This is a genomic window from Flavobacterium sp. N502536 (genome assembly GCF_025947345.1).
Taxonomy (GTDB): domain Bacteria; phylum Bacteroidota; class Bacteroidia; order Flavobacteriales; family Flavobacteriaceae; genus Flavobacterium.
The window spans coordinates 346029-461371 of the sequence record NZ_CP110011.1; the positions used below are offsets into that span (position 1 = coordinate 346029).

Consider the following 115343-nt stretch of genomic DNA (forward strand, 5'->3'; position numbering starts at 1 on the left):
GCCGATCGCGTTTTAATTGATGCACCTTGTAGCGGTTTAGGAGTTTTAAAAAGAAACCCTGATGCAAAATGGAAATTACAACCGGAGTTTATCGATAACATTCGTAAAGTTCAGTCTGAAGTTTTAGAAAGCTATTCGAAAATTGTAAAACCAGGTGGAAAATTAGTTTATGCTACTTGCTCTGTTTTACCATCGGAAAATCAGGAACAGGTAGAGAAATTCTTAAAGACCGAAATCGGAAAGCAATTTACATTCATTAAAGATCGTAAAATACTAGCCTCAGAATCTGGATTTGACGGATTCTATATGGCGCTTTTGGAGAGAAAGGTTTAATTACTATAAAAAATTCCAAATTAAAAATTCCAAATTCCAATCGATACAATTGGAATTTGGAATTTCTTTTTTCTATTGTTTACCAAGGATCAATTTGGACACATATCTGGTGAAATCAAACAATATGGTGGGATGTTGCCACAGGTTGGCGGTTGTGTTAACTGCTTGGAACATCGCAATTGGTAGCCATTTAAATAATAAATAAAATCACCGCCTTTAATTTGCTTTAATTCGCTCTTACTCAATTGCTCAACATTTGTTAGATTTAAGATAAATTTCATAATTATTAGGTTTTAAAGTTAATACCTTATAAATATAGCCAATTTTTCTTACTTTCAACAAAGTATTTTTTCTACACCAAACTAGGCTTACGCAACAGTTTTCCATTCTCATTTTCTTTGAACTTCGGGACAAAAACAATCTCCTTTGGTTTTTCATATTTTCCTAATACATCAAAAAAATCGGGAGCAAACTCTTGCTTCTCTCCTTCTATCACCAAAATTAACTTCTCTCCCAAAACGGTATCGGGAACTCCGGTTACAAAAAACCGACTGTTTATTTTTCCTATCAGCTTACTTTCTATTTGCTCCGGAATCAACTTCACCCCTCCACTATTCACAACATTATCTATTCGTCCCAAAAACACAAACTGGTTTTCATTCACCAATTCCACCAAATCATTGGTCACGATAGGCTCGTTAGAAACCGAAGGCAGGTGAATAACCAGACAATCGCGATCGTCTTTACTTATTTTCACATTCGGAAGAATCGAGAACGCCTTTTCTCCCACTCTTTTAGCAGCGATATGCGTGATCGTTTCCGTCATGCCGTAAGTTTCGTAGATCTCCGTTTTCAAGGGCAGTAATTGCGCTTCCAGGGCACTGTCGATTTTAGCACCACCAATGATTAGCTTCTTAACATTCTTTAATCCAGCTATCGAATTCTGAACCTGCAAAGGTACCATGGCAACAAAATCGTATTGTGTTTTATTTAAAGCCAAAGGCGCAGTACTTGGTGATACCACATCAATATCCAAACCTAAAATTAAACTTCGAACCAGCATCATTTTACCGGCTATAAACTGTGTAGGCAAACAAAGCAATGCCTTGTCACCTGGCTTCAGACCGAAAAAATCACCCGTTGCCAAAGCCGACTGAATCATAGCCTGTTTTTCTAAACGTACTAATTTCGGAAGCCCGGTTGTACCCGAAGTTGTCATTTCAATAAAGTCTTTCTTATCGAACCAGTCCAATAAAAACTCACCAATGGCTCTCTCGTACACATCCCCTTCTTTGATGTAACTATACCCTATGCGGCATAAATCCTTTCCATTTAAATGATAACCATTCAACTTAAAATAATTATGGACATTTTTGTGTGTTAGTTTTGACATGACTGTATGTTTTAATTTGAAGATTCTACAACAACTATTTTACCCGTTAATTTTTCTTTCCAATTGTTCCATTTGTATTTTTTGCTAAAAATAAAAAGCAAAATAGGATAAACCACCACTACCGGCAGTATTACATCCCAGCCCGCTGAAGGTTCTGAGATATCTCTAAAAAGCGAATGCGTTTGAAAGACAGACCAATCCGAAGTCACTAACAAAGCTCCCACTAAATTATTTGCCGCATGAAAACCTAACGCCAATTCCATCCCCTCATCCATCAAGGTAATTACACCCAGAAACAAACCGGTTCCGATATAATACACCATCACTATATAGCCCATCTTTTCGACTTCGGGATTAAGAATGTGCATCGAACCAAATATCAGCGAAGTCATCAGGAGCGGAAACCACTTGTTTTGAGCCAGATTAGCAAAGCCCTGCATGAGATATCCTCTAAAAACATATTCCTCGGTAGAGGTTTGTATGGGTATTAACAGCGTAGCTAAAACCACTAAAATTAAAAAAGGAACGAGTTTAAAATTCCAGACAAACTTCTCGGGAGCATTCAGATAAAGTGCCAGAAAACTCAAAACAGAGAACAAAGCCCATAGTGAAAAAGAAAAGCTTATCCGTTTCCAATCTACCTTTGCTCTCGAGGTCGTAACAGACAAAAACGTCTGGCGGTGCAAATACTTTACTACGTAGTACACTCCGGCAAACGCAAAAACAAAAGAAATCATCACCAAAAATAAAGTCAGATTAAGTTCAAACATACGCATTACTGCACCATTATCAACAGGAAAAGGCTCCCCGGACATATAACTTTTACAAAACACGGCAACAGAAAAAGGAATTTGACCAATAAATGACGCTATAATGATAAAAAACGATCCTAAAAGATACAACCAGAACTTATTATGGGGTTTAATTCCTTGTTCTAAAAACATATTTACAAAAATTTAAAAAATGAGAATTCGATTCAGTAACTAAATCTTATTTTTGGAACTGCTAAAATACCTATTTTTAGTTTAATTATCTTACAGCAATTTAAATATATCAAAATGATACAAATTTATCATAACCCACGTTGTGGAAAATCAAGAACCTGTCTGGCTTTTATTGAAGGAACAAAGCAGGAATATCAGATCATTCCTTATCTGACCGAAACTCCGGACTTTAATGAATTAAAAAAACTACTCGAAAAACTAAATCTTCAGCCCCTGCAATTGGTCAGAACTAAAGAAAAAGTATGGATTGAAAATTACAAAGGAAAGACGCTGACCGACGACCAAATTATAGCCGCTATGGTGGAGCATCCTATTTTAATCGAGCGCCCGATTGTTGTAAAAGACGGCAAAGCAATCATTGGAAGAGATCCGGATTTGGTAGCTTCTTTTTTAGATCAATTATAAAGAACCATATTAACATATTTTTGTGATTTTTCTCTTTAAACCAAAAGCTACATTTGCCGTCTAAAGAGTAATTGAAACCAAAAATCACAATGAAGAAAATCAAATTTGCTGTATTACTTGTATCCTTTCTTACAAGTTTCTACAACTATGCACAACAGGCGCCACCTGCTAAAAACAAGGTAAAAGTTACCGGAAAGTTTTCGAAAAAATAAGTAAACAGCCTCTTGAGTATGCTACCATTTCGTTCACTGCACCAAATGACACCAAAGTTATAGCTGGTGGAATCACCAATCCAAAAGGGGAATTTGACGTGGCTGTAGCATCGGGGACTTACGATATAAAAGTTGAATTTATTTCGTTCAAATCCTCTTTAATCAAAGGAAAAACGATTTCCGAAGACACTTCTTTAGGTATTGTTAATCTATCGGAAGATGCTGCACAATTAAGTGAAGTTGTCGTTCGTGCCGAAAAATCAAGCGTTGAAATAAAACTGGACAAAAAGGTTTACAACGTTGGACAGGACATGATGGTAAAAGGCGGAACTGTAAGTGACGTTTTAGACAATGTACCTTCAGTTTCTGTAGACACCGAAGGAAATGTAAGCTTACGAGGCAGTGACAATATCCGAATTTTAATTGACGGAAGACCTTCAAATGCTATCAATGTAGCCGAAGCTTTGCGTCAGCTTCCAGCCGATGCTATTGACAAAGTAGAAGTAATCACCAACCCATCGGCACGTTATGATGCAGAGGGAGGATCGGGAATCATCAATATTATACTAAAAAAAGGAAAAAACCAGGGCTTTAACGGAACTTTTATCGCCTCAACCGGACTTCCTGAAACTTACGGTTTAAGTGCCAACTTAAATTATAAAACTGAAAAATTCAATTATTTTACGACAGCGGGTTACAACTACAGAACCAATGAAGGTCGAGGATTAACCAATACTTCCTATTATAATGCTGATGGATCTCCAAAAGGTTATTTAGACGAAGACCGCGACACTAAAAGAATTAGAAACGGCTTTAACGCAAGAGCTGGAATGGAATGGACAGTAGCGCCAAACACCTTCTGGACCAATGCCATTAATTATCAAAAAAACTCAGGCGAGGACAAAGATTATATCAACTACAATAACTTTGATGCCGCTCGTGCTTTTACAGGAACAACTTCTCGTTTAAACAATGCCGATACCGGAAGCGAAAACGTAGAATTTACTTCGAACTTAATCAAAAATTTCAACGATAAAGGACACAAACTTACCGCCGATTTATCGATTTCAAGAAATACAGATGACAGCGACGGTATGATTACAGCATTACCGACCTCTAATACTACGCTAAACGATCAGGTACAAAAACAAGTACAACTTCAGGCAGATTACGTTCTTCCATTAGGAAAAGGAAGTCAGTTTGAGGCAGGATACAAAGGAAACTTTGGAGACTTAAATAACGAATACAACGTTACCAACCTCATCAATGGAAACTATGTTATAGATCCAAAAAAATCAAACACTTTAGAATACAAAGAAAACATCAATGCCGTTTACGCGCAATATGGTCTGAAAGTTAATAAATTCTCTTATTTGTTTGGTTTGCGTTGGGAAGACACTAATATTCAGGTAAACCTATTAGACAACAGTATTTTTAACACAAAAAAATACAACAACTTGTTTCCAAGTGCTTTTGTTAGCTATGAAATTTCAGATCAGAGTAATTTTACCGCCAGCTACAGCAAACGTGTATCAAGACCTAGAGGACGTTTCATGAATCCGGCTCTTAATTACGCCAGTAACATTAATATTTTCCAGGGAAATCCGGATCTGGATCCATCCTTAACGGATAAATTTGATGTAGGTTATATCAAAAGATGGGAAAAAGTAACCTTTAGCACTTCTGCCTATTTCGAAAACACAAAAGATGTTTTCAGCTTTGTCAGAACTCCAAATGGAGACAATGTAGACGGAATTCCTGTTATTCTAAGCCGTCCTATTAACTTAGGAAAAGAGCAAAAATATGGTTTCGAATTCACCTTCAACTACAGTCCGTATAAATGGTGGAGACTAAACAGTAACTTCAACCTTTACAATGTAAAAACAACCGGAGAAAACACTTATGTAGATACGGAAGGCAAAACCATTGTGCAAAACCTTAACAATCAAGCCAACACCTGGTTTGCGAGAATCAGCTCAAAAGTTACGTTACCCTACAAAATTGACTGGCAGTTAAGCGGTACCTTCAATGGTGAGCAAAAAACAGCACAAGGTAAAATCTTAGACCAATTTGGTATGAACACCGCTTTCAGTAAAGATGTATTAAAAGACAAAGCGACAATTGCCTTTAATATCAGTGATATTTTTAACTCCAGAGTCATGAGATCGTACACCTACCTTCAAAATGATACCACTCTTGAAAGTCAAAAATCTTACAGCGAAATGCAGTTCCGTAGACGTCAATTCAATCTGTCGTTTACCTACCGTTTCAACAAACCGAAAAGCGACAGAGAAAAACCGGGAGCACCTAAAAATGATGGTGACGGCGGTGGAGAATTCCCTGGATAACACTATAGGTTAAAATCCAAACTAAAAAATCCAAATTCCAATTTTGTAAAACTTAATTGGAATTTGGATTTTTTTTTGGAATTTGGAATTTGGGTTTTGAAATTTGAAACTTCACTTTATCGCATAAAAAAAAGGACTCGTAAAAACGGGTCCTTTTTTATGAAATCAACTTAAAATTAAATTGATTGTTCTTGTTTCTTCTTTGCTCTTTTCTCTTTGAACATTTCCCAGCTAGCACCCGTAACCCAATAAGATACGAAACCTACTAAGAAAAACATCAACCAAAACCCTATAGTTAGTATGGTCAAGAAAAGTAAAAAACCTAAGTACTGTGAAAATTCAAACATGTTTTCCGGAATTTTTGAATGTAATGACAAATGTAAGCCTTATATTTTTCCTTAGCAATAAAATCCAAATCAATTTTCGGGAAATAACATTTATGCTTATATTTATACTCATTTTAAATAAGCTTTTTTTCTTATGGATAACCGCCATTTTACTGAACAATCTCAAGCACAAGAACATGGGAGTTTTCAGGAGCTAATTCCTGCTGTCCGCTATATCTTTTGTACCGAACCCCGGCACAAAAGGATGCCGCTACCATCAGGGCTAGTTCATTCATTTTCATAAGAAATTTCAGTTTTCAACAAACATTTCACATTTCACAAGCAACATTTCACATTTTACAAATAACTTTTTACATACCACATAATGAAATACAGAATAGAAAAAGACACGATGGGCGAAGTGCAGGTCCCAGCCGACAAATATTGGGGAGCACAAACAGAACGTTCAAGAAACAACTTTAAAATTGGAGCAGCTGGGTCTATGCCGCAGGAAATTATTGAAGGTTTTGCTTATCTAAAAAAAGCAGCCGCTTACGCCAATGCCGACTTAGGCGTTTTACCTTTCGAAAAAAGAGATGCCATAGCAGCCGTTTGCGACGAGATTTTAGCAGGACAATTAAAGGACGAATTCCCTCTTGTCATCTGGCAAACCGGTTCAGGAACACAAAGCAACATGAATGTCAACGAAGTAATAGCCAATCGCGCACAAGTTTTAAAAGGATTCAATATTGGAGAAGGCGAACCGTTTATTAAAGCCAATGACGACGTAAACAAATCACAATCTTCCAACGACACCTTCCCTACAGCCATGCACATTGCAGCTTACAAAATGGTGATTGAAACCACCATTCCGGGAGTCGAAAAACTTCATGCTACATTAACGGCAAAAGCAACCGAATTTAAGGATGTGGTAAAAATTGGCCGTACCCACCTTATGGATGCCACCCCATTAACACTTGGACAGGAAATTTCAGGATATGCCGCTCAATTGTCTTTCGGATTAAAAGCCCTTAAAAACACGCTCGCCCATTTATCCGAAATTGCTTTGGGAGGAACCGCGGTAGGTACCGGATTAAACACTCCAAAAGGATACGATGTAAAAGTAGCCGAGTATATTGCAAAATTTACCAATCATCCTTTTGTTACGGCCGAAAACAAATTCGAAGCCCTGGCAGCACACGATGCTATTGTAGAAACTCACGGTGCCTTAAAACAACTGGCCGTTTCCCTAAACAAAATCGCAAACGATGTGAGAATGTTAGCCTCAGGACCTCGTTCGGGAATTGGTGAAATTCATATTCCGGAAAATGAACCCGGGTCATCTATCATGCCTGGAAAAGTAAACCCAACCCAGTGTGAGGCGTTGACAATGGTTTGTGCACAAGTAATTGGAAACGACATGGCAATTGCAGTTGGCGGAATGCAGGGGCATTATGAACTGAATGTCTTCAAACCGGTTATGGCCGCAAACTTCCTGCAATCCGCACGATTATTAGGAGACGCCTGCATCTCGTTTGACGAACATTGCGCACAAGGCATCGAACCAAACTACAAACGCATTAAAGAATTGGTCAACAACTCATTGATGCTGGTTACCGCCTTAAACACAAAAATTGGCTACTATAAAGCTGCCGAAATTGCACAAACAGCCCACAAAAACGGAACTACTCTTAAAGACGAAGCAGTTCGTTTAGGCTACGTAAGCCCGGAAGACTTTGACGCCTGGGTGAAGCCGGAGGAGATGGTTTAATTTTTTTGTTTCAAGTTTCAGGTTTCAGGTTAAAACTTGAAACAAATAAAAAGGAGAAAATTTAAAATTTTCTCCTTTTTATATAACATCAAACTTGAAACCTGAAACAAAGTTTCTATTTTCCGTCTACATAATCCTGCAGGTAACTAAACCTTTCTGTTAGTTTCCCTTTCTCCGTTATTTTAGCGCGTTTTAAAATTCCATCTTTGTCTCCGTTGAAGAAAGCCGGAATAACATGCTCCATAAATTGCTCTCCAAAACCTTCACTGGCGTCTTTTGGAATTTCGCATGGCAAATTATCAACAGCCATCACAACGACAGCTGCCGGATGAAATACATCTACTTCTTTATCTTCCAAAGGAAAATAACCGTACAAAGGCTCTGCAATAGTCGAAGATCGCACCGTACACGCAATTGGACCATTAACATCGCAGGAAATATCGGCAACTACTTTTAGCTTACAATCGCTTGCATTCAACATTTCACGCGTCAGAATCATTGGAGCTCCTGTTGCATAAAAATGACCTGCGAAATAAATATCCGTCACCTTAGTAAACTTTTCAAAATCAGAAACATAAGCTTCCGGATGCGCTACGAAATCTTTAAAATCAACTACCTCACCGTCAATACGTTTGTTATATTCCAAAACATCCAACTGCACGTAAACGGCCTGCGCATACTTCTTCGTCAGATAATTATCAACTGTAATTTCTTTTATTTTTATAGCATCTAAAATTTCTTTGGCACCGCTTCCCACTTTTCCTGTTCCGGTAATAACAAATTTTAAAGACGGCATCGTAATACGCTTCAACTGTTTAATCAAAGCCTCTTTTCCGTCAAGTGTCTCTGCTTTTGGCAATTTAAACAACTCGAACTTTATTCCAAAAGCGCGAATTCCGTTGTAAACTCCCACCATTCCAGCGTACCTGCCAAAACCTATTAAACGACGGTTATGAGCATCTACAATAGTTTCATGGTCATATAAATCAATATTTTTCTCTAAAATAGCCTGCAACAATTTTCTATTATAAGGCTGTTTTTTAATCGTATGCGAAAAAAAGAAATAGGCTTTATTAGGAATCAAATTCTCAACCGGAACCTCTTTTACACCAAATAACACATCACAATTTGAAACATCTTCGGTAACTGTGATTCCCATACTCTTGTACTGTACGTCCGAAAAAATCCTGATATCAGAACTCTCTACCTCCACTACAGCTTCATGATAAAGCTGTTTAAGTCTTGTAAGTTCATTAGGAGCAAAAACAACTCTGCGGTCCGGCGGGTTTTTTCTTTCTTTTATGATTCCAAATTTCATTTAAACGGGTTTAAAATAATTATTAATATAACTTTTTACATCTTATTTGTTTCAAATATAACAAATTTAGTTAAAGTTTTCATGAAGAATTACAATTTAGAATATTTAAAAACCGTTAAAAGCTGACAAACAATCAATTAATTAAACAAAACCTTAATTTTTTGTTAAATAACAGTTTTGGAGTATCTCAAAACGGCAAAACATAACTATTGAATTCTATATATTTGTTTTTAAAGAATGATGAAAATGAGCTTCCTTAAAAAAACAAAGATACCACAAATACTTCTTCTAGTATTAGTTTTAAGTTCTTGTGGAAAAGATAAAAAAACAACCGCAGATACTGCTTCAACGATAGAAGATACTTTACCCAAAATGAAACCGTTAGGCCCGGAAAAAAGAATTTCACAAGCCTATATAAATTCAGTAACCGGAAGAATAAATCACTTTTACAACAAAAACTGGCCCAACAATAGTATGAACGGGAGTTTTTTGGTGGCCAGAAACGGTCAGATTATTTTTGAACGTTACAATGGTTTTGCGAATAAAAACGAAGGCACTAAAATAACTGCAGAAACTCCTGTTCAAATTGCTTCTGTGAGTAAAGTTTTAACTGCTACTGCTGTTTTAAAACTTGTAAATGCAGGTAAAATCGATTTAGATCAAAAAGTAAATACGATTCTAAAAACCTTTCCGTACGAAGAATGCACCATAAGAATGTTGCTTGACCATCGTACCGGAATGCGCAATTATGCTTATTTCACAGACCGGGACAAATCAGTATGGGACAGGCACAATCAGCTTACCAATAAAGATATCCTGGATATTCTGGCTACCAAAAATATTGGTTTAGAATCTCGAACCGGAACACGTTTTAGCTATTGTAATACCAACTATGCGATGCTCGCTTTAATTATTGAAAAAATTACGGGCTTAACGTATAAAGAAGCCATGTCTCAAATGATTTTCAAACCTCTGGGAATGAAACACACTTATGTTTTTGACGATGACAAGGACAGAAAAAAAATTGTTCCTTCTTATAAAGGTAATGGTGTAGAAATTGGTTTTGATTATCTGGATAATGTTTATGGGGATAAAAATATATTTTCAACCGTGCGAGATCTTTTAAAGTTTGACCGCGCCAGAAATTCACCTGACTTTTTAAAACCGGCATTACTTAAACAAGTTTATACCGGCTACAGTAATGAGCGTAAGGGAACCAAAAATTATGGTTTAGGCATCCGAATGATCAATTGGGAAACCGGGCAAAATTTTTATTTTCACAACGGTTGGTGGCACGGCAATACCTCATCGTACATTACTTTGATGAAAGAGCATGTTACGATTATCGCGTTGTCGAACAAAATGACTCGAAATACCTATGCCGTTCGTAAACTGGCGCCAATTTTTGGTGATTATCCGTTTAATTTCAAGGATGAAGAATAATGTTATTTTTCTGAAAGATTTATTACAAAACTAACTTCAAATAGTATAAATTTGCAAACTCATTTTTGGGGTCGACTGGTTTTGACAGCAAGTCGAATTGAAAAGTAAGCACGTCGAGCATTGAGACCTTGCTCGTAAATATAAGATCTTACAATTTTACACGGCGAAAATAACTACGCTTTAGCTGCATAATCCGAATTATAGTACGATTGCGCCACGTTCCTACCAGGTAGGAAAGCTGGATTCTCCTTGAAAGCCTTGGTTTGTGGCGGTCAGTACAGGGGAACCGTAAAAATAAACCTAGATTTCCATGAGCTTCGGGTGGAGATTGAAATTAAGAAGATAAGTGTTGAGTGGTTGTTCCTGACCTGGCTTAACATCGAAAATCCAATCAGGGAATAAACGTGTAGAAAGCTCTTTAGTTGCTTGTTTGGACCCGGGTTCGATTCCCGGCGACTCCACAAAAAAGGGAAGATATTTAAACATATCTTCCCTTTTTTATGCTGGTTTGTTTATAGTGAATAAGATCCAAACAAACTGTAACGACTTAAAGATGTTTTATAACATAGTCGATAATATCTTTAATTATTTCGTCTACTGCATTTTCTTCAGGGTTAAATGTAGTTCCGTCAAAATATCGGGCATCAGTACCATTTCCGGTAGGAGAACGATGATGTACATCAATAGAATCTCTCCAAAAATTAGCATGATTTTTCCATTCCTCCTTATTTACCAAGGCTGGTTCTGTGAACCAAAGATTCCACGACAAAGTATTTCCCGCCTGGAGCATATTCCCTGAACCAAGGTTAAAAGCTTTCATTATTAATTCATTAAAACCATCAACTACTTTATCTTTGGTTAACTTAATATCCCCAATCTCAACGGCAAGATAGGCCGTAGCAAAAGCCTGATCAGCATGTAATGCAAACGAAGGATTATCAAATTGAGGGTTTAATCCGTGTATCACTTTAAAAATCGGCTGATCGGGATTATTCTGTTCATGCGTAGTAACTCTTATCGCGTTCTCTTTATTCAATGGGAATTTTGGAAAACTATATTCCAATAGAGGCCAAATTTCTTTTATCTTATCCCCTTGCTGCTCGTTTGGTGTCAACCAAATTTTACCCTCAACTGTCATGTCTATCGCGACTTCTTTTGTCACTTCATTAACCCAGCCTCTTTGACCGGTTACAGTAACCTCCACATTAATACAAATTTCATCTTTAAGCCAGACCCCTTGTTGTGGACAGATAACAGAATATACTCTTCCTTCATCCGTATAACCAGCTCTCGAAATATAAGGTGCAAATTGCTGATAACATCTCTTCGGGTCAAAACTTCCTTTTTGTGTTTCCCAACTAAACTCAGGCCACCTTACACCAAGCTGGCGTTGTAAAAAACTAATATTATCCATATTACTCAACATCGGTAAAGAGGAAAGATCTCTGGTTGGGTATAACATAGGTGAACCCGCTGGTGGAAATCCACCAACCCATCCGATTGGAATGGGTGTATTTTCATTGTTTTGCATGATTTTTCTACTGTTTTGGTTTGAGTAATAAATCTAAACCAAAATAAAATCTTACATCCACGTAGAATTACCTGTTTTTTTAATGCTCTATTTTAAGATTGTAAAAGATGATAAGATTGAGATAAACTATTTAATTGTAGCCTCAGCGGATCCACAAAAAAAGTTGGTAAATTCAATGTTTATAGGCTTTTCGTGGGTAACATCTTAAAGTTAACGTAAATCAAAGACTTTAAACATCTTTTGGTATTTCGAGTTGTTTAATAAAATAAACAGGTTTAATACCAGTCTTTTTATAAAAAGCGGTTGAAAACGATTCCGCATTATTAAAACCAAACTCGACAGCCAGCGCCTGAATGGTGTACTTCTGTAATTTTGAATCTTCTTTTAATGACTGTAAAGCATACTCAATTCTTAAATCATTAATATACTGTACAAATGTTTTTTCTTTATAAGTATTGACCACCTTAGAAACATATTTACTATTGGTTTCAAAAGTACTTGACAGTGACTGAACCGTAACGCCTGAGAATAAGTACCCTTTCGTTTTTTCAAAGTGAGTTAACTTCTCTAATATCTGTACAACTAACTCTTCGTTAATACCAATATTTTCGATCCCGGATTTAACACTTCTGACTTGTATTTCATTATTTATTGATTTGTGTATTCCTTTTTCAAACTGAGATGGCTGTCTCTTTTTGATTCGATACTGATAAAACCCAAAAAATACGGCAATAATTACGACTAAAAGCAATACCCCAATACTCCAATGCAATTCGGTTTTATCATTTATAGTTGATTCTGTCAAGTTTTCTTTTTCTAAAATCAAATAGAGAGTATTGTATTCTTTTTGAAATTTTTTATTTCCCTCATTATTCCAAAAAGACACCTTAAATTCTTTGTAAGACAGCTTTACCGGGCCTCTCCCTGAATTTTGTGCATATAAAAGGACAGTAGAGAGTAATAAAAATTTGAGAATATAGTGCTTACAACGAATCATACATGTTTAATTTCCTACAAAAATAAAGCAACTTTGTAGAATTTGAAGTATAAATCCTTAAAAAACACAGAGCTTTAAAAAGAATTCAATTAATTGATAATCAATAAATTGCATATGTATTTATTTCAAATTCAGGAATTAGGTGTCGATATTCCTGAATTTCGATATCCAACATTTGCGAGTAATATGTTCTTTGCTTAGCTTTGAAATAATTAAAGTAAGATAATTTTTACATATTTATATTCATAGAAAAATTAACTAACTTTTTAAATGTAATTGGCCATTACAATACACTGATTCAAAATTTGAGGAATCAAAAAAACTGAGGATTGCGGAAAAAAATAAACCGCATAAATATTAATCAATTTAAAACATAAAATTATGGATTTAGAAAATTTAAACTTGGTAGAGCTTAATGCTCAGGAAGTACAAGAAACAGAAGGTGGATTTTTCTTATTGCTTCAAAATCCCATTGTGATTGCATTCGCTATAGGAATGTATAACCAATATCAAAGTCATAACCACTAATTTAAAAAGCTATGTTAATAGAAATTAAAGAAGTACAAGAATTAACTTTTGAAGAGAAAGAAAATATCGAAGGTGGTATCTTCGGAACTGTTTTGGCTTGTTGTGCTCTAGTTGGAGCGGCTTATAAGGCAGGCCAAGCCGCTGGTGATCTACTATGGTATGCCACACATTAAAAGTTAACACTCGTTTGTTATTTCAACTTAAACGAAACGAAATGATATAAACAATGATATTATATCAAAACAGAACTAATCTATAATAAATCAACCAAGCACACGGGATTTCCCGTGTGTTTAAAATAATCAAAATGAAAAAGAAAACATCCATTATTGAAGCTGTTTTTTTAGGCTCAAAATATAAAAAAATTTTGACCATTGTCTATGCGAGTATAATACTTATTGCAATGTCATATTTTATAGGAGAAGCTATTGGTGACACTTTATACTATGCTACACATTAAATTGACAAAGGCTAAAAAGTAAAATGTGATATGATATCGATTTTAAAAATTGATTCGTATATTTTGTATCTGTATAATTTTTTTTAAAGAATTATTGAAGACTGCTGTTCAAAATTGTCTCTTTATTGAACTCAATAACATATGATCACAAAACTAAAAAAAATCATTCAACATCTTCAACAATGGCAACTTGTATTAGTTGTAATTCTTTTAAACCTTTTAAATAGTTATACTTTTAATGTTCTTGCAGAGTTCTTTGGTAGTAATTTAAACAAAGGGTTTAATGAAAATTACACGATTAATGAGAAAATAGTTTTATTTATTATTGTAGCCCCGCTTATTGAGACTTGTTTATTCCAATATAAGGTTATTGAAATTTGCAAAAGCCAAAAAATGGCACTCAAGTATTGTTGTTTAGTATCAGCTTTGATTTTTGCTTCGATGCATCTTTATAATGTTTTTTATTTTTTATTTGCTTTTGTTGCTGGTATGTTGTTAGCTTGTTTGTATGTAACAGGCAGAAGCGTGAAAAATTCAGTCTTAATCACATTAATTGCACACACGATTTATAACAGTATTGTCTTTATCATGAAAATTTACTTCCCTTAAATTTGTTAGTGTAAAAATTGTAACTGTAACTATAGGACACCCAATAAAACAGATTTTTACAGTAAAATAAAAACGTCATGGAAAATAAATTTAAAAACATTGACAGAAAACAACTTAAAAATAATATTAAGAACATTTTACTTTTCATTTTTCTCTTATTTGTTTTCTCAAACTGGAATAGCATTGAAGAATTTTTTAAACATTTTTTTAAATAGAAAGAAAAATGAACTTCAGTTCGGACCCAATAAACACTCTTGAAAATCTTATCTCCAAAAACAAAACAAAGAGTTTTTCGATTTATTTTATTATCCTCTTATTTATTATCGCTTTTGTAGTGCTCTTGCCCATTATTAAAGTGGATATCAGCAGTCAGAGTCGTGGCATTATTCGCAGTAAAACGGATAATGTTCCGATTTCAACTATTGTAAGTGGAAAAGTGAACTGGATTGGCTTGAAAAATAATGCGTTTGTTAAAAAAGGAGATACACTTATCAAAATTTCTAAGGAAAATCTGGAGAGTGATCGAAAAACTCAGAATACCTTATCAGAATCGGTTTCAGCATTGCTAAAAGATGTTTCCAATCTGTTACAAAATAAAACCAGTCATTTATCGACAACTGCAGCTCGAGAAGACGTCTTGAAGTTTCAGTTTGGAAAAAGTGAACTACAAAGCAAAATTTCACAGGCACAAATAAATCATGATCGCAATAAAATTCTGTATGACAAAGAGATTATTGCTAAGGCCGATTTTGAAAAACTCGAATACGAATTACGTTTATCCAAACAAGCCTTACAGAGTTTTATAAGTCAGCAAAAATTGGTTTGGGAAAATCAAAAGAGAGATCTCGAAGATCGTTTAAAAAACCTTAACGGAACGGTTGCCAAAATAAAGGCAGAGTCTAATAATTATGTTGTTTTAGCCCCTGTTTCCGGTACAATAGAAAGTTATTCCGGTATTCAGAGAGGTTCTTTTTTAAATGCTTCACAAGCTATTGCTACAATTTCACCGACAGATCATCTTATCGTTGAATCTAATGTTTCTCCAAATGACATTGGCCTAATTAAGAAAAATCAAGTTGTAAAATTTCAGTTAGATGCCTTCAACTATAACCAATGGGGTATACTGGAAGGAAAGGTAATCGATATTGACCGCAATATAACCCTACAGGGCGAACAGGCTTTTTTTAAAGTACGCTGTGCTTTAGATTCCCGAACGCTACGTTTACAATCAGGTTATACAACCACTGTTTCAAAAGGAATGACCTTAACTACAAGATACTTAATAACCCGCAGAAGCTTATTCGATTTGTTATTTGACAAAATAGACGATTGGTTAAACCCGAAACAAATATCAGATCCTAAATAAAAATGGCTTCAATAAAAATAAAACAACATGATGTTAAAGATTGTGGTGCTGCTTGTCTGGCTTCTATCGGAAATCATTTTAAAGTTAATCTGCCTACAGCCAGAATACGCCAGTTTGCCAATACCGATAAACGTGGTACAAATGTTCTGGGTATTATTGAAGGTGCAGAAAAAATGGGCTTTACCGCCAAAGGAGTAAAAGGAGGTTTAGATGCATTAGATAAAATTCCGCTTCCGGCAATTGCCCATATTGTTATCAAAGAACAGTTGCAACACTATGTGGTAATTTACAAAGTAGAAAAATCTAAAATTACGGTCATGGATCCGGGTCTTGGAAAAATGGTAATCTATAGCCCTGAAGAGTTTCAGAAAACATGGACCGGAGTATTGATTCTCTTTGCACCAAATGATGATTTTAAAACACGAAATGAAAAAACTGCCCCTCTAAAGCGATTTTGGAATTTAATTCAGCCACACAAAACCATTTTAATTCAGGCTTTGGTTGGTGCCCTATTGTTTACTGTTTTAGGATTGGCAATGTCTGTTTACATACAAAAGATCACCGACTATGTTTTGGTAGATGGCAATCGAAGACTTCTTAATTTACTAAGCTTTTCTATGATCGCTATTATTTTGCTTCAGGCTTATATAAGTTCCCAGAAAAGCATTTTTGTGATGAAAACCGGGCAATTAATCGATGCAAAATTAATTCTGGGGTATTACAAACATTTATTGCATTTGCCGCAGCGCTTTTTTGACACTATGCAGATAGGCGAAATTATTTCACGAATCAATGATGCTGTAAAAATACGTTCGTTTATAAATGAAGTTGCGATCGAAATGATTTTGAATATTTTTATTGTTATTTTCTCGTTTGCATTAATGTTTACCTATTATTGGAAACTTGCTTTGGTTATTCTTCTTGTAATTCCATTTTATGTCATAATATATTTTGTCTTAAATAAATTTAATAAAAAAGTAGAGCGAAATATCATGGAAAATGCGGCCGAACTGCAAACTCAATTGGTCGAAAGTATTACACATATCAGAACGGTAAAAGAATTTGGAATAGAAGAATTTTCAAATTTAAAAACAGAAAATAAATTTGTAAAACTATTGTTTAGCACTTATAAATCAGGTTTAAATGGGGTATTTGCAGGTACTTCTACACAGTTTTTAGCTTCTGGATTTACAATAATTTTAATGTGGTTTGGATCCGGGTATGTAATCGACAGAGCCATTACTCCGGGAGAACTGTTTTCCTTTTATGCTTTGATTGGTTACTTTACTTCACCGGTTGCTTCTTTAATAAGTATGAATAAAACGGCTCAAAATGCCTTAATTGCTGCAGACAGGCTTTTTGAAATTATGGATTTGGAGAGAGAACAAACAGAAAATAAAATTGAATTAAAGAAAGAAAATTTAGGCGATATAAAGTTCGAAAATGTCTCTTTTAGATATGGATCACGTCTCGAAGTTTTTAAGAACTTCAATGCCATATTCAAAAAGAACGAAACAACAGCGATCGTAGGAGAAAGTGGCAGCGGAAAAACAACTTTAATTTCATTGCTGCAAAATTTATATCCAATTAAAGAAGGTAAAATCTACATTGGAGAATATGATACGAACTTCCTTCACTACCAAAGTTTAAGAAATATAGTAGGAGTAATTCCCCAACAACTCAATTTGTTTTCGGGTACTATTATTGAAAATATTGCTTTGGGTGATCCGTTTCCCAATATTCAAAAAATTTTAGACTTATCCAAACAATTAGGAATTATTGAATTTGCAGAGAAACTACCTAATGGTTTTGATACCCAAATAGGTGAAAATGGGGCCCTGTTATCAGGAGGTCAGAAACAACGAATTGCAATTGCAAGAGCACTATATAAAAACCCTGAAATCTTATTAATGGATGAAGCGACATCTTCATTGGATACAAGCTCTGAAATGATTGTTAAACAAACCATAGACAACTTCAAAAAACAAGGCAAAACCATTATTATCATAGCCCATAGACTAAGTACCATTGCCAATGCTGACAAGATTATGGTTATGCAAAACGGAGAAATTGTAGAATCGGGCAATCATCATTTTTTACTGGAAAAAAAAGACAAATACTTTGACTTATGGAAAAAGCAGAGTTTAGTTTGAATCACCGTTTTTTGTAGTAGTCCTAAGTATGAGATGTAACTATTTAACTCATTCAAAATTTAATACAATTCTAAAATAAAAGCTAACCACAGCTGCCACAGAAATTAAAAAAGCCCTTCAAAGTGGAATACACTCCATAGAAAGGCTTTTTGTTTATAGAAACTAATTCAACTATAATTCGGTAATTTCAAGGACAACGCTTGTTTCAACTTTAGAAGAGGAAACTCGTAATCCAACATTCATTAAATAATCTCCTGTAAAAGATTCTCCGGATTCCTCGAGAGATTTCTTCGCTTCGGGCATTAGATTGATTTCTTCTACTTTGTAGGTTTTATTTGGATCTAAGCCCTGAAGGCGAACGGCATTGTACTGCGGATCGTAAAGCGGATGAAGGGTATACGAAAACAATACAGCCTTGCTTTTTGACTCGTTCACATACATTAATACAGCGCGGCTTTCCTCATAAGGAGAAATGATGCGGTACAGGTCACCATGCCAAATTACCGGGCTCAGTCGTTTGTAGTTAGCCACTGCATCCTGACAGTATTTCAATTCTTTTTCTTTAAGTTCTTTCACATTAATATCAAAGCCCAGCTTGCCCATCATCGCCACATCGGTTTTGAATTTAATCGATTGATTTCCCCATGATGTTACGTGATTACAAATCGAGAAGGCCGGAAAAAACTGTGAATAACCCCATTGTATAAATACTCTATTGAAAGGATCGGTATTGTCACTTGCCCAAAACTCTGTAAAATACTTCAGCAATCCATAATCCGTTCTTCCACCACCCCCGGCGCAAAGCATCATTGGTAAATTGGGGTATTTCGTTTTAATTCGGTCCAAAACTTTATACAAGCCCTGAGTGTATTCAATAAACAAATGCGACTGCTGGTTTTTTAAGTAAGTGGAATAGGCATTGGTCATCATTCGATTGCAATCCCATTTAAAAAAAGCTACTCCTGAATTGGTCTGCATAATATCGTCTACCGTCTTGAACACGAAGTCCTGTACTTGCGGATTGCATAAATCTAAAACCAACTGAGTACGGTAATAACTTTCAGCTCTGTTAGGCAATTTCAGTACCCAATCCGGATGTTTTTCATACAATTCACTCTTTGGATTAACCATTTCGGGCTCTATCCAGATTCCGAATTTAACTCCTGTTTTTTCTGCTTCCTGCATTAGGAAACCTATACCATTTGGCAATTTTGTTTTGGTAGCCTGCCAGTCTCCAAGACCAGATTTGTCACCACTTCTCGGATATTTATTTCCAAACCAGCCATCATCCAGCAGGAACATGTCAACCCCTAACGTTTTAGAATCGGCAAACATGTCTGTCAATTTCTTTTCATCAAAGTTGAAAAAAGTCGTTTCCCAGTTGTTCAATAAGGTCAAACGAGATTTTTCACCATCTTTAACTCCGTATTTTTTGGCCCATGAATGCAGGTTTCTACTGGCCTGTCCTTTTCCTTTATTTGAAAAAGTATATATAAAAGAAGGTGTTGTAAATACTTTTCCAGGCTGAAGATTGTATTCGGAAGCAAATGGATTAATTCCTGAACTGATTCGCAGTGAATTTTTATTGTCCAACTCAAAAGCAAACTTAAAATTCCCGGACCAGGCAATCGTCCCCGCTACAAGCTCTCCTGAATTTTCATTGGCTTTAGCATTAAGTGATAAGAAAAAAACCGGTGTCTGGTACATATTCGTGCGAACTCCTAATTTCGAATCAATCACTTTCGTACCACTCGTTAATTCACTTTCCTGCATGCGAACTTCTTTGGCCCAGTCTCCGTGAAATTGAGTTAACCAGTACTTATCGGCGTCAAAATGCAGCATTGATGATGCATAATTGTATAACATAACCGGCTTCTTTTCGTGGTGCACAATTTCCGTCCACTGCTCAATTGTATTTTCATTGTAAAATGCTTTATAATGCAGCGCAACTTCTACCGGATATGCAGGATCCTTAAGTTTTATGATTGTTTCGGCAGTATTGGCATCTATTTTTTGTGTACTGTGGCTTACATAATTTAATTCCAAAGAGGGGTTTCCGTCATTATGCGTCATTCTAATAGCCGGTTCAAACAAATTTTCTGTTCCGTAGGTTGGATAGGCCTGGTGTCTCAAATTAACCAGGGGATTTCCGTCGTTTATAACAAATGTCTTGGTACTCTCTTTCGAAACTGCCGTATATCCTGAATTATCTTTGAGTTTCGTTCCTAAATAGGACTGATAAAGCAAGCCATTTTTTCCCACTTTTAAGATCAAAGCAGTGTTTTGAGTTTCGATCTGGATTTGTCCATCCTGCGCATTAGCTTTACAAAACAGGAATGTAAAAGCGAATAGAAATAGTATTTTTTTCATAAAATTGGTTTGGTAATAATAAGTGGTTCTTTCTTATTTATGGTTTGCAAAATTCTTTAGTAGTAACACCCTTTCGCTCCTTTGCATACTGAGATCCCAATTGCGTCATAGTGTTCTTCTCATTACGCTAATCATTTATGTAAAAACGAGTTCCAAAAGTATAATAATCACAGGTTGCTCCATACCAGTACCCACCAGTTTATTTTGGCTCATTGCAAAAAGTAATTTGTTCAAATAGTATCAAATTTTTAATTCTGATACTATATTATCCACTTTTAACCTCGTCAAAGGTCATTTTTATCATTAAAACAAAAATTCTGATGCAATCTCATTTTGTCCGTTTTGGAGTGAAAAAAATCTTTTTCAGTACTAAAAATCTCCATTTCAGAAATCAGGAAAAGAGCTTTAGAACAAGACTATTTTACTATTTGGCCCCAACTATTTCCCACTTTTAAATTTGCCAAAAAATCCTCCCTTCTTCCTCTTGTTCTCAGATCATTCATTCGTTGCACAAGCTATAAAAACAAGAAAATTCCTTAATTCTAAGTCATCCTTAAATTTATGCTTTATATTCATATATTATCCACTTTACTTTTCATATTAATTTATTTTAAAACATTTTTTTAAACATATCGTAAAAAAACTGGTAGGTACTGGTATGTAAAAGTGTCGAACGTTTATACTTTTGATTTTCACATTGATCTCTTTTTCACAAACAAACAGCAAGTACTCCACGCATCTTGTTTGTTTATAAGAAGAAAAGAAAGTGATCAGTTAGTGTCAAATTAGAGAACACATTACTAACCAAAAAACCACCAAGAAAACCATGAAATTATTAACCAAAGACAAGCCAAAATACGATTGGCTTACTACTGAAATCTGGAAGGTTACCAAGCTAACATCGGGATTTCTATTTGCTATGAGCTTACAGGTTTCGACCGCAGCGGAATCTAAAGACATCAAATTTTCGTCGAAGTTGAATTCCACTCCACTTATAGAGTGCAATGCAGCCAACAGAAAATTAACTATTGCCGGACTGGATGCTACAAACAGTTCTGCTCTTTTATTCACAGAACAAAAAACAATTAAAGGAAAAGTAACCGGTACAAAAGGGGAGCCTTTACCAGGAGTTAACATTACCATAAAAGGAACCAAAACCGGCGTGACTACTGATTTCGACGGTAATTTTTCAATAGACGTTCCGGATTCTAACAGCATATTGGTTATTTCATTTACCGGTTTTGTAACGAAAGAAGTTACCGCTGCGAATGCTTCAATTATTCAACTTGAAGAGCAAAATCAAACCTTAAATGAAGTAGTTGTCGTGGGGTACGGAACTCAGAAAAAAGGTACTACAACCGGTGCAATTGCCTCTATTAAAGGATCGGCTCTGACCCAAAATGCTTCCGCAAACGTTTCAAACGGTCTTGCCGGACGTGTGTCGGGAGTAATTGCTAATAATCGTTCGGGAAGACCGGGAGATGACAGTTCCAGCCTTTTAATTCGAGGATTTAATTCCTTTGGAGGAGGTACCAGCCCACTGGTAGTCGTAGATGGTATTCCGGATCGTGATTTGAATAGAATTAATCCCGATGATATTGAGTCGGTTACTATTTTAAAAGACGCATCAGCTGCCATCTATGGGGTTCGTTCCGCCAATGGAGTAATCCTTGTGACCACTAAAAGAGGTAAAGTTGGAAAACCAACGATTAAAATTGACGGTTCTTATGGAATTCAGCAATTAACCAGAATGGACCAAAGGGTTAATTCCTGGGAATACATGACGTACTACAACGAACTGAATGCCAACAAAGGAACAACGCTTCCTTATACACAATCTGACATCGACAAATACAAAGCAGGCAACGATCCAAATTACACGAGTACAAACTGGCTAAAAGAGGTGTACCGAAAAGATGCTCCGCAGGCTAACGTTTCTCTTTCTGTAAATGGTGGTAATGACCAGGTAAAATATTTCTTTTCCGGCCAGTACTTAAATCAGGAAAGTAATCTTAGAAACAGTGACGAAAGATACAGACAGTTTAACTTGAGATCGAATATTGATGTGAATATCTCTTCAAACTTAAAAGTTAATCTGGATATCGCAACCCGTAAAGAGGACCGAAATTACCCCGCTGTTAGTATTGGAAGCATTATGCACGAAACAGTAAGTATGTATCCTTTTATTCCGGCTTACTGGAAAAATGGTTTACCATCTTCAGGAATTGCAAACGGAAGAAATCCAATCTTAATGTCCTCTTCGGCGGCAGGTTATGACAAAGTAGTAAACTTAATCGTAAATCCAAAAATAGGGTTCGACCTAAAATTGCCAAAAATTACAGAAGGACTTTCTTTGAACGGTTATGCTGCTTTTGACTACAATGTGCGCAGTCAGAAAAAGTTCACCAAACCATGGGATGCTTATTCTTATGATAAGACAAATGACAGTTACAACAATGTAAAAAACAGTACGAGTATAACGAGTGTGTTGCAAAACGAGCAAATTACGAATCAAAATACGTACTTCTTAAAGTTAGCTTACGATCGTAAATTCAACAAACATGCTTTTAATGCCTTTGTGGGATACGAGCAAACGACTACTGACAAAACCGAAACAGTCGCTTATAGAAGAGATTTGTTAAGTGACCAATTAGATCAAATTTTTACCGGAGGTACCAAAGGACAAAATGCAACCGGAAGTGCTTATCAGGATGGAAGAGCGAGTTACTTAGGCCGTATTGGTTATAATTATGACAATAAATATTTTGCTGAAATTTCTTCCCGTTACAACGGATCTTTCAACTTCCCGTCTGCAACCCGCTGGGGATTATTCCCTGCAATTTCAGCAGGCTGGAAAATATCTGAAGAACCTTTTTTCAAAAACAATATCAAAGCTATCGATCAGCTTAAGTTAAGAGCTTCCTGGGGGAAAATGGGTAATGATGATTTGGGCGAATGGATTAACGGTGTGTTTTATCCGAACCAGTATCTTTTCTTAACGAGATATCAGTTAACAACAAACCAACAGAATTACAGTTATTTTGGTTCAGATTATACCTTAAACAACAGCATCTATCTTTCGGCTACACCTAACCCTAATATTACGTGGGAAGTACAGCACTCTACAAACGTTGGTCTTGACTTTGGATTTTTAAACAACAAGTTGACAGCCACATTTGACTATTTCAGTAACAAAAGATCTGATATTTTAACGGCTAGAAATGCGTCTGTGCCTTTATACACCGGATTGGCACTTCCTAAAGAAAATATCGGAGAAACGGTTAACAGAGGAGTTGACTGGTCTATAAATTATGCCGATACCAGTAACCCATTCAAATACAGTGTTGGTTTTAATCTTACTTATGCACAAAGTGAAGTACTGTTTCGTGACGAGGCTGCGAACATTCCAGAATGGCAAAAATCAACCGGAAAAGCAATCGATTCGTGGTTAGTTTATCAAACAAACGGTATTTACCGCACTCAGGCAGATGTGGACAATTCTGCTCATTTTGAAGGGGCAAAACCGGGAGATATTTGGGTAAAAGATACAGATGGTGATGGTAATATCACTTCAAATGATAAAGTGAGAATTCCGCAATCGGCTACGCCAAAAATTGCTTATGGTATTCCAATGAGAGCAGAGTACAAAGGTTTTTCTATTGATTTACTGTGGACAGGGCAATCAAAAGCCAAACAAATGATTCTTCCACAAGGACAAGGAGCAATTGTAGCGCCACCAACCTGGTTGTACAATGACAGATACACGGCAGACAATCCGAATTCTAAATATCCTATAGCCTTTAATGACTCTGATAATAAAAATAATATTCCGGCCGATTTTTGGTTGAGAGATGCCTCTTTCTTTAGATTAAAATCATTGGAAGTATCCTATGTGTTACCACAAAATGCACTTTCGAGATTTGGCGTATTGAATATGAGAATTTATGCGGGAGGAACTAATTTGTTTTCTATCGATCACATGAAAAAGTACAATCTTGATCCTGAGACAAACAATACAACAGGAATCAATTATCCGCAAACCCGTATCTACAGAGTCGGTGTAACTATTGAATTATAATGGTGCAACAAAAAAAATATCTAGACATGAAAAATTATAAAACCCATACACTAATCACTATAAAAAAGAAGGCGCTTATCCTTGCCTCTTTTTGTATCACAATTGCCTCTTTTACTTCCTGTAGCGAAGATCCGCTGGACAAAGTTCCTTTGGATTCGTATACCGATGCCACAGTTTGGAATGATCTGAAACTTGCTGAAGCTTTTGCAAACAATCTGTACAATGTTTTACCGAGCACGCAACACAACTGGAACGACAAAACAAACCGCAGCTGGATTTTGTCGACTGCCTGTGACGAAGCTTTTAATAATTTTAACGATTATGACATCTGGACTCTAAATTCAGGAGCACTGACACCCGATAATGCAAGTGATTTTGATATCTGGAAACCGACCTATGCCATCATTCAAAACTGTAATATCTTTTTGTCCCGAATTGATAACGTTCCGGGTGACGAAGCTACTCGCAACAGATTAAAAGGGGAAGTGACTTTTTTAAGAGCTTACGCTTATTTTAAACTAACAAGCGATTATGGCGGAGTTCCGTTAATCACAGCTCCTTTTGATTTAAACAGTAATTTTAAAGTGGATCGCAGTACCTATGAGCAATGTGTTGATTTTATCGTTACCGAACTAGACAAATCTGCGGAGTCATTGCCATTAGCAACTTCAAGTCTTGGAAGAATTACTAAAGGTGCTGCACTTGCTATTAAATCAAGAGTATTGCTTTATGCTGCAAGTCCGCAATGGAATACTACCAATGATCTTGCTAAATGGAAAAAAGCATCAGACGCGGCAAAAGCGGTTATTGATTTAAACATTTATCAGCTTTATGACAAAAAGTATGAAGATCTTTTTACTACTAATAATTCAGAGATTATCTGCTCTCGTTTGTCCAGTAAAGATCCGCAATGGAGTGCTTTTAATGGTGTAGAAATGTTTAATTCGCCGAGTGGTTTTCACGGTTGGGCCAATTTTGCACCAAGCCAGAGCCATATTGACGCGTACGGAACTGCCGACGGAAAAGACATTACCGATCCATCATCCGGTTATAATCCACAAAAACCTTATGTAAACAGAGATCCTCGTTTTTACAAAAACATAGTGTACGATGGACGTGCTTATGGAAAACCGGAATTTTTCAAAGATCGTTACGATGCCGGAAGCTCCAATAAGGCGGAGTTTTATGAAGGCGGATTAGATTCTCCTCAAGGCTGGGATACCTGGAATGCCAGTAAAACGCGTTACACGTTCCGTAAATATTGTGATACAACATACAATTACAACAATGAAACACAAACAAACAAAGCCTGGATTATTTCCCGCTTAGGCGAAATTTATCTGAATTATGCTGAAGCGCAATTCAAACTGGGTAACGAAGGAACAGCCATACAATATTTAAATGCGATCAGACAACGTGCAGGAATAACAAATCCGTTGACAGGTTTGACCGGTATAACTTTAGAAAACAAAATTCGCAATGAAAGACAGGTTGAATTATGTCTGGAAGGATTTCGTTACTATGATGTTCGTCGTTGGAAAATTGCCGAGCAGACAGAAAATAAGCCTTTGATGGGAGTTGTAATTACTAAAAATGGCGACGGGTCAAAAACCTATACTTATACGAAAGTACAGGATCGTTTTTTCAAACCTCAGCATTACTTATTGCCAATTCCAAGGAATGAAACAAACCGAACAAATCTGGCTCAAAACCCGGGTTATAATTAGAATTTGTGATTACAGCATCTCTCTAAATAGAATTTATAAAAGTTTAATTAAACACCTGAAAACGTAGGTTTCACTCTTCGCAAAAAAGAATACAAAATCTATGTTTCCAGGTGTAAAAGGAATTAATGCATTTTAATAAATTATCAGTGTCATGGTTATAGTCGATCGAAAAAACTGGTAATTCTGCAAACCCACTCTGTAAATTGTGTGGGTTTGCTTTTAAAATTGTACCCCTAATGGTAAAATCAATCCAATTAGAAAATAGTGTTATGAAGAATCGATTTATAATTATAGTTGCAAATTGCTGCATGTTTTTTACGGCAATTGGTCAAAACACTACAACTTTCAAATCATCAGATCCTGCCATAGAGCTGGCTTTTAACCGTGCAAAAACGATGGCCCTGAGCTACAAGGGGATCTCAAATGATCCGGTTGGTCCCTGGTATGAAGCGGCACTTCCGTCCCGATCTGCTTTTTGTATGCGGGATGTAGCACACCAAAGTATTGGCGCCGAGATACTCGGATTACATGAGGAGAATAAAAACATGCTTTCGCTTTTTGCCAAAAATATTTCAGAGAGTAAAGACTGGTGTTCATATTGGGAAATCAATAAATACGGAAAACCGGCACCGGAGGATTACCGAAATGACAAAGAATTCTGGTACAACCTCAACAGTAATTTTGATATAATGTTTGCCTGCTGGAGATTGTATTTATGGACAGGAGACGAAAGCTATATCAAAAATCCTGAATTTGAAAACTTCTTCGAAAAATCGGTAACTCAATATATTGAACGCTGGGTACTCGATGCCGACTCTTTGTTAACAAGACCAGAATTTCCAAACGCTACGGTACCCTTTAATATAAAAGATGATTTTCATAAATGCCACGGACTTGCCTCCTACTCCGAAGGAATTTCGGGTTTAAAAATGGGCGTAGATTTAGTTGCCGCCATTTACCGTGGCCTGCTCACCTACTCTGCTGTTTTAAGACAAAAAGGAGAGAATCAGAAAGCGGAATTCTTCGAAAAAAAAGCCGCAAAATACAAACAGCAAATTGAACAAAACTGGTGGGACAACGCCACCTCAACCTATAATGTTATTTATACCAGTAACGGAAATTTCAGCAAAGACGGCGGAGAGCTTTTTCTCTTATGGTTTGATGCTTTAACTGACGCTACCCGCACTAAAAAAACAATTGAACACATTATTTCACAAAAAACCAATGTCGAAAATTTATCTTATCTCCCTTTTTTACTTTACAAATACGGTTTTGGAGATAAGGCTTACGAAACTATTTTACATTTAACAGATCCTGCTACAAAAAGAAGAGAATATCCCGAAGTTTCGTTTGGGGTAATCGAAGGCATTGTACATGGTTATATGGGTATAGAACCTGATGCAACGACAAAAACAATCACGACTTTATACCGTGGAAAAAACAACACCACCTCTGAATTAGACAATTTACCCATTTTAAGTACACTACTATCTGTACAACAGGAAACCAAAAAAACAACGATTCATAACAAAGGAAAACTCTCGATTCAATCCAGAATTATGTTCTCCGGAAATTATGAAACGATACTTCTGAACAATAAAAAAATTACCGCCAGCCATAAAAAAGATGATAACGGAAATTCCTATACATTTGTTGATGTCCCGCTAGATTCAGGACAAAAAGCAACTGCATCTTTAAAATAATAATAAAACAACTAAAAAATTTATCTAACAACAACACAAACAAATACTACTAATACGATAAATAATAAGCTGCTGGCGGTAGTTATTTTTTAAAATACCTTACCAAAATACCCCACGAACAAACCTTAATTTCAAAATAAACTTAATGATGAGATCCTTTCAAAAAAGACGAAAACACCTTTTATTTGCCATTGTAGCTTTTTGCTTCATGACAAGCAGAGCATTTTCGCAAGAAGACCGTCGCTGGCTAATCGATCAGGATGGCTCTATTTCCTGGCAAATAAACAACAACATTCCGCACGAAGATCATATTGAAATGAGCGGTAAAAAAGTTTCCTGCGTTCTAAGATACGGTGTTGCTGCTGACGGTTCTTTTCACGCTACCCGTAGTTTGGTCTGGCCAATGCTCAGAACAATTCCGAATAACACCCATGCCAGTTTAACACGCAGGTTTGCACAGGATGGCTTTAATCAGGTAACCGTGAATTATAAACCTATTGTGGCAGAAAAAGTAGTTTCGTTAACCCTTAACGGAACATTGCTTGTTAAAAGTAAAGCCGGTAATACACTTGAATTAACCAGACAATTTTTCCCTTCAACCACTTTGGCAGGTTATTGCGAAATTTACACCCTAAAAAACATCTCTGATAAAAACTGTGTAGTTGAAATTCCAAAATCGAATGCAGTTTATACTACAGATCCGGCAAAGGGAACAGGAGGCAGTTATACGCTACATGTAGATCTTTTTAATTCAGGAAACTATAACCTCAAAACCAATGAGACGGTTAGTTTTTCTGTTTTCTACTCTGGTGTCAAAGCAGGCGAACAAGCTCCTGTTGTTAATACAGCCGAAGAAAAAGACAAACGCATCCAATTTATCAATGAAATATGGAACAAACTGATCTTAGAAACACCCGATCAGGTTTTGAATACCGAATTTGCTTTTGCCAAAATCAGAGCATCCGAAAGTATTTTTGAGACCAAAGGCGGTCCTATGCACGGACCAGGAGGAGAATCTTACTATGCCGCCATTTGGGCAAATGATCAGGCAGAATATATAGGCCCGTTCTTTCCTTTTTTAGGATATGAATATGGCAATCAGGCATCATTAAATGCTTATCTGCAATTTGCAAAATTCATGAACAAAGAGTACAAACCCATTCCGAGTTCGATTGTGGCCGAAGGTACTGATATTTGGGCCGGAGCTGGCGATCGTGGCGACGGAGCAATGATTGCTTACGGAGCCTCACGCTATGCACTTTCGAGAGGTAATACCGATGAAGCCAGACAATTATGGCCCTTAATTGAGTGGTGTTTGGAATATTGTCATAGAAAATTAAATTCTGATGGCGTAGTAACTTCAGATTCTGATGAGCTCGAAGGCCGTCTTCCTGCCGGAAAAGCCAATCTGAACACCTCATCTTTGTACTATGATGCTTTGAATTCTGCCGTTTATCTAGGCAAAGCTCTCGGAAAAAACGAAGCACAACTTAAAACCTACAAGGCGGAGGCCGAAAAATTAAAAGCAGCGATTGAGAGGTATTTCGGAGCTAAAGTTGAAGGTTTTGAAACTTACAAATACTACAAAGAAAATGACGTTTTAAGAGCCTGGATCTGTACACCGCTCACAATGGGTATGTACGATAGAAAGGACGGAACTATAAACGCCATATTCTCTCCTCGATTATGGACCAAAGACGGACTTGCCAGCGTAGCCGGTGATAAAATTTTCTGGGATCGTTCGACTTTGTATGCTTTACGAGGTGTGCTGGCAGCGGGAGAAACAGATAAGGCGCTTGATTTTTTACATTATTATTCCAATCGCCGTTTGTTGGGAGACCATGTTCCGTATCCTGTAGAGGCCTATCCGGAAGGCGATCAGCGTCATCTTTCGGCAGAAAGCGGTTTGTATTGCAGAATTTTCACCGAAGGATTATTTGGTATCCGACCTACAGATCTGCATGGTTTTGACTTTACGCCACGTCTTCCAAAATCATGGTCGATCATGAAAATGCGCCATATCAACGCATTCGAAAAAGATTTTGACATCACTGTCGAGAGAGTCGATAAAAAACTAAAAATAACGGTCTCTGAAGGCAAAAAAATTATAACCAAAAAAGTTATCGAAGACGGAAGTACAGTAAACATCAGCCTTCAATAAAATAAGCCTCAAATTAAAAACCCATCCTTTTTAGCAGAACTTTCCTCTGTACAAAGCTTCTAAAATCAAAACCTCGCCATCCAGCGAGGTTTTGATTTTTTATACTTTATTGAAACTTGCGGTGCGAAGTTGGAGAGTTTGTATGGAGTTTCAGAAGAACACTTCGCGGAGCAGAATTTAACTTTATAAAATAAAAATATTAGATTGATAAATTATCCTTTATTTTGATTTTGTGCACGAACAAGATGCTATCCCCAGCTCGAAACACCATCATAAATACCTGATTATCTGCAAATAAAAATAAAATTATTCCCCCAACACAGATAAATCATACATCTTTATTATCTAGTTGAAGTTCGATCGAATCGTTCAGATACAAACTGATAAAATCTGAAAAAGAATCTGCAATTTTTTTATACTCTCCTCCACAGATGACAAAAACTTCATTATTTAAAGTGTGTTCAGGATATAGTTTGATTACATAGACAAAAAGATTAAAACTAAAATTCGCAAAAGCATAAATCTTGTCTGTATTTTCTAATTTATTTAATATGATTGTATAATCTGGAATTCCTTTCCAATCTTTGAATTCATTAATTAAATTTTGCATTTTACTTAATCCATAGAATTCAAACAAATCATTTGTACAATCTCCTCCTGTTCCATTAAGGAGTTTTAAATATAAAATAAAATCATTTGGCAGAACTATGCCATTATTATTTTGAAAAGCTAAAATATCCTCATCATTGACCAATATGGATTTACTAACATTTTCTTTCAACCATTTAGTTTTTAATTCTTCTAATTGTAACATATTACTTTAATGTTTTTAGTGCATCATTAATCATTTGTAACCTTTGAGATTCAGCCCCACGCTGCAAAGTGTCTCCAACTTTGCGCCAATTTAAAAATATGCAATTTAAAACGAATCAGTCATAAAGTATCTAACTTTAGAACTAAAATTCTCCAACCTTCCATTTTTTCTAAATTATTTACAAAAAAATTAACAAGCGAACCCGGCAAATAAAAATATCTTTGTCCTCAACTATGACAAAAAAATTCTACATACTGCTATTCGTTACGTTTGGTTTCCTAATGGGACCAACGTTTACTTATGCACATGGGACAAAAAAAGAAATGTCATGTTGTAAAAAAGAATCTACGGCAAAAGATTGCTGTAACAAAAAAGATTCGAAAGAGAAAGAGCATAACTGCAATAAAGGTTGTTTGGGCAATTCATGTACTCCAACCAGTAGCTGTGGTTTCTCGCCAATGGCAATCTTTCAAACAGAAAACCACTCCATTTTTGGTTTTTCTGAAAAAAGACAAGTTTACTATTACTCAGAAATCTTTATTTCTTCAGATTTCCGTTCTATCTGGCTTCCACCTAAGATAAGCTAGATTTCTTTTCCTGACAGCCCTAGGTCTGTCTTATCCAAAGGACTTTTTAAAGTCCAAATTCAAAACTATTTTTTAATCTCAAACTGTATCAGAAATAGCTGTATTTGCTATCGTTTCTGCTATGCTTTAGGATTAATTCATCCAAAAAAATTACATACAATGAACTCAATAACAAAATTATTGATGGTAATGTCGCTATTACTATCAGTTACTTTCGCCAGCGCTCAAATCAAAAATAAAACAACCGAAAAGGTAAAAATAAGCGGTAACTGCAGCATGTGCAAAAAAGTTATCGAAACTGCAGCAAACGTTAATAAAGAAGCAAAAGTAACCTGGAATGAAACCACTAAGATGGCTACTATTACTTATGATGCTCAGAAAACGAATCTTGATACCATTTTAAAACGTATCGCAGATGCCGGATATGATAATGAAAAATTTACGGCTCCAAATACGGTTTATGATGAACTACACGGGTGCTGTCAATACGATAGAGAACCAAGTGATAAAAAACAAAACAATTCATCATCACATCATTAAAAACCAGTTTGTTCGTAATGCAGGCTTTCGCGCCTCATTACGGACAAATATTTAAAAAAAATATCATGTTGAAAATAAAAAATATAATCACCTTATTCACGCTTATTGCAACTGTTTCTATAACAAATGCACAAATAAAAGTGGGAGATCATTTTCCGGATGTTCAGCTTCAAAACAATAAGAATGCTGTAGTTAAACTAAACTCTTTTAAAGACAAAACAGTTTTAGTAGATTTCTGGGCTTCGTGGTGTGCTCCTTGTCGATTGGCCAATAAAAACTTGGTTAAAATGTACAATCAATACAAAGGTCAAAATTTTGAAATCGTAGGAATATCAATAGACAACGACAAAACAAAATGGTTAAAAGCCATTGAAAAAGATAAAATGAAGCACCAGCAATTAATTGACCCAAAAGGTTTTGATGCCAAAACAGCTGTTACTTTTGGAGTTGATGCCCTGCCTTCGACTTTTCTTTTTGATGCATCAGGAAAACTGATTGCCATAAATCCAACAGAAGCTCAAATAATTGCTCAAATTAAAAAAAACAACAAATAAAATGAAAACCTTACATATAAAATTCATAGCCCTTACCCTAACCTTCTTATTAGCAGGTGTAAAATCATATTCTCAAATTACTAAAGCCGAAATAATGGCAACAGGATTAACCTGTTCTATGTGTTCAAACGCTATAAATAAACAATTAAAATCATTTACAGAAGTAGATAGTATCGGCACTGATTTAAACACCAATACGTTTACTGTTTATTTCAAAAAAGACAATTCATTAGAGCCAAAAGTTTTGAAAAAAGCAGTTGAAAAAGCTGGGTTCTTTGTAGGTTCTATGGTTTTAACGGCAAAGTTTCATGTAGATAAAATTGAAGATAATACAACCCTCAAAGTCGATGACGCTACTTATACTTTTATCGATATTAAAAAACCTGTAGCACATGCAGAAGCCAAATACAGAGTTTTAGACAAAGGTTTTGTGACTCAAAAAGAGTATAAAAAACTCCTAAAATCGTACTCAAAATATCCTGATTACGCCACAGAAAATGAGAATGATTATTATTTAAAAGCACTTTAAAAATGAAATATCTATCAATAATCTTCTTATTCCTTGTTTCTTACCAAATAGATGCACAAGAATTATTTGTAGTAACCGAACCTGCTAGTAATGCTCCGGCAGGTTCTATTGGAGTTCGTGTTGGACAATCCTTAATGGAAAAAAAACTTGAAAGCGGTTCCATGTACAATCTGACACCCGAAGTTACCTGGGGAGTAAATAAAAACTTAATGGTGCGTACCTCAGCTTTTTTAAGCAATCAGGATAATGGACTGGGACTAAAAGGTGGTGGTTTTTATGCCAAATACAGATTCTTTTCTGTAGACGATTTACAAAGTCATTTCAGGATGGCTGCCTTTGGGCGATACAGTTACAATAACTCCTATTTTAATCAGGAAGCTATAGACTTAGCCAACGGAAATTCGGGTTACGAAGCCGGTTTGGTAGCCACGCAGTTAATTCATAAAGTAGCCCTAAGTTCTTCCGTAAGCTATGTGCGCGCCCTTAACAATGCTGATTACAGTTTTCCGGATGCATTGGGTAAAAATGCGATCAACTACACCTTCTCTGTAGGTAAATTGATGCATCCTAAAAAATACACCAGCTACAAACAAACGAACATTAATGCCATGTTGGAATTTACCGGACAAACCATAACCGAAAATGGCAGATCGTACCTTGACGTAGTGCCTTCAATTCAGTTTATCATTAACAGTCAGGCCAGAATTGACCTTGCTTACAAAAAAGAATTGTACAGCTCTATGCAGCGTATGGCAACTGATGGCGTTTTCCTGAAACTGGAATATACTTTTTTCAATGTAACGAAGTAAATAAATCCTATCATCACCGGAACAAATCGTTCTGATTAAACCTATAAAATGAAGAAAATACTTTATCTATTATTCCTGTTTCTGGCTTTTGCTAAAGTACAGGCACAGATTATAAATCCTGTGAAATGGGAGGCTTCGATCGAGAAAAAATCCGATTCAGACTATCAGCTTTCTTTTAAAGGAGCTATTGAAAAAGACTGGCATGTGTATTCACAATTCACTCCTGAAGATGGCCCCCTTCCGGCCGAATTCCTATTTCATGATAGTAAAAACAATTATAAACTTGTTGGAAAAGCAACTGAGAGCGAAACCAAGCGAGAGTTCAACGAAATCTTTGGCGTCGATGAAATCTTCTTTTCCGACAAAGCTGTTTTTACACAAGTAATCAAACAAACCAATCCTGAAAAAGAAGTGATACAAGTGGAACTTTCTTATCAGGTTTGCAAAGAAAATTGTATCAGTGAAACGAAATACTTTGAGTTTAATCTCAAGACACTTGAAGCAAAAGAAATACAGGCCGCGGATATTACAAACGAAAAAACGGTTAAAACAGCTGCAAATACTGTCATAGAAAAGCAACCGGAATCTGAAAAATCGGATTCCAGTTTGTATATGATATTCTTTATTGCGTTCTTATCCGGTTTTGCCGCCTTGCTTACACCTTGCGTATTTCCAATGATACCAATGACAGTAAGTTTCTTTACCAAACAAAGTAAAACCAAAGCCAAAGGAATTAAAAATGCCATTATTTACGGCATTTCGATTATCCTGATTTATGTGTTTCTAGGGACAGTAATCACGCTAATTTTTGGTGCCGATGCTCTAAATGCATTATCAACCAATGTATGGTTTAATGTTATCTTTTTTGTGTTATTGGTCGTGTTTGCTTCGTCATTTTTAGGCGCTTTCGAAATCATGTTACCCAATTCATGGGCAAATAAAGTCGATCGTCAGGCAGATAAAGGAGGAATCATAGGCATCGTGTTTATGGCACTGGCTTTGGCAATCGTTTCCTTTTCCTGCACAGGACCAATCATTGGAACCTTATTGGTTGAAGCAGCTTCTAAAGGCGGAATCGCACCCATAGTGGGAATGTTAGGTTTTTCATCTGCTTTAGCGTTACCATTTATGCTGTTTGCCATGTTCCCGGGCTGGTTAAATACATTGCCAAAATCGGGTGGGTGGCTTAATACTGTAAAAGTGTTTCTGGGTTTTATCGAATTGGCTTTGGCGTTTAAATTCTTATCCAATGCCGATTTAGTATTACAGCTACATTGGTTTGAAAGAGAAATTTTCTTAGCCATTTGGATCGCAATATTTGGTACTTTGGCGTTTTACTTGTTTGGAAAAATAACCTTGCCACATGATTCTCCAACATCATCGATTTCGGTAGGCCGTTTAGGAATTGGATTAATCGTATTGACATTTACAATTTATCTGATTCCGGGGTTGTGGGGTGCTCCTTTAAAATTAATTAGCGGATTCCCTCCTCCAATGACCTACAGCGAATCTCCATATGGTGTAGGCGGCTCTAACAAAAATACTGCTTCCTCAGCGAAAGCTTTACCAGACGGAGCGCATAAAGGTCCGCATGACATCATGGCTTTTACAGATTACGAAAAAGGACTGGCTTACGCCAAAAGTGTAAACAAACCTATTCTTTTAGATTTTACAGGATTTGCCTGTGTAAATTGCCGAAAAATGGAAGATTATGTCTGGTCGGATCCTCGTATTTTGTCCATTTTAAACAATGAAGTGGTCTTAATTTCTTTATATGTTGATGACAAAAGAGAATTGCCATTGGAAGAACAATATGTATCTAAAGAAACAGGCAAAAAAATAAAATCCATTGGAAATAAATGGAGTGATTTTCAAATTACCCGTTACAAAGCAAATGCGCAGCCTTATTATATTTTATTAGACACTAATGAGCAAAGCCTGAGCAAACCTACAGGATATACCCCTGAAATCACCGAATATGAGCAATGGCTGAAATCTGGTATTGCACAGTTTCAAAAATAAGAGTACCATTTTTTTTCATTTGTGCATTTTTAAACGTTGTGCACAATCGTGGTTTGGTTAAAGCCACAAAAAGGGAGATATTTAGGTATCTCCTTTTTTTATTATACCTCATCAAACTCCGAAACCAAAATTTCATTGCAATTTCCCTTATGGAGTTGTAGTGCACGAACACATTTTAAAACGATGGCTTTTAATTATTTGTATTTCGATATTAATATTATTTTCGATAATTTAGTCGCTGATAGAGATTGAAAAACTAACAGTTCTGATAAATTTTGGGGATTCCTGTTTCCCCTTTTTATCTCTATCAAAAAGACAAATTTTTAACACCTCTAAAAAATAAATATGGAACAAAGGCATATCAGAAATAGACTTTATATTAGCCCGGAAGAACAAGAATTAATAAAAAATACTCCGATATTATTAGGCGGAGCAGGAATCGGAAGTGCTATAGCCGAATGTCTATTGCGATTAGGTTTTGAAACCATGACGATAATCGATGGTGATGTTGTCGAATTATCCAATTTAAACCGACAAAATTATACCGAAAATAATATTTCACAACCAAAAGTAGAGGCACTTAAAGAAAGATTATTAGCTATCAATAGCCAGGCAAAAATCACGATACACAATTGCTTTTTAACTCCCGAGAATGTTGAAAATTACATAACCGATCATAAAATTGCGATCAACGCCCTGGATTTTACTTCGGATGTTCCGCTTTTATTCGACTCGATTTGTCAGCAGAAAAACATTCCGATTTTGCATCCCTACAACCTCGGATGGGGTGCATTGGTATTAGTCATTTCAGAGGATGAAGGCCTTGAAGTTTTAAAAAAGCCAAATGAAAAATTTAGCGAAGTCAATGTAGTTGACTATGTTTTAGAATACATGAGATACTGGGAAAACCCACAAAAGTGGCTCGAAGAAATTCTGGATAAATACAAAAAGGAAAACAAAAATCTGTCTCCTCCCCAACTCCCTATTGCATCGTGGCTCGTAGCAGGAATGTGCACCCAAATTGCATTTGACATTGCCACCAACACCCCCGTAAAAACATTTCCGGAGTTTTATTTGACAAGTCTCAAGTAGATTTTTTTAGGAATTATTCTTGTTAGGATTTTCTCTGTTTATAAGTAAAACTAGTTTTCAATTTATATAAAAAAACAAAAGCTACTGATTAGAGTAGCTTTTGTTTTTGATAGTTATTTGTCTTTCTCACAACCTACACATTTTATTAGCAAGTTTTTATAAGTTGGTTTCTCAGCTAAATCCTTATTCAGAATATAACCTTTTCTAAAATTTACCCTGTCGTAAACATCAAGCCACGAATTATTATCAGTTGCTTCATTTTTTACTGTATCGTTAACAATAATCCAATCATTGTATTTTAAATTTGTAACGACTTCAGATGATACATCTGGTAATGCATACATTCTAACCTTACTTTGTGAAGAAACAAAACGAATTGGATTGTAATTTTTCCAGTGTTTATATTTTTCTTTTAATTTAAAATAATAGGGCATTTTATAACAAACAGTATCTAAATTCTCGTCATTACCATCTTCACTCCATACCCCTTTTGTCAATACTGTAATTGAATCTATATTCTTTTTATTTACAAATAAATATTTCTGGCGCAAATCTAGATTTTCAAGATAATCTCTCTTAGATTCTTCCTCATTCCATGAAGGTAGAAATTCGAATTTCCAGAGATCATCTTTTTTATTGATAAGCCAAAAATTAACTCTCGCATCTTTACCTTCAAATTCATCAAAAACAGCTATCTCATAATTGGAACTACTCTTGGTTTTATAATTTTTAATCCTATACAATTGATTCCTAAAAGGATTAAACTCATTGTCATAAAAAATATTATCAATGGTCGCATCACTAATAAGAGATTTAACATTAAAATTAAGTGTTATATTCTGGTAATCTCCTTTTTTGCCCAAGAAGTAACAATACTTATTTTCATGAAGCATAAGATGGAAAACCTGACTTTCAAGTTCTTTTATCCTTTTATTACCTAAAACCTGACCCTTAGTATTTTCTCCTTTTTTAACACCTACAGTATCAACATCTTTTTGTTTCTTAACACAAGAAACCGCAACTAAAGAAAATAAAACAATAAGCAAATAACGCATACACAATATAATTAAATTTGAAGTAAATATAGTACATTTTTAAAATATAGCACATTAATCTAATTGAATATGAAAGTGATCCGGATTATCTGGAAAAACAGTAATTTTATCTTTGTCATCCATTCTCCTTTGCAATTCTCTTTTTAGTGCTTCACTTTTTAAATGATGGTACGCCTGGTGGCGAACTCCATTATATTTCGAACTACCATGTTCTAATTTTCCATCGTTTGGAAAAAAATTTCCTTGTTTAGGAAAACCAAAACCATAATTACCTTTCGGTAAACGCTTTATTATTTCTAAAACCATTATTTCAGCATTTGGTTTACTGAAATCAATTTTCTCATTAGAATATGTACTAAGATTAATATCTATTGCACTGGCCTTATTTCCATGTTGCGACCCTCTCAAAGCTCCTGCTATCCGGCCTTTGGCATTATCATTATTATTCCAAACCATAAAACTTCCCAGTTTTAACTTATTCGGTTCTTTTGGGGTGTAATGGTTATCAACCCAGTTTTTAACATTTGACTGAATTATTTTTAAGGCTGTTTCAATTATTGGTATATCTTTCAGGGTAGGATCCAATTTATTTGGGTCAGCATTTCCTTTACCATTTCCTATTATGATCCCATCTCTAATCTTGATAAAGGTATCCTGGCTACCCCCTAGACCTGATTTAAAAGCCCCTGGTTTTCCTTCAGAATTAAATTCAACCAAATTTAAGGAATGCGCTTCCAAAATTAGACCAGCTATAGATGAATTTTTATCTTTAATTGGACTCTTTTTATATTCTTTCTTCAACCAGCTTTCTATTTTCTGAGTAATATTGAATTCCTCTCTTTTATATTTTAGTTCGTTTAATCTATTTTCCCATCCTTTTTCGTACTCCTTTTGTTTAGGATCCCTTTTAATAATGTCTTCAACAAATTTCCTTCTATTTTTATCTAATTTTTCATAAAATATTTTAGGATCAACCCGATTAATGCTATTCACTGTACTTGTTCCAAAAACACCATCTGCTGAAACATTCAATTTAAAATAACTGTCCTTTAATGTTTGTTGAACTACTTTCGTGGCATTTGGAACTCCAGAATGTACTGCAAAATCAAAGATATAAGTCGCAATACTAGCATTATAAATTTCATCTCCATGTATTTTATTCCAAAACTCAATCTTATATATTCTCTTAGCTTCAGTATCAGAAAGATTTTTATGCATTTCTACTGTTCCAGCTTCACCATTACCATATAGTTTATAAAAACTTTCATATGTCTTATAAGTAATTCCTTTATTAGTCTTACCACCTCTGTCATTCTGTTTATCAACATAGCCTCCTTCAACTTCAAAAATATGTATCATATCATCGTCAAAATGGCTTTTGTAAGTCCCTGTATTGGCTGTACATCTTACATTACTCACAACCATATTCAATCCTTTATAAGCTACATGTTTTGTAGAGTATCCTTCAATACCTACGTAGTAACTCATTTTTTCTCCAATCTTTGTTCCTTTACGACGTGTTATTTTAAAAGTTCCTGATGCATTGCCTTCTAAATCTATTTTTACTTTGCTTCTAAAAATTGGTTCTTCACCCACTCTATGAGCGGTTAGTACAATATCTTTTCCGATCATGTTTTGCGTTTTAGCAACAATGGTCACATATTCGCCATCATAACTAAGAGGAATCTCATCCTGTGCTGTCACCCTTTTACCATCGTACTGAAAATAGACATCTGTTATTTTTTCACCTGTTAGAACATTTAAAACTGCAGCCGAATTTGCACTGGCATTTTTCTTAAATGGATATAATCTGTCATTTTGTATCCCCATTATTTTAAAGCTAATTTTGGCTGTTTTACCTTCCTGGATTCTAAAACGTCTCTGGAAAGTATCATCAAAAGTTATAATCTTATTTACTTCACCACTTTCATTTGTTGTCGTATCGCTGTAATAATAAAGATCTTTACTGCCGTTTAAGTAAAAATTAATTCTTGCTTTTTGATTGTCATAGCCCGGAATGCTTGCTTTTACATGATTTATCTCTCCCGAAAAACCGGAAATTTTCTTTTTGTCACCATTGCTATAGGCCCAATACGCCTCGGTTACCTGCGGACGTTGCACTTCCATTTTGTAGACAGCTTTCGCATCAACGCCTTTTGCTATGTCACTAAAGGCTTCTATTGTGTAGTGCCCTTCTTTATCGGGCACAGATATCCCAAAAGATTCCCATTTATGAAGATGCTTTCTTTTTGGAGTGTCTTTTTCAGTATGCCATGTATCTCCTGACGTTAAATATGGATTATTATTAGAATCATAAACGATCCATTTTACATCTCCCTTTTCTTCAGCTGTAGGAGGTATTTTAAAAGTTTTTGCTTCTAAAGTAAAAGTCTTGTTTGAACCGCCCAATAAAAAGACATTTTTGTTTGATTCTCCTTTGATAGGACCAATACTAGTCACTTCATTTTTAATTGCTGAAACTTCAAACTCCTGCGTCAATGCATATTGATCCTTACTGATTATTTTAATCTTATAAGTTCCCAAATCAGGCATCAATAATCTAATGTTTCCTGTTGAATCCAGTTCTTTTTCGTCTGAAATGGTGGTTCCTTTATTATTAATTTTAGCCTCTATTTGATAGTAGAACTTTAATAGATTTAGTGATTTAACTTTAGGGTATTTTAAAGCTGTTTTAAATATAAACTCTTTCGATGAAGGTCTTACCAATCTTCCTTTAACTATAGAAGGAGGTAAAATTACAAGCTCCTGAGCCACTATTTTTACTTCTACAAAAGCGAATGACTTCTTACTTTTCTTATTGTTGGCTCCATACTCACCCCCATAGGCTTCAATTTTGTAAGTTCCTTCCGTCTCAAAATTATAACTAAAGGATGTTCCTTCATCTTCAAAAATAGTTTCTTCGTCTTTTTTGCCTTTTCTCGCCTTGTAAACAATCCAGTTAATACCTTCGTTTTTATTTCCATTTTGAACGATCAGGGTTTCGTCAAGGAAAAACTCCAAACTTTCTCCTACGATAAATGAAGAAGCCGCTGTATTTTTTATTTTGACCGCTCCCCTTTTTACCGCATTTCCACCCGCATCTATACTACTTATTTCTTTTAAAAATACATAGACAGCTTCTCTTCCAATGTCGGCATAAAGTCGATCTGCTCTTAAATTAGGATAAATTTTGGTTTTGGTTGTTATGGTAATTGTACCAGGTAAATCGTCCAATCCCTCTACTTCTCTTAACAATAAAAACAGCTCATTGTATTGCTCGAAAAGATTTGCGATATTGGTTGTGTCCTTTTTTAATTGGTCTCTGATCGTTTCCCAGCGTTCCTTCTTTGCTTCAGAAATCTGCCCTTGCAGTATATTGGTATTGATGGCTTTAATCATTTTTTCGCGAACGATTTCCCAATTAAAATTTTGGATTGCTGTTACTGAATTTGATTGTTTTAGAGCTGCATACATTTCTGTAAATAAGGCATCATTTGGTTTACCGTCAAAATCTTTAGCGGTATATCCTTCAGTAAAAGCTTTAGTAATTTTGGTCCAATAGTCTATTGCTGCCCTGTCATTTGCATCAGTAGCCAGATCTAATTTCTTTTTAATTGCTGCTTTAACAACCTCTGTAGAAGGCTCATTGCTATTCGTTTGAGGCACTTTCAGGGTTTCTTGGCTCTCTAGTCCTGTATAAGTCTGAGTTGTTATACTGCTACTCCAATTTAGGACACCGTTTTCTGTTTCCGAAACCGGAGAAGTAGTGTTGGTTGATGAGACAGAATTCATTTTCGTTCTGTCAAAAGTATCAGCAACGCCTTCTCCGATTGGAACGCTGGAAGATAATCCCGATTTCTCCTGAAACGAAGAAGTAGTGCCATCCAATACCTTTTGTTTTCTGCTTTGCTTCGCATTGGTATTGGCAGCGCCTTCTTCGATCGGGGTAACAGAATTGTTTATGACAGTATTAAGGTCTTTTTGCTCCTGCCATAATTGTTCTATATCCTTTTGCTGACTCATTTCTTTTGAAATTTGTGCCAGCGCTTTTATCATAACGTTAGTTAAATGTTCAGCGCTTTTTATATCAGCACTGTCTTGTATTAAAATATCGAAATTGTGAATTACATTTTTACTCATCGGTAGCTATTTTTCTAAGTGTAAAAGTAGTGTCATAGTTTGTCATTTTAAAACTTCAAGACGTTTGTATTCAGTAGTTTCAGTAAGTTTCCATTCTACTGAAACTACTGAATAGAGAAGGTTATTTTTTCTTTTTTTAGCATTGTTCTGCTCTACTTTTACACCCTCAAAAAATTAAATAGTACTATTTTTTTGTAGACATTCTCAACTTTAAAATTTACTTAAAATCTTATTAAACATTATCTAAAAGTATGGCAAAAAAACCCAAAATACCTGACAAGAATAATTCAAAAAAATTCTTCAATAAATCTTACTTACATCATTAAAAAGGAAAAAATATGGCTCTACAAACATTAAACATTATTAAAAGCTGGTTCAAAACTGGCTTGAAACCAACGCAAACACAATTCTGGGACACTTGGGATTCATTCCGTCACAAATACGAAAAAGTTCCCGTAAAGGAGATTGAAGGAATTGACGAATTGCTTTCTTCTAAGGCAGATAAAACAGTTTTAAATGATCATTTAGCGGATAAAAATGCACATGCTCCACAGGTAAATACCGATTGGAACAGTGAATCTGGCTTTAGTAAATTATTGAACAAGCCTGAATTTAAAACAATCAATGGAGAAATTATAGTAGGTACAGGGGATATCGTTTTCGAAAAATGTGGCTTACAAAATTTACATACTACTTTGAATAACGGGAATGAAGCAACTGATAAATCTATAAAACTAATTTCTGCATTCGATGGATCTTATGTAGAACATAGTGGTTTTCAGTCTAAATATGAAGTTACCGGGGGCCTATACAGCAGATTAGGTAAAGACGGTTTAGTAGTAAGACCAACAGAAGTAGATCCTAAAGGAATAGAAGTTACAGCTACAGGAGTAAATTTTACTGTTGATGATGCGGGTTGGAGAAGTAATTTATCAACAGAACCCTTGACAGCTAGTAGAAATTTATTGCTACCTGATAAAACAGGAAAAATCGCACTAATTAGTGATATAATAACACCTACTCTACAAGAAGTATTAACTGCTGGAAATGAGGCTATAGCCCCTGATTTGTATATCGTACTAGATAATGATTACGGATACACAAGGATTGATGGAGGTGGTATGGAATGGGGCAATACACAATTAGGAACAAATAGAGCTATTTCAAGCCTATATTTTGGCTCAGGAGGATCGGCGGATGCTCTGTATTCAGAAGGTTTAGTATCATTAGCGTATACAGAAGAAGGTGTTAATGGAGCTTCAAAAATAAAACCTGCTGGCCAAAAAGGATTTGATACATACTACTCATTACCAAAAGTACCTTCAAGTGGAAGGACAGTTGAATTGCTGTACGATGGGAGTCTTAAAACAATTAATGGAGAATCTATCGTTGGAGAAGGAGATATTGTTATAAATGGCGAAATCCAAGAAGCTCCTATTAACGGAAATCAATATGGCAGGCAAAATGGGGAATGGACTGAAATAACAAGTAGGAATGAACCTTATAATTTACAACAAATATTAGATACTGGAAATACTGCTACTATCGGAAGTTCAAAAACTAATTTAATGCAGTCTATTAAAGGAGATCTTGAGACTACTTTTCAAAATATAAATGGCAATAATTCTGCTGATCTGGTCATTAACTCCTTTGGATTAGCTTCAATGCATGCTGTATCATCCAAAACAACTACAGGTTTAGAGCTTAATGCAAACGACGCTTCCACAAACAAGATCCAATTATATCTAAGAGATTCTGAATTAGCAGGAAGTACCACTGTTATAATGGATAGTATCACTAATGAAGGTCATTCTGTTATTAAAATTCCACAGAAAGTGGGTGAGCACACAATCGCTACGCTGGCTGATATACCACAAACATTGCAGCAAACTCTAAATAACGGGAATATTTTAAATTCTTCTTCATGGATAGCATTTCCTCGGTTATCGATATTCAACGGAAACATTACTCTAAATTCAGCCCCTTACACTAATCAAATGGATCTTACGGGTAACATTACTGAAAATACTGAAGATGGATCAAAATTTGAAACGAATAGTGATAGAATAAAGCTGGTGAATTCCATAGAACCCGGAGGGTTAATATTTTCACCAACCTATGGCGGGGCAGGTACCACTTACACAAACGCAACAAATCCTGTAAGTGGTGATGGTGTTAAGCAAGTAATACCAGTATCTGTTAATTCGGTGTTTCCTGATAACATCACTGGTAATATCAATTTACCTATTACTTTACAAAACATAGTTGACAATAATGCGACTGCGTCCTCGAGTTATGGTAGCTATGCTGCAATATTAAACGTCGATAAAGGAGGAAATAGGCATGTCAGTTTTAATGTATCTAATGATTCCTCAAAAAGCTCTTTATTTGAATTACGAGGTGATGGGTCATTCCAGACATTTGGTAGTACAGCAAATGGCTTTGGAGAATTGGTAATTAATCCCGACAATACTGGTGAGGGAGAATCTCACAAAATGGCTTTGAGATTTATACAATACTTATCAGGAGGATCCGGTGAAAATGTATTAGCTTTTGAACCAATCACTTCCTCAGGTAAGTCGTTGATTAAAATTCCATATAAATCAGGAAATCATGTGTTAGCAACAACAAGTGATTTAGCGATCGATAATTTGACAGTCTCAAGTTTGTCACGTACAGAATTAAACTCCACATATCCAAATGCAGTAAATGGCTTTAGGGTACATTGTCCATTTGTTACAACCGGAGGGCTTATTTATGAGAAAACTACTAGTGGCTGGTTGCAAATTTCCGCTTCAATGGTTTGAGATTTTTAATAAACAACTTTAAATTTTAATATATGAATAAATCAAAATCACAGTAATTGCAAGCCTCTTAATCGTTTTAAAGGTTTCATCGACACGAAATTCGATCTGTTACAAAATGCTGGCTTAACATTCATAACAATAAATAGAATCAAACTGATTGGTTAATTTATCAGCTTCATTGCCTAGCATTTCAAACTTGTTTTCAAATAAAAAAGCATAAAAATTCCGTTGTCCTAAAAAAAAAACTAGAGCATTTATTTTTAAAATGAGACAGTCAAGATTATTTTTTTAATAATACTGGAGTGCTTTTGGGTAATGAATACTAAAAGAAACTTGCTGTCTTATTATAATTACAAGGTCACATCTTTCTCTATGCACAACATTTTCTGTTGAAACTATCCAAAAGCATCTTTCTTTTTTTCATTGCTAAATAACCTTAACACTCTCTTGACCTCTCATATTCAAGACAATGTGAGATTATTATTTTAAACATCTACAAATTATAATTGCATAACTAATTCCAATATTATGGCAACAAATATCAATACCATTCTAAGCTGGTTCAAAACCGGTCAAAAACCAACCCAAAAACAATTTTGGGATTCCTGGCAAAGCTTTTGGCATAAGGAAGAACAGATTCCGCAAGGCAGTGTAGTCAATCTGAAAAATACACTGGACAGCAAAGCAGATCAATTAGAGTTTGAAGCTCATGAAATTGACAAAAAAGCTCACAATGTGTTGTTTTCAACTAAAGAAGACAAAAATCAAAAGGCGCAATAAATGGCTATGCACCATTGAACGAGCACACTAAAATTGCATCAGAATATCTTAATATTGTTAATGATGTCGTTACAGGCGGAGCAGACAAAATGCTATCTGCTGAACAGGGTAGAACTTTGAAAACGCTAATAGATTCTCTAACCAATTCGAAGCAGGATGATTTGAGCGATGCAAATGTTGGAGCATTTGAAAGCACCGTACCTACAGTAGCCAATATAGCTGATACTGACAAAGTGCCACTGCTCGCTGGTTCATTTCGCCGAATGATTAGCTGGTCTAGTTTTAAGTCGTTATTTAAAACAGTCAACGGAAATTCATTATTTGGAAGCGGTAACTTATCTACACCGGATATGGATACAACTTCCCCTCAAAATGTTTCTGGAATTAAAACATTTTTAAATGGAATGTTAGGACTACGAAATGGAGCTAATACATTTACTTCATTTTTCACAAACACTAACACAGCATCAAGAACTTATACTCTTCAAAACGGTAACGGAACACTAATGTTTTGTGATGCGCCAAATTTAAATTTATCGGGTTCCGGAGATGCTGTACAACTTCTATCTTCATTAGGTACTCCAAGCAGAGGAGGCAGTATTGTTGCTTTGTTTGCCTTCGTACAATCTACCTGGATAACTGTTTTTAATACATCTTTGACAAGTATTTTAAGTGGAACAATCTTTGGTAATTTAACATTACTTTCAAGTTCTGACTTATTAAATCCGATGTTGGTTGTGGGTAAATCGTTTACTGGAAAAGCAGTTGGTACATTTAGTTCTATCGAGTCTGAAACATTTAAGTTAATTCTAAAACTAGGATCTACAACAATATTAGACACCGGTTTTTAACATTTTCAGGAGCTATAAATTCACAAAATATTGAAGTTACTTATGATTTTACAGTTTTTAACACAAGGTTCCTCAGGAACCATTGCAGCTAATTTAAAAATATTTTTAGATGGTGAACCCTTAAAAGTTGTTGTTGGAGCACCTGTGATTATAGACACCACGTCTAATCAAAATTTTGATATTCAATGTGCTTACGGATCCACTCATAATGGCAATACGGTTACATTTAAAACAATAAAAGGATTTAACGATGCCAATTAAAGACAGTAATTCTAACATAGCATCCATTAACGGAAAGCTTTTAGATAAAAACAAAGTTCATGGATTGGGAATGGGATATTATTTACTGGTGCAGAAGTATAAAAACACCTCTAACGAGGGTCTTAAATTGGAATACTGCAACCCCATTTTCAGTGAATGTAATATTTGTTCAGAAGAATAATTCAGGCTATCAAGAAATAATTTCAAATAGGGTTACCGGGATTATGGTGATTTTTTTCTCAATATCCTGTAGGCTCGACGGCACAATTTGGGTAAATCTTCAAGAAGCCGGAATCATTGGAGATAATTTAATTGTGCCTTACAATTTAAATGAAGTAACTAGCATCACACTAACTTACAGTGGCGCTTTAATTAAAGCTTATAAAAATGGTGTTCTTTTCGGTCAGGTAGCATCAACTAGAATTATAGGTTCTAATAATTGTTTTTTAGGAAGAATTGGCAATGTTTCAGGTCAAGGATTTAAAGGAATTATCTATGATGCTAAGATATTTTCAAAAGAATTGACTAAGCAAGAAGTGTCACATTTATTTGTCACAAAAGGTGCAGATGTATCTGCAACTGCACTCAGTGATTTATACTAAATTTAAAGTTACAGGAGAAGTCAGGAACAACAGCCACCGATACAAGTTCAAATTCATACAATGGAACGCTTACAAACTTCACAAATACAGCTTTAGGAACGAGTAACGCCCATGTCGATTATAGAGGCATTCCGATAAAAAGTTAAAACATTATTAGGATTATAATACAATGAGAGATTAACTTTCTAAACAAAACAAAAAACAATTCCCAAACCGCCGTAAACTTTAAGTTTATGGCGGTTTACTTTTGAATAAATACACAGCCAGTTTAAAGGTAAATAACGATTAAAAAAAAAGCAATATAATCAACTAAAAGCAAACACCTTAACCACAAATCCTTTCTACTGAAACTACTGAAAACAGCGCTCGTATTTTTCTTTTTTCAGTTCCTTATGCCTTACTTTTACAGCTGCTAATAAACCCTATTGGCATTCTCAAACCGCCATAATAGTACAGCTTACTTTTAGGAATCTCCTAAAGGAAACTACCTCATCTATAGCGATCATCATTAACAACAATACCAACAATTAAAAATCAAACCAATCATGGATTTTACACCCAAAGATTTAGGAGAAACACCTTCGGCACCAGACATGAGCAATTTTAAAAACCCTTTGGGGCAGCAACCCGAGGGCAACATTATTATTGGAAATTTTACAATTAGCCCCTAATGCAGTCACAAAAAAGTGAAAGCCTGGCCGAAGTCCTAAAAAAAGAAAGTACGGACAGCTCGATCTAAGAAAAAAAACTGCCCTTTTTTCTGCATTACCTCAAACAACAAATTCCTTAAAACAAAAAAAATGTTAGACGAAAAAGCAATAGAAAAACTAAAAGAAAAATACGGTAACGTATTAAAACTTACTTCCGATGATCAATCAACAACCGCTTACTGTAAAAAACCATCTTTTACCACATTTCTGAATTATCAAAAACGCTACAAGGACAATCCGCATGAAGCGATTTTGTTTCTGTTTCAGGAATGCGTGCTTGAAAAAGAAAATTATGAGGATGAATTTATGCTTTCAGCAGGAAATTCTATGATTCAAATGATCCAAAAAGACAGCGAATTTACCATAAATGCAACACCTCAACAAGATGAATTCAAGAAGTCGGCAGCCCTGATTCGTCAGGCTTTTCAGGTAGATCCTTATCAATTACCAATGGATGAGTTTTACAAATTAATCGAAGAAGCACTTTGGCTGCAAAAGCACAACGAAACCAGACTGGAAAACACCTTCATCACCGCCTTTGCTAAAACATTTTCAAACTAAAAACTAAAAACAATCATGAAATTCAATTTTAATGTAAACGAAATTTTAGATACCAACGACATTGAATATACTGGTATTAACTATAACGAATCGGAATCAAAAGATTTTATTATCGATAAAACGGGAGGTGAATTTAACCTGAGAATTTTTGCTCCATTAATTTTTGAACCTCTGGTAAAAAACGATCTTAATCTGCCGAGTCTCCGCATAGACGCTGTTACCGTCAATTTAAATCGTTCAAAAGTCATCAAAAAAGAAGGAATAGAAGGCAGAGATTCCACCATTAAAGAACACATTACCAATGGAGATTTTAGCATTTCGATTGAAGGATTAATTGCCAATGAAAGTGGTGATGAATATCCGAAAGAGAAACTTTTCTTGTTGAAACAATTTCTGAATGCTCCTTATGCTTTAAGAGTAACCCACGCGATCTTAAACCGATTTGGTATTTACGAACTTGTAATCGACTCCTACTCTATTCCCTCTATTTCCGGAACAAAAAACATTCAAAAATTTACCGCCAGCGCCACATCAGACGAAACTGTAGAACTAATAATCAGAGACAATGCTTAAACTAAACGCCAGAATCAAAGTTTATGAAACGGTTAGGCTCATCCCTACTCCAAAGTTTTATGAATTTACGTATGTGAAAAACGTAGAAATCAACAGTTCGTATAAATCTCTTACGGATACTGCCACGATTGTTATGCCTCAAAAAGTCTATACCGATACGAAAGGATTTGACCAGAACTTATTTGCAAATGCCAGCGGCGAGCAAAAAACAATTCATGATTTTTTTAAGCTTGAGAACTTTATCGAAATATTTTTAGGCTATGACGGAGATTACAAACCGGCTTTCAGAGGTTACATTACGGGAGTACAATCAGATACCAATGCTACGATAACCTGTGAGGATTTAATGTACGCCTTTAAAAAAATAAAAGCGGTAAAAGATGATACGGTTCAGGATAAGAAGGATACTCTGAATGTGATGGCTACAAATCCGACAACTAACGTCGAAAAATTTAATCCGAAAACTTTCTTTGAAAAAAGAATCAGAGAACTAAATCTTCCTTTAATGATCAATGCTCTTGACGAAGATTTAGGAAACCTGATGATTAACAGAGGTCAGACTCTGGCTCAGGTTTTTGAAATGCTCAAAGACAAAGGAATTTATACCTATTTTAAAACCGAAAACCTGGTTCCTGTACTTACTATTACCAATAATCCGCAACAACATACTGCTGCAGAATTAGCCGGTTTTATTGATCGAAATTTCATTAAAAGCCCATTGGCCGGAGCACTTGCAAAAAAATTAATCAATCAGGGACTTAGTCTTTTAAGTTCGAAGTTAAATAAAATTGCTCAGTCAGTTTCAGGCGGTTTTTTAGGAAAAGCAAGTTTTAGATTTCGCTACAATATCATCGAAGATAAACTGGTCGTTGTAAAAGAATCGACAAAAAATACCCGCACACGAGTAGAAAAATACTTCAAAAATTCGAACACTCCAATTTACATCGAATTAGGTGATCCGAATGGGCAACTAGTAAAAACTCACGTATTGCATAGCGACAATGAGAATCTTCCTAATGATGCTGCCAGTTTCAAACAAACAGCGACAAAAGTTGCTTCAGAGTTGTATCAATATGCTGCTTTAAGAGCAATGGAATCAAAACCTAGTGGATTTGAAGGTTCCTTCCTCACATTTGGAGAACCTTTTGTGCGGCCAACGGACAAAGTAATTCTTGAAAATGCCAAGGATAAAGAAAAAAACGGAACCTTTCAGGTCGAAAAAGTTGAACGCACTTATGGCGAAAACGGCTACAGACAAAGGATTTACATTGGAAGAAGAGTAGAAGCAATTTAAAAACACAAAAATGGGAAACATAACCGATCTAATAAAAGCTGTCGCCAGTAAAAATCAAATTATTGAAACCTTTGCTGCAAAAGTCATCGAAATAAATAATGAGACAGAATCGCCTCATAATACAAAAGATGCTTATACCGTAAATATAATGCGCGCTGATGGTGCCATACTTAAAAACGTACGATTGAAAGCTTCAATCCTCGATGTAGAACAAGGGATTATTACCATTCCCAAAAAAGACAGCTGGGTTTTGGCTACCATTATTGACGGTGTAGAAACGAGGGCTTTTATTTCACAATTTTCTGAAGTCGATAGACTAATGGGGAGAATACAAGCTACAAATGATCCAAAATTATTTTTAGATTATAGTGCTGATGGCAATAAACTACACATCCGATATATAAAAACTGACGTCAAAACGGAAAGCGATGAAAATAAGATTGTAAATATTGCGCAAATAGAATTCAATAAAAATCAAAATTTTAAAATTAGTTATTTTGATAACGATGAAAAACCATTGGCTACAACAAATTTCACAACTGACAACCTAACAACGACTTTTAACTCAATCGAAAACAAGGAAGTAAAGGAGCGCTTAGTCTTGACTGCTTCTAAAGATAATGTTTCTTTCAAATTTAAGAACAACACAGGCAAAGAATTAAATTCTATGCTAGCAACTCCTGAAAAATATTCTATACTATTAAAAAATGCTGATGATAAAAAACAAGCTTCTTTAGCAATTGAAAGAAGTAAAATAGCAGCATACTTATTCGAAGAAGAGGAACTTAAAAAACTAGCATTTGAATTAAATGGTGAGAGCGATAGTATCCGATTAAAAAAAGACGATCAAAATTTAATTGAACTGAAAGGAAAAACAGCTATTACTTTAAAAAGTGAAGGCGATATTAACATCGAAGCAAAAAACATTAATCTGAAATCTACCAAAAAAATTAATATTAATGCGACAGGAGATACTATTATAAGTGGAGAAAAAGTAAAAATCAATTAAATTATGACTACCAAATATGTATGTAACGGTGCATTATGTGCCTGCGATCAAGGTTCTACAGGGGGGGTTTTAGATGTGAAATCTCAAAACAACATTTTTATTCAGGAAAAATTGATGGCTACCGATAGTGATATAACTTTTGAAATTCCTCTTACTGGAATCTGTGCAGTGAATCAAAAACCTTGCAATCCTGCGATAGTAACGAAGTGGGAGAAGTCTGCAAAAAATGTATTTGAGAGGGATGAAAAAGCTCTTTTACAAACCTCAACCCTAAAGTGTAATGTTGGAGGAAATATCAGAATTACTGATCCACTTCAAACAGGGCCGAAAATAGTCATACTTGACGACTATTCACCGCCGATAATAACACCATTGACAAAGGAAATACTAAATGTTAGTTGGAAAGATGGAGATTTAAAAAATGAAATAAATACTGCAAATATAGGAGATAAAGTAAGCTTAGTTGTAGAAACGAAAAACTACATAGAAGGAGAAACAGTCGTTATTATCGTAGATGAGATAAACGGAAAAGATATTAAAGAAAACACCAAACAAGTAAAATTTAGTGGTGAAGTAAATACCGATGGGCTTGCCATTTTAAAAGAAGAAATCGCAATTGAAAATGTAAACTAATAACTAAAAAAATGGGTAGAACATTTAGAATAAAAGACGTTAATGGCAATACTCGTTTTCAAGATAAAACGTTATTTGTAGAAAAGAAGAAAATAAATCTAATGATTGTCTTAGATGATGATAGTATCGACCAATTTAACGATACAAAAAATAACATTTGGGCCATAAGATATAATCAGACATTGTCTGATATTGCTTTTTTCCAGGCTTTAAGCGACAAATACGAATTTAAAAACATTTGCATTGTTCATCATGGATATACTTTTTCCGATCGTTCTTTCAATGAGGATAACAAAATACATTTGGATACGGTGGTTATGAAGGAAATAAAAAAAGCTATTTTAGCTGTTGGAGAAGAACCTCTAAAAATCACCGACAAATATATAATGCAAGTTTTTGAAAAAAGTAAAACGATCACAACTTTAAACATTCCACTACCGGATAAATCAAAGAAAAAACTAATTGGTGTTCCTAAAAAATGGATTGAAGCTTTTTTTAGTTTAAAAATCATAATAAAAGGTTTGCTAGATAATGGCTGCTTATTTTCTGTCGCATGCTGGGAAGGAAAAACTCCAGATTTTTTGATTGAACTGGCAAGTTTTTCAGATAAAAAAATTAAAGTATTTGGAAGTATCAATTATGTTAAAGTAAGTGAAACTAATGAATATAGGCAACAAGGAAAACTGCTTTTTAGTGGATATGGTTCAATATTAAATATTTTTTTGGTTGCATCAGAAGATTGGGTAAATACGGGCGGATGGGTATATTACAATTCTGAAACAACAACAATAACTACTACAGATAAAGACTTATGGATATATAGTCATAATAGTTCAAAAATATATAAATTAATAAGCAGGACTAAAAAATTAACAACGGAGCAAACTGAAAAATTACAGTATGCTCAACAATATTTTTCAAAAAAGTGGGAAACATTTTACATCTCTAAATATAAAAAAAGTACTTTTGATATTTGGAAAAAAGGAGTAGAAACTAAGTATCCCGAATTTAAACAATAAATTTATGAAGATTATAAGAATCATTTTGTGTCTTAGCTTATTGACTACAACTATTACAAATGCACAACATAAGGCTCCAAAGACAACCGAGCCTGAAAACAATAAGAATCAAAAAGTAACTCAATCAAACTTTAATCTTTCAAAACGAATTAATTCATACCCTTTTAATAAAACTTCTCAAATAAAAATCATATCATACAATTTAAACTCTGATGGTATGACTAAGGTCTCTAAAGAAACTGGAAAAACTGTATCAACTCTGGAATATAATATTGGTATTGAGCTCCCAAGAGAAAACCTAGATTCACTTTCTCTTGAAAATGTAACCCAAATTAAAACCTTAAACCTTTCGCAAATAGATAAATTATCGAACATACTCTATAATACCTGCTCCAGATTAAATACTAGTTGCTCACAGATTATCAGAGGTTGTTATTTGCCAAGAAATGCTATTTTATTTTTTGACGAGAATGGCAAAGTGTTTGAGTATTTAGAACTGTGTTTTGAATGTAAAACAAAAGAAACATTTGGAAAAATAGAGAATTTAGATTTGAGTGATTATATGTACAACGATTTAGAAAATTACTTCAATGATTTAGGTATCAAAACAAAATACGAAGCATCTAAGTAAATTGTTTATCCAAAATAAACATGAAATCAAAAAAACTGCAGCATTTATGTTGCAGTTTTTTTGATTCTTTAGTTTTGCTTCTTTCTCAAAGTCTCTTCCAGTTCAAAGAATTTACTTTCAAGAGTATGAAGTTTTTCATAAATATTAATAGGGTCCGGCATTTGTTTGGAGGCATACATACTGGCGTACCAAACTTCCAGAATATCTTCGGCATAAATAGAATACATCGGGTAATTTCCGTCTCTGTTATCTGATTTAAGGATTAATTTTCCGCTTTCTCTAATTCGGTTTAAAACCCTTTTCACTACAACTCCGTCATTTTTACTGATAATAACATAAATTCTTCCGTCTAAAATATCATCAAAATTGTCAACATATTTCCCAAAAAGATAATCTCCGTCATGTATGGTGGTTGACATTGAATTTCCTTTAATTTCAAAACACCTGTAGGTCCCGTTTTTTAACATTGGCATACTGAACGAAGGCAGCGTTTCCATATATTCCGGATCCGAATAGCCGTCTAAATATCCCGCACGGGCCTTAACGCCAACAAAATTAATGTTCTCCTCTCCGTCTTCATTTACGGTTATGATCTTTGGTAAATTTAATCCAACAACATCACTATTTGTTTTGGTAACAAAAATCTCTTCGCTTTCTCCAAAGAAATACTCCGGATTTACATTGCAATGGGTAATAATGCTTTGAAGCAAATCAAAACCTGGTTTGGTTCTTTTTCTCTCCCCGTCAGACTGCAATCTTCCAATCGTGATACTGTCTATTGTAGTGCTGGTTACTCCTATTAACTTCGCGAATGAGTTATTGTTTAACTTCATTTCGTCTATAATACGTTTTATTTTAGCATGTATCTCCATGATGTAGTTGTATTTGTTATTTTATGTAATATGTTTAAAACACTCCACACATTCCACTATATGTTGCAAAACTAAATAATATATAACAAATAATTGCATTCTTTTAAGTATTTTTTACATAACTGCTGATTTTAAAGACATTTGAAGGTTGTTTCTTATTGTATTACTCGAATATCACGCAGAAAAACACCAATCATATTACTGAAACTATTGCATTTTTTATTGTAATATGTTGTATAATTTAAAACATATGTTGTATATTTGTCAAAAAATAATCCATCATATGATTTTAAAAGACTTTTATAACGAGAAAAAAAACGCAATTCAGTCAGCCTTTACAGCTGATGCGCCAACAGTACAACTTTACAGTGATGCTATTTTTAAAACTTCTATTGAAACACCAGTAGTAATGTTTAAATATGACAATATAAACTGGGAGACATCTTCTGAAAAGAATTACAAAGCCGACGTTTCTTTTTGCCTGTATATTGTATTGCCCGTTGACACTATTTCTTCAACAAGTTATGCAAATGCATTTGATATTGCACAGCGTATTGACAAAGCAGTATTGTCGAACAACAATAGCAACAGCCATATTGACAGCAATTCAACATTTAAAATAAAAGAAAAGCAATGTACAAATGAACATACCTACTGGAACAAAAACGACTATTTCATTTGGGAGATCACTTATAAAACAACCCTGATTGAAAATACATTAAAAAAGAAATACATCCTTTTTAATAATGGATTAAGCAACGAAGATCTGGAAGATTTAGGATACGATTTAACTTCAGACATTATCTCCATAAATCCAAATCAGGTGAAAGGAGAAATAGATTTAAATACCACACCGTAAATAAAAACTGCGGCAATCAAAAACACTCAATAACAAACCGATAACTAAGAAGCATATTACCAAAAACGAACCCTTACCACTAAACTCCCACAAATGAAAAGAAGCAGAACCCTATTAGACAAAAGAAGAGAATACGTTATTAACTATCTAAATAGAAATCAGGCTAAACAAATGAAAGTTGTGGTTTCGGAACTTTCCGATACTTTGTTCTTAACAGAACGCACTATTTACACGATTATAAATGAAGGATTGTCTTTAGAAGCCAGAGCCTAACCTACTGAAACTACTGGCTTTGACAATCAAAAAACTTGGAAAAACGACCTTTGAGCCTTAAATTTGCACTTGCCCGCAGACCACAAACTTACCCGACAATCCAGGGCAAAAACCAAATACTATTGACCGTCCAAAAGCACTTATTCTAGTCTTTGGATTCCGGATTACGAATACCCTTTCAACAAAAATAAACAACTAACACTAACAAGTTTAACCACTTGTTACAGCTCCTCTTTTGTCTTTTATTAAGCAAAAAACAAATTTTAAACATTTAAACATTCTATATTATGAGTACATTAAACGATGTAGTGATTACCAAATTATCAGGCGGATTAGGAAGAAGAACTCCGGAACAGGACATGGTTTCAGGATTGCTTTTTGACGGAGCTGCAACTGCAAAATTAGCATTAGACAAAATAGCACGTCTGGCTTCATTAGAAGATGCAGAGGCTTTAGGAATTACAGCTGATTATGATGTAAACGGACAATCGGCTTACTATCAAATTCAACAATTTTTCAGGATGAATCCATCGGGAGATTTGTATATTATGATCACTGGAGGAGATGCTTATCAACATATCGTTGAAAAAGCGATGGTTATGCAGGAACAAGCAAACGGAAATATTCGTCAAATGGCAATTATTTTTTCCGGAGCCACCACATTTGCACAAACAGAGGCTGCTGCAAAAAAAGCACAAACACAAGCAGCTCTTGCTTACAAAGATTTCATGCCATTTGAAATCATTTTAGAAGGAAAAGGGTTTGATTCTGAAACCGCTTCCAATTTGGCTGAATTAAACGCAGAAAATGTATCTGTTGTAGTGGCTATGGATGTTGAGAAAGCTTTTGAGCAAAAATTATTTCAAAAAGGTGCCACAACAGAAAATGACAAACTTTATACTTTAACTGCTAAAGAACGTTTAGTTGAAGTAAAAAATTCTTCCAATCTTTATAACGTAAGTGATGACAAAGGTTTGAAACAGGCAAACGGGGTCAATCTGGAATTCACTTTCAAAGATGTATACAAAAACACAGCTGCTGTCGGACTAGCATTAGGAGCAGTATCCAGAGCGAAAGTATCTGAAAACATCGCCTGGATTGAAAAATTCAATCTTACTGGCGAAGGTTTTGCCAAAGCAGGTTTTGTAGGCGGAAAAGAAATTAAAACATTAGGAACTTTAAGCACTTTAAACGAAAAAAGATACATTTTCGTAAAAACACATACGGGTTTATCTGGTGTTTATTTCAACGACAGCCACACTTGTTCTACAGGTACCTCTGACTTTGCTTATGTAGAAAACAACCGTACCATCAACAAAGCAACCCGTTTATTGCGTACCGCTTTATTGCCAAAATTAGCTTCTCCGGTTTTAGTTGATATTGACGGAAAACTACCTCAATCTGTTTCAAAAAGCTTTGAAGGATTATGCAGAAGCGCATTAGAAGACATGATTGCCAATCAGGAAGTTTCAGCTTTTGACGTTTATGTTGACCCAAAACAAAACATTCTGGCGACTTCAGAATTGAAAGTGAAAGCTGAAATTACGCCAGTTGGAACTGCCCGTAAAATTAAAGTTGATTTAGGTTTCAAAAATCCTTTCGGAATCGACAAAGCATAATTTACTTTATTTCTTAGCATTCAAGAACATACAATTTCACAAACGATACCGCCATTTCAATTGTCCCAAACAAGAACGGAATAAGAATATAGTCCTTAAGCGTTATCAGAATTATAAAAAAACAAATCAAGATACATATGAACAAATTACCATTAATTAACGGACAACAACACAGCTGGTCATCAATTGAAGTAAGCATTGCAGGTAACATCGTTACCGGTATTACTGCTGTAAACTATAGTGACTCAGTATCTAAAGAAAACCATTACGGAGCCGGAGATATGCCTGTACACAGAGGTAGAGGAAAATATGAGGCAAAAGCTTCCATTACTTTATACAACTACGAAGTAGAAGCCATTTTGGCCGCTTTACCAAAAGGACAAAGATTGCAGGATATTAACCCGTTCAGCATCATTGTAAGTTACCTGGACGACAGCAACGAAGTAATCACACATACCGTAAGAAACTGCGAGTTTAACTCAAACAGCAGAGGAATTAGCCAGGGAGACACAAAAATTGCGGTTTCTTTTGACTTAATCTGTTCTCATGTTGAATGGAATTAATCCTCCTGATCAATTCCTAAAATTATAATGCCCTTTCCCTGTCTCTAAAACCGACTAAAAAGAGAAACCCAATATCAACTGCGTTATGCAAAAAAGGAGTTCAAAAGAACATGATTTTTGCCAGCAAACTTATTCTACACGCTCTTTATTAGTCCGTTTTAAACAGGGATTCTTCTTCAGGAGGCTGCCTTGAGCTTATTCAACCCCAAAACAATAACTCAGGCAGCCTCTTTTTTTTATACCCTTAAATAATTCAGTTTCTATAAATCATAGAAAACAAATCGGTCGGTTCCTCTAACCGCCTTCCCTAAATCTGACACCAAGCACCCTATCATAAAAACAAATAAAAAGTCTCAAAAATGGAAATAGAAAAAACAAAAAGCATCGACATTCTTGACGGAAATATTACACAGGCACAATTGAATCAATGGAAATACAAACATAAAAAAGTAGTGAAACTCACCATTGCAGATGACGACGGAACCACTTTGTTTGCCTATTTCAAAAAACCGGATATCAGCATTCGTTCTGCCGTACTACAAGCCTCCAAAATGGACGAATTTAAAGCGCTCGAAGTATTGTTCAAAAACTGTTATCTGGGCGGCGATGCTAAAATTGAACAGGAAGACGACTTACGTCTGAACATTACCACAGCCTTCTCCGATCATATCCAGCCGAAGCCTGTGAAAGTCGAGATTTTGTAACACCTGTCCCTTTGCCATACCATAAAATACTAAAAAATAATGATTACTAAAAACCATACTATAGAACTAAAAGATACCAGCGTTTCTGAAATGGCACGTTTTAGGCAAATTATGCTTGGCATTTGGAGTCAGCAAAAAGAGGATGATAAGAATACTGATAACATGGAAACATTTATCAATAATGATTATAAGTCATCCAACGCATGGATTAAAGATTCAAAAGAAGGCAATCCCGTTTATTCAATAGACGGCGAATATTTAGGAAATAATTCGCGTATTTCCGAAAGTAAAGACTTAACTTTCATAGGAGAAAAAGATGGTAAGGGTGGATTTAAAAATCTTCAACAATTAAAAGATAAGCATAGCAAATTCATATTAAAAGCATCAACTGTCTATGGAGAAAGTTCTGCTTATAAATCAAACATGACAGAAGATTTAAGAAAAGAAATGTTTGCCATTGCTTCAGTTTTTGAGCGAAATAGTATTGCTTATGGTGAAAATAGTGAGCTAGCTAAAAAATTTAGATCTACCTCAAAAGAAAAAAGAGATGGGACAAAAATGCAATATGCAATAGCTGCAGAAATAAATGTTTTAACAAATGGTTTTGATTACAGCTATGGGGCTGATGCATGGGATGGCCAGGAACAAGCAATGTTTAATTCTAATGATTATCGCTTTTCAACAGGAACATTTGAGTTACATAAAAACACACTTGGCTGGACAATTTCAGATGAACATTACAAAATTTGGGCAGCAAATGTTGGCAAGAATTTTGATGCTCCTCAAATTAGTTTTACACCATATTCTAATGAAAAATTTAATAAATATTACAAAGAAGGTAGAATTAATCTTAAATCTACTGCCGTATATAATAAAACCATTTTTTGGAAGACTTTAAAAGGTAAAGATATAATTAAAGCGTATCCGTGGAATATTCCAAATCGCCCAGCCCAACCTGGATTCTTAGACAATTTTAAAAAGTAATTTATGAAAATTCAAAAAAATCTAGTTCTTATTATACTAATAACGATAGTAAGCTGTAATAAGACTATACAAAAAGATGAATCTATATCATTAGACAATAAGTCTACCGCAAAAAATCATTCTAAAATTAGTTTAACTATAGATAATAGTAAAAAATGTAGTTATTATTTTAATGACTCGGAAAAACTAGTTAAAATCGAAGAGTATCTCAGAAATGGAAAATTAGATCGAACAATTAATTTAAAGCATAAAAATAATAAATTTGATTACGCATTCATTGGATTAGATAAGGATTCTAGAGATGATTGGTTTTCCAATTATTACTCAAATATTGAACAATACAATGATTTTTTAACTAATAAGAATATAAAAATTGACAATCCTTTAATGCTTTCAAATGAAGTAAGTGATATCCAAAATTTGCTAGCTAACATTGAGAGTTTTCAAAAAATAAAGAAAGAAAAGCTAACTATTTTCCAATCAAAAAAAATAAACTTAAAAATAAGATTTGATCCATCAACAATAACAAGATTTATCCCTCAAAATTCTGTTATTAATCATTTCAGATATGCTTTAAATGATAATGGATATTTAATTGAAGAAGTGATAACTTTCAATGATGGTATATTAACCATAAAGTATTTTTATAAAAAACAAAAGATTAATAGAATAATTTATTCTTTAAGGTACAACAATGGGGAAATTCTCGTATCAAATCAAAACTACAGTTCATAAATAGATTTTCTTCTATTAAATATAAATCAAGAAAAAAAGCAATGAAAACACATTTTAATAGTACTCAAATCTATCAATAAATACATAAAAACAACAAGTCAAATACTATTTTTATCAGAGTCATTGTTTTCAATTTTAGCAATTTTATTGATCCCTATATTGTCCACGATGAAAATGACATTATAATTGACACTGATATTATAGGGCCTTAAAAATATTATATGCTTTTACTGCTATTCTTTTTGAATGCTTATCCTTCTCATAGGTTTTTAAAAAGTAAAATTTATCTCATTTTTTTCTTTTTTTACTTATTATTAACCTAATATTTTTAGGAAAAATGTTTCTGTATTTTGATAAATTCTTAAACTAAATTCTAAAGAAAGCTTATTTGTCTTCTGAAGGTAGCTCAATCTTGACCAATGTATAATTTATAGATTTTACCTAAAACAATAAAATAATCTATGACCATAAAAGAGCAAGTAATCGAAAACTTAAAAAGTTGGATAGAGAAAACAAACGTAATTTCATATGATAAAGATATCGGTTTGCGATGCAGAGATAAAGAGATTACCGAATTAAGAGATGGGAAGACAAAAAAAGAAGTTTACATTGTCTCTTTTAAAACAGAAAGTGATATAGAATACGATAAAAACGGGGAAATTATTTCCTTATTCGAAGGAATATACTGCTTTGCTTATTTTGATGCCGAAACATTAGAACTGCTTTATATAATGAAAAAAGCTGGATATATTGAGGTTGACGGTTCTTGTTAATATTTTAGATTCAACTTTCAATCCATCAAACACCCCTTTTTCCAGAATAGAAAAACGGGTGTTTTTTTATCATTTATTTTCATTTTCATCTGCAATATGAAACTATAAAAACCACACAAATCCCTACTGAAACTACTGATTTACAAAACCATAATATTTTCAAAACACACTGTTTCGGCGTATTTTTACAGTGTTCTTAAAAGCTGTTACTCAACCTAATTTACCTTACAAAAAAGGAATATTTTCAGGATTTATTTAAGGTATTCTTTCAGTCTTAAATAAATTAAAAAACACAATTCCCCTTATCGAATATTGAATACCATGATTGTTATCTAACAATCAGAAGAGGCTTTTTATGCTTAAAACTAAAATCATTAACACTTACAAATATGGATCAAACCACAAAAAAACACATTGATTTGCTTCATCCTTCGGTTCGGGAAGAGGTTACTAAAATTATCAAAGAATGTGATCTTGCCTTAACCGGAAGGGCTAAAGTGCGCATTACTCAAGGACTCAGGTCTTTTCAGGAGCAAGAAGACCTTTATGCTTTTGGCCGAACTAAACCCGGGAAAAAAGTAACCAATGCCAAAGGCGGACAATCAATTCACAATTATGGCTTTGCGGTTGATATCTGTCTCATTATAGATGGCAAAACGGCTTCCTGGGACACGGCAAAAGACTGGGACAATGACCAAATTTCGGATTGGCAGGAATGTGTAAAAATTTTCGTCAAATACAACTGGAACTGGGGCGGCGACTGGAAAACCTTCAAAGATCTTCCGCATTTTGATAAAAAAGGATACAGCGATTGGAAGGTGCTTAGTAAATTAAAACGCGACCGAAAAAACTATGTAATCTTATACAAATAAAGCAGATGAAACCTTTCAAATTAAAATATACAGCTCTCCTACTTGTTCTGGCTTTTACCATGACCTCCTGTACTTCTACAAAAACAGCTCCATTCGACCTTTATTCCTATCAAAAAACCATTGCAGTAAAAGTCGAAACTATTAAACTAATGGAGAAAGCCACTACCCCATATACGGTTCATAAAGTCGAAATAAACGCTTTATTGCTTGACACTGAAAAATTGACTGAATATGAAAAAAATAAACTCCATAACGAAATCACTTTTTCGATGTGGAAAATGCTAAACGATAAAGAAAAGAATCTTTTGGCCGGTTTTTTCAAACGATGGGAAACGAAAGGAGTTTTATCTCCAGCTTTTATACAAGAATCTGAAAAACAAGTTTTGCAAGCTCTCGATTTACTGATTCAATACGAAGCCAAAAAAGACAAAGAGTCAAAAGATGCTCTTATCTATTTAATCAACAGCAACACCTAAAACAATGAATAACACTCCATTATTAGAAGAGCTAAAAAGCAAATTAAAAGTTATAATCACAGAAAGTTATAAAGACAACAAATTTGACCTGGAGAAAAATTTGAACCTCTTTTTAGAAACCTCTAAAGAAAAACTGGAACGCTGGATCTTACTTTTTACTTCCGGAGATTTAACCAAAGAAGAATTAGAATGGCTGCTAAAAAGTCAGTTAAACTTATCGGCCTTCGAAACGCTTCAAACGGCCGGAATATCAAAAATAAAACTAAATATGATTAAAAACAATATCATAAAATTGGTTTTTAAAGTGATTACTGACCTCATTATACCGGCTGTCTAAAAAACTTCTTTTCTCCGCCAAAACCAAGACACAAACAACTGAAAATCAACACAATTACACTTCCCCTCAACTTACTGAAACTACTGATTCTCAGGCCCTAAAATCTTGGTAAAAGGCAAATACCGGCGTATTTTTACAGTATCAAATAAAACACCCTCTTTTGAGTATGGCGCGCAGATTCAAAAGAGGACTTAATTAATAAAACAATAAATAATAACGACAAATGAAAGATTTTATCATAGAAGATGACTTGTTAATTGTAAATGGAGATTTCTTCATTAAAGATGCCGATCAGCAAAACATAGAGCATCTATTGTTAAGTCAGAAAGGAAGTTATAAAGAGTTTCCTATTCTGGGAGTAGGAATTAAAAAATACATCAACAGCCCGGATGCAACCTCCAGGCTAAGACTGGAAAACGAAATAGACAAACAATTATCGTATGACAACTTTTACGTAAAAACATTAGATGTTAACGATTTACAAAACATTAGAATCGATGGAAACTATTAAACCACAGGAAAACCAAAACATTTTTGATCTCTCTTTACAGGAATACGGAAGTATAGAGAAAGTATTTGATCTTTTAGAAGACAATGATCAGTTTAACATTACCGAAGATCTTTCGGTATATGAAGATTTAAAAATAGGCAGAGAGGCCTTTAAAAAGGACATTGTAGAATATTACAATTCCCGAAAATTAAAGCCTGCAACTTCTATTACAGATGAAGAACAGTATTTACTGGACAATTTCTCCGGTATTGATTATATGATTATTGACGAAGATTTTTTCGTTTATTAATAGCTCTTCTGCTTTTACAATTATCTAAAAAAGAGGTAATTAAACGCTGTTTTTTAGAACTCTCTCTAAAAAGAAAACTACTTCTTTGTAGTATTTACACCAAAACATAAACTATTATCTATAAGCATATTACACATGTCTTACAGGCTAAACTATTGTAAAAAATCAAAATATGGCACGTACAATTGCTGAAATACAGAATGAAATTCTGATCGAAAAAGGGAAACAGCCCTCCCTAAATAACCTAACCGATTCAAAAGCGGCTATTTGGAGACTCTGGATCAATATAATGGCTACGGCTATTTGGGTACATGAAAAAATAGTTGAAAAAAATGCCCTGATCTCAAGGCCTCATACACTAAACTGGTATCGCGAACAGGCTTTAAATTTTCATTATGGAATGTCGCAGATCTGGAAAGAAGGTGCCTACCGATTTGATACCGCAGGACTTACCGACGCTGAGATTGAAAATTCTAAAATCATAAAACATTGCGCCGTAAGCGAAGTTGACTTAGAAACGGTACTTGATCCGAATAAAAAACCAGAAGAAATATTCTCAGATTATTTTCATAATAAAGTAGGCGTAGTTTTTATAAAAGTAGCTACGGTAAAAGAGGATAAAATTTCTAGAATTGATGTCCCAAATGAGCTTTATGCCTTTAAAGAATATATTGCCAAAATAAAAGATGCTGGAAATCAAATTTTTATAACATCCGATCAGGGCGATATTCTAAAGCTGAATTTAAATGTTTACATCGATCCTTTGACTATTTATATCGATCCAAAAGACATTGAATATTATCAGTTAAAAAGTTTAAGCAGGGAGTTAAAAGAAGAGGAACAAAAAAAGCTGGCAGATTACGAATTAGCCCACATAGAGGATCCTTTAAATCCAAAAAACGGCTCATTGCTATTCGATGCAGAGAAATTCCCTGTACTAGAAACTGTTAAAGAACATCTCAAAAACATCGAGTTCAATGGTGCTTTTGTCAAAACCTATCTGGTTGATGCGATTCAAAAAGCGGAAGGTGTCAAAATTCCGGTCCTGACTAAGATTCAGACTTCGGTGGCAAAAAATCCTAGTGATGCTCAGAATCCTTTGCCTACTGATGCTACCAACATCGAATATTTCATTCCAAAAGCAGGTTATTTTGATTTGGATACACTTGAAGTTGAGATCAATTATATCCCTTATACTTTTTATCGCGATAACCAATAGTCTAATACATGTACAATGAATAAATACACAATTCTAAAATGGGAAAAGTTATTATTATGGCTCATCCCTCCTATCCTCAGAAAAAAAACACATTTTAGCTGGCTCAATGTTTTACTCGCTCCACTTCGCATTATATATGAAGAAACACTGTATAAAATGCAGCATACCGGCCAGGTCATTTATCTGGAAAAAGTATTAAACGAAACCTTTAATCCGACCAAAAGTTACAATCCTAATGCAAGTACAGAGCAAAAACGATTAGACCAATTAATTTATATTGATGAATCGGTAAAACCTACGATACAATATGTATACCTGCATAAAGAGTATTTCGAACCAGACAGGCTTTTACCAGATCGCACCATAGTAAAAGGGGCCTTAAGGATTCCACTGCTAGAAGTTTTTAGACATGACGAATACAAGAACAAAGACAACAAACCGGTTTATCTCGCTCACCGTAAAGATTATACCAAAATAAACTATGCCAATTTCAGAGTCTTTATCCCTGAAAATCTAATCAAGAATCAGACTATTCTTAGCCAGCCAAAGAAAGGCGGAAATGTATCAAACACAGAAGCGATCAATGTGACGGATAGCAAGTATCACAATCTGCTTAACTTTTACAAATTAGCAGGAAAGAGCTATGAAAGCTATTCCTATTAAGCAGAACCTTCAAAACCATACTACAAAAAAACAGTCCTTTAAATTAATAAAAATGAAAAAAGTAAATTTTAATCATTCAGGAGGTTTTCCTCTCGAACAGGAAACTTTAGAAAGACTTCAAAAAGCCGACAAATCTGAATTATACGAAGCCTTAAAGGCGCATCTTAGCCTCGATATCGCTTTTAATTATATTTTAGCCTCCCCTAAAAATGGCACAAAAGGTCTGGCAATTGTACATCAGGGTGAAAAAGATTCTCAAGACAAGGTAGAAAACCGCGGAATCTTATACCCAATTAGCCCAGGGAATGATACAGGTTACCTAAAAACTACGCGAAGCGGTACCAATTTGGTCTATGGCGATGGAACATCACAAACGGCTTATTTTGATTATGAAGCACAATACATCAGCCAAACCGAATACGATACTGCGGATAAAAGTGGTACCAATAATACTGAATCCTCAACGGTTTATTATTACGAACTGAAAAATTTCAGAAAGGTTATGGATCTTGAAACCCTTGAAGCAATTCTCACCGGACTGGATAATAGCTTTAAAGCCAATACCAAGACAATAGGTGAGCATACCAATTTAATAAGTGATAATACTAAGGATATAGGCGATCACGCTAAATTAATAGGTGATAACACTTACTCAATTGAGAAAATAAAAGAAGACTATCTTCCTCGTAACGGTTCAAAGTCTATGACAGGAAATTTAACTGTAGACGGAAAGCTTTATTTAAACAATACAAATTCAGCAAACTCTGATGGTTCTATATTAGTACTGGACAGTTCAAATCAGGTTATTAAAGGAAATTCGCTAATCAATCCTTTGCTTAACCGCGTCACAGATCTAGTTAATCGTGTGATAGAATTAGAAAAGAAACAAACATCGGCTATCCCTATTGGAATGATCGCTATTTGGGGGAAATCGGGGCCATTTCCGGAGGGTTGGGAAGAGTATGTACCGTTAAGAGGAAGAGTACCGGTTGGATTAGATAAGTTAGATTCCCTTCTAAGTAATATCGGAGATGAAGGAGGTAGCAAAAATGCAGTAGTTGTTTCCCATAATCACACAATTACAAGTTCAGGAAACATAAACGACGGAAAGCCCGGTGGTGAAATCAATAGTAAAACAGCCAGATGGGATACAGGTAGCGGTTCTCTCTTAAATGGAACTATATCGACGGTTGGTGAATCTGGAATAAATAAAAACATGCAACCTTACCGAGTAGTATATTTTATAAAATATACTGGAGAGCCAAGTGATCAAACACCTCCTACGGCTCCTATGACGCTACAAGCAACAAACATTAGTAGCACAAGTGTAACTTTAAGCTGGGGAGAGTCAAATGATACTGTAGGTGTTACTAACTATCAAATATTTATAAATAATGTTTTTGCATTAAACGCAGGCAAAGTCCTAAACCATGATGTCAATGGATTACTTCCAGGCACAAAATATAAGTTCCATGTTGTAGCAAATGATCAAGCGGGAAACTCTTCTGCAAACAGTAATTTTGTAGAAGAAACTACAAGATTGACAAGGCCAGAAATAACCAATGGTATGCTTGAAACTTCAAAAGATATATTCCTTCAATGGAATTCCTCTCCAGCAAATGAAAATATTATTGGCTATGAGATCTGGAGAAGTGGCCACAACGGAATTTTTGAAAAAATAGGTACATCTTATACTCCCGGATATGCTGATGCTAAAACCGAATATAGTACCACATATTTTTACAAAGTAAAATCTCTAAACGGAGTAGGGAATTTTTCTGACTTAAGTAAAGAATTCGAGATGACTACAGATACAGACCCAAATCTATGTTTCGATATAGAATCTCTTGTAACTGTGGCATCCGGGCAATCCAAAAAGCTAAAAAATATTGTCATTGGTGATAAACTACAAGGATTCTCCTTCCCAAATGAGATTGACGAGTCTGAGGGCAATTATATGACATGGAACGGAAAACTAACTGAAGCTGTCAAGGCAGAGGTAACCGTAACCGACAAAAAAACAAGTATTCAACCCAATTTCTATGAAATTAAAACCCCAGATACCACAATTAAAGTTACAGGAGAACATCCACTGTTGGTAACTGAAGATGGTGAAAATCTAAAATGGACACGTGCTAAAAATGTACAGCAAACAATGTTATTGATTGACAAACTCGGAAAAACCAAACCTATTGAATCGATCGTATTCAAAGAAGAACCTCTCGAAGTAGCTCTTCTGGATGTCGAAAATGTAGACAATTATGTTATTTCAGGGATCGTTGCTCACAATACGAAGCGAAATCCAGGATTATAAATTCTATTACTCTTTTGGGGGAAAATCCCCCAAAAGAGTCCTTGTCTCCCTTTTCTAACCTAAACTAACTCTATGAAAATTGTAAAATTTATTTTTACCGCTTTGGCATTGCTGTGGCTCACTATAACCATCCTGATCATCGCACAAGTAGCCATCCTTATAATACCAATCCTTTTTATTTCGAAAAAACATTACACCGAATGGATCCTCTTTACATTTGCCTTAATCTGCTCTTTTGGCGTTTACCCCATTTCTTTTATCTATGCCGCCATCAAATGGAAAGGCTTTCTAAATTATTTAAGAAAACTCAGCTTAAGTATTGATATCAGTGGAAATATGGTTGCCGGAGCCTTATTGAATGATAATTTTATTACGAGCACTTCCGTCCATAAATTTGGCGTTGTTCAGGAAACAATCAGCGACAATTTAGGCGAAAACGAAAGAGACAATACCTTATCCGTTTTCGGAAAGAGATTTACCAACCTGCTTAGCGTAATTGATTTTGATCATGCCAAAAAATCTATAGTAGAAGATTAATTCAACCCTAAACCTATGATGATGCATAGAATTACAGAATATTCAAATGAATTAAAATTATTGCTTTACGGAATTTTTATTTACCTGGAAATGGATGCAGAAATTGTGAAAGTGCTGTTTTATTTAATGGTATTGGATACTTTTTTAGGCATTGTCAAAACCATCGTATTAAATAATTCTTTTAGCTTTAAAAAACTGGCCTTAGGATTTGTTTCCAAGCTGGCTGTACTCTTGATCCCAACAGCTCTGGCCTTAATGAGCAAAGGGCTTAATTACAACTTCAAATGGTTTGTTACCATTGTAATGGATTTACTGATCGTAAGCGATGGTATTTCAATCATCAGCAATATTATTGCTATAAAAACAAAGAAAGAAGTAGAGAATTTCGATGCCATGACATTGATCTTAAAGTCTATCAGAAATCGTTTGATACAGCTCTTCAAAAGAATCCTAATCACCATTGACCCCAGATATCATGTTGAAGAATAATCCGATACACTTTTAAACAAAAAAATAAAACAAACAATAATGGCAACAAATATAAATACTATTCTGAGTTGGTTCAAAACCAGATCAAAGCCCACACAAGAACAATTTTGGGCATCTTGGTCAAGCTTTTGGCATAAAGACGAACAGATTCCACAAGCCTCTATTTCTAATTTGACCACAACTTTAGACACAAAAACGGATCAATCTCAGTTTGACGCTCATATCATAGACCATAATGCCCATCTTACAGCATTTGAAAAAAAATTAGATAAGGGCGATTACAACGGAACAGCGCAACATTTAAAAAATGATATCGATGCTATAGAGCAAAATTTGCTTGAGAATTACTACGACATAAGCAAAGTGAATGAAGGTTTTGCTGCAAAATTAGACAAAGGCACCTACAAAGGCACGGCACAAGATTTATTTGATTCCATTCCAAACCTAAACGCTTCAAATTTAAAACTTGAAGGTTATCCAAATACCCGAAATGATGGTCAAATTTCAATGAATAAAGTTCTAGGAACTGATTCAACTGGAAACTTAAAGATGTATTCAATCGCCGTGGCTCCAGCACCATGGATTAATGAGTTAATACCGGATAGTTACTTACCAAACACAACTGGGAATATTAGGATTCTTGGTGATTTTTTCATACCACAAATGTGCGACAGAATTAATAATCCAACAGCTATTGTATTGGGAGGTGTTGCAGCAATTCACTCCGCAATATTTATTAGCAGTCAGGAAATATTAGTAAACGTAACAACAGGTAGTATTGAAGGTAATTTCTCCTGTATTCTAAATAATGGATTGTCAACAACTAAAACCAATTCATTATTAATTATCTTAGGTATTGTCCATAAACCAACAGAACACGACTGGATTAATAAAACTTTAATAGATGTATCCGAAGAAAGTTCAGTAAAATTACTTAATTACGGTTCAGAAGGTAATGCTGAATGGATAAAAGAATTTGACATCTCAAAAAATTTTGAAATTAGAATGTCTCCAAAAAAAACACCACTAGGAAGTTATTATGGTAATGATGATTATGGAGACTTTACATTTCGTTTATTGAATTTTACTAGTAATGAAATATTTTTTGGAGGTCAATTCTATCATTCACTAGTAAGCGGTCCTGACGCTAATAATGTTCTGTTAGTGACTACAGGTTTACTAAACAAATACAACGTAGGAGGGACTTTCCCTACCATCGAGCCATTAAATACGATGAGTATAAAATTTAAAAACGGTGTCATGTTTTGTTACTTTAATACAACATTATTACATACATTTTTAAATTTTCCCACCTCTAATCTAAAATTGGTACTAAAACCAAAGTTTTATGATTTTACAGATATTAAATATATTGAATTAGCAACATAACAAAGAAAAAATGAATACAGAAATAGTAATACAACATTATCTCAATAAGTATCAAACTAACGCGAACTTAGTTACCGACATCTCATTTGACTGTTTGCCTTTCTTATACGCAAAAGAACCTGTATACAATATGAAAGGTTGTAAGATTTCAAAATCATACTATGATCAGACCAATCGTGAAGCTGTGCGTATTCAGTATACAAAAATCTATAAAGATCATTTTTACAATAAACTAACCTATTCAAATGTTTTTGTAGGTATTCGAAAAGACATTCATTATTTAGATTGGGCTGGAAATATTGCTCATACCAAAAATTTACAACCATATTATTTTGCTTTGCAACCAATTTTTACTGGCGATGGCTCAGAAACAATTAAAGGTTTTTCCAGTCAAAAGCAAAGAAAAATTTTAAAAGAAGAACGTTATGCAGTTGACGAATGGATAAACTCACAAAATCCAGATTTGCATAGCATATTACATTCTAAATATGGCCCTCTCTATCAAACTTATTTACAAACAGGTTTTAAAGAAAATCTTCTTCTGGCACTTGAAGCGGAAACCAATCTGGATATTCCAACGTTTTTTAATAATGAAGTTTTTGGAATGGAGTCTATGACGGCCAAAGAACTAATAATATCGATTTTACAATAAATCGCAACATTATTAACATTTATATCATTATTTGTTGCAGTGATAGTTTTCCTATTGGATTATTGATGCTGCTAAAAGTTACCCTCACTTTTACCCCGCAACAATTAATTTCTAATCCTAATATACTTTCATGCAAGTATTAAGAAAACAATTATTGAGATACTTTTACAAAAGTATTAATTATTTTACCACTATCGAAACAACAATTATAAATTAAAAACCCCTCTTACAAAACCGTAAGAGGGGCTATATATTTTACATATTACATTTCACATTTCACACCTTACTTCTTAATAAACTTCTGCACATAATTCGCTTTATCGGTCACTATATTGATGATGTACATTCCATTAGCAAAATCACTAACGTTAATCTGGTTATTATTGATTTGGGCGTTAATTGATTTCCCTGAAATATCATAAACTGTTACGTTCAGCACCTCGTCTTCGGTTCTAATGTTCAACACCTCAGAAACCGGATTTGGATAAATTGCCAGCTCTAACTTTGTAAATTCACCTGTTCCTAAATTACTTGTTGTATTGACTGTAATTGATTTTTCAACGAGTTTACCATTTGAATTAAAACGAATCACAACGGTTGCATTCCCCAAAGCTTTTGGAGTAAGAACCAATTCGTCATTCACATTTATTACAGCCGAAACGATCTCTGTATCACTAACTGACTTTACAGATTTCACAATCGCCGCCGACAAATTATCGGCATCTGAAACAATGTTTTTTAAATCGATTACAGTTGGCTCTTTGATTGAAACTTCCGAAGGCAAAGTAGTACTCACTACAGGTGCTGTATTATCCGGAAAAACTGTTGTTCCGGGAAACCAATAGTAGTCGTCTAAAACTTTTGTCTGGATTAAGTTTCCTGCAGCATCAAAAGTATGAACCCAGTTTTTCTGAAAATGCGGTCCAAATCCGTTTTCTGTAGTATTGACAATCAATTCATCTGAAACCGGATCGATACGTAAGGCCGCACCATAAGGAATCTGTTTAAAAGCATCCGTTTGTCCCGGAATGGTTGCAAAATTCTCATTAAAGCTTTTTGAAGCAACATCAAATTTGACAATTTTTGTTCCTGAAGTAAACGAATTAACAGAATTCATCCAATACAAAGCATTCTGTTGGGTACTGTAAGTAAAACTTCCTGCATTCCAGGCTCCCCAGGATCCTAAATATTTAGTGGTAGGAATTGCATATTCTGTTAGCGTAAAAGCTGTCGAATTGATATTGATTAGTTTCTGATCCTGAATTGCCCATACGCTTCCATCTTTGGCCTGAGCTACCGAATGGAATTTCCCTGTAATTGTCTTAACCAAAGTATTAGTAGCAGGATCAATTACCAAAACTCCTCCATTTTGCGAAACTGCAAATACGTACTGAGAGGTACGAATCATGTTACCTATCTGCCCCACACTAGCTGTACCGGTTATTACCGTTCCCACCTTTAGGTTGGCGATATCAAAAAGAAAAATTCCTTTTGAGGTACCAATATACCCTGTATTTTCGTTCACCCCTACAAAAGAACGTCCGTCTCCTCCTCCGATATTGGCGAATCCGGCAATTTTTTTCATGTTTTGTGCATTGGCAACAACCAATCGGCCGCCAGGGCTGAAATTTTGATCACCTCCGCTTGCTGCCTGTTTTGAGATAAAATAAAATTTATCGCCATAAACTGTTCCATAACAAGTCGTAACACCAAAAGTTTCATTGTTGTTTGCAGTGCTATAAATTCGGTAATTAACGCTACCGTTCTTATTGACAAAATTCAAGGAACCATTAGTGTGCCCAAACCAGTCCTCGTTTACCATAAAATAACCGTTGGTAAAATCTGTCGCCTCTACATAAGGTGCAACGGGAGTAAAAGTTCCAGCAATAGGAAGCACATTCTTCGACGGTGCATAATTCCAAACATCCCAGGAACCATTTTCTAAAACACGTGCGGAAGCTCCTATACTTAGAGAACCGAAATTAGTATCGGCAGGATTTTTGCCCCAATAAGACCATTCACCATTCGTCCATCCGGACTGCCAGTGGTCATTCGTATCTATCGCTTTGTAGTTATCAAAATCGTAAGCCGTTGTATTCACAAAGCCGTTCGCAGGGTAAAGAGGGTACGTATAGTCTATGCCTTTATAAAGTCCGATTGTTTTCACTCCGTCCAAATCAAAGCCCAGTCCTCCTACTGTTGCCCCTGTTTGCGTTCCCTTATACAATAGTGCGAAAAAACGACGATCTGTTTTTAATATGGCTTTCAACATGTCTTCACCTGTTGCAATACCGTCCCATCTGAATCCCCAAATTAAGGCATCGGTATTTTTACCATCATTCCACTGCACTACAAATGCTGCTTTATTAGAACCGGTACCTACCCAATACTGAATATCGTCAAAAGTTGTCGCAGCCCCCACACTTTTACCAGCCCCGTTTTTTGCTGCTGCATTTTGTTTACTATCACGAGAGAATCTGTCTCCCGGTATTACCTGTCCACGCATAAAAAATGCAAAAAGTAACATCAACAACAAGTAATTTTTCTTCATATTATATTTAATTTAAATTCTATTATTTAAGGTATAAGTCGTAAGCCCCGGCTACATCTGTAGAAACTTCTCCCAGCCAGCCTGCTTCCTGATTGATTGCGGTATGTATTTTAACAAAGTCGATTCCGGGAAGTTTCACATATTTTCCGCTTTTGTCTACAGCCCACGAAATATCGATATTAGAGCCTTCGTCGCCATTTGGTGCATTATCAGCATAACCAAAATCAAAGCCTTTGCCTACCCAATAACTCCCGGTACCACTTTGATCGTAATAATTGTCTTTAATTTTGGTTCCTTTGAGCGTATAGGAAGCCTCCGCAATCCATAGTGGATAATAACTTTGTTCGTGAAATCCATTTTTGGTTTTGTATCCTGAACCTCCCTGATTGTCCTCCCATTTAATGTACTGTACATCTGTTTGCCAAAAATCCTGACCTGCAACAGGCTGTTTGTTCGGATCCGGTTTAAAATAGGTGATACTGTAATTTTTAAGGGTCGTATTTTTAAAGTATTCACTTCCGGCTATTTCGTACCATTCGTCTTCATCGGGCTTTCCGTTTTTATTTTTATCGTAAGCCACCTGAATAATTCCGGGTTCGCAAGATCCTGAACGTCCTTCAGCAGCATCGTTAGCCCAAAAAGCATTTCCCAGAACTTTGAAATCGCGGCCATTCATATTTGGAATTGTGTGATCGAAACCAAATACAACATAACCTCCAAACCCTCCTAAAGAAATCATTGACGCGTTTGAACCTACAAGTGATTTCTTAGCGGCATTAATCAGATTGCTTTCAGTATTTCCCGGTGCATACAGCGGAAGTTCGTTAGTAAACTGACCTACTCCGGGACGAAAATCAAACACATTAGAAATGTACTTGTTATAATTTCCAGCCTCTTTTGTTACATTGATCGAAGACTGATAGGTTTTTACAACTCCATTGGTCTCCACTTTTAAGGTTAAGGGATAACTCTTTAAATACGGACTGATAAAATCCAGTTGAAGGCTTTCTGAAATGACAGAATCTTTAATGCTCCAGGTTAATTTTGAATTAGCGGACATTTTCAGATCAATGTTCAGTACTTTAAAACGGTCGATCGTATAGGATTCTTTTAGTGTTTCTCCCGGGTTTTCATTTCCCGAATCCTCTTCCCGATCCGATCCACAGGAGATAAATCCTAGTAAGAGGGTTAACACTAGTGTGCATTTTAAAAGTGCAAAAGGGGTACTTTTCATTTTTTTTAAATTTTTAATCGTGTAGGATTGCTGAGGTACAGCAAACTAAATTTCTGATGCGTATAACATTTCACCTCTAACATTTCACCTCTCACTTTTTAGTTATAAAAGCAATATGAGCAGGAATGTTTCCAGCTGTTGTTTTCCATTTTAATTTTCCTTCGGGAGTAAAACAGTAGATATAACCTGTTACCACATAGTTTTGGGCATCGGTAACATATATTTCTTTTGTTTCGGGATTCACCTGTAAACCATAAGGAATCATGATCTGCTTGTCGGTACCATCCGTAATAATTTTATCGTTAATGACTTTTTTGGTCTTTGTATCTATTATTCCGTAAGAAACTTTATTACTATTGGTAAGATAGCTCCATGAGACACTGTAGAAATAAAGCAAATCATCGACGAGACAGGTTGCCGAAACCGGAATATTAAGCTGCATTTTCTTCTCGTCTGTTTTCGTATCAATCACAAAAAGATTGGAAGGTGTGTTGTAATAATCGCCTCGCGAACTCACATAGATATCTCCCCTGCTGTCTACCTGCATGCTATGAAGATTGATCCCTACATCTATTTTTTTTATTTCGGTAAAAGTTTCAAGATCGATAACCGATACGGTCCGGTCGTAATTAGGTACTCGGTACCCCCCTGAATTTGCCACATATAACTTTCCATTATGCACTACCATTTGCTCCGGCTGATACCCCACTGTTACTTTCCGTTTTATTTCCAAGGATGTCGTATCGATTTCGGCTACAAATCCAATTTCGGCATTCGGATCAATGGCCACGGGGCCTGAATACGAACTTACATAGGCTTTGTTTTTGTAAAAAGTGACATACCGACAATTCGGAATGTCTATTTTTTTGATTCTTTTGGCCGTCCATTTGTCAATCACCTCCACTTTATTGGAACAGTTGATTACCGCATACACTTTGTTTCCGTAAATTTTAATATCATTCCCTACATCACCCAGCTCTTTTACGACTGTTGGGTTGCGTTCTGAGTAAATATCGGTGGTATAATTTCCGGTTCTGTAATTGAATACATCAATACTGGCACGGTTCATTCCCATATTGCCTTCGTTTAAAAGATAAAATCCTTCTATATTGCCATCCCCTCTGGGCGCGGCTACGCTTTTATCTGAAGAAGGAAAAACAGTTTCTTCTTCCCTGCAGGAAACCAAAAGAAGGGCTACAAATAAAGTAAGCAGGAATTGGGTAGTTCTCTTTTTCATAACGCAATACTGATTATAAATTTTAGTGTACGGCCCGGCATCGGATAGTTGTAAATGACTTCGTACTGCTGGTTGAGGGCATTGTTTAACTCGATTGACCCTTTTACTTCATTGCCCTGAAATGAAAACTTTTTCTGCACGGCTAAATCGTGTGTATACCAGGGTTGTACTTCATTAATCCTGATATTGTTTACATTTCCATTGTATCGTTTTCCAACGTAAATAAAACTGTAGTTAAAATTCCATGACTTATAATCCGCGTTTAAAATTCCGGATCCACTGTGCCAAGGAGTATAAGGAATCTGATCTCCATAAGACGATAATTCCAAACCGGCAAACTTGGTATAATCTCTACTCTCTGAATAGGTATAACTCAAATGGGCGCTCAGATTTACTTTGCTGATGTGCATTTTCATATGAACAACCGATTCTATTCCTTTGCCTTTCACTTCCCCAATATTGGTCATCATCCAGCGGAATAAATTTCCGGTTGGGGCTGCAATTATTTTATCTTTGGTATTGGTGTAATAACCATCGACCTGAATAGAAAACTGGTCTAATAAACCGCTTTCAAACGGTATGTTGTAGGTAAATCCAACATCGTACTGATTCATGTATTCGGGTCTTAAGGTACTGGAACCAACCATCGTATAATACAAATCATTAAAAGTGGGCATTCGAAACATGCGTTTTGCGAAAGCTCTCAAATTAAAATCGTAGGCTTTAAAAGGGCTGTAACCTAAAAATAAGGCCGGCGTAAACTCTGTTTTGTCGGGAGCTTTTGCATTGTAGCGTACTTCTTCCTGCACGTGCGTACCTACCACACTACCCAAAACCTTAAAGCCGTCCAGTCGGTACGAACTTGCCAGCGCAAACAATGCGGTGTAACGTTCCGGATAAGAAAAGAGCGTTTTGATACCTCTTCTGTTGGCATTTAAACGGTTGTATTGAAAATCCGTCGACAGTGAAACATCCCAGGTGGGTAAAATTTTATAGAGGTTGACTGCGGAGAAATAATATTCCTGCTGATAATAACTGTCGTCAGACTGGGCACCTTCGGTAACCACTTCTCCCAGCACATTGGTAGTATCTCTGGCTATATAATGGGTATAATCATAGGCGTATTTTGCCTTGGCCTGAAATTTATATTTTTCGCTAAAATCTTTTATAAAAGTACCCTGCGTGAAGAAATTCTTGTCGTATTGTCGGAAACCATCCGAAAATTTATTTTCTACAATAGCGCCCGGTGCTCCTCTTTCAGAATCGTAATAGTAGACTTTCGCATCCCAGGAACCATTTTTGATTTTTCCGTAAAGACCTGACTCAAAACGAAATGCTTCTATATCACTATTGTGTCTGGTGGCTGAGGTATCATAAGCTACAGTTCCGTCAAGATTGTTTCTTTTGTATCTGAATTTGTATGCGCCATTAGATTTTATGTATTCCGAACTGGCACTCAGACTTACTTTATCGCTTAGTTTTTGTTCCCATCTAAACGAAAAATCATTGTAGTTGATCGACATGGTTTTATAGCGCAGTAGTAAGTTGGTCTTTTTATTATGCTCAAAAACAGGACGCTTGGTTCGCAGGTAAATCGTAGAAGCCGCTGCAAAGTCTTTGGCCGATTGGAATATTTCACTTTTCTGACCATTGTACATCGTAAGCGATTCCATATCATCCAGCGAATATTTTCCCAGATCTGTCACTCCGTTTTGCGCATTTCCCAATTGAATCCCATCGTAAAAAACACCTACATGATGGGTTCCCATATTGCGGACATCGACCGTTTTGAGTCCACCTAAACCACCGTAGTCCTTGATTTGTACTCCGGCAAAATAACGAAGTGCGTCGGCAACATTGTGACTGGCTAAATTTTCGAGCAGTGTTCCCGAGAGGCTTTGTACGGGAATTACTTCCTGATAGGGTTTTGCCTTTAGCAATACTTCTTTCAAAACCCGCAAACTGTCTTTAGTAGTTTGAGAATGAAGTACAATAGGAGCAAATAATAGAATAAGGAATAAAAATATTTTTCTGGTATTACACATCACTGATTTAATTAAATAAACTCCGGGATGTAATAATCAAAAACGCAATAAGATAGAGTTCCGTTACAAAATAACGGGCCTGTTTATTGTTGTTCAACTTTATTCCACGAAAGTCTTAAACTATGTGATTATGGCAGGTCTCCTGACTTGTTCTATCTTTAAACAGCCTTCTCATTCGCCGCGGCGAACAATGGCATGAGTAACGTTTAAAGACTTGTACAGAACTTACAGTAGCGGGTCTGTTCAGGATTTACACCTGATTCCCTTTTAACTGTTTTCTCTTAAAGAAAAAACAGACCAAAATCTGGGCGTAAAGATAGAGTTATCTTTATAAAAACAAGAATTATTTAATGATATTACAGTTTTGACAATAAATGCGGCTATCTCTCGATAATTAACTAAAGAAAAGCTTTTGAGGTTTTGTATGATAAGTATTAGAAAAATTACACTCTTGCGGATGTTATTCAAAATTCAATCGTAACAAAAAAAACAATTTTGCGACAAACTGGAAGTTCAGTTTGGTTGTTTTTTCATAAACATTGAAGAACTGAGACAAAATTACTCGAAATAGGATTTGATTTTATTAATAATGAAGTGAAACAGAAATATTAAAAGTAAATTAACAAATCCGAAGAATTTTGCGTCTTTATATTTGTTAAATTGCGCCCCTGTAATTGAAGATGCCCCTCGTACTACATATTCTTCGAAAAACTCTTGTAAAATGGGCTGGAGAAAGGTTTTGGGCCGAAAGTCAAAATAAAAAAAACGCTAAAAGAGAAACAAAAAAATCAATGAATACAACAAAAGCTTCCATTATTGCTATTGGAGGATATGTACCGGAAACGGTTTTAAGCAATACTGATTTAGAAAAAAGAATAGATACAACAGATGAGTGGATCACATCAAGAACAGGCATAAAAGAAAGACGCATACTGGACGACCCGGCACTGGCAACCTCAGATATGGCTTCTTTCGCCATTAAAGACTTAGTAGAAAACTATGATATAAATCCTCTGGATGTAGATTGCCTTATACTGGCAACTTCAACACCCGACCATATTCTTACCCCCGCTGCCAGTTTGGTATGCGAAAAAGCAGGCCTGAAAAATGCCTGGGGATTTGACCTTAACGCGGCCTGCAGTGGCTTTTTGTACGCTCTTTCGGTAGGCGCAAGTTTTATTGAAAGCGGCCGATACAAAAATGTTATTGTGGTTGGAGCCGATAAAATGAGTTCGATCGTGAACTATGAAGACCGAAACAGCTGTATTTTATTTGGTGACGGTGCAGGTGCGGTACTTTTACAGCCTAATACGGAAGGACACGGTATACAGCAGAACATTTTCAGAACAGACGGAACAGGTGCAGAATTCCTTTCTGTACGTGCCGGAGGTTCTCTTTTATCAACAACAGAAGAAACCATTCAAAACAAACAACACTTTGTACATCAGGAAGGAAGAACCGTTTTTAAACATGCGGTGAGAAACATGAGCGGTACTTCTAAAGAGCTAATGGAAAAAGCTTCATTGACTCCGGATATGATAGACTGGGTTATTCCACATCAGGCTAACTTAAGAATCATTCAGGCAGTAAGTGAAGAAGTTGGTATTCCTATTGAAAAGTTTAAAGTAAACATTCAAAAATACGGTAACACTACGGCAGCAACTATTCCACTATGTCTTTGGGATTTCAAAAAAGATTTTAAAAAAGGAGATAACATTGTTATTACAGCTTTTGGAGCAGGATTTTCCTGGGGCAGTATGTACATCAAATGGTAAATACTATACAAAAACATTACACTATATTCTTATGATGCCGTATTACTAATCATAAGATCAAAATCGATTTTAAACAAAAAACAATCAGTACGTACTTCATACTGATTGTTTTTTTTATGGGTATAACTTAAACTAGAAATGCCTCTGACAATTTCTTATTCGGGTACTTTAACTAAATTTTCTGCCAATGGGCAACTTGATTAAAAGCCTTTTAAAGACCCGCAATCTGTCCCGCTATCATTTTTCCGTTGAAAAACACACCTTCTCTTTTGGGTAAACGGGCTACTGCTTCGGCCGAACAACTTGCTTTTACCAAAATAAAATGAGCGTCATCTCCGGCCGCCGGCCATACGCGTACGCCTGCATCATTAAGCGGCAACACCTCATTTGTGGTGGCAATATGCAAAGCACGGCTCAAATTGTATTCATCGGTCCAGCCATAAAGCTGTGCACATAATTTTGCTTTTTCCAGCATGTCACAGGTTCCAAAAGGCATCCAGTGGTCTACAATACTGTCGGTACCCGTCATCAGTTTTACACCGTACTTCTTTAAAGTCGGAATAGGCATGATGGTTTTTCCGATTGGCACTGTCGAAATTACGCCTATACCCAGTGCTCCCATTTTTTCGGCAATTCCTTCTAAATCTTTCGGATCCATTCTGGCCAGCGCAAAACCATGACTGATATAGGTTTTTCCTTGTAGTTGTTTGTTCTCTTCGGTTCTTTTGATGATATATTCGATAGCCGATTTTCCTGAAGGAGGCGATTCGTGCAAATGTATGTCAATGCCTTTATTGTGGTCTATCGCGATCTGAAACATGCTGTCAAGCGATTTCTCCATATTTCCGTCAACAGTTGTAGGATCAAGTCCGCCAATAAAATCTACGCCCATTTTTGCAGCTTCTCTCAGTAAAGGTTCTGATTGTGAATATAAAATTCCATGCTGTGGAAAAGCCACAATCTCCCATCCAAAACTGTCTTTGTTATTCTCCAAAGCTGCCAATAAATGCTCGAGACTTTTTAATCCGCTCACAGGATCAATATTACACTGACAACGGGCAAAATAACTCCCCTGACTTTTCATGAGCTGAATGGCCTGCTCTGCTTTGTATTGAGAATCAACAAGCAGTTCCGGAATTATTTTTTGCTCCAGCGTAATCATGTCTTTTACCGTGAATCCCTTTCTTGGTGCGGCATTCCATTTTCCACCGTAAAATGTTTTATCAATATGGATGTGCATGTCACGCAATCCCGGAAGCATCAAAAGACCTTTAGCATCTACTTTTTTTAGTTTCCCATCAGGTTTGGCGGTGGTAATATTTTTAATTTTTCCATCCGCTATATGCACATTGTACAAACTGGTTTTGGTCGCAATTACTTCTTTTTTTTCATTGTACTCAAAACCGTCTTCCAGTCTTACATTGGTTAAAATATATTCTTTCGCAGCGGCTGTTATATGTTCCGGTTCTTCTATAGAATGTGCCATTGCGGTACCGCCTATTCCGGAAAACAATGCAGCTCCAGTTGCTGCAGCTCCCATTCTTAAAAATTGTTTTCGATTTATTGTGTTGTCGCTCATTGGTTAATAGTGTGAAATATTCCTGAGAAACCAGCCCTCAAAAAATAATGGTGAACTGCAAAATTCACCTAATTTTTTAAAACTAAAACAGGAAGATTAATGATAAGAATGGTACAGATTATAATTTTCCTTAAAATCGGTTGGTGTTTTCCCTATGTATTTTTTGAAAACTTTGGCAAAATAGCCATTATCATTAAAACCCAACTGATAGGCAATTTCTTTTACCGACAAATCAGTACTGATTAACAATCGTTTGGCTTCAAGAATGGTTCTTTCTTTAATAACATCGCCAGCCGATTTGTTCAGGAATTTTTGGGAAAGAATATTTAGATAATTAGAAGTCACATTCAACTCCCCGGCATAAAAGTTTACCGAGAATTGGGTTGTAAAATGATCTTCAATCAGTGTCTTGAACTTTTTTATAATTTTTTCTGATTTGGCCGCAACATCATGATCCGGAAATTGCAGAACGTAATCCTTTTGCAATACTTTAAACAGCAGATGCAATCTCAGCAGCACTATTTCTTTGGTCAACAAATCATCTTGAAGTAAATCTGATTCGATTTCTTCCAGCTGGCTTTTAATTTTCTGAAAACTGCTTTTGTTTAGGGAAAGGCAGAAGGGCGAACTCTGTCCGAAAAATGGCAGCTGCGATAAATTAGAAAAAACAGTCATGATCGCAGGAGAAATCATCAGCTGAAAACCATTCGTATTTACATCAAGCGACCAATTGTGTACCTGTCCGGCTCCCACAAAATGAATCTGATAATCGGCTACTTTGGTTTGTTTAAAATCTACACTATGAAATCCGGAACCATTCTCTACCATAAAAACAAGATAGAAATCGTGTTTATGAGGCTGTTCAAACTCATTGCGTCCTTTAACACTGTGCCGAAACAGGGTGATACCAAACGTTTGTTCGCCAAGTATATTTAAAACAGACAAAGTTGGAATCGCATTTTTGCTCAAAGGAATTGATCGTGTTGGTTAGCTATTTTCAAAATTATGTAATTAATCAATAAGTAGCCTGTTGAACCTGATTATTTTTAACACCAAGAAACTATAGATTATACTTCGTCGAAAAGGCGTTTCACTTAAAATAAAACTTAAGAGATTTTAGAATGAAGATTAACGATTTTTGATTTTGCATAACCTTAATTTTCTCACGCAGATCTGGCAGATGGAGCAGATTTTTTGCTAATCATTTTAATCCTTTAATCTGTGGCTATTATTTTAACACATAGAAACATAGGTTATACTTCGCGGAAAAGTCATTTCACTTAAAATAAATCACAGAGCATTATCTAAAAAAAAATATATTTGTAAGATCTATCTTAATTTTAAGTTTTAGAGTTATGCTTCACGGGCTTAGCAAAATTTAAAAACCACATCCACCACTCCCGGGAAATCAACTATTGAAAGAACCGGATTCTTCCAAAAACTCTTTTTAATGCTGTAAAAACAGACTGTTTAAACAAATTTAAAAGTTTTATGATAAAAACTGAAAGACGATTTTGAATCTCAAATCTAACTTCGCTTCATCAAAGCATTAGAACGAACAGATCATAAATCTAAAAGAGTACACATGAAAAAAAACCTAAGCTTATTAGTAGCAATCTTTGCTATTACCATAAACTCATTTGCCAATCTCAAACCCGAAGACCCATCATTAGTTTGGTTTAAAAAAACAACCGAAACTATCCGTTTCCAGTTAAACAAAGCTGCGCAGACTTACAAACCGGGTAAAAATCCACGTTCTGTAAATCCTGACGGAACGGTACGATTAGCCGGTTTAACAGACTGGACTACCGGTTTTTTTCCGGGAAGTCTGTGGTACGGCTATGAACTCACCGGGGATAAGATTTTGGCGGAAGAGGCTAAAAAGTTTACGCTTGCTTTAGATTCGATTCGAAATATAAAAAACACGCATGATGTAGGTTTTATGCTGTACAGTTCTTATGGAAATGCTTACCGAATTACCGGTGACAAGACTTATCTTCCGGTACTGGCTGATGGAGCAGCAAATCTTTATGCCCGCTTTAGTCCAACCGTAGGAGCCATTCGTTCCTGGGATTTTACCTGGCTGCATTATCCGGTGATTATCGACAATATGATGAACCTTGAATATTTGTACTGGAGTGCCAATGCGTTTGACAAACCGGAATATGCCACCGCAGCCAATACGCACGCGCTGACCACCATAAAAAATCATTTTAGAAAAGATTTCAGTTCGTATCATTTGGTTGATTATGACCCAAAAACGGGTAAGGTTTTGCGTAAAGGAACACATCAGGGTGTTACTGACGATTCGGCTTGGGCACGAGGTCAGGCTTGGGGATTATACGGATACACCATGTGTTATGCCAATACCAAAAACCCGAAGTTTTTACAACAGGCCGAAAACATTGCTGCTTTCCTTATGAACCATCCGCGTATGCCAAAAGATAAAATACCGGTTTGGGATTTTGATGTGCACAACGCCATGGACACTGCTGAACTTGCTCCCAGAGACGCTTCGGCAGCAGCCGTAATTGCTTCAGCCCTGCTTGATTTGAGTACTCAGGTTAAGGATGGAAAAAAATATGCCCAATATGCCGAAGAGATTCTGAAATCCTTATCCTCTGATGCCTACCTCGCGAAACCGGGAGAAAACAATTATTTTTTACTGAAACACAGCGTGGGTGCTTTTTTATACAATTCAGAAATTGATACTCCACTTGATTATGCCGATTACTATTATCTCGAAGCTTTAAAAAGATACGCAGCCCTTAAAAAAATTGAAATCTGAAAGGAACCGTTCATGCGATAAGCTGTTTGCGTAAAAGAAATAAAAACAGGAAGTTCTTTTGTTTAGAAATTACAAAAAAAATATTGGCCAAAACTATTAACTGTTTGCCAAAAAAACCACTGACAGTATTTTTTTCAAATAATTCCAAACCCAACAACTTCATTACAAGCCCGCAAAACCTCCGATTCTAACCGTCGGAAGTTTTGCGGGTTAGCTGCTAAGAATACCACACAATAAATTACTAACCACTAATCTATTAATAACCACTCTTATGCACAAAAAATTCCTTTTATCCGTCGGGCTAATAGCCTTAGTTTTTAACTTTTCGTACGCTCAGCTGAGTGTTGTAAACGAAATTGCCGTCAAATATCGAAACTGGCTCACGGGCGAGAATCTCGATTATTCTAAAACGCAGGTCAACGAAAGATACAGCCGTTATCTCAGCAATGGCATCGCTGCCAAAAACCTCTCGGCATACGACTTTGCCAATCCCGGCCGGTATGGAATTTTACGGTTGGTGCCGATCAGACTGCGTATCAGGTTTTGGTCGAACAAAAGCTCATCCGTTTAGTCTTTTTGTACCAGCTGAAAGGCTCAGCCGCCAGTCCCAATCCCGATTACCACAGTCCTGCATTACGAGATTCTATTCTGGCACTTTTCAACTATATGAAAGCAAAAGGCATCAGCAGCACTACTGATTTTGCTTATGTTTCCATTCCTGCCACCGAAGAAGTAATTACCAGCGGTCACGGGATATGTTTGCGCTCCTCAGGATATGCTACTGCCGTTTTTTTGATGAAAGACGAACTGGTTGCTGCCGGAGAATTTGCACATCATCTCGGAGCACTTAAAAGCCTAACCGCTTTTATTTCGCCGGATTATCCCAACTTCAATTTCACCAATCCCGGTTACAATTCCGATGTTATCCGTTCTTCGATTCAGCAACGATTTTGTTATGTACTGGCTCAGGACGATGCTTCAACTACAAAAGTGACTGATATGGATTTCCTGAAACGATTTATCGACAATGCGCTCAAAATAAGCAACGGCTGGAACGATTGTATTAAACCCGATTTTATTACCTATCATCACAGAGGTGCTTATTCTAACTCGTATGGAGTCGAAGCGCTGCAACAATCTTCGATCATGAATATGATGCTGAAAAACACTTCTTATGAATTAAATCCTGAAGCACAAAGCAATCTCAAAAATGCCATTTTAAACTATAGTAAGTTTAGTAAGGGTTTTGAAATGCCTTTAGGTCTTGCCGGAAGATTCCCCACCAACACTGATGCGCTAAACGATTTGAGACCCGCACTGGCTACTTTATATGTAACCGATCCTGTTGCCAATCTGGAAGCGGGAAGAGAATTTGTCCGACTCTGGGCACTCTCTGCAACCGCCAATACCGCTTTACTGAGACAAACTGCCCTATCGATCACACTGGTTTATACACCGGGTGGTGTGATGGACATCATGCAGACTTTAAATGCCGGAATTAGCCCTCTCCCTGAAATAACCGAAGGTCAATTTAATTTCCCCTTTGCCGGATTGAGCGTTCACAAATACAATGGTTATCAAGCGAGTATCAAAGGAACCAGTAAACACATCTGGCATTTTGAGGATTCGGCCACCGAGAATGTTTTTGGAAGATATACCTCTGCAGGTGCTATGGAATTGCTGACAACAGGAGTTCCCGTAACCCGCATCTCAAACGGATATACCGAAAATGGCTGGGATTGGTCGCATCTTCCCGGAACAACGGTTGCGTATCTTCCGCTAAACATACTTGAAACGGGGAATATGAGAGAAATGAACGGAAAATCCTTTCTGGCAGTAGGCTCTTTAGACCATAACGGTGTTTTTGGTATGGATTATAAAGATTACAATTCGGCTACCGGAATGACGGCTTTGAAGTCTAATTTCTTCTTCAAAAATATGATTCTCTGTCTGGGTTCTAATATCAAGGATACCAACGGAACCTACCCTATTCATACCACTCTGTTTCAAACAGCACTGGCCAACACGGCAACAGCGACTTATGTTAACGGTACAGCTACTACAGGCAATACTTTTACCCTTACCCAAACGGGAAGTTTTTGGGCAACAGATGCCATAGGCAATGGCTACGTTGTTCCGGGCAATTCAAGCAATACCGATGCTGTCACCATTAACCGACTGGAGCAAAACTCCCGCAACAACAGCAACACCGCCAATACTTCGGGTAATTTTACCACTGCCTTTATCAATCATGGAACTGCCCGGTTTCAGCCAAATTTCAATACGCGGTTGTACTTCAGGGCGGACAAACCACTACACAGCAACTGGCTGCTAATTTTGCTTCCTATTTTAAAATTTACCATCAAAACAGTCAGGCGCACATTGTGCAATACCTGCCGGACGCCCTATTTGGTTATGTTATTTTTACTCCCAATACGGTGTTTGCTTATGATGTGGTGGTAAGTACAGACAAACCAGCTGCCGTTATGACCCAAAAAACAGACAATGGAAACAAATTAAAAGTCAGCCTCACCAATCCAAACTTAGGGCTTTTGGCTTCCAATGAAACGTACACCTGGAGTCAGATTAGTGGTCAGAACTCCATTCTAAACCGAGTAGCACAGACAGATCCGGTAAAGTTAACACTTGCGGGTCAGTGGGAATTGGCCGCACCAGCCTCAAATATAACCACCGCTATCAATGGCGCTAATACAGTCGTTACTTTTAATACTATTAACGGACTTACAATTCAAACCGAGCTGGTAAAATCGTCCTCATTGGGTATCCATGATCCTATGGAACAAACTTCGAAAGATTTAACCGTAATTGTAGCTCCCAATCCTTCCCGAGCTGATTTTAAAGTCAATGTTACGGGTGAGCCCGGACTGCCTATTTTTGTAAATGTCTTCGACACTTTAGGAAAACGTATCAACTCCCTAAAATCAGACTACGGGCAAACAATTGTTCTGGGAACTGACTGGAGCCCCGGAATCTACTTTGTCGAAATACGTCAGGGCAAACAAAAGAAGACCGTTAAATTAATGAAACAATAAACTGAATTTGCAATTCTAAAAACAAGAACGAAATACTAATGAAAAACCTAAAAAAAACGATACACTTATTGCTGTTATTCACCCTCCCTTATTTTGCTCAGGCACAGGAAAAACCGGTGACAAAAGAAAGCTTTGAGGTGGTCAACCTTCACTATCCGGGCTTAGAAAAAGTAAACCAGCTTTTTACTTCCGGTAAATACGATGAAGCGGCCAAAGCTTTGCTCAATTATTACCGCGAGCGAAAAAACATCAAAAATCCCGATTTTAATGTAGGCGATGAAACTCGATTTAGAGGAAAGGATATCGGAAAAGCCAATCAGTTAAAAGCCGATAATGCTCTGTTGCATCAATTTCAGCCTCACAAAGGTTACGGCTATTTTGATTACGGAACCGATATTAACTGGGATTACTGGCCGATAAAAGACAATGAAGTGCGCTGGCAGCTGCATCGCGTAACCTGGTGGCAGTCGATGGGAATGGCCTACAGAAGCAGTGGAGAGGAGAAATATGCCAAAGAATGGGTATTCCAGTTTCGCGATTGGGAGAAAAAAAACTATTTAGGACGTACGAAAGAAAATGACCAATTTGCCTGGCGTCCGTTAGAAGTATCAGAGCGCATACAAAGCCTTCCGGGAACCTTCAACCTGTTTGTCGTTTCACCGAATTTCACACCCGCTTTTTTGATGGAATTCCTAAACAGCTTTACCAAACAGACGGCTTATATTCCTAAAAATTACAGCAAAGAAGGCAACCACTTATTATTTGAAGCACAGCGTGTCCTGGGAGCAGGAGCTTTTTTTCCGGAACTCAAACCGGCAGAAGAATGGCGTAAAAGCGGCATCGAAATACTCAATCGTGAAATAAAATTACAAGTACTTCCTGACGGTGTCCAATGGGAACTTTCACCCATTTATCATGTTGCCTGTATCGATATTTTTATGAAAGCTTACAACTCGGCTAAAATGGCGGGAGTGCTAAAAGAATTCCCCGAAAGCTACAGCAAAACAATCGAAAAAATGATCGTTGCAACGGCCAATATCTCTTTCCCCGATTACAGTACACCGATGTTTGGCGATTCCTGGATCTTCGATAAAAATGTCAGAATAAAACAATTTCTAAACTGGTCAAAAGTGTTTCCTGAAAACCAACTCCTAAAGTATTTGGGTACAGCTGGTGCCGAAGGACAATTACCCAATTATAAATCTCATGCCTTATCAGACGGAGGTTTCTATACTTTCAGAAACGGATGGAACGATAAATCAACGGTTATGATTGTTAAAGCGGGCCCACCGGCCGAATTCCATGCACAACCCGACAACGGTACGTTTGAACTTTGGGTAAACGGACGCAATTTTACTCCAGATACGGGCTGTTATATTTACAGCGGTGATGCTGAGGTAACCAAAATGAGAAACTGGTACCGTCAGACCAGAGTACACAGCACCCTAACACTCGACAATCAGAACATGGTCATTACCAAAGCCAAAGAAAATAACTGGAATACCTCTAAAAACTTAGACATACTCACCTATACCAATCCAAGTTATACCGACTTAAACCACCAGCGCACTGTTCTTTTTATAGATGAGAAGTACTTTTTAATTTTAGATAAAGCAATTGGAAAAGCTACCGGAAATTTGGGAGTTCACTTTCAATTAAAAGAAGACAGTAAACCCGTTTTCAACAAAACAAACAATAGTGTTACCACTACCTACGAAGATGGCAACAATCTTTTGATACAATCCTTAAACACCGATAAAGTAACCCTAAACGAAGAAGACGGCAAAGTTTCCTATCAGTATGCCAAAGAAATTACACGCCCCGCTTTTGTTTTTGAAAAGTCGAAAAGCACTGCTGCAACACAAAGTTTTATTACAATAGTTTATCCGTATGATGGCAATAAAGCTCCGGAGATCAGCATTAAAATGAATAAAGCTAATGATTTCGAAAAGGGAATTATTGATCTAAGTTTACAAATTAATGGCAAAAAAAGTGAGGTAAAAACAAATCTGAAAGAATAAGAAAATGTAATTTTTCTTCAAATAATATGTTTTATAAAGGCGTCTAAATTTTTAGACGCCTTTTTTTTGGGGACCTGCTAATTACCGGATAATTCCTTCCTAAAACCCTTTTTATCTGTTTTTTCATTACTATTTTATCCATCATACTATGCCACCCCGATGGGGTTCTAGCGTTGGGGATACTGTTTTCTACAAATATGAAGTCCCTCTGGGACTTTATGTTTTGACACCATGATTACCGAATAATATGTGCCATTCCTATGGAATTCAAATATTCGGTGCGAAATTATTTTTAAATGGATTAAAATCCATCCCTACAAAATAGATCGAGCCAAAGGCTCTTTTTCAATAGTTACGGAAGAACAAACGATATTGCAGCGTCCGGATCAGTTCTATTTATATGGATCATTCCTTCGGAGTCCAGATATCCGGAACGAAATTATTTTTAAATGAATTGAAATCTATCCCTACAAAATTAACTGAGCTAGGGACTCTTTTTCAATAGTTCCGAAGGAACGGTTCATATTATAGCAACGGATTTTAATCCGTTGAATGTAAAAGGAACACAACATTTGAATTCCGTAGGAATGAAACATATAAAAATTGCCGCCTCGATGGGGTTCTAGCATATAAGACATTGTTTTTTTATAAATATTGAAATCCCTCCAGGACTTTATGTTACATTTAATGGGCAATTGAATACCTTTTTTAAATCTCATTTTCATCATCATTTAATCCGCGATAATCTGCCACCCCGATGGGGTTTCAACGTCGTGGAAATACTCTTTTCTATAAATATGAAGTCCCTCTGGGACTATATATTAGATGCAATTCTTCTAAATCTAACCAGCAAAAAAACAGCTCCAGAGGAGCAATATATTTATAACAATTAATCGCACAACAGATAAAGCTCCAGAGGAGCAAAATATTTATAAACGTTTAATAGCCACACACCTATAAAGCTCCAGCGGAGCGGCATATATTTAACAAACAAATGAAGCTTCCGATTAGATTCTCCCCAACCAACTTCTAAATAGCAATGACTCTATTGTCCCATTCCTGTTCAAAAAATAAATGCTCGCAATAGTTTAGTCGGTTTTATCTGAAAAATAGAAAACAAACGACTTTTCTTCCTTCACAAATTCAGTAAAAATTACATCGTTTTCGTTAACCCCTGATTGCATTTAATTTAACTTTTTACCAACACAAATTATTTCAAAACAGCGCAGTAAAAACAGCACTTTCCTACTGAAAACAGAATCTCAAAAACGTCACAAAACCTTGACTACACAAGGACTTACAAGGGTTTTAAAAGCGTAATTAATCAAAATCAATACTAATTTGGACGTTTTCAAAACTGTCCTCTACAGTCGATTTATATATTTGTTTTTATTAAATCAAAAAAACATGACTAATTCCAAAAAAATGAACCACCAACTACAAAATCTATTTTTAATTGTCAGGCGGAAAATTCCTCTGCGAATTTCCTCAGTTAATAAATTGTTATAATTTTCGCTCGTTAAAACAAAGAAGCGATTCATTAAACAACAATATCAAATAACAATCGATCCCAAACTTATTACAACAGTAATTCGGAATTTCGGTCACGCTCACGCAACAGCCAGAAGATAAATGATTCAGAAGTGGAATCACTATTTTATAGAGCAAGGCCAGATATCAACTTATATAACATCAATTTAGGAAGTAAGGTTAGCCTTATTCCGGTTTAAAAAAAATTATGAAAAGGACTCTATTTTTATTTTTGCTGCTTACCACCTGCAAAGTGATGTATGGGCAGGATATTATTACCGTAAAAGGTGTGGTAACCGATGCTCAGAATATGCCTATGCCCGGAGCAACTGTTTCTGAAAAAGGAACCAAAAATGCCACTGTTACTGCTATGGATGGTGATTATCAAATCAAGGTAAAACCAAATGCTGTTTTAGTATTTTCGTTCATCGGAACTAAATCTAAAGAAGAACAAGTTAAAAACAGAACACTTATCAACATCAAGTTACTGGATGATGCCAATAATCTGGATGAGGTAGTTGTAGTAGGTTACGGAACCAAAGCAAGAAAAGACCTTACAGGAGCGATCTCTTCTGTAAAAGGACAGGAACTAGCCAAAATTCCGGTACAAAATGTGGCACAGGCATTACAGGGCCGTATTGCCGGTATGCAGGTTACCATGTCTGACGGTACACCCGGATCTGAACCGTCTCTTAGAATTAGAGGCGGAACTTCGATTACCCAAAGCAATGAACCTTTGTATGTGGTTGACGGTGTAGCTCAAACCGGGGATTAAGCTTCTTAGATCCGATGGATATTGAATCTATCGACGTTTTAAAAGATGCCTCTTCGACTTCTATCTACGGTGCACAAGGGGCCAATGGAGTTGTTTTAGTCACCACAAAAAAAGCAAAAGGCGGAAAACTGACTTTAAGTTACGATACCTATGGAGGAATAAAAATGATCGCCAAAACAATTCCGGTCATGAATCCTTACCAATACACCCAATTACTCTATGAGGCTGCAACTGATGATGCCAGAATGCAGAAATTTGTAAGTGCCTTTGGAACTTATGATCAGCTGGAAGGCCTTTACAAAGACAGAGCAGGCATCAACTGGCAGGATGAGGTTTTTGGAAATTCTGTCGAAAGTCAATACCACAAACTAAGTATCAGCGGTGGTGAAAATGATACCAAATACAATGCTTTCTACTCGGTGAATAACGACCAGGGGATTATGCTGGGAAGTGCTTCGGTAAAAAATATTGCAAAACTAAACGTAACCAATTCTATCAGCAAAAAGGTTACGGTTACCGCAATTGTAAACTACTCCAACCAAAAAGTAACCGGATTATCGACAAACGATGGTGGAAATGCACGTTTGAGTATGCTGCAAAATGTATTGCAGTACCGCCCAACTATTGGAAAAACAGGATCAGATGAAGATCTTAAAACTTTAACCGTAGATCCGTTAGACAATCAGGATTCTCCAACCTTCCAGAGTCCGCTGATTACAATCGAAAGTCAAAAAAGAGAAGCCATTACCAGAGCAATCAATATGAGTTTACAGCTGCAATACAACATAACACCAAGCTTAATCTACCGTGGATTAATCAGTTATACTGACAACAGCATGAAAAGTAAATATTTTAACGATTCGCGAGGTATACAGGCCATCAGAAGCGGCGGTGCAAATGGTGGAGTGATACACAATATTGGTACCCGATTAAATTACAACAACGTTCTGACCTACAGTAAAAATTTTAACAAAAAGCATAAATTTGATGCCTCTCTCGGACAGGAATACATTTACAATTATACAGAAGGAATTACGGCTTCAGCCTCCGCTTTTCCTGAAGTTAATCTGGGCTGGGATAAATTGCAACTGGGTACCATTGCCGGAATTCCGACAAGCTATGCAGAAGATGATAAAATAATATCTTTTTTTGGAAGAGCCAACTACTCGTTCAAAAACAAGTATTTACTTTCCGCAACTTTAAGAGCAGACGGGTCTTCTAAATTTGGGACAGAAAATCAATGGGGATATTTCCCTTCCGTTTCGGCAGCCTGGAGAATTATCGAAGAACCTTTTATGGAAAAATTACCCGCGTTTTCTGACTTAAAACTTCGTTTAAGTTATGGGGAAGCCGGAAATAACAGAATTGCCAATTATGCCGCTTTGGGTATTTTTAATTCAGGCTCTTATCCTTTGAATAATCAGATGAATATCACGGCATTTCAAAACAATCTACCAAATCCTTTATTAAAATGGGAAGCTACAAAATCGACTAATATTGGTTTTGATATTGGTTTCTTCAAGCAAAGAATTGCGCTTACCACAGAGTTATACGAAAACCGTTCTAAAGATTTATTGTACAACACTCGTGTGCCTGCAAGTTCAGGTTTCAAAAAACAGTTTCAGAACATTGGAGCGACCTCCAATCGCGGTATCGAATTTACTTTGAATACGATAAACGTAAAAACCAATAGTTTTAATTGGAGTACCACCTTCAACATTGCCTTTAATAAAACCAAGGTACTTAGTTTGAGTGAAGGCGAAAATTCGTTGATCACCAACAGTTATACCGACAGAAACGACTACATTTTACAGGTTGGAAAACCAGTAGGTGTAATGTACGGTTATGTAAGAGACGGATTGTATCAGGTAAGCGATTTTGATTATAATGCGACAACAAGTGCGTACACCCTTAAGCCAGGCGTTGTAAGTGATAATATTGTAGCACAGCCGGGCTTCATCAAATTTAAAGACATCAGCGGCCCTAATGGTACACCGGATGGCGTAATTAACGATTTGGACCGAACTGCCATTGGAGATGCCAATCCAAAATACACCGGAGGTCTTAACAACACCTTTAGCTACAAAGGAATTGATTTGAGTGTATTCCTTGATTTTACGGTAGGAAATGATATCTATAACGCCAACGTTTTAAACAATTCAAGGCTTAATCTCGACAATTTAAACACCGTAGCGATCTATGCTGACAGATGGACAACCATTAACGCAGCAGGACAGCGTGTAACCGATCCTGCCGAACTGACTGCTCTAAACGCAGGCAAAACCAATCCGGCCTTTAACGGAAACGCTACCGGACGTTTGTACAGCGACATTATTGAGGATGGTTCGTTTTTAAGAATCAACAACATCAGTCTCGGGTACACCTTGCCTAAAGAATGGCTTAAAAAATCTAAAATCTCTAATTTGAGAATTTATTTCACGGCTTACAATTTGTATGTATTTACGAAATATTCAGGCTATGATCCTGAAGTTAGCGTACTCAACAATGCCATCACCCGAGGAGTAGATTTTAGTGCCTATCCAAGAAGCAAATCGTTTATCACAGGATTAAATATTTCGCTATAATTTAAAGTTTAAAAAGATGAAAAACAATATATTTTCCCGTAGTACACTTATAGCAGCAGGAATTGCATGTCTCTTACTGCCCCTAAATTCCTGCGATAAAGAACTGGAAGTTACCCCCTATTCCTATTTCACCACTGCCAACTTTTTCTCCAATGCAAACGAAGCCAACATGGCTACCCTTGGCGTTTACGAATCTATGTCGTCACTGGACAGTTATGGATGGAACATTTCCTTAGTTTTTGATGCTGATACTGATATCGAACAAATGACCGGAATTGGTGCCGACGACTGGAGAACCATAGCACACTATCAGGGAATTTCTCAGACGAATATGTTCTACATCGTTTGGAGCAAATTGTATGAAGGAATAGACAGAGCCAACGTAGTGATCGAAAGAATACCTCAAATGGAGCTTTTTTCAAATGGAAATACGGCCCAAAAAGAACAGTTGAACCGCTACCTGGGTGAAGCAAAATTCCTGCGTGGTTTCTATTACTCAGAACTTGTACGCTTATGGGGAGATGTGCCTTTTAAAACAAAAAGCTCACAATCAGGAGACAATTTAAGAGGAGCTCTTGTAGACCGTCAGGAAATTTACACCCAGATCATCAAAGACATGACCGAAGCATCACTTGTGCTTCCGGAACAGCTGCCTACAGACGAACGCATCAACAAATGGGGAGCCAAAGCCATGTTGGCCAGAGTAGCACTGTTTGCCGGAGGATACTCTTTAGGTGCGGACGGAACGATGAAACGTCCTTCAAACTACAAAGACTATTATAAACTGGCGCAGCAACAGATTAACGATGTTATGGCCCAAAATCCGTACAAACTAAACCCATCCTATTCCAAAGTATTTAAAAACCAATGTCAGCATGTATTAGAACCTACGGAGAATATTTTTCAGGTTGCTTTTTACAATCCGGCAGGAAACATAGGAAACGCCTCCTGGGTGGGCAACTTCAACGGTCCGGCAACAGCCGCTGGTTTCTATCCTTCAAACATTTCGAGATGTTTAGTACCAAAACCGTTTTACAATAGTTTTAATGCAGCCGATCAACGTAGAGATTTTTCGATTGCCACCTATTCCATCAACAATCTGGGGAACAAACTTCCGCTTTTAACCACCAATCAGGATGAAAGATGGACCGTTGGTAAATGGAGCCGCGAATACCAGACCAATGCAACCGCAGAACGTGTTTATACCCACATCAATTGGGTAATCATGCGTTATTCCGATTTGCTTTTGATGCGTGCTGAGGTAGAAAACGAATTAAACGAAGGCCCTAACACTATTGCTTATGATGCCATCAATCAGGTTCGTAAAAGAGGCTTTGGTGCCGATGTACAAGGAAGCCGAATTGCGGTTGACATAAAAACAAAAGGGACCGGATATACCAATGCGGCCAATGTTTTAATACAAATTACAGGCGGCGGCGGTACTGATGCAGCGGCGGCAGTAATTACCCTTTCGGCAGGAGGAATCAATACCATTGCAATGCTGCGTTCCGGCGATGGTTATACCACTGTGCCTACTGTAACCATTACCAGTACAGACGGAAAAGGTACCGGAGCAACTGCAACCGCGAGACTCTTAACCAAACCAACTATAGCCGAAATGAGCTTGCCAACCGGTCTGAACAAAGACAATTTCCTAAAAGCCGTTCAGCAGGAAAGAGCCTGGGAACTTTCGGGCGAAGGAATGCGAAGAGCCGATTTAATCCGATGGGGAATCTTAGGGGATAAATTGATCGAAACAAGTGCCGCGGTCAAACAAATCCGATCCACTTATTTCTTCCCTGCGATTACCAATTTTGTGGCCGGAAAACATGAATTGTACCCTTATCCACAAAATGAAACAGACGTGAACAAAAACATCACACGTCAAAATCCAAAATATTAGAAAAATAGTATTTAAAAAACATGCACAACCCCCTAAATAATGGCACTTATTTTGAAAAACTCAAATTATTAAAAATAAATGATACAACATTATTTAGAAATGAATAAGTTTATAACCTTTAATGCAGGACTTTGTTCTGCATTAATTGTTTGTAACAGAAAAGAAAACTACTAAAATAAACAAGGAACAATATGCTTACCAAAAATGATACGCAACTGTCTAAATCCTACGCAATTGGGATCGACATTGGTGGTACTTCACTTAAATGTGGTGTTGTTAATGAACTCGGAGAAATTTTATTTTCGTTTATAGTATCCTTAAAAGAAGCTCGTACCGAAAAAGAAATTATAAGCTTAATGGTCGATGCCATCACAAAATGTACCGATCAGTTAAAAGAACCAATTGTGGGGATCGGAATTGGTTTTCCGGGTCTGATTGAAAATGATGTGATCATTGGCGGCGGTGTAAACTTACCCGGTTTTGACCAATTGCCCCTGGGTAAAATTCTAAACGATTTAACCGGACATCATGTTGTAATTGATAATGATGCCAACTTAATGGGGCTTGCCGAATTAATTTACGGAGCAGCCAAAGACAGTACCGATGCCGTTTTTCTAACGATTGGTACCGGAATAGGCGGTGCCATCATGATTAACAAAGGCTTGTACAGCGGTTTCAAAAATCGCGGAGGTGAATTGGGCCATACCGTAATTCAGCAAAATGGCATTGCCTGCAATTGCGGCGGACGCGGCTGTCTCGAAACCTACGCCTCTGTAACGGCATTAATCAAATACTATCAGTCACAAAATACAGCCGCAGATCAAAACATTGATGGGAAAACCATCATCGAAAAATACCTTTCGGGAGAAGAGCACGCGATAAAAACCATGCACCATCATTTTGACTATTTAGCTGCCGGGATTGTCAATTTTGTCAACATCTTTAGTCCGCAAAAAGTAATCATTGGAGGCGGTATCAGCGAAGCAGGTCAGTTTTACATTGACGAACTCACCCAAAGAGTCAAAACCTTTGCTATTCCGGTTGCTTTTGCGCATACCAGCATAGTAGCGGCAGATTTGGGCAACAAAGCCGGATTACTGGGAGCCTGCGCTAATGTTTTTCAGAAATTTAAAGATTTGAAATACAGCACGAACTAAAAAAAACGCTCGCGAAGTCGCAAAGACGCGAAGATCTCAATGGATTGTGTGATTCTACAAACTGCACAAAAAACTTTGCGCCTTTGCGTCTCTGCGAGCAAATCCACACAAACAACGCATCACTCTAATCCATTTAATCTGTGGCAAAAAACTTTGCGGCTTCGCGTCTCTGCGAAGCCATTATTTTTAAGAATCACCTCACTAATTGTCCATTATGAAAGGTTTTAACTAAAATTAATAGCATTTTGAACAAATTCAAAACCCCAATTGAAGCCCGATGATTAACTTCGTTTTTGCATTTAAGAATTTAAAAGGCAAAACGTAATCTATTAAAATTAGGCCGATATGATATTTCAAAAAGTCATAGGATTTGTTTGTTTGTTGGGGATACTGGCTATTCCTTTTTCCGGCAATGCCCAAACCGCTGCACGTCCCAATATCCTGATCATCATGACCGATCAGCAAACTGCCGATGCGATGAGTATTGCAGGAAACAAGGCCCTTCACACTCCTGCAATGGACAAACTTGCTCAAAACGGAGTCCGTTTTACTAAAGCCTACTGTGCCCAGCCTTTATGCACACCCTCCCGCACCGCCATCATGAGCGGGAAAATGCCTTTTGAAACCGGCTTTGTGGGCAACGCTCCTGAAAAAGACGGTCAATGGCCGGACGATTTACTCATGATGGGTAAAATTTTCCAAAACGGAGGATACAAAACCGGTTACGTAGGCAAATGGCACCTTCCAGTTACCACTGCCAAGAAAAGTCAGCATGGTTTTGAATACATCGAAAACACCAATTTTCAGGATTATAACGATGCGGCGACACCCTCGTTTTGTGCGCGTTTCATTAAAGAAAATAAAAACACTCCTTTTCTTTTGGTCGCTTCTTTTTTAAATCCACATGACATTTGCGAATGGGCCAGAGACGAAGATTTGAAAATGGATGTATTAGAAAAAGCACCTCCTCCAGCTCAGTGTCCGCCATTGCCGGCCAACTGGAAAATCCCCGACTACGAACCTAAAATTGTTCGCGAACAGCAAAAAGTAAGTTTCAGAACCTACCCCACTGTAAATTGGACTGCGGATCAATGGCGTCAATACCGTTGGGCCTACAATCGCTTAGTTGAAAAAGTAGACGGCTACATCGAAATGGTGCTTGCCTCTTTGAAAAAATACAACATCGAAAAAAACACGATTATCATTTTTACGGCAGATCATGGTGACGGCTATGCAGGCCATAGTTGGAATCAGAAACAAATACTCTATGAAGAATCAGCCAAAATACCATTCATCATTTCGAAAATAGGCGAATGGAAACCCCGTACCGATGATCTTCTGGTTTGTAATGGTACAGACATTATTCCGACCATTTGCGGTTTCACCGGAGTACCCAAACCAGCCTATCTGAAAGGAATTGACATCAGTAAAAAAATAGCCAATCCAACCGAAATCCTGCGGGATACTTTAGTTGTCGAAACCGATTTTGCCGATAACGAAGAACTCTTAAACATTAGCGGACGCGCTGTAATTTCTAAAGATTTTAAGTACATCGTTTACAATAAAGGCGACTTAAAAGAACAGCTTTTCAATTTAACCACAGATCCCGGAGAAATCACCAATCTGGCAGTAAACAAGGCCTTTAAAAAAGAACTAATTGCTATGCGCCGTTATTTAAAAGAATGGTGCAAAAAGAACGGAGACCCTTTTCAATCCGGTTTATAAACTTGCCTAAAGAAAAAACAATATGATTCAGAATAAAATAGTCACATTAGTGGCATCCCTTATCATGTTGCCTGTTTTCAGTCAACAATCCCCGGCAACTATAAAACTAACAGCCGAAAAACTGCATTCAAGAGTACGTGAATGGCCGTATCCTGTAAACGGAATTACGGTACCCACCAATGCTCCTGCCCTGCTTTGGCCCGGAACCAATGGCAAAAACATGGTAACCCCAATGGAAAGCGGAAGTGATATTCCGGAAGATCCGAATATTGGTAATGTACGTTACAAAATAATGCTGGCAAGCGACAAAAACTTTACTAAAAACCCCTTCACCAGTGCCGAACAACGTTGGGCAGTTTATCCTTTGCACCAGGCTTTAAAAGCCGGAAAATGGTACTGGAAATACGGTTATGCCTTAAAAGGCAGCAGTCAATGGACTTGGTCTCCTGTTTACGATTTTGTAATCGATGCCCGATATGCTGCCCAAAAAGTAGCTCCTCCCATTAGCGAAGTCCTTAAAAGAAACGAAGGGGCACACCCTCTTTTATGGGATATGAACCGCATTGGCGAGGCTTTTTACCGCAACAATCTGGACAATCCCGAAGCTAAAAAATTTGTTGCTTTCGCAGAAAAATTAATGCTGGCGCCTCTTCCAACAGAGAAACCTCAGAGAGTAATTGATACCACAGGCAAAAATCCGTTAGAAAAGAAAATTATTATCGAACGAATGTATCATGGTTTTGGAGATGCTGTTGGAAACCCGGTTCGCAATTTATGCATCGCCTATCAGCTCACCAAAGACAAACGTTTCATTTTAGATGCCAAACGCAGAGCCTTAAACCTGGCCAACATGAATCCTGACGGACTGGCTACAGGAGATGATTTTACAAGTGGCGCCGTACTCGAAGCTTTGGGCTGGTTTTACGATACCGGTTATGATTTTTTAACCCCTCAGGAAAAAGAGACCTTTAAAAATAGCATTACCATCAGGGCCAAAAGAGTTTACGATCATTTGCCTAACCGTTTTGAGCTGCATGTGAGCGACAATCACGTTTGGCAAATTACCTTGCGCAATCTTGCTATTGCTACGGTAGCCGTGATTAACGATGTACCCGAGGCTAAGGAATGGCTCACCTATATGTACGAAGTCTGGTCGGCACGTTTTCCGGTATTGGGCACTACTGATGGTGGCTGGCATGAAGGAAACGGCTACTTCAGAGTCAACTTTAAATCGATTATTTACCTGTCTCAAATGTTTGGTGACTTTAGTGGTGTTGATTATTTTAAGTTGCCGTGGATGCAGAATCTTCCGTACTATATGCTGTACACCCATCCAAATGGTGCGGCAAGTACTGCCATTGGCGACATGTGGGAAAACATTCCGTACATCGTAAAAGGCGAAGCCTGGTTTGCCGATGCTTTGACCTACCGCATGAATAATCCGTATCTAAACTGGTATGTTGGCGAAATAAAAAGAGACTATCCGACCTACTATCACGGCACCGATGATTTCTTATTTTTCAGATTACTGAATTATAAACCCAATAGAAACTTACCCGCTACTTCCCCGGAAAAACTCCCTAAAACCCGCAAATTTGCTGATGTGGGTGTTGTAGCCATGCACGAAGATCTGGCCAAAGCCAATACAACCCTGAGCAGTTATTTGTTCAGCAGTCCGTTTGGTTCTTCGGGACACGGTCACGCTTCGCAAAATGCCTTTACTATTAATTACAAAGGAAAAGTCCTCTTTGGCGGAACGGGTTATTACAGTAATTTCAGCGACAAACACAATCTTTTATTTTACAGATCCTCTAAAGCCTACAACACGATTTTAGCCGACAGTCTGAACCAGAAAATTGGAGAAGAAGGTTACGGATGGATTCCGAGAGCTATTTCCGGTCAACGCATCCAATACGCTTTAGGAGATGCCAGCAATGCTTATGGCGACATTAAAAGTGACTTCTGGCTCAACCGATTCAAACAAATCAATGTAGTACCTAACAAAACAAATGGTTACGGAGAATCGGGTGTGACTTTATACCGCAGACATATGTTGCAGCTCGAAGGTGGTTATATTGTTTTGTATGACGAACTGGAAGCTAAAACCCCTGTAAAATGGACGACTCAGTTTCATTGTCCGTATTACACCATTGAAGGACAAAATTCGGCGAATGCCAAACAGCAAAACTTCACAGTACAAACTGATTTAGGGAATGTAAATGCCAGTATTTTTGCAGACAGTCCGCTAAAAATGGCCGTACACAATCAATTTTATGAAGCAGCTGTCAACTGGAATAAAGTGACCAATGACGAAGGTCAAATCAAAGATTTTAAAAACCAATGGCATGCGGGAATCACTTCTGAAGCCAGACAAAAATTCAGATACTTAACCATTATACAGGTAAAAGACGGCAAAACGGAAATCATTAAAACAGTATCAGACAACAGTGGTTTATCACATTTTCAGGTGAGTGGCTGGGACATTCAGGTACAATTGGACGGCGAAAAACCAGCTGCCTTACAAGTGGTTGGAAAAACCGCAAAATCATTATTTAGCTATGGAAATTTACCCATTACATTTGAAGGTAAAACATTTTCACCTAAAATTGCGGGAAGTTCTGTCTTGCTTGAAATGAATGGTACTAAAATAAACAAACAGGAAGCTGTTGATGAATTACCGGATGTAGCCAAGTACGACAAAAATTAAAAACAAAAGGACGTTTGCTTTTTCTTTAAATTTAGAGTTAAATTACCAATAACCTATTAAACGCAAACCAAACCATTAAAATTGAAACCTTCATGAAGAAAACGATTGCCATAGCTGTGCTTTTCTATCTTATACTTTTTGCCGCTAAAAGTCAGGCTCAGGTACAGGATAGATACTTCCGTACAATTTCGGTTGATAAAGGCCTCTCGCAAAGTTCTGTTTTTGCCATTGCACAGGACACACTTGGCTTTATCTGGATTGGTACGCAGGACGGGCTAAATCGTTATGACAGTAAGGGTTTTAAAGTGTATCGTCCGATCAGGAATGTTAAAAACAGTTTACAGTCCTACTACATCCGAAGTTTGTTTACCGATCACAAAGGACAATTATGGGTAGGCGGTAATCAGGGAATCAGCGTTTACAATTACAATACAGACAGTTTCACCAATTACAAACTTCCGCGAAGTATTGGCGAATGGTACATCTCTTCGATCACAGAAGACGCTGCCCATAAAATCTGGGCGACTTCGATTACCGGAGAAGTTTTTGTGCTGGATCCCGAAGAACAAAATTTCACAGCCATCCGATTTAATGCTTCTTCACACGAAATCAAAAAAATTGCCTACATCGGTCTTTGGCAAAAACAAATAATTCTCGGAACAGATGTTGGCCTTTTCAAACTAAACCCCAATTCGCATCAGCTGATACGAATTAACTTAGGCGCTAAAAAACCGTATATCAATGCTGTCTATGCCGACGCAAAACAGTTGTGGGTGGCCACCGAAGGCGAAGGTGTCATTCGGTACAATGCCGAAAATGGTCAGGTTAGCGCACTGCTTCACACCTCAGGAGCAAACAGTATTGCCGATAATAATATCAGATGTGTGGGAAAAGATACGGAGGGAAATATTTGGCTCGGAACTTTTAAGGGCCTTACCGTTTTTAATCCTAAAACCAACACTTTCAGCAACTATTACCATCAGATAGCACAGCCTTACACCATCAGTCAAAACTCGGTTCGCTGTTTCTTTAAAGACAAACAAAACGGAATCTGGCTCGGAACCTATTACGGAGGTTTAAACTATTACCATAAAAGCGATATAAAATTCAATCTGTTAAGTCAAAACTCCGGGAAACCCTCTTTGAATGATGAGGTTATTGGCGCAATCAAACAAGATGCAAAAGGCAATTTTTGGATTGGAAGTAATGACAAAGGCGTAAATTACTGGAACAAAAATGCCAACACCATCAGTTATTTTTCAAATAGCGAAAACAACCCAAACAGCTTAAGTTCGAACAATATCAAAGCCATCGAATTTGATGATAACGGAAATGTATTAATAGGTACGCACAACGGCGGATTAAATGTACTCAACCCGAATACCGGTTTTGCACAGCGTTTTCGCCATGACGAAAACAATCCCAACACGATTGCAGGTGATTTGGTTTACAGTCTGTTAAAAGATTCAAAAGGTCGTATCTGGGTTGGTACCCGATCAGGTTTAGACCAGTTTCATCCCGAAACAAAATCGTTTACACACATCCACTTAGACAAGGCCGGAAAGCGACTTGCATCAGACGATATTACCTTTCTTTTTGAAGACAGCAAACACCGAATCTGGATTGGGACGACCAATGGCGTAACACTTTTTTATCCGGACACTAATTTATTTGCGGCTATTGGTCATGGCAAGTTAAGTGATGATATTGTAAACTGTGTCACCGAAGATTCAAAACACCGAATCTGGATTGGCACCCGCGAAGGATTGCGTTTGTATGATGAAACGCAGGAATCTTTCAAAACGATTAAAGCCCGAAAAGATTTCGTCAAAGAAACCATTTACGGTATCATTCCGGACGATGAAGGAAGTTTGTGGATTTCGACCAACAGCGGATTAATCAAATTTAATCCGGACAATGGTTTTGTACAGACTTTTGACGAAAGTGACGGTTTACAAAACAAGCAGTTCAACGATTATGCCTTTTGCAAAGCCAAAGATGGTATGCTGCTTTTTGGCGGAATTAAAGGGCTCTCTTATTTTTATCCTGCCATGGTAAAACAGCAGCCACTTCCTTTAAAATTAAGTTTTACCGCTTTAGAAGTATTAAACAAAACCGTTGCCGCCGGTGATGATACCGACATACTCGAAGAACATATGGACCAGACCAACGAATTGGAAATTGGACCTGAATACAAACAATTCAGTATCTTTTTTAATACGTTTAATTACATTTCTTCCAATCGGACTTATTATTATTACAAGTTGGAAGGAATCGACAAAGACTGGCAGCGAACTGATGAACTTAAAGTAAGCTACAGCAACTTGCCTGCAGGAAAATACAACTTCCAAATCAAAGCCATTGGACCTAATGGAGAGATGAGTGCCGTTCGAAACCTAAAAATTGTCATTCTTCCGCCCTGGTACAAAACCATCTGGTTTTCACTGTTGTTACTTACCATCATTGGTACGGCAGCCTATATTGGTTTTAAAATTATAAAAGAACGAATAAAAGCCGTTCAGCAATTAAAACTGGAACGAATTGATAAAGAACGAGTAAGCTATATCAATCAGGTAAAAATGGATTTCTTTACCAATGTTTCTCATGAGTTAAGAACACCTCTAACCCTGATTTTAGCACCTCTGGAAGAACTTTTAAAAATGCCGTTTGCCGATAAAGTTTCCAAAAAGAAACATGAATTAATGTTTATCAATGCCAAAAGACTCTATAATTTGGTCGATCAGCTTTTTGAGTTTAGAAAAACCGAAATGGGTACGCGACAATTAAAAGTAGGCAAAGCTGATCTTGTGGGTTTTACACAGGAGATTTTTGAATCTTTTAAACCGCTTTCAGAGAAAAACAGCATTCACTATACCTATCATTCTGAAGAGCCGCAGCTGCCGTTTTATTTTGACAAAGATGCCATGGAGAAGATACTGTTCAATCTTTTATCCAATGCCTTTAAATACACTAAAACCGGGCAAAGTATTGCAGTAACGGTAGCGAAGAAAAATGATACGGTACAAATAAAAGTCACTGACACGGGGGTCGGAATTAGTGCGGAAGATTTATCTAAGGTTTTCGACCGTTTCTATCAGGTAAACAATCGCGAAATGAATTTGGGTTCCGGTGTTGGTTTGGCCTTTACCAAACGCCTGGTCGAACTGCATCATGGTGAAATTACCGCCGAAAGCAAAATGCAGGAAGGAAGCAGTTTTATTGTAACCATTCCTATTTCAGATGCGGTTTACAAAAACGATCAGCACGTGGAAGAATCGGCTTACGACTTGTCTATACTTTCCGACAATGACCTTGAAAATGAAGATGCCCTGCTGCCGGAAGAAAATGAAGTGATTGAGAGCAATCAGCCGATAAAACTTCTTATTGTAGACGATAACAGAGAAATTTTAGATTATTTGCAGGATTATTTCAGCAAAATATACGACGTTACCGTGGCCTACGACGGGCAAATGGCGCTGGAACTTCTGGAACTTCATCCTTTTGATCTGATCATCAGTGATGTCATGATGCCTGAGCTCGATGGTCTGCATTTTTGCAAACGCGTCAAACAAAACATCAATACGTCGCATATTCCGTTGATGCTTTTAACCGCAAGAACCGAAACCAGCCAGCAAATTAAAGGACTCGAAATGGGTGCCGACGATTATGTTACCAAACCGTTTTCGACACCTTTACTGGCAGCAAAAATCACCAACCTGTTGCGATCCCGCAAACGACTGAAAGAATATTACTCTGTTGGAAAAGAAATGGTTCCTGAAAATATTGCTTTTAATACTCTGGACGAAGAGTTCTTAAAACAGGCCATTCGTATTGTAGAAGACCATCTGGCGAATTCGGAATTTTCGGTGGATCAGTTTAGTAAAGAAATCGGAATGAGCCGATCAAACCTGTATTTAAAACTAAAAGCCATTACCGGAGAATCGGCTATGGACTTTATCAAACGAATCCGATTTAAAAAAGCAGTCGAGCTGATGCAAAGCAAACGTTACACCATTGCACAAATTACATACATGTGCGGTTTCAACTCGCCTTCTTATTTCTCTACGGCTTTTAAACAGCATTATGGCTGTATGCCGAGCGAATATTTGGCCAAAATCGACCCTACACAAGAATAATTACAACAACACAAACGACTATACCATGCAAAAAGAACACAACAAAACCGCTAAAACCTGATGCTACAACCTTAGCCATCCGCTAAAATAAGGTTAAAAAAAGCCTCAAAACAATCCCGGATTTCAGTTTTGAAAATCATAATCCTGTCCAGATGAAACATTCATTTTAGAACAGGAAGGCCCAAACTATGTCTTAACGGAACTGTTTTATTCAAAAAAAAGCCAATCCCAAATCAACGTTTAAAAATTAAAATACCCTTTATGAAAATAATGAAACTCCTTCTTATACTGGCTTTCATTTTGCCAATTACCTCAGTTGCACAAACAAAAGCAATGGTAATCCTTCAAAATAATTCAGCTTTCGACCGCAAAGAAACAGTTGTAGCCATCCCCTGGAAAACAATACTTTCCTCCTATCCGCAAATTGACACGGCTAACTTTGTCGTATTGAATACCCTCACCAAAAAACAGATCTCCTATCAGTTAGAACATCACGGGAATGCTGCCATTCAAAATCTACTGGTACAAATTGATCTAAAAGCAAAATCAGCGCTGAATCTTTCCATTCAAAAAGGAAAACCGGAAATTTTTGCTCCCAAAACCTATGCCCGTTACGTTCCGGAACGCCTGGATGATTTTGCCTGGGAAAATGATAAAATTGCCTTCCGTGCCTATGGAAAAGCTCTTGAAAAAACAGAAGGTGACGCTTACGGTTATGATGTATGGGTGAAAAGAACCGATAAATTAGTCGTAAACGATCGCTACAAACGCAACGATTATCACATCGATCACGGTGACGGATTAGATTATTATCATGTGGGGCACACTTTAGGAGCAGGAAATATGGCTCCCTATGTAAAAGATACTATCCGATATTCCGGCAATTATCACCAATGGAAAATACTGGACAAAGGGCCTTTACGCACCACTTTTCAGCTCACTTTTGATTCCTGGAATGCCGGCGGTATAAAAGTGAAAGCCACAAAAATCATTTCTATAGATGCCGGTTCACAGCTCAACCGAATTGAGAACATTTATACGTTTGATGATAAAAATCCGCTGCCGGTAGTTGTTGGAATTATCAGACGGGAAAAAGCAGGTATTCTTTCCTTAAACGAACAGCAAGGCATAATGGGATATTGGGAACCTGCTTTTGACAAAGAAGGTACTACCGGACTAGGTTCGATACTAACAACCCCGGCAACTATTATGTGGGTCAACAAAGAACAATTGCTGACCAAAACCGCTGTTAAAAACAACGAGCCTTTAGTCTATTACACAGGTGCAGTCTGGGACAAAGCCGGAAAAATTACCTCGGCCAAACAATGGTTCAATTACCTCGATCATTTTAATGAAGAACTGAAAAATCCTTTAATCATCAGTGTAAAATAGTGGTAACACAACTTTGTGCTTATTTTTTTAACACATAGAAACATCGTTTACATGACGTATGAAAGACGTTTGACTCGAAATAAAACACAAAAAACTATGAGAAAGTAATGAGTTTCTCTCTAGTATTCTTTTAGTTCCAAAAAATCTATGTTTCTATGTGTTTAAACACACGAACAAGAAATAACAAATTAAAATTACTAATAACCAAAAACAAACAAAAAATGTCAATTAACTTATTTGATTTAACGGGAAAAACAGCACTCATTACAGGAGGAGTTCACGGTTTAGGAATGGCTATGGCCAAAGGACTTGGACATGCAGGAGCAAAAATTGTAGTAAACGACCATTCCTCACAAGAAGCTGTTGATAACGCAATTGCCGAATACAAATCGGAAGGAATTGAGGCCTTCGGATACCTGTTTGATGTAACAGACGAAACTGCCGTAATTGCCGCCATCAGCAAAATTGAGGCTGAGGTGGGACCAATCGATATATTAATAAATAATGCCGGAATTATCAAAAGAACTCCAATCATAGAAATGGAAGTTGCCGATTTTGAAGCAGTAATAAAAGTAGACCTGACCGGACCTTTTATTGTATCTAAAAATGTAGCAAAAGGAATGATTGCCCGCGGAGGAGGAAAAATCATCAACATGTGTTCGATGATGAGCGAACTCGGAAGAGACTCTGTAAGTGCCTACGCCTCTGCCAAAGGCGGACTAAAAATGCTAACCAAAAACATGGCTACCGAATGGGCAAAATTCAATATTCAGACGAACGGAATTGGCCCAGGCTACTTTGCCACAAGCCAGACGGCACCTATTAGAGTAAACGGCCATCCGTTTAATGAATTTATTATCGGAAGAACTCCGGCTGGGCGCTGGGGAAATCCTGATGATTTACAAGGGGCTGCGATCTTTTTAAGTTCGAAAGCAAGTGATTTTGTAAACGGTCATATCGTGTATGTTGACGGCGGAATATTAGCAACAATAGGAAAACCTTCTAACGAAAACTAGCAGTCTAAACCTTTGAACATCAATTCTAAAAGGTCAAAAACAAATTAAAATGATAAAAAGCACCATAGATAAAGCAACGGGCTTCGAGAAACGATTTGAAAACATCAACACGGTTGTTTTCGAAAATTCAACGGAAGCCTCTAAAGCTGTAGCACGACAAATCGCAGCGCTAATTCAATCCAAACAAAAAAACAACGAATCCTGTATATTAGGTTTAGCGACCGGTTCTTCTCCAAAAGGATTGTATGCCGAACTGGTTCGTTTGCACAAAGAAGAAGGTTTAAGTTTTAAAAACGTGATTACTTTCAATCTGGACGAATATTATCCGATGGAACCGGACTCCATCAACAGCTACGTTCGATTTATGAAAGAACTGCTGTTGGATCAGGTAGATATTTTACCTGAAAACTACCATATCCCTGACGGAACATTATCCAAAGAAGAAATTGCCGATTACTGTCACAATTATGAAGTCAAAATTGAAGCTTTAGGAGGTATCGATCTGCAGATTCTTGGAATTGGCGGAAACGGTCATATTGGATTTAATGAATCCGGATCGTTACAAAACTCCAAAACACGACTGGTAGCACTGGATCATATTACGAGAGTGGCTGCCAGCGGAGATTTTTCGGGTCTAAGCAACACGCCAAGAACAGCGATTACACTTGGAGTCAAAAAAATAATGGAAGCCAAACAGGTCATTTTAATGGCTTGGGGAGAAGGGAAATCCAACATCATTAAAAAATCGGTTGAAGGAGAAGTCACCAATCAAATTCCGGCCTCCTTTTTACAGGAACACAACAATGCCGTTTTTGTACTGGACCGGGAAGCTTCCTCCAAACTAACCCGTATCAACAGACCCTGGCTGGTCGAGAAAATTGTCTGGACCGATAAACTCATCCGAAAAGCGGTTTTAGGATTGGCACTAGATTTAAAAAAACCAATTCTGATGCTTACTGATGCCGACTATATCGAGAATGGAATGAGCGACTTACTGGCCGATTCAGGTCCGGCATACGACATCAACATCAAGATATTCAACAAACTTCAAAATACAATTACGGGCTGGCCCGGAGGCAAACCAAATGCTGACGATCACAATCGTCCGGAAAGAGCAGAACCAACCCGAAAAAAAGTATTGATTTTTAGTCCGCATCCCGATGATGATATTATCAGTATGGGGGGAACTTTTATGCGCCTTCAGCAACAAGGACACGAAGTGCATGTCGCCTATCAAACCTCTGGAAATATTGCCGTGGCCGATGATGAAGCCCTGAGATTTGCCCGATTTGTTTGCGATTACAATGACAAATTTGCTATAAAAAGTGCCGAAGCCGAAGACATCTACAAAAAAGCCGAAAACTTCTTAAAAAATAAAAAAGCAAGCGAAATAGATATTCCTGAAGTTCGGTATTTAAAAGGCCTAATCCGAAAAGGAGAAGCACGTGCCACCAGTCACTTTGTAGGTTTACCCGATGAACAGATTCATTTTATGGAACTTCCCTTTTACGAAACCGGAACGATTGAAAAAAAACCATTAGGCAAGAAAGATATCCAACTGACCATGGATTTAATTGAAAAAATCCAACCACATCAAATCTACGCCGCAGGAGATCTGGCCGATCCGCACGGAACACATAAAGTATGTCTGGACGCGATTTTTGAGGCCGTAAAAGCGCTAAAATCAAAACCTTTTATGAACGATTGCTGGGTTTGGCTGTATCGCGGGGCATGGCAGGAATGGGGAATCGATGAGGTTGAAATGGCAGTACCCATGAGCCCCGATCAGGTACTGGAAAAACGCCACGGAATCTTCAAACATCAGTCTCAAAAAGACGGCGTAGTCTTTCAGGGAACCGATGCCAGAGAATTTTGGCAAAGAGCCGAGGACCGAAACAGCGAAACAGCGCAATTGTACAATCAATTAGGTTTGTCCCACTATGCCGCAATGGAAGCTTTCGTACGCTGGAAATTTTAGCTTACTAATTCAATACAATACCTTTATTTTGTTCACAAGTTGGTCTATTGCAAAATCTCCGACTTAAAAAAGAAGCCTCCCCAAATTATTTTTTTGGGAGGTTTTTTTGTTTTAAAATTCAGACAATGTTTTCACAATCAAAACAAATAGGGATATGTAGATTGGCGTTTTTAATATGTGCCATTCCTACGGAATTCAATTGTTATGATAATTTTTTATTCAACGGATTAAAATCCGTTGCTACAAATTTAGTCGAGCCGAGGGCTCTCTTCCAATAGTTCCAAAGAACCGCCCATATCGCAACAACAGATTTTAATCATCCAAAAATAAAACGAGCACATCATCAAAATTCCATATAGTTCTGAAAGAACGGCTCATCTTATAACAACGGATTTTAATCCGTTGAAAACAAAACAAACACGTCATCAAAATTTCGTAAAGTTCCGAAGGAACGCCCCATCTTGTAGCAACGGATATTTAATCCGTTGAAAACAAAACAAACGCATCTTCAACATTCCATATAGTTCCGAAGGAACGCCCCATCTTGTAACAACGGATTTTAATCCGTTGAACAAAACGACATCACAAGATTTGAATTCCGTAGGAATGGCACATATTATGCCCATTTTATATTTCAACCCTATATTATATCGTTATTAAATTATTCATCATTAACATAAACCATTCCTACGGAATTCAATTTTTCCGGCCGATTTATTCTAGATGGATTAAAATCCATCCCTACACAATTGGTCGAGCCGAGGGCTCTTCTCCAACAGTTCCGAAGAACCGCCCATATCGTAACAACAGATTTTAATCCGTTGAAAACAAAACAAACACATCATCAAAATTTCGTAAAGTTCCGAAGGAACAGCTCATCTTATAACAACGGATTTTAATCCATCGAAAACAAAACAAGCACATCGTCAAAATTCCAAATAGTTCCGAAGGAACGGCTCATCTTGTAACAACGGATTTTAATCCGTTGAACAAAACGACATCACAATATTTTGAATTCCGTAGGAATGGCACATATTAAAAATAAATGGTAACTTTTCACCTCTTTTTGAGTCAAATCCTTAAAAACCAATGACAACAGATATTATAGAATTAAATGATTTTATTGTTTTAATCGAACAATCCAACACCTCCAAACCTTTCGTACAGCAATGCGAAATCGACGGAGATGCCGTTGGTTTTGCCTTTTATGGTTCGGGCAATGTCGAACTGGAGATCAAACATAACGATCAAACTAAATATCTGACCAATACAACGGGCTTGGCAATTTGCTTTTTTGGCAATCAGAAGGTAGCATTCTCCCATAAAATAGAACCCGATAAACCACTACAGTCCATCAGCATCTTCACCAAACCAAAACACCTGCATTCCTTACCTCAGGCTGAGAAAGAAATTTTCGAAAACTATCTTCCGGAATTATTAAATCCGAGAGAGCATTTTGTTCAGGGTCCTTCTTTTTATATGACTTTGGAGATGCAATTGGCTGTTCAGAAAATTTTCAACACCACTTATACCGGCAATACGAGATTGTTGTTTTTAAAAAGTCAGGTCAATGAACTGCTTGCCCATTTTTATGCACTTTTGGCAACAGGTACCAAAATTGACCTTTCGGAAATGGACAAAAACAAACTTTTTAAGGCAAAAGAAATTGTAACCAATAGCTATTCGAAACCGCCATCAATCACTCAATTGTCACAAATGGTAGGTTTAAACAGTAATAAACTCAAAAAGAACTTCAAAGAACTTTTTGGTATTCCGGTCTTCAAATTTGTTCAGGAAGAAAGACTTCACAAAGCTTACGAATTACTTCGTGACAACGAAAAAACAGTCCAGGAATCTGCTTGGGAAGTTGGCTATGACAGTCTGAGTTCTTTTTCAAATGCCTTTCATAAAAAATTTGGCATGCGTCCAAATGAAGTTCGGCAACAATTCTTTTCAAACAAATCATAATTCTTTTCGGACAAATGATTCCGTTTTAATCTAAACAACTTTGTATCAGTAATCCTTTAAAAAATACTGATATGAAAAATGCAAAAATTTTAGTCCTGGGATCTAATGGAAAAACAGGACGCAGAGTAGCTGAAAGATTAGAACAAATTGAGGGCGTTGAAATCCGTTTGGGGTCCCGCAATGAAAAAACACCTTTCGATTGGGAAAAACCGGAAACCTGGGAAACTGTTCTTCAAGGAATTGATACGGTTTACATTACCTTCCAGCCTGACTTAGCCATTCCTTCGGCGGTAAATACTATCCAAAATTTTACACAGCTTGCGACAAAATCTGGTGTTCAAAAAATGGTTTTACTTTCCGGAAGAGGTGAAAAAGAAGCACAGCTTTGCGAGGAAATCGTAAAAAATACGGCTAAAAACTGGACCATTGTTCGTGCCAGCTGGTTCAATCAAAACTTTAGCGAAAGCTTCTTTCTCGATCCTATACTAGCCGGGATTGTTGCCTTACCAAGAGCCGAAGCACTGGAACCTTTTACCGATGCCGACGATATTGCCGATGTAGTGACCGCCGCTCTGGTAGAGGATAAACACAACGGAAAAACTTATGAACTTACCGGTCCCAGACTATTGACTTTCAAACAAGCGGTAAACGAAATCGCCGAAGCCAGCGGACGAAATATCACTTTTCAGGGATTATCTTTGGAAGAGTATATTGGAATGTTGAAAGAATATCAAATTCCGGAAGATCATATTTGGCTGATCAACTATCTTTTTGAACAGGTTTTGGATGGCCGAAATTCCAGTATCACCTCGGATATAGAAAATATTCTGGGTAGAAAAGCAAAGGATTTTTCTGTCTATGCAAAAGAAACAGCCAAAACAGCAATCTGGAACTCCTAAAAACCTGAATTATGAAATATAGCAGAGGAATATTTTCAGGATTTATAGTTTGGTTGTGCGTTAGTATTTCTTTTTATCTTTTCGGTAATACTCCCCTTCTGAAAGATTATTTTCTAGTACAAGCCACCATCGTTATGGTACTTATTGTTTTTTATGCCATCGTTGGTGCAAAATTTTATTATCAGAAAAAATACAATACCAAGGGTTTTACACTTGGAATACTAATGTCTGCAACAGCACTGTTATTAGATGTTTTGATAACCGTTCCTTTTGTTGAAATTCCCGAAGGAAGAAGTTATGAGAGCTTTTTCACCAGTCCAATTTTATGGACACTGGCCTTTATAAACTCTTTTTCGGTGTATCTGTATTGGAAAAGAAAAATTAAACCTTAATCATCGACTCCCAGTTTAGTAATATAGTAAAGGACAGATATTTTAAATACTTCCTTTTATTCGACGCGGATAAAACGGGTTTACTTCGTAAAAACGCGAATGAAAACGGATTCTTTCCTCATTTAAAAGATTTCTAATTTTAAAATCCGTTTTTATCAGTGTCTTCGCGAAAGCGAATCCGTTAAATCAGCGTTGAATTAAGATTCAGAATTTTTATTGATCAGGCAGAAACTACTTTTCGATTATAACTCAATCTAAAATGCTTATACACAAAAAAAGCTTGTCATTAACAGACAAGCTTTCTTATGATTTGAAATCTAAAAAATTAAACTTCTGCCATTTCCGGAACCGGAGTGGGAACAGCTGTATCTTTTGATTGTACTAACTTATTTACTCTCCATATCAAAAATATTGTCGAAAGTGTAATCACCGCAATTACATATCCTAAAATATCATAGTTTTCCAGAGGAGACGTCTTTGTTTTCTGATGTACAATAAATCCGGCACAAACCGCTGCAATTCCGCCTGCAATTTGTTGCAGGGAAGAAGAGATTGACATATAAGCACCGCGATCTTCCAGTCCGGGAATAGCAGTATTTAAAGTTGTGGCCGGAATCATTCGGCTCATGATTCCCATAAACATAATCATCGTAAGCACTACGATTTCCCATAAGGGTACAGGGCCAAGATTGGTATAAATAATAATCATAACGACAGAGAGTATTGATCCTGCCGCAAACAGTTTAAACTTACTTACTTTGTCACTTAATTTACCCACTAAAGGCATGATAAAAAGTACCGAAAGTCCGGTAAAGAAAAAGACCATCGGCAATTCGAGCTGACTGATATGAATATTATTCACTAAAAATGCGCTTCCAAAGGGTTGTAACATAAAACCTCCTACAGAGAGAAAAGCAATAGACATAAAACCAATCTGGTAATGTTTGTTGCTAAGGGTATGCCATAAATGCAAGAAAGGACTTTTGTCTGACTGCACTTCTAAATGTTTAGTAATAGGTTCCATTTGTGTAATAATCCCAATAAGAATCAATACTGCCAGAACCGCAATCATAATAAAAGCCGAATGCCATCCCCAGTTATTCGCAAAGTACAATCCTACCGGAATTCCTAAAATCTGACTGGAGGCAAATGCCATTTGTATAAATCCCATTACGCGTCCACGCTGGTGAATTACAAATAAATCGGTTACAATTGCCAAAGAAACGGATCCGATTACACCTCCAAAAAGTCCGGTTACAATCCTTGCCCATAACAGCATCATATAACTGGTTGAAAGTGCGCAAAAAACCGTACCGATAATAAATCCGATATAAAAGAAAATTAAAAGTTTCTTTCGGTCAAATTTGTCTGCAAAACCTGCAGCAAGTAGTCCTGAAGCTCCCGCACTAAAAGCGTAAGCAGAAACGGTAAAACCAAAGTTAGCCGTTGTCATGTTCAGGGTTTTCATTAAAATATCTCCTAAAGGAGAGATAACCATAAAATCAAGTATAACCGTAAACTGCAAAAGTGCCAGTATCGCAATAATGATTTTTTGATGTGAAGAGAAAGCCGGGCTTTCTGTAGTGTTTTTTTTCATTCTTTATAAATGTATTAGTTTAGTCTAACTCCTGACATTCATGGCCAAATTCAGTGACCAT

General features: G+C 36.5%; 90 protein-coding genes, 1 other RNA gene, 1 pseudogene and 1 riboswitch (2 of these 93 cut by a window edge). Of the genes and pseudogenes, 73 read left to right on the forward strand and 19 right to left on the reverse strand.

The genetic code is table 11. The features are described 5' to 3' along the window. Positions 1–333 carry the final stretch of an RsmB/NOP family class I SAM-dependent RNA methyltransferase gene (locus OLM61_RS01510; RefSeq protein WP_264524771.1) on the forward strand. It extends 882 nt beyond the left edge of the window, so only the last 333 of its 1215 coding nucleotides appear in the window; its start codon lies beyond the left edge, outside the window; the stop codon is at positions 331–333. A 352-nt stretch (positions 334–685) separates the two neighbouring features. On the opposite strand, the gene OLM61_RS01515 is transcribed toward OLM61_RS01510, so the two are convergent. Further along, a complete protein-coding gene (locus tag OLM61_RS01515) occupies positions 686–1726 on the reverse strand; it encodes an AMP-binding protein (protein WP_264524772.1) in 1041 nt (346 codons plus the stop codon). An 11-nt stretch (positions 1727–1737) separates the two neighbouring features. Then, positions 1738–2670: a CPBP family intramembrane glutamic endopeptidase gene (locus tag OLM61_RS01520; protein WP_264524773.1), complete on the reverse strand. Its 933-nt coding sequence runs from the start codon at positions 2668–2670 to the stop codon at positions 1738–1740. A 114-nt stretch (positions 2671–2784) separates the two neighbouring features. Here OLM61_RS01520 and arsC point away from each other — a divergent pair, with 114 nt between their 5' ends. Together arsC and OLM61_RS01530 are read left to right on the forward strand one after the other, a co-directional pair. After that, positions 2785–3135, forward strand: coding sequence for an arsenate reductase (glutaredoxin) (arsC, locus tag OLM61_RS01525; protein WP_264524774.1), 351 nt, complete (start codon positions 2785–2787; stop codon positions 3133–3135). A gap of 89 nt (positions 3136–3224) precedes the next feature. Beyond that, a pseudogene (locus tag OLM61_RS01530) lies at positions 3225–5695 on the forward strand (TonB-dependent receptor domain-containing protein). A 496-nt stretch (positions 5696–6191) separates the two neighbouring features. Here OLM61_RS01530 and OLM61_RS01535 read toward each other — a convergent pair. Next, positions 6192–6317, reverse strand: coding sequence for a hypothetical protein (locus OLM61_RS01535; protein ID WP_264524775.1), 126 nt, complete (start codon positions 6315–6317; stop codon positions 6192–6194). A gap of 89 nt (positions 6318–6406) precedes the next feature. On the opposite strand from OLM61_RS01535, the gene fumC reads away from it, so the two are divergent. Beyond that, positions 6407–7792 carry a class II fumarate hydratase gene (gene fumC / locus OLM61_RS01540; RefSeq protein ID WP_264524776.1) on the forward strand — a complete coding sequence of 462 codons (1386 nt, stop codon included), beginning with the start codon at positions 6407–6409 and terminating at the stop codon, positions 7790–7792. Positions 7793–7907: 115 nt separating this feature from the next. Here fumC and OLM61_RS01545 read toward each other — a convergent pair whose 3' ends face one another. Further along, complete coding sequence (locus tag OLM61_RS01545) at positions 7908–9110, reverse strand: NAD(P)-dependent oxidoreductase (protein ID WP_264524777.1); 1203 nt, start codon at positions 9108–9110, stop codon at positions 7908–7910. A 240-nt stretch (positions 9111–9350) separates the two neighbouring features. On the opposite strand from OLM61_RS01545, the gene OLM61_RS01550 reads away from it, so the two are divergent. Then, positions 9351–10553, forward strand: a complete 1203-nt coding sequence (locus OLM61_RS01550) for a serine hydrolase domain-containing protein (protein WP_264526346.1) — start codon at positions 9351–9353, stop codon at positions 10551–10553. A gap of 67 nt (positions 10554–10620) precedes the next feature. Next, positions 10621–11017, forward strand: a transfer-messenger RNA (tmRNA) gene (gene ssrA, locus OLM61_RS01555). An 83-nt stretch (positions 11018–11100) separates the two neighbouring features. Here the strand turns inward: ssrA and OLM61_RS01560 are convergent. Together OLM61_RS01560 and OLM61_RS01565 are read right to left on the reverse strand one after the other, a co-directional pair. Next, complete coding sequence (locus tag OLM61_RS01560; RefSeq protein ID WP_264524778.1) at positions 11101–12084, reverse strand: hypothetical protein; 984 nt, start codon at positions 12082–12084, stop codon at positions 11101–11103. 229 nt (positions 12085–12313) lie between these two features. Then, entirely contained in the window at positions 12314–12889 is a 576-nt protein-coding gene (locus OLM61_RS01565; RefSeq protein WP_264524779.1) for a helix-turn-helix domain-containing protein, read from the reverse strand. Positions 12890–13462: 573 nt separating this feature from the next. Between OLM61_RS01565 and OLM61_RS01570 the strand changes: the two genes are divergently transcribed. From OLM61_RS01570 to OLM61_RS01595, 6 genes are all read left to right on the forward strand, one after another. Then, positions 13463–13609, forward strand: a complete 147-nt coding sequence (locus OLM61_RS01570; protein WP_264524780.1) for a class IIb bacteriocin, lactobin A/cerein 7B family — start codon at positions 13463–13465, stop codon at positions 13607–13609. A gap of 11 nt (positions 13610–13620) precedes the next feature. Further along, positions 13621–13782 carry a class IIb bacteriocin, lactobin A/cerein 7B family gene (locus tag OLM61_RS01575; protein ID WP_264524781.1) on the forward strand — a complete coding sequence of 54 codons (162 nt, stop codon included), beginning with the start codon at positions 13621–13623 and terminating at the stop codon, positions 13780–13782. Positions 13783–13916: 134 nt separating this feature from the next. Then, entirely contained in the window at positions 13917–14069 is a 153-nt protein-coding gene (locus OLM61_RS01580; protein ID WP_264524782.1) for a hypothetical protein, read from the forward strand. A 141-nt stretch (positions 14070–14210) separates the two neighbouring features. After that, a complete protein-coding gene (locus tag OLM61_RS01585) occupies positions 14211–14678 on the forward strand; it encodes a CPBP family intramembrane glutamic endopeptidase (protein ID WP_264524783.1) in 468 nt (155 codons plus the stop codon). A gap of 223 nt (positions 14679–14901) precedes the next feature. Then, a complete protein-coding gene (locus OLM61_RS01590; RefSeq protein ID WP_264524784.1) occupies positions 14902–16044 on the forward strand; it encodes an HlyD family secretion protein in 1143 nt (380 codons plus the stop codon). 2 nt (positions 16045–16046) lie between these two features. Continuing rightward, positions 16047–18197, forward strand: a complete 2151-nt coding sequence (locus OLM61_RS01595; protein WP_264524785.1) for a peptidase domain-containing ABC transporter — start codon at positions 16047–16049, stop codon at positions 18195–18197. Positions 18198–18368: 171 nt separating this feature from the next. Here the strand turns inward: OLM61_RS01595 and OLM61_RS01600 are convergent, their stop codons facing one another. Continuing rightward, on the reverse strand, positions 18369–20567 hold the full coding sequence (locus tag OLM61_RS01600; RefSeq protein WP_264524786.1) for an alpha-galactosidase: 2199 nt from the start codon (positions 20565–20567) through the stop codon (positions 18369–18371). Between the two features lie 826 nt (positions 20568–21393). Here OLM61_RS01600 and OLM61_RS01605 point away from each other — a divergent pair. From OLM61_RS01605 to OLM61_RS01620, 4 genes are all read left to right on the forward strand, one after another. Beyond that, positions 21394–24645 (forward strand): SusC/RagA family TonB-linked outer membrane protein, encoded by a 3252-nt coding sequence (locus OLM61_RS01605; RefSeq protein ID WP_264524787.1) that lies wholly within the window; start codon positions 21394–21396, stop codon positions 24643–24645. Between the two features lie 26 nt (positions 24646–24671). Then, complete coding sequence (locus OLM61_RS01610; protein ID WP_264524788.1) at positions 24672–26372, forward strand: RagB/SusD family nutrient uptake outer membrane protein; 1701 nt, start codon at positions 24672–24674, stop codon at positions 26370–26372. A gap of 236 nt (positions 26373–26608) precedes the next feature. Beyond that, entirely contained in the window at positions 26609–28075 is a 1467-nt protein-coding gene (locus OLM61_RS01615) for a hypothetical protein (RefSeq protein ID WP_264524789.1), read from the forward strand. A gap of 145 nt (positions 28076–28220) precedes the next feature. Beyond that, positions 28221–30236 carry a hypothetical protein gene (locus OLM61_RS01620; RefSeq protein ID WP_264524790.1) on the forward strand — a complete coding sequence of 672 codons (2016 nt, stop codon included), beginning with the start codon at positions 28221–28223 and terminating at the stop codon, positions 30234–30236. A 328-nt stretch (positions 30237–30564) separates the two neighbouring features. Here OLM61_RS01620 and OLM61_RS01625 read toward each other — a convergent pair whose 3' ends face one another. Continuing rightward, positions 30565–31050 (reverse strand): SMI1/KNR4 family protein, encoded by a 486-nt coding sequence (locus tag OLM61_RS01625; RefSeq protein WP_264524791.1) that lies wholly within the window; start codon positions 31048–31050, stop codon positions 30565–30567. A gap of 746 nt (positions 31051–31796) precedes the next feature. Here OLM61_RS01625 and OLM61_RS01630 point away from each other — a divergent pair. The 6 genes from OLM61_RS01630 (at position 31797) to OLM61_RS01655 (ending at position 37183) form a co-directional block, all read left to right on the forward strand. Beyond that, complete coding sequence (locus OLM61_RS01630; protein ID WP_264524792.1) at positions 31797–32177, forward strand: heavy-metal-associated domain-containing protein; 381 nt, start codon at positions 31797–31799, stop codon at positions 32175–32177. 65 nt (positions 32178–32242) lie between these two features. Further along, positions 32243–32731, forward strand: coding sequence for a TlpA family protein disulfide reductase (locus OLM61_RS01635; protein WP_264524793.1), 489 nt, complete (start codon positions 32243–32245; stop codon positions 32729–32731). 1 nt (position 32732) lies between these two features. Further along, positions 32733–33260, forward strand: coding sequence for a heavy-metal-associated domain-containing protein (locus OLM61_RS01640; RefSeq protein WP_264524794.1), 528 nt, complete (start codon positions 32733–32735; stop codon positions 33258–33260). A 2-nt stretch (positions 33261–33262) separates the two neighbouring features. Continuing rightward, entirely contained in the window at positions 33263–34069 is an 807-nt protein-coding gene (locus OLM61_RS01645; protein ID WP_264524795.1) for a hypothetical protein, read from the forward strand. A 48-nt stretch (positions 34070–34117) separates the two neighbouring features. Further along, on the forward strand, positions 34118–36091 hold the full coding sequence (locus tag OLM61_RS01650; RefSeq protein ID WP_264524796.1) for a protein-disulfide reductase DsbD family protein: 1974 nt from the start codon (positions 34118–34120) through the stop codon (positions 36089–36091). Between the two features lie 345 nt (positions 36092–36436). Next, positions 36437–37183: a HesA/MoeB/ThiF family protein gene (locus OLM61_RS01655; RefSeq protein WP_264524797.1), complete on the forward strand. Its 747-nt coding sequence runs from the start codon at positions 36437–36439 to the stop codon at positions 37181–37183. 113 nt (positions 37184–37296) lie between these two features. On the opposite strand, the gene OLM61_RS01660 is transcribed toward OLM61_RS01655, so the two are convergent. Both OLM61_RS01660 and OLM61_RS01665 read right to left on the reverse strand, forming a co-directional pair. Continuing rightward, complete coding sequence (locus OLM61_RS01660; RefSeq protein WP_264524798.1) at positions 37297–38238, reverse strand: hypothetical protein; 942 nt, start codon at positions 38236–38238, stop codon at positions 37297–37299. A 54-nt stretch (positions 38239–38292) separates the two neighbouring features. Next, on the reverse strand, positions 38293–42378 hold the full coding sequence (locus OLM61_RS01665) for a glycoside hydrolase family 108 protein (protein ID WP_264524799.1): 4086 nt from the start codon (positions 42376–42378) through the stop codon (positions 38293–38295). Between the two features lie 338 nt (positions 42379–42716). Between OLM61_RS01665 and OLM61_RS01670 the strand changes: the two genes are divergently transcribed. The 13 genes from OLM61_RS01670 to OLM61_RS01730 all read left to right on the forward strand — a co-directional run bounded on the left by OLM61_RS01670 (position 42717) and on the right by OLM61_RS01730 (position 54109). Continuing rightward, positions 42717–45185 carry a hypothetical protein gene (locus OLM61_RS01670; RefSeq protein ID WP_264524800.1) on the forward strand — a complete coding sequence of 823 codons (2469 nt, stop codon included), beginning with the start codon at positions 42717–42719 and terminating at the stop codon, positions 45183–45185. Positions 45186–45713: 528 nt separating this feature from the next. Beyond that, positions 45714–45965 carry a hypothetical protein gene (locus OLM61_RS01675; protein WP_264524801.1) on the forward strand — a complete coding sequence of 84 codons (252 nt, stop codon included), beginning with the start codon at positions 45714–45716 and terminating at the stop codon, positions 45963–45965. Between the two features lie 14 nt (positions 45966–45979). Then, positions 45980–46816, forward strand: coding sequence for a hypothetical protein (locus OLM61_RS01680; RefSeq protein ID WP_264524802.1), 837 nt, complete (start codon positions 45980–45982; stop codon positions 46814–46816). A gap of 42 nt (positions 46817–46858) precedes the next feature. After that, a complete protein-coding gene (locus tag OLM61_RS01685) occupies positions 46859–47077 on the forward strand; it encodes a hypothetical protein (protein ID WP_264524803.1) in 219 nt (72 codons plus the stop codon). 59 nt (positions 47078–47136) lie between these two features. Continuing rightward, entirely contained in the window at positions 47137–47679 is a 543-nt protein-coding gene (locus OLM61_RS01690) for a LamG domain-containing protein (protein ID WP_264524804.1), read from the forward strand. 545 nt (positions 47680–48224) lie between these two features. Further along, complete coding sequence (locus tag OLM61_RS01695; RefSeq protein WP_264524805.1) at positions 48225–48350, forward strand: hypothetical protein; 126 nt, start codon at positions 48225–48227, stop codon at positions 48348–48350. A 129-nt stretch (positions 48351–48479) separates the two neighbouring features. Next, positions 48480–48950: a hypothetical protein gene (locus OLM61_RS01700; protein ID WP_264524806.1), complete on the forward strand. Its 471-nt coding sequence runs from the start codon at positions 48480–48482 to the stop codon at positions 48948–48950. Positions 48951–48965: 15 nt separating this feature from the next. Beyond that, positions 48966–49523 (forward strand): DUF6046 domain-containing protein, encoded by a 558-nt coding sequence (locus OLM61_RS01705; protein WP_264524807.1) that lies wholly within the window; start codon positions 48966–48968, stop codon positions 49521–49523. After that, a complete protein-coding gene (locus tag OLM61_RS01710) occupies positions 49516–50817 on the forward strand; it encodes a hypothetical protein (RefSeq protein ID WP_264524808.1) in 1302 nt (433 codons plus the stop codon). The genes OLM61_RS01705 and OLM61_RS01710 overlap by 8 nt, the downstream gene beginning before the upstream one ends. A gap of 10 nt (positions 50818–50827) precedes the next feature. Next, the gene (locus OLM61_RS01715; RefSeq protein WP_264524809.1) at positions 50828–51826 is read left to right on the forward strand and encodes a hypothetical protein; all 999 of its coding nucleotides are present in this window, start codon (positions 50828–50830) and stop codon (positions 51824–51826) included. Positions 51827–51829: 3 nt separating this feature from the next. After that, a complete protein-coding gene (locus OLM61_RS01720; RefSeq protein WP_264524810.1) occupies positions 51830–52459 on the forward strand; it encodes a DUF4280 domain-containing protein in 630 nt (209 codons plus the stop codon). 11 nt (positions 52460–52470) lie between these two features. Continuing rightward, positions 52471–53478, forward strand: a complete 1008-nt coding sequence (locus OLM61_RS01725) for a hypothetical protein (protein WP_264524811.1) — start codon at positions 52471–52473, stop codon at positions 53476–53478. Between the two features lie 4 nt (positions 53479–53482). Beyond that, on the forward strand, positions 53483–54109 hold the full coding sequence (locus tag OLM61_RS01730; protein WP_264524812.1) for a hypothetical protein: 627 nt from the start codon (positions 53483–53485) through the stop codon (positions 54107–54109). 68 nt (positions 54110–54177) lie between these two features. Here the strand turns inward: OLM61_RS01730 and OLM61_RS01735 are convergent, their stop codons facing one another. Then, complete coding sequence (locus OLM61_RS01735; RefSeq protein WP_264524813.1) at positions 54178–54981, reverse strand: XRE family transcriptional regulator; 804 nt, start codon at positions 54979–54981, stop codon at positions 54178–54180. A 283-nt stretch (positions 54982–55264) separates the two neighbouring features. On the opposite strand from OLM61_RS01735, the gene OLM61_RS01740 reads away from it, so the two are divergent. The 20 genes from OLM61_RS01740 (at position 55265) to OLM61_RS01835 (ending at position 71239) form a co-directional block, all read left to right on the forward strand. After that, on the forward strand, positions 55265–55840 hold the full coding sequence (locus OLM61_RS01740) for a hypothetical protein (RefSeq protein WP_264524814.1): 576 nt from the start codon (positions 55265–55267) through the stop codon (positions 55838–55840). A gap of 93 nt (positions 55841–55933) precedes the next feature. After that, positions 55934–56113, forward strand: a complete 180-nt coding sequence (locus OLM61_RS01745) for a hypothetical protein (protein ID WP_264524815.1) — start codon at positions 55934–55936, stop codon at positions 56111–56113. Between the two features lie 287 nt (positions 56114–56400). Further along, positions 56401–57732, forward strand: coding sequence for a DUF2586 domain-containing protein (locus tag OLM61_RS01750; protein ID WP_264524816.1), 1332 nt, complete (start codon positions 56401–56403; stop codon positions 57730–57732). 137 nt (positions 57733–57869) lie between these two features. Then, positions 57870–58295, forward strand: a complete 426-nt coding sequence (locus OLM61_RS01755; protein WP_035684757.1) for a hypothetical protein — start codon at positions 57870–57872, stop codon at positions 58293–58295. 359 nt (positions 58296–58654) lie between these two features. Continuing rightward, a complete protein-coding gene (locus tag OLM61_RS01760; protein WP_264524817.1) occupies positions 58655–58999 on the forward strand; it encodes a hypothetical protein in 345 nt (114 codons plus the stop codon). Positions 59000–59038: 39 nt separating this feature from the next. Further along, positions 59039–59983, forward strand: coding sequence for a hypothetical protein (locus OLM61_RS01765; protein WP_264524818.1), 945 nt, complete (start codon positions 59039–59041; stop codon positions 59981–59983). Positions 59984–59986: 3 nt separating this feature from the next. Further along, on the forward strand, positions 59987–60718 hold the full coding sequence (locus tag OLM61_RS01770; protein ID WP_264524819.1) for a hypothetical protein: 732 nt from the start codon (positions 59987–59989) through the stop codon (positions 60716–60718). A 461-nt stretch (positions 60719–61179) separates the two neighbouring features. Continuing rightward, the gene (locus OLM61_RS01775) at positions 61180–61491 is read left to right on the forward strand and encodes a hypothetical protein (RefSeq protein WP_264524820.1); all 312 of its coding nucleotides are present in this window, start codon (positions 61180–61182) and stop codon (positions 61489–61491) included. Positions 61492–61880: 389 nt separating this feature from the next. Further along, positions 61881–62363: a M15 family metallopeptidase gene (locus tag OLM61_RS01780; RefSeq protein WP_264524821.1), complete on the forward strand. Its 483-nt coding sequence runs from the start codon at positions 61881–61883 to the stop codon at positions 62361–62363. A gap of 5 nt (positions 62364–62368) precedes the next feature. Continuing rightward, on the forward strand, positions 62369–62839 hold the full coding sequence (locus OLM61_RS01785; RefSeq protein ID WP_264524822.1) for a hypothetical protein: 471 nt from the start codon (positions 62369–62371) through the stop codon (positions 62837–62839). A 4-nt stretch (positions 62840–62843) separates the two neighbouring features. Continuing rightward, complete coding sequence (locus tag OLM61_RS01790) at positions 62844–63176, forward strand: hypothetical protein (RefSeq protein WP_264524823.1); 333 nt, start codon at positions 62844–62846, stop codon at positions 63174–63176. 223 nt (positions 63177–63399) lie between these two features. Then, a complete protein-coding gene (locus OLM61_RS01795) occupies positions 63400–63687 on the forward strand; it encodes a hypothetical protein (protein WP_264524824.1) in 288 nt (95 codons plus the stop codon). Beyond that, on the forward strand, positions 63674–63976 hold the full coding sequence (locus OLM61_RS01800) for a hypothetical protein (protein ID WP_264524825.1): 303 nt from the start codon (positions 63674–63676) through the stop codon (positions 63974–63976). The genes OLM61_RS01795 and OLM61_RS01800 overlap by 14 nt, the downstream gene beginning before the upstream one ends. 172 nt (positions 63977–64148) lie before the next feature. Then, positions 64149–65195: a hypothetical protein gene (locus OLM61_RS01805; protein WP_264524826.1), complete on the forward strand. Its 1047-nt coding sequence runs from the start codon at positions 64149–64151 to the stop codon at positions 65193–65195. A 15-nt stretch (positions 65196–65210) separates the two neighbouring features. Then, positions 65211–65858, forward strand: coding sequence for a hypothetical protein (locus OLM61_RS01810; RefSeq protein WP_264524827.1), 648 nt, complete (start codon positions 65211–65213; stop codon positions 65856–65858). Positions 65859–65910: 52 nt separating this feature from the next. Further along, positions 65911–68172: a fibronectin type III domain-containing protein gene (locus OLM61_RS01815; RefSeq protein WP_264524828.1), complete on the forward strand. Its 2262-nt coding sequence runs from the start codon at positions 65911–65913 to the stop codon at positions 68170–68172. Between the two features lie 72 nt (positions 68173–68244). Then, the gene (locus OLM61_RS01820; protein ID WP_264524829.1) at positions 68245–68709 is read left to right on the forward strand and encodes a hypothetical protein; all 465 of its coding nucleotides are present in this window, start codon (positions 68245–68247) and stop codon (positions 68707–68709) included. A gap of 15 nt (positions 68710–68724) precedes the next feature. Beyond that, complete coding sequence (locus OLM61_RS01825) at positions 68725–69198, forward strand: phage holin family protein (RefSeq protein WP_232424383.1); 474 nt, start codon at positions 68725–68727, stop codon at positions 69196–69198. 39 nt (positions 69199–69237) lie between these two features. Beyond that, positions 69238–70587, forward strand: coding sequence for a hypothetical protein (locus tag OLM61_RS01830; protein WP_264524830.1), 1350 nt, complete (start codon positions 69238–69240; stop codon positions 70585–70587). Between the two features lie 10 nt (positions 70588–70597). After that, the gene (locus OLM61_RS01835; RefSeq protein WP_264524831.1) at positions 70598–71239 is read left to right on the forward strand and encodes a hypothetical protein; all 642 of its coding nucleotides are present in this window, start codon (positions 70598–70600) and stop codon (positions 71237–71239) included. A 283-nt stretch (positions 71240–71522) separates the two neighbouring features. Here OLM61_RS01835 and OLM61_RS01840 read toward each other — a convergent pair whose 3' ends face one another. The 4 genes from OLM61_RS01840 to OLM61_RS01855 form a co-directional block, all read right to left on the reverse strand. Further along, positions 71523–73790, reverse strand: coding sequence for a DUF5074 domain-containing protein (locus tag OLM61_RS01840; RefSeq protein ID WP_264524832.1), 2268 nt, complete (start codon positions 73788–73790; stop codon positions 71523–71525). 22 nt (positions 73791–73812) lie between these two features. Continuing rightward, positions 73813–75024 carry a cell surface protein gene (locus OLM61_RS01845; RefSeq protein ID WP_264524833.1) on the reverse strand — a complete coding sequence of 404 codons (1212 nt, stop codon included), beginning with the start codon at positions 75022–75024 and terminating at the stop codon, positions 73813–73815. 91 nt (positions 75025–75115) lie between these two features. Further along, on the reverse strand, positions 75116–76261 hold the full coding sequence (locus tag OLM61_RS01850) for a YncE family protein (RefSeq protein WP_264524834.1): 1146 nt from the start codon (positions 76259–76261) through the stop codon (positions 75116–75118). Further along, a complete protein-coding gene (locus OLM61_RS01855) occupies positions 76258–78306 on the reverse strand; it encodes a TonB-dependent receptor (protein WP_264524835.1) in 2049 nt (682 codons plus the stop codon). The genes OLM61_RS01850 and OLM61_RS01855 overlap by 4 nt, the downstream gene beginning before the upstream one ends. A 114-nt stretch (positions 78307–78420) precedes the next feature. Further along, a riboswitch (cobalamin riboswitch) is annotated at positions 78421–78623 on the reverse strand. A 474-nt stretch (positions 78624–79097) separates the two neighbouring features. On the opposite strand from OLM61_RS01855, the gene OLM61_RS01860 reads away from it, so the two are divergent. Further along, positions 79098–80081, forward strand: coding sequence for a beta-ketoacyl-ACP synthase III (locus OLM61_RS01860; RefSeq protein WP_264524836.1), 984 nt, complete (start codon positions 79098–79100; stop codon positions 80079–80081). Positions 80082–80292: 211 nt separating this feature from the next. On the opposite strand, the gene OLM61_RS01865 is transcribed toward OLM61_RS01860, so the two are convergent. Next, positions 80293–81660 carry an amidohydrolase gene (locus tag OLM61_RS01865; RefSeq protein ID WP_264524837.1) on the reverse strand — a complete coding sequence of 456 codons (1368 nt, stop codon included), beginning with the start codon at positions 81658–81660 and terminating at the stop codon, positions 80293–80295. Between the two features lie 96 nt (positions 81661–81756). Further along, positions 81757–82629, reverse strand: a complete 873-nt coding sequence (locus OLM61_RS01870; RefSeq protein ID WP_264524838.1) for a helix-turn-helix domain-containing protein — start codon at positions 82627–82629, stop codon at positions 81757–81759. Positions 82630–83245: 616 nt separating this feature from the next. Here OLM61_RS01870 and OLM61_RS01875 point away from each other — a divergent pair. The 17 genes from OLM61_RS01875 to OLM61_RS01955 all read left to right on the forward strand — a co-directional run bounded on the left by OLM61_RS01875 (position 83246) and on the right by OLM61_RS01955 (position 113685). Then, positions 83246–84448: a glycoside hydrolase family 88 protein gene (locus OLM61_RS01875; RefSeq protein WP_264524839.1), complete on the forward strand. Its 1203-nt coding sequence runs from the start codon at positions 83246–83248 to the stop codon at positions 84446–84448. A gap of 543 nt (positions 84449–84991) precedes the next feature. Beyond that, positions 84992–86911 carry a chondroitinase family polysaccharide lyase gene (locus OLM61_RS01880; protein ID WP_264524840.1) on the forward strand — a complete coding sequence of 640 codons (1920 nt, stop codon included), beginning with the start codon at positions 84992–84994 and terminating at the stop codon, positions 86909–86911. Then, positions 86833–87501 carry a T9SS type A sorting domain-containing protein gene (locus OLM61_RS01885; protein ID WP_264524841.1) on the forward strand — a complete coding sequence of 223 codons (669 nt, stop codon included), beginning with the start codon at positions 86833–86835 and terminating at the stop codon, positions 87499–87501. The genes OLM61_RS01880 and OLM61_RS01885 overlap by 79 nt, the downstream gene beginning before the upstream one ends. A gap of 38 nt (positions 87502–87539) precedes the next feature. Continuing rightward, positions 87540–89522 carry a heparin-sulfate lyase HepC gene (hepC, locus tag OLM61_RS01890; protein WP_264524842.1) on the forward strand — a complete coding sequence of 661 codons (1983 nt, stop codon included), beginning with the start codon at positions 87540–87542 and terminating at the stop codon, positions 89520–89522. A gap of 1738 nt (positions 89523–91260) precedes the next feature. Beyond that, the gene (locus OLM61_RS01895) at positions 91261–91827 is read left to right on the forward strand and encodes a carboxypeptidase-like regulatory domain-containing protein (RefSeq protein ID WP_413614369.1); all 567 of its coding nucleotides are present in this window, start codon (positions 91261–91263) and stop codon (positions 91825–91827) included. A 14-nt stretch (positions 91828–91841) separates the two neighbouring features. After that, positions 91842–94412: a SusC/RagA family TonB-linked outer membrane protein gene (locus OLM61_RS01900; protein WP_264526347.1), complete on the forward strand. Its 2571-nt coding sequence runs from the start codon at positions 91842–91844 to the stop codon at positions 94410–94412. Positions 94413–94428: 16 nt separating this feature from the next. Next, positions 94429–96315, forward strand: a complete 1887-nt coding sequence (locus OLM61_RS01905; protein ID WP_264524843.1) for a RagB/SusD family nutrient uptake outer membrane protein — start codon at positions 94429–94431, stop codon at positions 96313–96315. 191 nt (positions 96316–96506) lie between these two features. Continuing rightward, positions 96507–97472, forward strand: a complete 966-nt coding sequence (locus OLM61_RS01910) for an ROK family protein (RefSeq protein WP_264524844.1) — start codon at positions 96507–96509, stop codon at positions 97470–97472. Between the two features lie 345 nt (positions 97473–97817). Further along, a complete protein-coding gene (locus OLM61_RS01915; RefSeq protein WP_264524845.1) occupies positions 97818–99197 on the forward strand; it encodes a sulfatase in 1380 nt (459 codons plus the stop codon). A 22-nt stretch (positions 99198–99219) separates the two neighbouring features. Next, a complete protein-coding gene (locus OLM61_RS01920; protein WP_264524846.1) occupies positions 99220–101904 on the forward strand; it encodes a DUF4962 domain-containing protein in 2685 nt (894 codons plus the stop codon). 92 nt (positions 101905–101996) lie between these two features. Beyond that, entirely contained in the window at positions 101997–106040 is a 4044-nt protein-coding gene (locus OLM61_RS01925) for a two-component regulator propeller domain-containing protein (RefSeq protein ID WP_264524847.1), read from the forward strand. 261 nt (positions 106041–106301) lie between these two features. Next, positions 106302–107432 (forward strand): DUF4861 domain-containing protein, encoded by a 1131-nt coding sequence (locus tag OLM61_RS01930; protein WP_264524848.1) that lies wholly within the window; start codon positions 106302–106304, stop codon positions 107430–107432. 221 nt (positions 107433–107653) lie between these two features. Beyond that, positions 107654–108448 (forward strand): gluconate 5-dehydrogenase, encoded by a 795-nt coding sequence (locus tag OLM61_RS01935; protein ID WP_264524849.1) that lies wholly within the window; start codon positions 107654–107656, stop codon positions 108446–108448. Between the two features lie 43 nt (positions 108449–108491). Further along, the gene (gene nagB, locus OLM61_RS01940; RefSeq protein ID WP_264526348.1) at positions 108492–110426 is read left to right on the forward strand and encodes a glucosamine-6-phosphate deaminase; all 1935 of its coding nucleotides are present in this window, start codon (positions 108492–108494) and stop codon (positions 110424–110426) included. A 1089-nt stretch (positions 110427–111515) separates the two neighbouring features. Further along, positions 111516–112394, forward strand: a complete 879-nt coding sequence (locus OLM61_RS01945; RefSeq protein ID WP_264524850.1) for a helix-turn-helix domain-containing protein — start codon at positions 111516–111518, stop codon at positions 112392–112394. 71 nt (positions 112395–112465) lie between these two features. Beyond that, complete coding sequence (locus OLM61_RS01950) at positions 112466–113293, forward strand: SDR family oxidoreductase (RefSeq protein ID WP_264524851.1); 828 nt, start codon at positions 112466–112468, stop codon at positions 113291–113293. Positions 113294–113304: 11 nt separating this feature from the next. Next, positions 113305–113685, forward strand: coding sequence for a DUF5367 domain-containing protein (locus OLM61_RS01955; RefSeq protein ID WP_264524852.1), 381 nt, complete (start codon positions 113305–113307; stop codon positions 113683–113685). A gap of 325 nt (positions 113686–114010) precedes the next feature. On the opposite strand, the gene OLM61_RS01960 is transcribed toward OLM61_RS01955, so the two are convergent. Beyond that, complete coding sequence (locus OLM61_RS01960) at positions 114011–115282, reverse strand: MFS transporter (RefSeq protein ID WP_264524853.1); 1272 nt, start codon at positions 115280–115282, stop codon at positions 114011–114013. Positions 115283–115301: 19 nt separating this feature from the next. Continuing rightward, positions 115302–115343 carry the 3' end of a hypothetical protein gene (locus tag OLM61_RS01965; protein ID WP_264524854.1) on the reverse strand. It continues 186 nt past the right edge of the window, so only the last 42 of its 228 coding nucleotides appear in the window; the start codon falls outside the window, past its right edge — the gene reads right to left on this strand; it ends in the stop codon at positions 115302–115304.

Bases quoted from the DNA above. Each gene is read 5' to 3' on its own strand.
- OLM61_RS01515 (WP_264524772.1), bottom strand. From the start codon at position 1,726: ATGTCAAAACTAACACACAAAAATGTCCATAATTATTTTAAGTTGAAT.
- OLM61_RS01520 (WP_264524773.1), bottom strand. From the start codon at position 2,670: ATGTTTTTAGAACAAGGAATTAAACCCCATAATAAGTTCTGGTTGTAT.
- arsC (WP_264524774.1), top strand. From the start codon at position 2,785: ATGATACAAATTTATCATAACCCACGTTGTGGAAAATCAAGAACCTGT.
- OLM61_RS01535 (WP_264524775.1), bottom strand. From the start codon at position 6,317: ATGAATGAACTAGCCCTGATGGTAGCGGCATCCTTTTGTGCCGGGGTT.
- fumC (WP_264524776.1), top strand. From the start codon at position 6,407: ATGAAATACAGAATAGAAAAAGACACGATGGGCGAAGTGCAGGTCCCA.
- OLM61_RS01545 (WP_264524777.1), bottom strand. From the start codon at position 9,110: ATGAAATTTGGAATCATAAAAGAAAGAAAAAACCCGCCGGACCGCAGA.
- OLM61_RS01550 (WP_264526346.1), top strand. From the start codon at position 9,351: ATGAAAATGAGCTTCCTTAAAAAAACAAAGATACCACAAATACTTCTT.
- OLM61_RS01560 (WP_264524778.1), bottom strand. From the start codon at position 12,084: ATGCAAAACAATGAAAATACACCCATTCCAATCGGATGGGTTGGTGGA.
- OLM61_RS01570 (WP_264524780.1), top strand. From the start codon at position 13,463: ATGGATTTAGAAAATTTAAACTTGGTAGAGCTTAATGCTCAGGAAGTA.
- OLM61_RS01575 (WP_264524781.1), top strand. From the start codon at position 13,621: ATGTTAATAGAAATTAAAGAAGTACAAGAATTAACTTTTGAAGAGAAA.
- OLM61_RS01580 (WP_264524782.1), top strand. From the start codon at position 13,917: ATGAAAAAGAAAACATCCATTATTGAAGCTGTTTTTTTAGGCTCAAAA.
- OLM61_RS01585 (WP_264524783.1), top strand. From the start codon at position 14,211: ATGATCACAAAACTAAAAAAAATCATTCAACATCTTCAACAATGGCAA.
- OLM61_RS01590 (WP_264524784.1), top strand. From the start codon at position 14,902: ATGAACTTCAGTTCGGACCCAATAAACACTCTTGAAAATCTTATCTCC.
- OLM61_RS01595 (WP_264524785.1), top strand. From the start codon at position 16,047: ATGGCTTCAATAAAAATAAAACAACATGATGTTAAAGATTGTGGTGCT.
- OLM61_RS01600 (WP_264524786.1), bottom strand. From the start codon at position 20,567: ATGAAAAAAATACTATTTCTATTCGCTTTTACATTCCTGTTTTGTAAA.
- OLM61_RS01605 (WP_264524787.1), top strand. From the start codon at position 21,394: ATGAAATTATTAACCAAAGACAAGCCAAAATACGATTGGCTTACTACT.
- OLM61_RS01610 (WP_264524788.1), top strand. From the start codon at position 24,672: ATGAAAAATTATAAAACCCATACACTAATCACTATAAAAAAGAAGGCG.
- OLM61_RS01615 (WP_264524789.1), top strand. From the start codon at position 26,609: ATGGTAAAATCAATCCAATTAGAAAATAGTGTTATGAAGAATCGATTT.
- OLM61_RS01620 (WP_264524790.1), top strand. From the start codon at position 28,221: ATGATGAGATCCTTTCAAAAAAGACGAAAACACCTTTTATTTGCCATT.
- OLM61_RS01625 (WP_264524791.1), bottom strand. From the start codon at position 31,050: ATGTTACAATTAGAAGAATTAAAAACTAAATGGTTGAAAGAAAATGTT.
- OLM61_RS01630 (WP_264524792.1), top strand. From the start codon at position 31,797: ATGAACTCAATAACAAAATTATTGATGGTAATGTCGCTATTACTATCA.
- OLM61_RS01635 (WP_264524793.1), top strand. From the start codon at position 32,243: ATGTTGAAAATAAAAAATATAATCACCTTATTCACGCTTATTGCAACT.
- OLM61_RS01640 (WP_264524794.1), top strand. From the start codon at position 32,733: ATGAAAACCTTACATATAAAATTCATAGCCCTTACCCTAACCTTCTTA.
- OLM61_RS01645 (WP_264524795.1), top strand. From the start codon at position 33,263: ATGAAATATCTATCAATAATCTTCTTATTCCTTGTTTCTTACCAAATA.
- OLM61_RS01650 (WP_264524796.1), top strand. From the start codon at position 34,118: ATGAAGAAAATACTTTATCTATTATTCCTGTTTCTGGCTTTTGCTAAA.
- OLM61_RS01655 (WP_264524797.1), top strand. From the start codon at position 36,437: ATGGAACAAAGGCATATCAGAAATAGACTTTATATTAGCCCGGAAGAA.
- OLM61_RS01660 (WP_264524798.1), bottom strand. From the start codon at position 38,238: ATGCGTTATTTGCTTATTGTTTTATTTTCTTTAGTTGCGGTTTCTTGT.
- OLM61_RS01665 (WP_264524799.1), bottom strand. From the start codon at position 42,378: ATGAGTAAAAATGTAATTCACAATTTCGATATTTTAATACAAGACAGT.
- OLM61_RS01670 (WP_264524800.1), top strand. From the start codon at position 42,717: ATGGCTCTACAAACATTAAACATTATTAAAAGCTGGTTCAAAACTGGC.
- OLM61_RS01675 (WP_264524801.1), top strand. From the start codon at position 45,714: ATGGCAACAAATATCAATACCATTCTAAGCTGGTTCAAAACCGGTCAA.
- OLM61_RS01685 (WP_264524803.1), top strand. From the start codon at position 46,859: ATGATTTTACAGTTTTTAACACAAGGTTCCTCAGGAACCATTGCAGCT.
- OLM61_RS01690 (WP_264524804.1), top strand. From the start codon at position 47,137: ATGGATTGGGAATGGGATATTATTTACTGGTGCAGAAGTATAAAAACA.
- OLM61_RS01695 (WP_264524805.1), top strand. From the start codon at position 48,225: ATGGATTTTACACCCAAAGATTTAGGAGAAACACCTTCGGCACCAGAC.
- OLM61_RS01700 (WP_264524806.1), top strand. From the start codon at position 48,480: ATGTTAGACGAAAAAGCAATAGAAAAACTAAAAGAAAAATACGGTAAC.
- OLM61_RS01705 (WP_264524807.1), top strand. From the start codon at position 48,966: ATGAAATTCAATTTTAATGTAAACGAAATTTTAGATACCAACGACATT.
- OLM61_RS01710 (WP_264524808.1), top strand. From the start codon at position 49,516: ATGCTTAAACTAAACGCCAGAATCAAAGTTTATGAAACGGTTAGGCTC.
- OLM61_RS01715 (WP_264524809.1), top strand. From the start codon at position 50,828: ATGGGAAACATAACCGATCTAATAAAAGCTGTCGCCAGTAAAAATCAA.
- OLM61_RS01720 (WP_264524810.1), top strand. From the start codon at position 51,830: ATGACTACCAAATATGTATGTAACGGTGCATTATGTGCCTGCGATCAA.
- OLM61_RS01725 (WP_264524811.1), top strand. From the start codon at position 52,471: ATGGGTAGAACATTTAGAATAAAAGACGTTAATGGCAATACTCGTTTT.
- OLM61_RS01730 (WP_264524812.1), top strand. From the start codon at position 53,483: ATGAAGATTATAAGAATCATTTTGTGTCTTAGCTTATTGACTACAACT.
- OLM61_RS01735 (WP_264524813.1), bottom strand. From the start codon at position 54,981: ATGGAGATACATGCTAAAATAAAACGTATTATAGACGAAATGAAGTTA.
- OLM61_RS01740 (WP_264524814.1), top strand. From the start codon at position 55,265: ATGATTTTAAAAGACTTTTATAACGAGAAAAAAAACGCAATTCAGTCA.
- OLM61_RS01745 (WP_264524815.1), top strand. From the start codon at position 55,934: ATGAAAAGAAGCAGAACCCTATTAGACAAAAGAAGAGAATACGTTATT.
- OLM61_RS01750 (WP_264524816.1), top strand. From the start codon at position 56,401: ATGAGTACATTAAACGATGTAGTGATTACCAAATTATCAGGCGGATTA.
- OLM61_RS01755 (WP_035684757.1), top strand. From the start codon at position 57,870: ATGAACAAATTACCATTAATTAACGGACAACAACACAGCTGGTCATCA.
- OLM61_RS01760 (WP_264524817.1), top strand. From the start codon at position 58,655: ATGGAAATAGAAAAAACAAAAAGCATCGACATTCTTGACGGAAATATT.
- OLM61_RS01765 (WP_264524818.1), top strand. From the start codon at position 59,039: ATGATTACTAAAAACCATACTATAGAACTAAAAGATACCAGCGTTTCT.
- OLM61_RS01770 (WP_264524819.1), top strand. From the start codon at position 59,987: ATGAAAATTCAAAAAAATCTAGTTCTTATTATACTAATAACGATAGTA.
- OLM61_RS01775 (WP_264524820.1), top strand. From the start codon at position 61,180: ATGACCATAAAAGAGCAAGTAATCGAAAACTTAAAAAGTTGGATAGAG.
- OLM61_RS01780 (WP_264524821.1), top strand. From the start codon at position 61,881: ATGGATCAAACCACAAAAAAACACATTGATTTGCTTCATCCTTCGGTT.
- OLM61_RS01785 (WP_264524822.1), top strand. From the start codon at position 62,369: ATGAAACCTTTCAAATTAAAATATACAGCTCTCCTACTTGTTCTGGCT.
- OLM61_RS01790 (WP_264524823.1), top strand. From the start codon at position 62,844: ATGAATAACACTCCATTATTAGAAGAGCTAAAAAGCAAATTAAAAGTT.
- OLM61_RS01795 (WP_264524824.1), top strand. From the start codon at position 63,400: ATGAAAGATTTTATCATAGAAGATGACTTGTTAATTGTAAATGGAGAT.
- OLM61_RS01800 (WP_264524825.1), top strand. From the start codon at position 63,674: ATGGAAACTATTAAACCACAGGAAAACCAAAACATTTTTGATCTCTCT.
- OLM61_RS01805 (WP_264524826.1), top strand. From the start codon at position 64,149: ATGGCACGTACAATTGCTGAAATACAGAATGAAATTCTGATCGAAAAA.
- OLM61_RS01810 (WP_264524827.1), top strand. From the start codon at position 65,211: ATGAATAAATACACAATTCTAAAATGGGAAAAGTTATTATTATGGCTC.
- OLM61_RS01815 (WP_264524828.1), top strand. From the start codon at position 65,911: ATGAAAAAAGTAAATTTTAATCATTCAGGAGGTTTTCCTCTCGAACAG.
- OLM61_RS01820 (WP_264524829.1), top strand. From the start codon at position 68,245: ATGAAAATTGTAAAATTTATTTTTACCGCTTTGGCATTGCTGTGGCTC.
- OLM61_RS01825 (WP_232424383.1), top strand. From the start codon at position 68,725: ATGATGATGCATAGAATTACAGAATATTCAAATGAATTAAAATTATTG.
- OLM61_RS01830 (WP_264524830.1), top strand. From the start codon at position 69,238: ATGGCAACAAATATAAATACTATTCTGAGTTGGTTCAAAACCAGATCA.
- OLM61_RS01835 (WP_264524831.1), top strand. From the start codon at position 70,598: ATGAATACAGAAATAGTAATACAACATTATCTCAATAAGTATCAAACT.
- OLM61_RS01840 (WP_264524832.1), bottom strand. From the start codon at position 73,790: ATGAAGAAAAATTACTTGTTGTTGATGTTACTTTTTGCATTTTTTATG.
- OLM61_RS01845 (WP_264524833.1), bottom strand. From the start codon at position 75,024: ATGAAAAGTACCCCTTTTGCACTTTTAAAATGCACACTAGTGTTAACC.
- OLM61_RS01850 (WP_264524834.1), bottom strand. From the start codon at position 76,261: ATGAAAAAGAGAACTACCCAATTCCTGCTTACTTTATTTGTAGCCCTT.
- OLM61_RS01855 (WP_264524835.1), bottom strand. From the start codon at position 78,306: ATGTGTAATACCAGAAAAATATTTTTATTCCTTATTCTATTATTTGCT.
- OLM61_RS01860 (WP_264524836.1), top strand. From the start codon at position 79,098: ATGAATACAACAAAAGCTTCCATTATTGCTATTGGAGGATATGTACCG.
- OLM61_RS01865 (WP_264524837.1), bottom strand. From the start codon at position 81,660: ATGAGCGACAACACAATAAATCGAAAACAATTTTTAAGAATGGGAGCT.
- OLM61_RS01875 (WP_264524839.1), top strand. From the start codon at position 83,246: ATGAAAAAAAACCTAAGCTTATTAGTAGCAATCTTTGCTATTACCATA.
- hepC (WP_264524842.1), top strand. From the start codon at position 87,540: ATGAAAAACCTAAAAAAAACGATACACTTATTGCTGTTATTCACCCTC.
- OLM61_RS01895 (WP_413614369.1), top strand. From the start codon at position 91,261: ATGAAAAGGACTCTATTTTTATTTTTGCTGCTTACCACCTGCAAAGTG.
- OLM61_RS01900 (WP_264526347.1), top strand. From the start codon at position 91,842: ATGGATATTGAATCTATCGACGTTTTAAAAGATGCCTCTTCGACTTCT.
- OLM61_RS01905 (WP_264524843.1), top strand. From the start codon at position 94,429: ATGAAAAACAATATATTTTCCCGTAGTACACTTATAGCAGCAGGAATT.
- OLM61_RS01910 (WP_264524844.1), top strand. From the start codon at position 96,507: ATGCTTACCAAAAATGATACGCAACTGTCTAAATCCTACGCAATTGGG.
- OLM61_RS01915 (WP_264524845.1), top strand. From the start codon at position 97,818: ATGATATTTCAAAAAGTCATAGGATTTGTTTGTTTGTTGGGGATACTG.
- OLM61_RS01920 (WP_264524846.1), top strand. From the start codon at position 99,220: ATGATTCAGAATAAAATAGTCACATTAGTGGCATCCCTTATCATGTTG.
- OLM61_RS01925 (WP_264524847.1), top strand. From the start codon at position 101,997: ATGAAGAAAACGATTGCCATAGCTGTGCTTTTCTATCTTATACTTTTT.
- OLM61_RS01930 (WP_264524848.1), top strand. From the start codon at position 106,302: ATGAAAATAATGAAACTCCTTCTTATACTGGCTTTCATTTTGCCAATT.
- OLM61_RS01935 (WP_264524849.1), top strand. From the start codon at position 107,654: ATGTCAATTAACTTATTTGATTTAACGGGAAAAACAGCACTCATTACA.
- OLM61_RS01945 (WP_264524850.1), top strand. From the start codon at position 111,516: ATGACAACAGATATTATAGAATTAAATGATTTTATTGTTTTAATCGAA.
- OLM61_RS01950 (WP_264524851.1), top strand. From the start codon at position 112,466: ATGAAAAATGCAAAAATTTTAGTCCTGGGATCTAATGGAAAAACAGGA.
- OLM61_RS01955 (WP_264524852.1), top strand. From the start codon at position 113,305: ATGAAATATAGCAGAGGAATATTTTCAGGATTTATAGTTTGGTTGTGC.
- OLM61_RS01960 (WP_264524853.1), bottom strand. From the start codon at position 115,282: ATGAAAAAAAACACTACAGAAAGCCCGGCTTTCTCTTCACATCAAAAA.